We start from the raw sequence: 113,409 nt of genomic DNA on the forward strand, positions 1-113,409 counted from the left end.
GTACGCCTTGGCCTCACCGCCGAACTTCTGCGAGAGAACCGTCGTGATCGCCGCGGTCAGCGTGGTCTTGCCGTGGTCGACGTGACCGATGGTGCCCACGTTGACGTGCGGCTTGGTCCGCTCGAACTTGCCTTTTGCCATTGAAAAATCTCCAGAAAAAAGAGCTATGCCCGTGTGATGGTTTTACGTCTGCACCCTGCTGCTGGTTCTCTCGCCACGGGCAACGGGAGGCGCTGGGTCGCAGACAAATACGGGAACCGGACGCAGAGGACGCGAAGGGTACGCAGAGAACGCAAAAGAGACAGAAATCCCTGAAAGGATTTTTCTGCGTCCTCTGCGTACCCTTTGCGTCCTCTGCGTCCGGCAGTCCGGTTTTGAATTACTTCGTGCGCGCCGCGATGATGCCTTCGGCGACGTTCTTCGGAGCTTCGGCGTAGTGCTTGAACTCCATCGTGTACGTCGCGCGGCCCTGCGACATGGAGCGCAGCGTCGTGGAGTAGCCGAACATTTCCGACAGCGGCACTTCGGCCTTGATGGTCTTGCCGCCGCCGGGCATGTCGTCCATGCCCTGCACCATGCCGCGACGGGACGACAGGTCGCCCATCACGTTGCCGGCGTATTCCTCGGGCGTCTCGACTTCCACGGCCATCATCGGCTCGAGGATCACCGGGGAAGCCTTCTTCGCGCCTTCCTTGAAGCCGAAGATGGCGGCCATCTTGAACGCGTTTTCGTTCGAGTCCACCTCGTGGTACGAACCGAAGGTCAGCGAGACCTTCACGTCCACCACGGGGTAGCCGGCCAGCACGCCGGAGTTCAGGGCTTCTTCCACGCCCTTCTGCACCGCCGGGATGTACTCGCGCGGCACCACGCCGCCCTTGATCATGTCGACGAACTCGAAACCCTTGCCGGTCTCGTTCGGCTCCACCGTGAAGACGACGTGGCCGTACTGGCCCTTGCCGCCCGACTGGCGCACGAACTTGCCTTCCTGGTCGGTCACCTTGCGGCGGATCGTCTCGCGGTAGGCCACCTGCGGCTTGCCGACGTTGGCTTCCACGCCGAATTCCCGCTTCATGCGGTCGACGATGATTTCCAGGTGCAGCTCGCCCATGCCGCCGATGATGGTCTGGCCCGATTCCTCGTCGGTGTTCACGCGGAACGACGGGTCTTCGGCGGCCAGGCGCTGCAGCGCGACGCCCATCTTCTCCTGGTCGGCCTTGGTCTTGGGCTCCACGGCCTGGCGGATCACCGGCTCGGGGAAGACCATGCGCTCCAGGGTCAGGATCGAGCTCGGGTCGCACAGGGTTTCGCCCGTGGTCACGTCCTTCAGGCCGACGCAGGCGGCGATGTCGCCGGCGCGGATCTCGTCGACTTCCAGGCGGTTGTTGGCGTGCATCTGCACGATCCGGCCGATGCGTTCCTTCTTGCCGCGCACCGGGTTGTAGACGGTGTCGCCCTTGGACAGCACGCCGGAGTACACGCGCACGAAGGTCAGCTGGCCCACGAACGGGTCGGTCATCAGCTTGAACGCCAGCGCGGAGAACTTCTCGCTGTCGTCGGCGCGGCGCGAGGTTTCCTTCTCGTGCTCGTCCATGCCCTTGACCGGCGGGATGTCCACCGGGGAGGGCAGGTAGTCGATGACGGCGTCGAGCATGCGCTGCACGCCCTTGTTCTTGAACGCGGTGCCGCACAGCATCGGCTGGATCTCGGTGGCGATGGTGCGCGTGCGCAGGCCCAGCTTGATCTCGGCTTCGTTCAGGTCGCCTTCCTCGAGGTACTTGTTCATCAGTTCCTCGGAGGCTTCGGCGGCGGCCTCGACCATCTTCTCGCGCCATTCCTTGGCGCTTTCCACCAGTTCCGCCGGGATCTCCTGGTAGTTGAACTTCATGCCCTGGGAGGCTTCGTCCCAGATGATGGCCTTCATCTTCAGCAGGTCGACCACGCCGGTGAAGTTCTCCTCCGCGCCGATCGGGATCACGATCGGAACGGGGTTGGCCTTCAGGCGCACGCGCATCTGGTCGTAGACCTTGAAGAAGTTCGCGCCGGTGCGGTCCATCTTGTTGACGAACGCGAGGCGGGGCACCTTGTACTTGTTGGCCTGGCGCCAGACGGTTTCCGACTGGGGCTGCACGCCACCCACGGCGCAGTACACCATGCAGGCGCCGTCCAGCACGCGCATGGAACGCTCCACCTCGATGGTGAAGTCCACGTGGCCGGGGGTGTCGATGATGTTGAAGCGGTGCTCGGGGTAGGACAGGTCCATGCCCTTCCAGAAGCAGGTCGTGGCCGCGGAGGTGATCGTGATGCCACGCTCCTGCTCCTGCTCCATCCAGTCCATGGTGGCGGCGCCGTCGTGCACTTCACCGATCTTGTGGTTCACGCCGGTGTAGAACAGGATGCGCTCGGTGGTCGTCGTCTTGCCGGCGTCGATGTGAGCGGAGATACCGATGTTGCGGTAGCGCTCGATAGGCGTTTTGCGGGCCATGATGAGTCTTTCGGTCAATGGGCGAGGGCCCGCTCGTGGCGGGCCCGCACCTTCCTAGATGGGGACGATTCTTAGAAGCGGAAGTGGCTGAAGGCCTTGTTGGCCTCCGCCATGCGGTGCACTTCGTCACGCTTCTTCATGGCGCCGCCGCGGCCTTCCGTGGCTTCCATGAGCTCGTTGGCCAGGCGCAGGGCCATCGATTTCTCGCCGCGCTTCTTGGCGGCTTCCTTGATCCAGCGCATCGAGAGCGCCAGGCGGCGCACCGGGCGGACTTCGACCGGCACCTGGTAGTTCGCGCCGCCGACGCGGCGGGACTTCACTTCGACCATCGGCTTGACGTTGGCGATGGCCATGGTGAAGGCTTCCACGGGATCGCGCCCGGGATTCTTCTTCTCGATCTGCTCGAGGGCACCGTAGACGATGCGCTCGGCGACCGCCTTCTTGCCGCCTTGCATGATCACGTTCATGAACTTGGCGAGTTCGACATTGCCGTACTTGGGATCCGGCAGGATTTCACGCTTGGGGACTTCGCGACGACGTGGCATTTCAAACCTCTCACTTTGCTTCAGTTGGCCAGGTCTTCCGACCGGCCGCGGGAGCCATCAGGACATCCCACTTACTCGACCCAACACCGGGTCACTACGCTGATTCAGCCTGCCAGGGCCGAACGAGCACCGACAAACTACGACTGGCTGCTTAAGCCTTCTTCGGGCGCTTGGCGCCGTACTTGGAACGGGACTGCTTGCGATCCTTGACGCCTTGCAGGTCCAGCGAACCGCGGACGATGTGGTAGCGCACACCGGGCAGGTCCTTCACGCGGCCGCCGCGCACGAGCACCACCGAGTGCTCCTGCAGGTTGTGGCCTTCGCCGCCGATGTACGAGATGACCTCGAAGCCGTTGGTCAGGCGCACCTTGGCGACCTTCCGCAGGGCCGAGTTCGGCTTCTTGGGCGTCGTGGTGTACACACGGGTGCACACGCCACGGCGCTGGGGGCTGTTCTGCATCGCGGGGGACTTGGACTTGGTCTTTTCGACCTCGCGCCCCTGACGCACGAGCTGGTTGATGGTTGGCATTAAAAACGTCCCTAAGCGTCTGTGAAACGGAAAAAGCTTCCCCGCCCCAAATTGCGGGAAAGCCCGCGAGTATATCCCGGGAGGTGAAAACCCGCAATGACGGCCGGGCTGGGGGCCCGGGGCCCGGGGCCCGGGGCCCGGGGCGCCGGGGCGCCGGGGCGCCGGGGCGCCGGGGCGCCGGGGCGCCGGGGCGCCGGGGCGGTGGGGCGGTGGGGCGGTGGGGCGGTGGGGTAGGCTGGCGGTGGAGCGAAGCGAAACCCCAGCGCTTTCGCGCATCGCTGGGGTTGCGGCTGGCGCCTCCACCCCCAGCCTACGGGAAACGCCCGCGTCCCGACCAGCGGGTACTTACTTGATCCACAACCGCACCGCGTCCCACGCCCGGCCGAAGATGCCGGCCTGCTCCACGCCCTCCAGCGCCACCAGCGGCACCTCGCGCAGGACCTGGTCGCCGGCCAGGATCTTCAGCGTGGCAACCTGCTGGCCCTTCTGGATCGGGGCGACCAGCGGGTCCGGGCGCGCCACCTGGGTCTTGATGTTCGAGCTGCCGCCGGTAGGCACCGCCAGCACGATCGGCTGCGGCTGGCCCAGCTTCACCACCTTCTCCGAACCCTTCCACACCTGCGGCTGCAGCACGGGCTGGTTGGCGTCGAACAGCTTCAGGCCCTCGTACGCCGTGAAGCCCCAGTTCAGCAGCTTCTGCGCCTCGTTGGCGCGCGCCACCTCGCTCGAGGCGCCGAGCACGATCGCCAGCAGCCGCCGGCCCTGCAGGTTGGGGAAGTCGCGCCTGGCCGTGGCGACGAGGCAGTAGCCGGCCGCCTCGGTGTGGCCGGTCTTCAGGCCGTCCACCGTGGGGTCGCGGAACAGCAGCAGGTTCCGGTTGGTGTCGTTGGCCGTCGGCGTGCCCTGGTAGCGGTACTTCCTGATCGCGTAGTACGGCAGGTCCTCGGGGAAGTCCTGCATCAGCCGCGTGGCGAGGATGCTCAGGTCGCGCGCGGTCGTGGTGTGGCCGGGCGCCGTCAGGCCCTCGGGGTTCTTGAACGTGGTGTTCTTCATGCCCAGCGCCCTGGCCTGCTGGTTCATGAGTTCGACGAAGTGCTCCACGGTGCCGCCCACCGCTTCCGCCAGCGCCACCGTCGCGTCGTTGCCCGACTGCACGACCATGCCCTTGATCAGGTCGTCCACCGGCACCTGCATCTTCGGGTCGATGTACATGCGCGAGCCGGGCATCTTCCAGGCGCGCTCGCTGATCCGGATCGGCTGCCGGATGTCGATCTTCCCGGACTTCAGGGCCTCGAAGACGAGGTAGCCCGTCATCAGCTTGGTGAGCGACGCCGGCTCGACGGGCGCGTCGATCTCGCGCTGCGCCAGGATCTGGTTGGCGCTCACGTCCATCAGCAGGTAGCTGCGCGCGGCGACTTCCGGGGGCTGCGGCACGTGCGCCGCCGCGACGAGGGACACCAAGACCAGCCAGGGCGCGAGGAGCGCCCGCATCCAACGGGCTTTCATTCGAGGGTGCGCAGGTGGCGGACCACCAGGTTCTTCAAGAGGGGCAATTGTCCGTGAAAGAAGTGCTCCACCCCGGGAACGACCGTCACGGGGAGTGACTGCGGCCGGGCCCAGTCGAGCACGGAAGACAACACCACGGTGTCGTCGACCTCGCCATGGATGACCAGCGTGCGCTCATGCGACTCGGCCGGCAGCGCCGGAACGGGGAAGCGCGACGCGGCCGTTCCCACCAGCACGACGGCCCGGACGTCGCGCGTGCCCCAGAGCGCCTGCACGGCCTGCGCGGTGACATAGGCGCCGAAGGAAAAGCCCGCCAGCGCGATCGGCCCCTCGCCGGCCAGCTCGCGCACGACGGCCAGCAGGTCCTGCGCTTCGCCACGGCCTTCGTCGTACGTCCCCTGGCTCGCCCCGACGCCGCGGAAGTTGAAGCGCAGCGCCGTCCAGCCGGATTGCACGAAGGCGCGCGCGAGCGTCTGCACCACCTTGTTGTCCATCGTGCCGCCGAACAGCGGATGCGGATGGGCGATCACGGCGATGCCGCGCGAGCCGCTCTCGGGCGCGTTGCGCAGCAGCTGGATGCGACCGGCCGGGCCTTCAAGCTCCAGCCTTTCGGTCTGCGCGATCATCAGCGGCCCAGGTGCGGCGGCGTCAGCAGGCGCTCCACCACCTTGCCGTCGCGAAGGTGGGACTCGACGATCTCGTCGATGTCCTTCTCGTCGACATACGTGTACCAGACCCCTTCCGGGTAGACCACGGCGATGGGCCCACCCTGGCAGCGGTCCATGCAGCCCGCCTTGTTCACGCGCACCTTGCCGGGACCGTTGAGGCCGAGGGATTTCACCTGCGACTTGCAGCGGTCGAACGCCGCCTGGGCGTCGTGGTCCGCGCAGCAGGCCTCGCCGTTGTCGCGCTTGTTCAGGCAGAAGAAGATGTGGTGCTCGTAGTACTGGGGCGGGGTGGGCGCGGTCATGCGGGGATTCTAGGAGTCCGCTCGGGGCGGGAGACCCGCAGCAGCACATACACCAGCACGGCATACGGCCACAGCCACCCGAGCCACTGGGCCAGGCCGTTGAAGCGGATGAAGCGGCCCTGCTCCCAGGCCTGCAGCGTGTCCGTGAAGTACGCGCTGGCGGGAGCCTGGTTCAACACGCTCAGGTGGATCATCAGCGCCAGCAGCAGCACGGCGGCGCAACCGCGCCGCGGCACGGCGAGCATCAGCGCCGACAGCACCAGCCCGAACAGCAGGCCCAGCCGCACCGGAAGGCTCAGCCACGCCCACGCATGCGTCGGCCCCCAGCTGAGCGCCGCCGACAGGGCGGTGACGAGCGTGCCCAGCGCGATGGTCACCAGGGCGAACACGGCCCGGCGTCCGGCGGAGCGCAGGATGGTGTACCCCAGCAGGCAGGGCACGAAGGCGCCCAGCGCCACGCACAGCAGTTCGGCGGCGGGCACCAGCGGCTGCAGTTCGACGTCGCGCACCGGCAGCCACTCGAGGAAGGGCGTGTCCTGCAGCCAGTCGGCGACGAAGGTCTCCAGCCGCTCCAGCACCTGCCCGAGGCCCAGGGGCACGGCCGCGGGGAACAGCAGCGCGAACGGCCACAGCGCCAGCAGCACCAGCGCGCCGCGTGCCTGCGGGATGAACCAGCGCTCGCGAAAGCGGCTCCAGTGCGCGAGCACGCCGGCCAGTTCGAGCCCCGCGGCCAGGCCGGCGCCGATCAGGGTGCCGGCCACGTTGAGGCCGAAATCCACGTTGGAGGCGACGCGCGACGGCAGGAAGTTCTGCAGCGACTCCATGCACAGCGACAGCAGCGTGCCGGAGCCGACGGCCACGCCGATCGCGGCGAGGTTGGGATGCCCGGCGAAGAAGCGCACGTTGCCGCGGCGCAGGAAACTCAGCGCCAGCAGGAAGCCCAGCGGCACGTAGCCGACCACGTTGGCGGCGACGTCGAAGCCCGTCCAGTAGCGCGGCCAGCCGGCGAACAGGAAGTCCCACGGCGCGATCTCCTGGTTGCGCCAGCCCGCGAAGGGGTACAGGCTGGCGTACACCACCAGCAGCGCGTACGCCCCCGCCAGCGGCCAGGCCGAGGTCTTGTGCATCTCGGATCAGAAGGGCTTCAGGACCACGAGCAGCGTCGCCCCGAGCAGGAACAGCACGGGCATCTCGTTGAACCAGCGGAACCAGACGTGGCCGCGCGTGTTGGCGCCGGCCTCGAACTTGCGCAGCAGCACCGAGCAGGCGTGGTGGTAGCCCACGATGAGGATCACGATCACGACCTTCGCGTGCATCCAGCCCTGGCCGCGCCCGACCCCGACGCCCAGCCACAGGTACAGGCCCAGCGCCAGCGCCGGCACCGCGATCAGGGTCATGAACTTCAGCAGCTTGCGCGCCATGAGCAGCAGCCGCTCGCGCTCGGCGTCCGAGCCCGCCGGCACCATGGCCAGGTTCACGAAGATCCGCGGCAGGTAGAACAGGCCGGCGAACCAACTGGCCACGAAGAAGATGTGGAAGGCCTTGATCCAGAGCATGGGGCGCAGTGTACGAAGGGCCCATGCTGCGGGGTTGCGCCCGGCGGGGCAAGGCCCCGCGCGGCCGGGCTCGCCCAGGCAAAAAAAAGCCCCGGCTTTCGGCCGGGGTGGGAAGCCTTTTTGCTGTCACACATCAAGGCGCCCGCTCAGGGAGGAAAAGCGGGGGGCGGCAAGCCGCCCGAGGCGTAATTTAGCAGCGCACAGTTCGGCTTTCAAGCAGAAAGGCTTAAGTTCTCTGACGCTCGGCAGGCCCTTGCCGCCGGGAGGCGGCAGCCCCCTCCGGAGCCCGCCAACACTGATCCCGCCCCGGCTTGGGGCACAATTTTCCTCATGACCTCCTTCTTCGCCCCCTATCCCCACGGCCGGCCCCGGCGGCTGCGGCGTGACGAGTTCACGCGCAATCTGGTACGCGAGCACGCCGTCACGGCGAACGATTTCATCTACCCGGTGTTCGTCCTGGACGGCCAGAAGCAGCGCCAGCCGGTCGCCTCCATGCCCGGCGTGGAGCGCGTCAGCATCGACCTGCTGCTGCCGGTGGCGGAGCAGTGCATGAAGCTGGGGGTGCCGTGCCTGGCGCTGTTCCCGGTGATCGACCAGTCGCTCAAGACGCCGGACGGCCGCGAGGCCTTCAACCCCGAGGGACTGGTGCCGCGCACGGTGCAGCGCCTGAAGAAGGAATTCCCGGAGCTGGGGGTGATGACCGACGTGGCGCTGGACCCCTTCACCAGCCACGGCCAGGACGGCCTGCTGGATGAAACCGGCTACATCCTGAACGACGAGACGGTGGAGGTGCTGGTCAAGCAGGCGCTGACGCAGGCCCGGGCCGGCGTCGACATCGTCGCGCCCTCGGACATGATGGACGGCCGCATCGGCGCGATCCGCCAGGGGCTCGAAGGCGAGCGCCACATCCACACCCGGATCATGGCGTACAGCGCCAAGTACGCGAGCGCCTTCTACGGCCCCTTCCGCGATGCCGTCGGCTCCTCCTCCAACCTGGGCAAGAGCAACAAGAAGGTCTACCAGATGGACCCGGGCAACACCGACGAGGCCCTGCGCGAGGTGGCGATGGACCTGGCCGAAGGCGCCGACATGGTGATGGTCAAGCCCGGCATGCCGTACCTGGACATCGTGCGGCGCGTGAAGGACGAATTCAAGGTCCCCACCTTCGCCTACCAGGTGTCCGGCGAGTACGCGATGCTCAAGGCCGCCGCCGCCAACGGCTGGCTGGACCACGACCTGGTCATGCTGGAAAGCCTGCTCGCATTCAAGCGCGCGGGGGCTGACGGCATCCTGACCTACTTCGCCCTCGACGCCGCGCGCAAGCTGCGCTCCTGAAGCACATGAACCCCCGAGCTCCGCACTGCGCGTCGTCGCTGCCCCCCGAGGGGGCCGCAGGCTCCTTGAGGCGGCCCGGCGGAGCCTGAGACAATCCGCGCCGTGCACATCGTCGAATTCGGTGCCGGCACGCTGCGATTCCTGGACCACCTCCCCGCGCGTGCGCCGCAGGACGGCTTCGTCTGGATCTACCTCGAGCGGGAACACCTCGAGGAAGACCTGGCCGTGCTGCAGCGCGCCGCGCAGGCCCTCGGCGGCTCGCCGCTGCTGGACCTGCACGTCAAGGATCTCGGCAACCGCGGCCACCCTTCCAGCTACGACTACACCTCGGTCTACGACCTGGTGATCTTCCGGCGCCTGGCGACCGAGGCGGAGGTGCACGCGGAGCTGGGCGAAGCCGCCGTGGCCAGGAAGGCGCCGCTGTCGGCCTTCAGCCGCATCCGCACGCGCGCGCTCGGCTTCGTCGTGTTCGACCGGCTCCTGATCACCGTGCACCCGGCCGGCTGCTTCGCCGCCCGCTCCTTCATCGAGCGCTACCTGCAGGACGCCCTGCACAACGAAGGCCTGAGCGCCGCAGCGCGCAGCCGCCTGCCCGCCAGCGCCGCCGACCTGATGCTGCGCATGCTGAACCTGGTGGTGGACAGCTACCTGGACCTGCGCAAGGTGCTCAGCACCGAGCTCGATCACTGGCAGCAGGCGCTGCTGGCGCCGAACAACGCGGCGGAGGCGGACTGGGGCGCGCTCATGACGGCGCGCAACGCGCTGCACACGCTGCAGGATCTGTGCGAGGAACAGAACGACGCGATGCAGGAATGGCTGGACAGCCAGCGCGAGCAGCCGCCGCCGTGGATGTCCCAGTCCGAGCGCGACGGCCTGCTGGCGCGCGCCCGCGACGTGGTGGAGCACGTGGCGCGCGTGGTGCACCACGTCAACCGCATGGAGCAGAGCGCGGAAACCGCGGTGCAGATCCACTTTTCCGCGGTGGGCAACCGCACCAACGACATCATGCGCACGCTGACCGCGCTCACCGCGATCTTCCTGCCGCTGAACCTGATCGCCGGGATCTTCGGGATGAACTTCGAGCTGCTGCCGCTGATCCACCAGGCCACGGGCTTCTGGTGGACGCTCGGCGCGATGGCCTTCATCGCCGTGGCGCTCGGCGTCGTGTTCTGGCGCAAACGCTACCTCGCGCGGACGGGCCACCGATGACGAACACCAACCATTCCAACTACCGGCGGCCGCGCACCGTGGCGGACCTCACGCGCGAGAACGTGCAGGCGATGCGCAAGCTGGAACAGGTGGCGATCACCAAGCGCAACGCCGCCGACCGCATCGCCGAATTCGTGGCGCGGTTCTGCGGCAGCATCACCTTCGTGTGGATCCACGCGGCGGTGTTCGCGTTCTGGATCGCCTGGAACGCGATGCCGCGGGTGCCGCACTTCGACCCGTATCCCTTCACCTTCCTCACGCTGGTGGTGTCGCTGGAGGCGATCTTCCTGTCGTCCTTCATCCTGATCAGCCAGAACTACGAGATGCGCGTGACCGAGCGGCGCAGCCAGCTGGACCTGCAGATCAACCTGCTGGCGGAGCAGGAGAACACCAAGATCCTGCAGATCCTCGATCGCATGTCGCGCAAGATGGGGCTCACCGAGGAGGTCGACCCCGAGGTCGAAGTGCTGGAACAGGCCACCCGTCCCGAGACGCTGGCGCGCCAGATCGAGGACGCCTTCCGCGAGCAGTCGGGGCAGCCGCCGCTGCACCGCGACAAGGGCAAGGCCACCCGGTGATCCGGGTCGGGTCCACCCGATGATCCTGGTCGGCTGCGCGGGCTGGAGCCTGCCGCGCGACGTGCAGGAGCAGTTCGGCCCGGGCGAAAGCCACCTGGCGCGCTATGCGACGCGCTTTCCGGTGGCGGAGATCAACTCCTCGTTCCACCGGCCGCACAAGCCCTTCGTGTGGGAGCGCTGGGCGGCGGCGGTGCCGGCGGGCTTCCGTTTCAGCGCCAAGCTGCCGAAGACGATCACGCACGAGCGACGGCTGGTGGATTGCGGGGGGTTGCTGGACGCCTTCCTCGCCGAGGCCGGGCACCTGGGCGACAAGCTCGGGTGCCTGCTGGTGCAGCTGCCGCCCAGCTTCGCCTTCGACGCGTCCGTCGCGGCGCCCTTCCTCGCGCTGCTGCGCGAACGCTTCGCGGGAGCGCTCGCGATGGAGCCGCGGCACGCGAGCTGGTTCGAGGCGGACGCCGACGCGCTGCTGCGCGAGCTGCGCATCGCCCGCGTGCTGGCGGACCCGGTGCGGCACGCCCCGGGCGCCTGGCCGGGCGGATGGCCGCAACAGGTTTACGTGCGGCTGCACGGCTCGCCACGCATGTACTACTCGGCGTATGCGCCCCGCGTGCTGGCGGCGCTGGCCGCGCGCATGCGGCTGGCGCAGGCCGAAGGCGCGCAGGTGTGGTGCATCTTCGACAACACCGCCTCGGGCGCCGCCGCCGGCGACGCGCTCACGCTGCTGCGGCTGCTGGCGCAGTCCCCGGGGGCCTCAGAACCAGGGGGCTGACAGGCCTTCGGCGGCGAACACCCGCTGCACCGCCGCCCGCTCGCTCACGCGCTGCAGGTAGGACCCGAGGTGGCTGCGTTCGCGCGCCTTGCCGGCGCTGAAGTTGCGCGTCCAGCGGCACAGCGTGAACGCGTACGGATCCAGCGCGCAGTACTGCGCGCCCAGCAGCCACGGGCCGCCATGGCGCGCCACCAGCGCATCGAGCTGGTCCAGCAGCGGGCCCACGCGTTCCTGCGCCTTGGCCTTCACTTCGGCCGCGCCTTCCACGTTGCCTTCCTTCACCCAGCGCTCGGGGTAGAAGTACACCATCAGCGTCGCCTGCAGCGTGTTCGTGAGCCACATCAGCCACTGGTGGAAGTGCGAGCGCTCCAGGGTGCCGGGCGCGGGTGCGAGCCGCGCCTCGCGATGCCGGTCGCACAGGTGCAGCACGATCGCGGCGGTTTCGTACAGCACGAAGTCGCCGTCGGTGAGCACCGGCAGCGTGCCGTTGGGATTGAGCTTCAGGTACTCCGGGCGCTTGTGTTCGTCGTTGGCGCGGTCGACGAACACGCGCTCGTAGGGCACGCCCAGTTCCTCCAGCAGGATGTGCGGGATCATCGCCGCCGTGGCGGGGTAGTAGTGCAGTTTCAGGGTCATGGTGTCTTCAGCCCGAACAGGGCGGCGCCATTGTCCCAGGCGATGCGGCGCTGCACGTCCGCCGGCAGGTCGCCCAGCCAGGTGCGGTAGCCCTTCATGGTGTCGTCGTAGTACAGCCAGCGCTGGTTGATCCAGGTGTCCGACCCGAGCAGGAAGCGCGTCGGGTACTTCATCAGCAGCGCGCGCCACTCGGGGCAGAGCCTGCCGCCTTCGCAGGTGAGGCCGGGGCGGTAGGACAGCTCGCCCATCAGGCGCGGGTACCTCGCCAGCAGCTGGTCGACGCGCGCGACGGGCGCGCCGCCGATGCCGGTGTGCGCCCAGATCAGGCGCGCCTTCGCGCCCTTCGACGGCGTGTGCGCCATCAGCAGGTCGATGGCCGCGTCGTCCACGTGGGCCAGCACCGCGAGGTCCTGCTCCTCCGCCAGCGCCATCAGCTTGCGCGCGACCGGCCCGTTCGCATTCGCCGATTCGTACAGGTGGAATTCGCCCAGCCCCCGGTAGGGGCCGGCGGCGGTGCCGCGCGCCAGCTCCGCCTGCACCATCTCGTAGATCGACTCGTCGCGGAACCAGCTGGTGTAGTCGGCGCGCGTGCGGTACAGGCGCACGAAGGGCACGACCGTCACGCCGGCCTGGCGCGTCTGCGGCGCCTGCGCCAGCGAGCGCGTGCCCTCGTTCGGCCGCGAGTTGGCGACGATGGCGCGCACGCCGTTGCGCTGCATGCGCGCCAGCACGTCGGGCAGCGGGTGCGGGCCCTCGCTGCCGTTGAAGGCTTCCTCGTTGTAGTGCAGGTGGGCGTCGAAGATGGGGCCGGTGTAGTCGGCGGCGGACGCGGCGCCCGCCCCGAAGGCGAGGGCCAGGGCGAGGAAGACCTGGATCCCCGCCTGCGCGGGGATGACGGGGAGCCCCGCCTGCGCGGGGATTGCGAAGCGCCCCGCCTGCGCGGGGATGACGGTCTTGCGGCTCACCCCAGGTGCTTCGCGAAGAACGCCAGCGTGCGTTCGCGCGCCAGCTTCGCGGCTTCCGCGTTGTAGGAAGCGCGGTGGTCGCAGTTGAAGCCGTGGTTGGCGTGGTAGACGTGCACCTCGACTTCGGGATGCGCCTTGCGGAACGCCTCGACGCTCTCCAGCGGGATCCAGTGGTCCTGGTCGCCGAAGTGGGCCAGCACCGGGCATTTCGGCTTGCGCGCCACTTCGTCCGGCGTGGTGACGCCGCCGCCGTAGTAGGGCACCGCCGCGCTCAGGCCGGACAGCATGCACGCCGAGCGCCACGTGAGCAGGCCCCCGTAGCAATAGCCCACGATGCCGACCTTGCCGGCCTGCGACGCATGCCGGATCGCCGCTTCGATGTCCTGCATCACGCCGGGGGACGGCAGGCTTTCCGTGGCGGTCTTGAGCGCCATGCCCTGCTGCATGTCGTCCTGCTCGTAGCCGAGGTCCACGTTCGGCTTGACGCGATGGAAGGTTGCCGGCGCGACCGCCAGGTAGCCCTGCTCCGCGTAGCCGTCCGCGACGTTGCGGATGTGCGCGTTGACACCGAAGATCTCCTGGATCACCACGACGCCGCCCTTGGCCTGGCCCTTCGGCTGCGCCACGTAGGCGGGGATGGATTGCCCGTCGGCTGCCTTGATCTCGGTGAACTGGCCCATGGCGTGTCTCCTGTGGAAGGTGCTGGATTTCGGAAGGCGCGAGCTTCCCTCAGCCGCACGGGCGCGTCAACAACGGGCTTTTGATGTAATGGCGGCTTCCCGCGCCCTTGCGCGGCAGTGGAGAAGAACAATGGATGAAGTCCTGCTGGTCACCGGCGGCAGCCGTGGCATCGGCGCCGCGACGGCCGTGCTGGCCGCGCGCAAGGGCTGGAAGGTGGCGGTGAACTACACCCGCAACGGGGCGGCCGCCCAGGAAGTCGTGCGCACGATCACGGCGGCGGGCGGCACCGCGCTGGCCGTGCAAGGCGACGTGGCCGACGAGCAGCAGGTGCTCGCGCTGTTCGCGCAGGTGGACGCTCAGCTCGGTCGGCTCACCGCCCTCGTGAACAACGCCGGCGTGGTGGACCAGCCGGCCCGCGTCGACGAGATGAGCCTCGCGCGCCTGAAACGCATGTTCGACATCAACGTGATCGGCAGCTTCCTGTGCGCGCGCGAGGCGATCAAGCGCATGAGCACGCGCCATGGCGGCCGTGGCGGCGCGATCGTGAACGTCTCCAGCGCCGCGGCACGCCTGGGCGCACCCGGCCAGTACGTCGACTACGCGGCGGCCAAGGGCGCGATCGACAGCTTCACCATCGGCCTGGCCAAGGAAGTGGCGGCCGAAGGCATCCGCGTCAACGCGGTGCGGCCGGGCCTGATCGAGACCGAGATCCACGCCTCGGGCGGACTGCCCAACCGCGTGCGGGAACTGCAGCACCTCGTGCCCATGCAGCGCGGCGGCAGCGCCGAGGAAGTGGCGCAGGCCATCGTGTGGCTGCTTTCGCCGGAAGCGAGCTACACGACGATGTCGCTGGTCGAAGTCTCGGGAGGGCGCTGATGGCCGTCACGATCTGGTGGGAAGACATGCAGCCCGGCACGGTGCGCGAGCTGGGCACCACTTCGGTGACGAAGGAGGAGATCCGGGAGTTCGCCGCGAAATACGACCCGCAGCCCTTCCACCTCGATGAGGAAGCGGGGCGCGCGTCCCTGTTCGGCGCGCTCGTGGCGAGCGGCTGGCAGACCTGCGGCCTGGCGATGCGCCTGACCGTGGACAACCTGCTGCGCCACACCGACAGCAAGGGCTCGCCCGGACTGGAGAGCCTCAAGTGGCTCAAGCCCGTCTACCCGGGCGACGTGCTGTCGCTGCGGCACACGATCGTGGAATCGCGAGCGCTGCGCAAGCGCCCCGACACGGGCATGGTGCGCGCGCGCTGGGAGATGTTCAACCAGCAGGGCGACAAGGTGATGGAGATGGAAGGCTACGGCTTCTTCGGGCGGCGCAAGCCTGCCACCGAAGAAGAACTGGCGCGCATCGATGCCCAGCGGGCCGGCGCCTGAATGGAATTCAAGCCCCTCATCACCCTGCTGGCGATCGTGAATCCGCCGGCGATCATCCCGTTCTTCATCTACTACACGCAGGGGCTGTCGCCGCTGCAGCGGCGGCACACGGTGGTGGTTTCCGCGATCACCGCCTTCCTGGTGATCGCGGCCTGTGCGCTGCTGGGCATCCGCATCCTGGAGTTCTTCGGCATCTCGCTGGCGAGCTTCCAGGTGGGCGGCGGCATGCTGCTGCTCACCAGCGCGCTGAACATGCTCAACGCCAAGCCGGCCGAAGCCCGGCCGGCCAGCGACGACATGGAAGCCGGCGCCGAGAAGGCGGCCATGGGCAACAGCATCGCCGTGGTGCCGCTGACGATCCCGCTGCTCACGGGCCCGGCGACGATGTCCACGGTGGTGATCTACGCCGAGCGCGCCCGCAATGCCTTCGACCTGGCGGTGCTGGTGGGCTACGGCGTGGTGATCGCGCTGGTCACCGCGGTGTGCTTCGCGCTGGCGGAGCCGATCGCCCGCATCCTGGGCAAGACCGGCATCAACGTGCTGACGCGGCTGATGGGGCTGATCCTGGCGGCGCTGGCCGTGGAGGTCATGGCCGAAGGGCTGGGGAAACTGTTCCCCAGCCTGCGCGGATAGCCGGCACCGGCTCGTCCTGCGCCGGCGTCGCCGCGGCCACGGCCTCCTCGAGCCGGAAGCGGGCCACCCGCTGCAGCAGCAAGGCGGCCTGCTCCTTCATGGACTCCGCCGCCGCGGCGGCCTCTTCCACCAGGGCGGCGTTCTGCTGCACCACGTGGTCCATCTCGGTCACCGCGGCGTTGACCTGCGCGATGCCGCTGCTCTGCTCCCGCGTCGCCAGGGCGATGTCCGCCACCAGCCGGTGCACCTGGTCCGCCGAATCGACGATGGCGGCGATCCTGCGGCCGGCGGCATCCACCTCGCGCGTGCCGGTATCGACCTGGCCCGAGGCGTTGGCGATCAGCGCCTTGATCTCCCGCGCCGCCTCGGCGCTGCGCTGCGCCAGCGTGCGCACCTCGCCGGCGACGACCGCGAAGCCGCGCCCCTGCTCGCCGGCCCGCGCGGCCTCCACGGCCGCATTGAGGGCCAGCAGGTTGGTCTGGAAGGCGATGCCGTCGATCACCCCCGTGATGTCGTTGATCTGGCGCGAGGCCGCGGCGATGCCGTCCATGGTGCGCACCACCTGCCGCATGGCGTCGCCGCCTTCGCGTGCGACGCCCGCGGCCTGCGAGGCGAGGTCCTTGGCGCGCAAGGCATGCTCCGCGTTCTGCTCCACGGTCGAAGTGATCTCCTCCATGGAACTGGCCGTTTCCTCCAGCGTGCCGGCCTGCTCCTCGGTGCGGTGCGACAGGTCCGCATTGCCCTGCGCGATCTGCGCGCTGCTGTCGGCCACCATGCGGGCGCCTTCGGCGACGCCGCTCACCAGCGTGCGCAGGTTGCGGGCCATGGTGTCGAGCGCGCGCAGCAGCTGCCCCATTTCATGGCGCGTGTCGGTGTCGATGTGGGCCGTGAGATCGCCCTCGGCCACGCGCTGCGCCGTCGCGACGGCCTCGCGCAGCGGGCGGGTGATGGACCGGGTGATGAACGCCGCCGCCAGGATCGCCAGCAGCATGCCGCCGGCGCAGAAGGCCACCAGCAGTTCCCGGCCGGATTCCGCGCTGCGCGCCGCGGCCGCCGCATCGCGGCTCACCTGCTGCGAATAATGGCCGGCCAGCGACTGGATCGCGCCGACGTACGCATCGAGGGCCGGGAACATCTTCTGGTCCATCGTGTAGAGCGCGCCCTCCTCGTCCTTCGCTTCCATCTGCTTGCCGACTTCCGCGCGCATGGCCAGGTAGGCGGCGCGGCGCGCGCCGACCTGCCCGAACAGCGCGCGGGCCTCGGCGGAGTCCAGCAGCGGCTCGATCTCGCGCTGCAGCTCGGCGATGCGCTTGTCGGTGGCGGCCTCGGGCTCCGCCAGCAGGCGCTTCAGGTTCGCGTCGCTGGAGTAGGTGAGGACGGTCGCGCGCACGGCGTTGGTGCGCGACTGCGAGAGCCACTCGCCCACGAGGCGCTCCATGCGCAGGTTCACCGTGGCCATGGTGTGGGTGACGCCCTGGAGGTCCGCCAGCCGCCACGCCCCGACGCCGGCCATGGCCGCCAGCAGGACGATGAAGGCTGCAAAGGTGGTGGCCAGGCGGGCCCGGATGCTGCCGGCGCGGGCGATCCGCGCCATGAGGGGTACAACCATTTTCTTCTCTCTTCCGGTGCGCCGAGCAAAGATCAGCTTGCGGCCGGGGTGTTCGTAAATATTTGTTTCACAGGATCCCCCGAAAGGATGAGGCCGGGCGGCCATTTCGCGCTTGAGCCGCGTCAAACGGAAAGTAGGTCACTCCCTACGTCCGGCCCCGCTTGAAACCGACAAGAACTCCCTTATCATTAGCACTCGTTGGAGATGAGTGCTAACAGCGGAGCTGGAACCACCCTCCACGTCAGTTAATGAGCGCTGACTTTCAGTTGGCGCTTTTTGATGTCCACCCCTCATTGAAGGAGATGCAATGAAACTTCGTCCTCTGCACGACCGTGTGATCGTCAAGCGCCTGGAACAAGAAACCAAGACGGCCTCTGGCATCGTGATCCCGGACAACGCCGCCGAGAAGCCTGACCAGGGTGAAGTCCTGGCCGTCGGCCCCGGCCGCAAGAACGACAAGGGCGAAACCATCGAACTGAACGTCAAGGTCGGCGACCGCGTCCTGTTCGGCAAGTACAGCGGCCAGACCGTCAAGGTCGAAGGCGACGAACTGCTGGTCATGAAGGAAGACGACCTGTTCGCCGTCGTCGAAGGCCAGCCCGCCGGCCTGAAGAAGGTCGCCTGAGGCGCCCCCCCCTTCATCACCCCGTATTGAATTCACTGAGGTAACAGAACATGGCAGCTAAAGACGTTGTTTTCGGCGCTGACGCGCGTCACCGCATGGTCGAAGGCGTGAACATCCTGGCCAACGCGGTCAAGGTGACCCTGGGCCCGAAGGGCCGCAACGTGGTGCTCGAGCGCTCGTTCGGCGCCCCCACGGTGACCAAGGACGGCGTGTCCGTCGCCAAGGAAGTCGAGCTGAAGGACAAGCTCCAGAACATGGGCGCGCAGATGGTCAAGGAAGTCGCTTCCAAGACCAGCGACAACGCCGGTGACGGCACCACCACCGCCACCGTGCTGGCCCAGGCCATCGTGCGCGAAGGCATGAAGTACGTGGCCGCCGGCATGAACCCGATGGACCTCAAGCGCGGCATCGACAAGGCCGTGCTGGCCCTGACGGAGCAGCTGAAGAAGGCCTCCAAGCCGACGACCACCTCCAAGGAAATCGCGCAGGTCGGCTCCATCTCCGCCAACAGCGACGAATCCATCGGCCAGATCATCGCGGACGCGATGGACAAGGTCGGCAAGGAAGGCGTGATCACCGTCGAAGACGGCAAGTCCCTGCAGAACGAGCTGGATGTCGTGGAAGGCATGCAGTTCGACCGCGGCTACCTGTCGCCCTACTTCATCAACAACCCCGAGAAGCAGTCCGCGCTCCTGGACAACCCGTTCGTGCTGCTGTACGACAAGAAGGTTTCCAGCATCCGTGACCTGCTGCCCGTCCTCGAGCAGGTGGCCAAGGCTTCGCGCCCGCTGCTGATCATCGCCGAGGAAGTCGAAGGCGAAGCGCTGGCCACCCTGGTGGTCAACACCATCCGCGGCATCCTGAAGGTCGTGGCCGTCAAGGCCCCGGGCTTCGGCGACCGTCGCAAGGCCATGCTGGAAGACATCGCCATCCTGACCGGCGGCAAGGTGATTTCGGAAGAAGTCGGCCTGACGCTCGAGAAGGTGACGCTGGCCGACCTGGGCCAGGCCAAGCGCATCGAAGTGGGCAAGGAAAACACCACGATCATCGACGGCGCCGGTGCCGCTGCCGACATCGAAGCGCGCGTCAAGCAGGTGCGCGTGCAGATCGAGGAAGCCACCAGCGACTACGACCGCGAGAAGCTGCAGGAGCGCGTGGCCAAGCTGGCCGGCGGCGTTGCAGTGATCAAGGTCGGTGCCGCGACCGAAGTGGAAATGAAGGAAAAGAAGGCCCGCGTGGAAGACGCGCTGCATGCCACCCGCGCTGCCGTGGAAGAAGGCATCGTGGCCGGCGGCGGCGTGGCGCTGCTGCGTGCCCGCCAGGCCATCGGCGAGCTGCGCGGTGACAACCCCGACCAGGACGCCGGCATCAAGCTGGTGCTCAAGGCCGTGGAATTCCCGCTGCGCGAGATCGTCGCCAACGCCGGCGGCGAGCCGAGCGTGGTGATCAACGCCGTGCTGGGTGGCAAGGGCAACTACGGCTTCAACGCTGCCAACGACAGCTACGGCGACATGATCGAGATGGGCATCCTGGACCCGACCAAGGTGACCCGCACCGCGCTGCAGAACGCCGCGTCCGTCGCGTCGCTGATGCTGACCACCGAAGCGATGGTCGCCGAAGCGCCGAAGGACGAAGCCCCCGCCATGGGCGGCGGCGGCATGGGCGGCATGGGTGGCATGGGCGGCATGGACATGTAAGGTCCGCCCGAGCCTCGCTCGAAGCTCGAAAAGGAAAAGCCGCGGCGCAAGCCGCGGCTTTTTTTTGGTTCTTCGCCGGATTGCGGGGAGACCGAGTCGAGGTTGTCGGGATGGGTTGATCTGCGACCGGCAACCGCCTGGGAGCCGTGTTGGGTGGACGTCGCGCCGCTCGGGCCGGACCAGCCCGTGGCTGTCCGTCTCAGCGACTGTCCCCCGGCGCGGATGAGAACCGTTGCCCGCGCTGGCGCCGCGCCCGCGCCTCCTCCTTGATGTCGCTGAGCCGGACAGCCACGGACTGGCCCTGCAGCGTGTCGACCGCGGGAGTGCGGCTTCGGTTGACGCAGTCGCCGACCTCTGGGTACGCTCACGGAGAGGCAGTGCGCTCGCACCCGCGCCGGGGAGGACCAGGGCGTGACCGTCCGACTCGGCGACATCAAGGAGGAGGCGCGGGCGCGGCGCCAGTCCAGGGCGCTGGTCTCATCCGCGCCGGGGGACAGTCGTCGAGGCGGACGGTCACGTCCTGGTCCGGGTCGGAGGCAACCGGCGAACCGAAGGTAACCATCGGTCGCCCTTCGGTTTGTCTCCTCGGAATCAACGACGCACCCTTCTTTCGTTCAGGCCGTGCCGAACTTGGTATCGAACCGGATGCCGATCTTCTGCAGCAAGGGCGTCGGCAGCAGCCCGCCGGCACAGACGATCACGGCGTCGTTGGGCACGCGCAGCACCTGCTCGTCGCGCACCAGTTCGACTTCGTTGGCGAGGATGCGCTCCACCCGCGAGCCGAGCACCACCTGCACCCGCCCGGAGCGCTGCTGCTGCTCCAGCCGCATGCGGTTCTTCAGCTTCACGCGCGAGAAGGCCTCGCCGCGGTAGGACAGCGTCACCCGCGTGCCGCTCGTTTCCGACAGCGCGATGGCGGCTTCCAGCGCACTGTCGCCGCCCCCCACCACCAGCACGCGCTGGCCGGCGTACTGCTGCGCGTCGAGCAGCCGGTAGGCCACCTTGGGCGACTCCTCGCCCGGGACTTCCAGCTTGCGCGGCGTGCCCCGGCGGCCGATGGCCAGCAGCACCGCGCGCGCCGTGTGGCTGCCGCAGCTGGTGCGCACGACGAAGTGGTCGCCCGCGCGCTCCACCGCATCCATGCGTTCGCGAAACGAAATCTGCAGGCCGGATTGCTCCACCACGCCGTTCCAGAACTCCAGCAGGCTTTCCTTGCGCACCTCGGTGAATTTCATCTTGCCGACGATGTCCAGTTCGACCGGCGAAGTCATCACGAGCTTCTGCCGCGGGTAGTGGTACACCGTGCCGCCCAGCGAGTCCTCCTGCTCGATGATCCGGTAGCGCAGGCGATGGCGCAGGGCCGACAGGCCCGCCGACAGGCCCGCCGGCCCGCAGCCCACGATGACCACGTCGTAGTCGACCCGCGTGTCCGCGCGCTGGCGGCCGATGGCCGCGATCGCCTGGCGGCCTTGCTCGCACGCCTTGCGGATCAGGCCCATGCCCCCGAGCTCGCCGGCGATGTAGATGCCGGCCACGTTGGTCTCGAAGTCCGGGCTGATGTGCGGGATCTCGACGCCCCGCTTCTCGCTGCCGAACACGAGCCGGATCGCCTCCGTCGGACAGGCGACCACGCAGGCGCCGTGGCCCACGCAGGCGGCGGCGTTCTTCAGCGCCATCTTGCCGTCGACGACCCCCAGCACGCCCTCGGGGCAGGCCTTGTTGCAGGAGCCCCCGCCCATGCAGCGGTCCGGATCCACCACCGGATGCAGGGTGGCGGGCTCGGCCAGGCCGCCCTGCACCGCCTGCGCCAGTTCGGCCGCGTCGGCGGCGTGTCGGCGCCGCTGGCGCCGCAGGTAGAGCGTCATCGCCAGCGCGATCACGGCGAGGTAGAGGAACAGGTTCTCCATGTGCATGCGGGACCCCCGGGCGACTCAGAACTGGTAGCGGCCGCCGAGATAGAAGAACAGGCGGTTCGCGTCTTCGCTGCGCAGCGGCCCGGTGGTGTGCGTCAGCTCGTAGGTGAGCTCGCCTTCGATCGTGAAGAGCGAGGCGAGCCGGTAGATGGTGCGCATCACCGGTGTCCAGCGCCGGATCTTCGTGCCGGTCGTGTCCGACTGCGTGTAGTAGCGCAGGGCGGGCTCGAGCTGCCAGGTCCCGTTCAGGCTGGTGAGGTTGTTGTACGAGAACAGCTTGCCGACGAAGGCGGGGCTGGTCAGGTAGGTGACGTTGAAGACGTGCGTGTCGCGCAGCGAGAACAGGTTGCTGCCGATCGCCTGCACGCCGGCGCCCCACAGGTTGCCGGTGCCCGGCTGCCCGTTGGGAAGGATCACGGGCACGGCGGGAATGGGGTCGACCTTGGTGTAGCGCAGGTCGGCCCCGGCCTGCCAGTCCGGCACGACCGGCCGCGTGAAGCCGAGCGTGGCCTGCGTCTGCATCGGCGTCACGCCATCCGCCCGCCGGCGCAACTCCTCCAGCGGAGTCGCCGCGAGCAGGTCGGCGACCGAGCGGGCCGGCGCCAGCAGGCTCGGGTCCTGGAAGAACAGCATGTTGCCCAGCGTGCGGATCGGCACCGCGCGCCGGTCGAACAGCGCGTTGTACGTGGTGGTGTCCGGCAGCTGCCACGTGCCCTGGGCCGTGGCGATGTTGAGGCCGCGCAGCGCCACGTCGTAATCGAGCTGCCCGGAGACCGAGATGCCGTTGCGGAACCAGCGCAGCTCGGTGCCGACCGCGCGGCGGTCCACCTCGCGGTCGATCGTCTGCTGGATCGCGTAGACGTTGCCGGACAGCTCCGGCGTGAGCGCTTCCGCTTCCAGCGAGGCGCCGTAGAACACCCGGCGCGTGTCCAGCAGCTTGTCGGTAGGCTTGCCCCAGACGCCGTTGACCTTCCACTTGGGCGCGAAGCCGAAGCTGCCCTGCACGCCGTCGAAGCGGTTCAGCACGCCGTAGCCGTTGGGGGACTGCCGCCCCACCCGCAGCCCGGTGCCGCTGCCCGGGAGCCGGTGCTCGTAGTACAGGGCGGAAAGGCGGTTGCGATCGGGGCGGGCGCCCAGCAGGTCGGCGGTGAAGCTGTCGCGGAACACGAAACGCTGGTCGACGTCGGAGGAGCGGTGGCGCCAGGTCAGGTCCGCGCTGGTCTGCACCTGCTTCAGGTCGGTGGAGGCGAGGGTGGCGTCGGACAGCAGCGCCGCTGCGCCGCCGATCGGCGAATCCTCGAACTCCTGCGTGCGCACCTTGGAGCGGCCGCCGAAGTAGAAGGTGGACAGCGAACCGCTCGTGACGGTCACCGGCTCGATCTTGCGCGGCTCGCGGGCCGCGGTGCGCGCGGGCGCGGGCGCGGGCAGCGTGGACAGCAGCTCGCGCACGCGCGGCGCTTCCATCGCCTCGGGGTGCAGCTTGAGGAACAGCTCGAATTCGCGCCGCGCCCCGGCCGCGTCGCCGGCCTTCAGGCGCGCCTCGCCGATCAGCACCATCGCGCGCGCGGTCGAAGCGTTGGGCGGCAGGTTCAGCAGGGTGTTGAGCGCGGTGACGGCCGCGGCCGCGTCGCCCGTGTCGTAGGCTGCCTGCGCCTGCGCGAGCAGCGTCGCCGCCTGCGCGTCCACGTCGGCGGGCGAGGCCTGCGCCTCGGCTGGCGGGGCCGCGGCTGCGGGTGCGGGCTCGGCGGCCGGCTTCGCCACGGATGCGGGCGCGGATTCGGCCGCCGTCCGGGCGACGGCCGTGGGCGGCTGCAGCGCCTGGATCTGCGCCCCGGGGAAGCGCTGGCGCAGCACCTGCAGGGCGGCCCGGGCCTCCTCCTGCGTGTCGAAGTAGCCGACGTTGATCGCATACACCGGCTGGCCGTCGATCACCTGCCGGGTCGAGAACACCACCTTGTCCTGGAAGGCCGACGGGATCGATGCCTGCGGCGAGTCGTCCGGGCGCATCGAGCGGAACACCTCCACCACGTAGCGGCCCGGCAGCGGCGCCGGGGTGCCCGCCTTGGGCGACGCCAGCGGCACCGTGGCCCCCAGGCCGGGGAGCACGATGTCGATGGTGTTGCGGGCGCGGCCCGGCCGCACCGTGAAGCGCATGGGGGAACTGAAGCGCACCACCACCTTGCGGCGGGAAGCGCCGCTGGCCTCGTCGGGCTCCTCCGTCACCACCAGCTGCGGCAGCGTGCCGCCGCCGGCCAGCCGCCTTTCGCCGGGCAGCGGGCGCAAGGTGTCCGCCGTGGGCAGCAGCTGGTAGTAGACCTGCACCAGGTCGCCGGAGCGCGATGCCACGGTGCGCTGCAGCTGCACCGACGTGACGAAGCGGATCGAAGCGACGGCGTCGCGGCCTTCGCGGCGGATGTCGACGTCCTCCAGCAGCTGGGCCTGGGCAAGCGATGCGGCGCAGGCCAGCACCAGGGCAGGCACGGCGCGCGGGGTGAGCAGGGGTGACATGATGGTTCTTGGTGGCGTCGGTCAGTTCCAGCGGCTGTAGGCGGATCCCGTGCTGCCCAGGGGCCGGTGGCAACCCGATTGCGAGCAGTCCGTCTTCACCGAGCTGCCGCCCCGGTGGGTGAGCGACTTGCGGTCCATGTTCCCGAGGTAGCTGGTGCCGCTCTGGTGGCAGGACTTGCACCAGCCGGCGCCGTTGCCCATCGAGTTGTTGTGGTTCATGCGCACGGCGGTCCAGCTGGCGGTGCCGGTGTGGCAGGCCTTGCAGTCCATCGTGGCGCCATTGAGCAGCTGCGCCTCGGGGATGTGGTTGGTCGGCTTGGCGAGCGCACCCTGGTTGCCCGCGCTGGTGTACGCGCCGTTGTGGCAGCTGCTGCAGGTGGCCGTCGCCACGGCTGAATGGTTCATCGTCACGCTGGTCGCGAAGCTCGCCTGCGAGAGGTGGCAGGCATCGCACTTGGCGGTGCCGGCGAGCACGGGGATGTGGTTGGCGGGCTTCTTCACCGCATTGACCTGCCCCATGTGGCAGTTGTCGCAGGTGCCGGTGCCGACCGCGTTCTGCGGCGCGTGCGCATAGGTCACGGTCAGCCAGCTCGCCGTGGACCGGTGGCAGCTTTCGCAACTGCCCGTCACGCCCGCGTGGGTGGCCGTCGCGGGTTTGGCGGTCTGGCCATAGCTGCCGGTGAGGTGGCAGGTCGCGCACTGGTTGCTCACCGTCGCGTAGCGGTGGAAGTAGCCCGGTGCCCAGTTCGCGTAGCCGGCCTTGTGGCAGCTGTCGCAGTTGGGGAGGCTCACGCCCGTGATCGACTGGTTGGGGATGTGGTTCGCCGTGCGTCCGCTGGCGATCGCGCCGTTGTGGCAGGTCGAGCACTGGCCGGTCACCACCTGCTGCGTGTGGTTCCAGGTGGAAGGGATCCACGTGGTGGTGGTGTGGCACGCGATGCAGTTCGCAGTGGTCGGCAGGTGGTTCGCCTTCTTGCCGGAGGCCGTGCTGCCGTTGTGGCAGCTGGCGCAGTTGGTGGCGGGCGTGAAGAGGCTGTGGTTCGGCTTGGTGGTCGACAGCCAGCTCGCGGTGGAGTTGTGGCAGCCCTCGCACGCGCCGGTCACGCTGGCGTGCACCGCCGTGTTCGGCTTGGCGGTCTGGCCGTAGCTGCCCGTGAGGTGGCACGTGGCGCACTGGTTGCTCACCGTCGCCGAGCGGTGGAAGTACGCCGGCGTCCAGCTCGCGTAGCCGGCCTTGTGGCAGCTGTCGCAGTTGGGCAGGCTCACGCCCGTGATCGACTGGTTCGGAATGTGGTTGCTCGGGCGGCCGCTGGCGATCGAGCCGTTGTGGCAGGTCGAGCATTGGCCGGTGACCACCTGCTGCGTGTGGTTCCAGGTGGAAGGAATCCACGTGGTGGTGGTGTGGCACGCGATGCAGTTCGCGGCGGTCGGGAGGTGGTTCGCCTTCTTGCCCGACGCCGTGCTGCCGTTGTGGCAGCTGGCGCAGTTGGTGGCGGGCGTGAACAGGCTGTGGTTCGGCTTGGTCGTCGACAGCCAGCTCGCGGTGGAATTGTGGCAGCCCTCGCACGCGCCGGTCACGCTCGCATGCACCGCCGTATTCGGCTTGGCGGTCTGGCCGTAGCTGCCCGTGAGGTGGCAGGTGGCGCACTGGTTGCTCACCGTCGCGGAGCGGTGGAAGTACGCCGGCGTCCAGCTCGCGTAGCCGGCCTTGTGGCAGCTGTCGCAGTTGGGCAGGCTCACGCCCGTGAGCGACTGGTTGGGGATGTGGTTGGCCGGGCGGCCGCTGGCGATGGTGCCGTTGTGGCAGGTCGAGCACCGGCTCGTCACCACCTGCTGGGTATGGTTCCAGGTCGAGGGCCTCCACGTCGCGACCGTGTGGCAGGAGATGCAGTTGGCCGTCGTCGGAAGGTGCGTGGCCGTCTTGCCGGTGGCCGTGCTGCCGTTATGGCAGGTCGCGCAGTTGGTCGCCGAGGTGAACAGGCTGTGGTTCGGCTTGGTGGTCGACTGCCAGCTCGCGGTGGAGTTGTGGCAACCCTCGCAGGAGCCGGTCACGCTGGCATGCACCGCCGTATTCGGCTTGGCGGTCTGGCCGTAGCTGCCCGTGAGGTGGCAGGTCGCGCACTGGTTGCTCACCGTCGCGGAGCGGTGGAAGGACGCCGGCGTCCAGCTCGCATAGCCGGCCTTGTGGCAGCTGTCGCAGTTGCCGATGTTGACGCCGGTGAGCGACTGGTTGGGAATGTGGTTGGCCGAACGGCCGCTGGCGATCGTGCCGTTGTGGCAGGTCGAGCATTGGTTGGTCACCGCCTGCTGCCCGTGGTTCCAGGTCGAGGGCTTCCAGGTCGCGACCGTGTGGCAGGAGATGCAGTTGGCCGTGGTGGGAAGGTGCGTGGCCGTCTTGCCGGTGGCCGTGCTGCCGTTATGGCAGGTCGCGCAGTTGGTCGCAGCGGTGAACAGGCTGTGGTTTGGTTTGGTGGTCGACTGCCAGCTCGCGGTGGAGTTGTGGCAACCCTCGCAGGAGCCGGTCACGCTGGCGTGGATCGCCGTATTCGGCTTGGACGTGAGCCCATAGCTGCCCGTCAGGTGGCAGGTGGCGCACTGGTTGCCGACCGTCACGTTGCGGTGGAAGTAGCCGGGCGACCAGTTGCTGTACCCTGCCTTGTGGCAGCTGTCGCAGTTGCCGCTGTTGACGCCGGTGAGCGACTGGTTCGGGATGTGGTTGCCCGGCCGGCCCGATGCGATCGTTGCGTTGTGGCAGGTCGAACACTGGTTCGCGACCGCCTGCTGCGTGTGGTTCCAGGTCGAGGGCTTCCACGCCGCGACCGTGTGGCAGGAAATGCAGTTGGCCGTGGTCGGAAGGTGCGTGGCCGTCTTGCCCCCTGCCGTGCTGCCGTTGTGGCAACTCGCGCAGTTGGTCGCCGCCGTGAAGGCGCCGTGATCGGGCTTGCTGGTCGACTGCCAGCTCGCGGTGGAGTTGTGGCAGCTCTCGCACTTGCCCGTCACGCTGGCGTGGATCGCCGTATTCGGCTTGGAGGTCTGGCCATAGGTGCCGGCCAGGTGGCAGCTGGCGCACTGGTTGCCGACCGTCACGTTGCGGTGGAAGTAGCCGGGCGACCAGTTGCTGTATCCGGCCTTGTGGCAGCTGTCGCAGTTGCCGATGCTGACGCCGGTGAGCGACTGGTTCGGGATGTGGTTGGCGGAGCGGCCCGATGCGATCGTGGCGTTGTGGCAGGTCGAACACTGGTTCGTCACCGCCTGTTGCGTGTGGGTCCAGGTCGAGGGCTTCCACGCCGCGACCGTGTGGCAGGAGATGCAGTTGGCCGTGGTGGGAAGGTGCGTAGCGGTCTTTCCACCGGCGGTGCTGCCGTTATGGCAACTCGCGCAATTCGTCGCCGCCGTGAAGGCGCCGTGATCGGGCTTGCTGGTCGACTGCCAGCTCGCGGTGGAGGTGTGGCAGCTCTCGCACTTGCCCGTCACGCTGGCGTGGATCGCCGTGTTCGGCTTGGAGGTCTGGCCATAGGTGCCGGCCAGGTGGCAGGTGGCGCACTGGTTGCCCACCGTCACGTTGCGGTGGAAGTAACCCGGCGCCCAGCTGCCGTAGCCCCCCTTGTGGCAGCTGTCGCAGTTGGCGATGGTGACGCCGGTCAGCGACTGGTTGGGGATGTGGTTGGCCGAGCGGCCGCTGGCGATGGTGCCGTTGTGGCAGGTCGCGCACTGGTTCGCCACCGCCTGCTGCGTGTGGTTCCAGGTCGTCGGCTTCCACGCCGTCCCCGTGTGGCAGGTGCTGCAGTTGGCCGTGGTGCTCAGGTGATTCGCGGGCTTGCCGCCGGCCGCCGTGCCGTTGTGGCACGACGCGCAGATCGAGCCGGCGGGCAGCTGGCCGTGGTCGGGCTTGACGGTGGACTGCCAGCTGTCGGTCGCGTTGTGGCAGCTCTCGCAGTTGCCGTTGACCCCGGTGTGCACCGGCGTGCCGGGCTTGGCGCTCAGGCCGTAGCTGGCCGAGAGGTGGCAGGTCGCGCACTGGTTGGACACGGTCACGTTGCGATGGAAATAGCCCGGCGACCAGTTGCTGAAGCCGGCCTTGTGGCAGCTGTCGCAGTTGCCGATGCTCACGCCGGCCAGCGACTGGGTGGGGATGTGGTTGCCCGCCCGCCCCGAGGCGACGGTGCCGTTGTGGCAGCTCGCGCACTGGTTGGCCACCGCCTGCTGGGTGTGGTTCCAGGTCGCCGGCTTCCAGGCCGCGACGGTGTGGCAGGCCAGGCAGTTGCCCGTGGTCGGCATGTGCGTGGCCGGCTTGCCGCCCGCCGTGCCGCCGTTGTGGCACGAGGCGCATGCGGTGGCGGCGCTGAACGTGCCGTGATCGGGCGCGACGGGGGTCCAGCTCACCGCGGACTTGTGGCAGTCGCCGCAGTTGCCCGCAACGGCCGCATGCACCGTGGTGGCCGGCTTGCCGCCCGCCAGCACGCCGTTGTGGCAGCTGCCGCACTGGTCCGCGGAGGTCCCCATGTGATTGAACTTCGCGCCGGCGAACCGCACGGTGTTGTGGCACGTTTCGCAGGTCGCCCGGGTCGGGATGTGCACCGCCGGCAGCACGGCGTTGCTGCCCGCCAGCCGCGCGCCGCGCACGTGGCAGCTCGCGCAGTCGCGCGGCGTGCCGCGGAACACCCCCTGCTGGTGGCAGTCCTCGCAGCGCGCGCTGGTGTGCGAGCCCGTGAGCGCGTAGCCGGTCTTGGCATGCTCCGCGACGCGCGACGCCACCGACTGCGCGAGCAGCACCCCGCCGGCCACTGCCAGCAGCAACGCCAGCAGCCAGCGAACCAGCATCGATCCCTTCCCTGCAATCCCGTTCATGGTTTTCCCCTCCCGCCCTGCGGGGCGCGGTTATCCGGGAAGCCGGCCTGGCCCCTGAGGGTCTTCCAGCTCTCGCTCACGTGGCACTGCTCGCACCGGACTCCGAACTGGCCGCCGTGCACGTCCTCGGCGCCGTGGCACGCGGCGCAGGTCACGCCTAGCGGTGCCGTGTCCCTGCCGGCCGGTGCCGGCTTGCGATGGCAGCCTTCGCAGCGCACCTTGCGGTGGGCCCCGTCGAGGGCGAAGGCCGTCTTGCCGTGCTCGTAGGACCAGAGCGGCCAGTCACGGGCGTTGTGGCAGTTCTCGCAGCGCGCGCCGAGGCGCCCGTCGTGGCGGTCGTCCTTGCGGTGGCAGGCCAGGCACTCGCGCGGCGTGTCCTTGTAGCGGGCGCTGCGGTGGCACTCCTTGCATTCGACGCGCAGGTGCCGGCCGACCAGCGGGTAGCGGGCCCGCGAGTGGTCGAACCTGTCGACCTTCCAGGACTTGTCGCCGTGGCAGCTCTCGCACTTCAGGCCCAGCTGGCCCTCGTGCTTGTCGTCCTTGCGGTGGCAGCCGATGCAGTCCACCGGCACGCCGCGGTAGTCCTTGGCATCGCGGTGGCACGCGCTGCACATGGCCGCCGCATGCGCATTGCGCAGGCGCAGGCGGGTGCGGTCGTGGTCGAAGCGGGCGCGGGTCTCCTTCCAGGTGGTCTCCGCGTGGCAGTCCGCGCAGGCGGTGCCCAGGGAGCCCGCGTGCTTGTCGTCCTTGCGGTGGCAGCCGATGCACTCGCGGGCCGCCTCCTTGAACAGCGGGCCGCGGTGGCAGCCCTTGCATTCCACCCTGGCGTGCGCGCCGAGCAGCGGGAAGCTGGTGGCGCCGTGGTCGAAGCGCGGCGGCTCCTTCCAGCTGCGCTCGCCGTGGCAGGCGGCGCAGTCGGACCCGAGCGTGCCCTGGTGCTTGTCGTCCGCCTTGTGGCAGGCCATGCAGTCCTGGCTGAGCCTGGCGCGGTACAGCGGCGTCTTGTGGCAGGCCACGCAGGTGGCGCCCGCATGCTTGCCGCGCAGCGCGTAGCGGGTGTCGCGGTCATGGCTGAAGTCGCTGGGCTTCCACGCCTTCGCGTTGTGGCAGGTCTCGCACTTGGGACCGAACTGCCCCTTGTGGCCCTTGCGCTCGTCGTCGGCGCGGTGGCAGGCCTGGCAGTCCCTCGGCGTCTCCTGGTAGCGGTTGTCCTTGTGGCAGTCCGCGCACCTGGCGTCCACATGCTTGCCCGCCAGCGGAAAGCGCGAGGTGGAGTGATCGAAGCGCGCCTTCTTCCAGTCCGACTCGGTGTGGCAGTCGGCGCAGCGCGGGCCCAGCGAGGCCTTGTGCACGTCGTCCTTGCCGTGGCAGGACGCGCAGTCCTGCGGCGCCTCGCGGTACTTGCGCTGCGGCAGGTGGCAGCGGGCGCACTCGACCTGCTCGTGCGCCCCGCGCAGCAGGTAGTCGGTCTGGCGGTGGTCGAACTTGCGGGGCTCGAAGCTGGAGATCCGCGCCGTGCGGCCCTTGTGGTCGGTGTGGCAGCTGCGGCAGGCGTCGCGGTTGCGGATGCGGCCGTGGTAGCCCGCCTTGCTGCGCACGTCGGCCGCCACTTCCTTGTGGCAGTCCAGGCAGAGCCCTTCCTGCGCCTTGCGGTCGAAGCGCACATGGCACTTGCCGCAGTCGGCGTCGTATTTGGCGTGGCCCTCGATCAGCGGCCCCGGCGACAGGGCGCTTTCGACCCCGCCCTGCGCGCGCGCCGCCGTGGGCAGCAGCATGGCGAGCAGCGCCAGCACCACCGCGAGCACGCCAGCGCGCCAGCCGCGACAGGGGACGGTGCAGTCGGGGGGCATCTTCGTTCCCCTCAATAGGCATGCACTGCCACCACGTGCACCGCCGCACTGAGCACCAGCATGTAGACGAAGGGGATGTGCGCCACGTGCCACAGGGAGAACAGGCGCTCGCACGCGGTGAAGCCGGCCACGCTGACGACCGCGGCCAGGTAACGGCGCACCAGCTTGCGCGCGAGGCGGTCGCGCCGGCGGCGATCCGCTTCCGACCAGCCGGCGTGCCGCGCCAGCCGGTCCAGCGGCGCCTGCAGTTCGCGCACGCAACGCCGGTACACGAGCCACTGCCTGGCCGGCAGCAGCAGCGCCTGCCGCAGCCAGGTCCGCAACCCGGGGCGCGCCTGCAGCTCCGCCTTCGCGAAGGCGATCAGCCGCTGCTCGACTTCCGGTGCGAAGGCCAGGCGCGAGCGCGCCTCGTGCTGGTCCAGCCCCGCCCGCGTGCGCAACGCCTCGAAGCTCACTTGCCGGCCGTTGCGCTCGCGGTGCACCCGGGTGTAGAGGAAGCGCCCGACCACGCCGCTCAGCGCCACCGCGATCATGCTGAAGAGGGCGACGCCGGCGTTCAGCGAGCCGACGCTGAAGGTGGTATGCAACAGGATCAGCAAGGGTCCGCCGATGCCCAGCACCACGTGCACCAGGAACCAGCCCTTGACCCGCCCCCAGCCGCGCGCGAACCGCAGGTGCTTGCGCAGGGGATAGGCGAACAGCAGCAGCATCATGGTGCCGCCCGCCACTCCCAGCCAGTAGCCCACGTCGTCGCCGGGCCGGAACAGTCCGCGCCGGCTGACGTCCCAGGCCGCCAGCGGCAGCACCGCCAGCAGCACGTAGACCAGCGCCTCTCCCATCGGCGAACGCCCGGGCTTCCTCTGAGCCCCGTCGCTCGCTCTCCCATTCAGAGCAAGACTTTTCATTCTGTCGTGGCCGCCGCTTTGAAGCGTGCAGTTCTTCTTCCGTTCGACAGTTCGATTGTTCGGCGGCGTCGCGGGGGGCCCTCGCGCGCTTACCAGCGGCTACATGCCGGTGCGCGTTTCGTCACTTCGCGTTTCGCTCAGCTGCGATTCGACCGACGGGCGGTTGCCGCGCGGCGGCTTCTGCACGGAGCTTGGCCAACGGGCTTGCGGCGCAGGGGGGAGTTTCTCTAGAGTTCCTTCATGTCCCCGGCAAGGTCCCCTGCATGAATGCTTCGAACGCACGCACCCGCTCGGTGTGCGCGCTTTGCACCGCGCGGCTGGCCTGCCTCACTTCCGGGCTGGGGCCCAGCGAGCTGGAGGCCGTCGAGCCGTCCATCCGCCGCAGCCGCACGCCTCGAGGCGACGAACTGGCCGCCGAGGGCGAGGTCGCCATGCGCGTGCGCGTGATCCGCTCCGGCAGCGCCTTCGGCTTGCGGCTGGGCGTCGACGGGCAGTCACGGCCGGTCGCGATGACGGGGCGCGGCGCGGCCCTGGGCCTGTTCGGCCTGTTCGGCCAGCCCAGCCCCGTGGCATGGGTGGCGGCCACGGATTGCCGCATCTGCGAGATCCCCATGCGGGTGCTCGCCGACGTGGCGGAAACGCACCCGGCCTTCTCGCGCCATCTCGCGAGCACCGCGATGGCCCTGTGCGGATCGCTCGCCGCCTGGTCGCAAGCGGTGCGCCTGCGGGGCACCACCAACCAGCTCGCCTGCGTGCTCCTGCTGCTCGCGCAGGCCCAGGATTCCACCTGCCTGGAGCTGCCGACCCACGTGGCGCTGGCGGACCTGCTCGGCGCGCGGCGCGAAACGGTCGCCCGCAGCCTGGGCGTGCTGGAGGCGGAAGGGGGCATCCACCGGGACAGCGGCAAGCACTACGCAATCGAGACCGAGCGGCTGCTGGAACGGCTCAGGAGCACGGCCCCGGCCTGAACGTGGCCGGGCCGCGGCCCATCCCCACCCGGGGCTAAACGGCACCTCCTTCCGGCGGATGTACTCTCCAAGGACGACCCCATGGACCAACCTGCCGACCTCGAACGCCTCCTCGCCGAAGGCATGGCCGCCAGCCGCGAAGGCCAGCGCGACTCCGCCGTCGCGCTGTTCCGCCGCGCCCGCGAAGCCGATCCGGCTTCGGCCCTGCCGCATTTCCTGCTCGCCTCCGAGCAGGCCAGCGCCGGCGAGTTCGCCGAGGCGGAGCTCTCGTTCGCCAACGCCCTGCTGCTGGCACCCGATTTCGCGCTGGCCCGCTACCAGCTCGGGCTGCTGCAATTCAGCTCCAGCCGGGCGCCGGTGGCGCTGCTGACGTGGCAACCCCTGTTCGAGCTGCCCGAGGGCGAAGCCCTGCTGCACTTCGTGCGCGGTTTCGCCGCGCTGGCCCAGAACGCCTTCGAGGAGTCGCTGGCGCACTTCCGCACCGGCCTGCAGTGCACGCCCGCCAACCCCGCGCTGTGCTCCGACATCCTGCAGGTCGTCGAAGCGGTGGAACGGCTGCAGAGCGGCGCCCGGGCCGCGGAGGAAGAACCCGCGCCGGAGGCCGCCGCGGCGCACGTGCTGCTCTCCGCGTATTCGCGCGGGCTGCACTGAGCATGACCACGATCGATCCGAGCCGGCGCCTCGCCGCGGCCGTGCGCACGCAATCCGCGGCCGCGCGCGAACGCACGGTGGCCCCGGCCGCGGCCGGATCGCCCCCGCGCGCAGCGGGCCGCAGCCCCTGCACCGTGTCGGCCGCCATGGCGCAGCGCATCGCCGCCCTCGCCCCGCAGGATCCCGACCGCCCCCGCAAGGCGGTGCGCATCTACCTGGAGGCCGAACTGGCCCGCGAATTCGGCGCCGGCCTCCTGAACGATCCCGAATTCCCCGCCCTGCTCGATGCCGTGCAGCAACGCCTGCAGGAAGACGCGCAGACCGGCGGCGCCGTCGAAGCGCTCGGGCACCTGCTGCTCGCGGGCAAGGTCACGCCGGCCTGAGCCAGCGCATCACCGCGGCAGCGATTCCACCTCGCGCACCCAGCGGTCCACCAGCCGCCGGCGTTCCGCCGCGCGGCCGTACTTCTCGAAGTCGTACTTGATCAGGCGCACGTTCTCCAGCGCGGGGATGCGCGGATCGGGCTTGAAGGTCTTGTTGGCCGGCACCTGCAGGCTGTTGGCGCGCGCGCCGATCTGCTGGCCGGCGGGGCTCATGAGCCAGTCGTAATAGCGCTTCGCCTCGGCGCGGTTGCGCGCGCCCTTGACCAGGGCGATGCCGCCGATCTCGTAGGGCGTGCCCTCGCAGGGCGCGGCGGAGAACACCGGGAACTTGTTGGTGAGGCGCTCGTTGTCGAATCCGAACAGAAAGCTCACGCCGATCGCCACCTCGCCCTTGGCCACGCTGCGCGCCTGCGCGGTGCCGCTGCGGGTGTACTGGGTCACGTTGCGGTGCAGCTTCTTCAGGTAGTCGAAGGCGGCGTCCTCGCCCATCAGCTGCACGAGGCCGGCGACGATCGTGTAGCCCGTGCCGCTGGAGCCCGGATGCGAGGTCTCGATCTCGCCCTTGTAGCGCGGATCGAGCAGGTCCTTCCAGCACTTGGGCGGCGGCAGCTTGCGCTTCCTGAGCACCTCCTCGTTCCAGCCGAAGCCGATCGCGCTGGTATAGAAGCCGCCCACCATGTTCTGGCTCATGGCGTACTGGCGCACGGCCCACCCGTGCAGGTCGCCCAGGTAATCGGGGCGATAGGACTCCAGCAGGCCGACTTCCGCCGCCTGGTAGAACGGGTCGCCGGTGCCGCCCCACCACAGGTCGGTCTTGGGGTTGGCGGCCTCGGCGCGGATCTGCGCCAGCGCCTCGCCCGTGGGCTTGCGCGTCTGCAGCACGCGGATGCCGGTGGCCTTGCCGAATTCCTGGGCGGCGAGTTCGCACCACGACTGGTCGGTGCTGCAGATCGCGTTGACGGTGCCCTGCGCGTGCGCCGCGCCGCACGCGAGCGCCCAAGCGGCCATCCACAGCTTCATCCCGCCTCCTTCAGAACCGCTCCTGCGGCCCGAGATAGCGCCATTGCCCGAGCGGCAGCTGCCCCAGCGTGACGCGCCCGATGCGCACCCGCTTGAGGCCCACCACCCGCAGGCCGACGGCCTCGCACATGCGCCGGATCTGGCGCTTCCTGCCCTCGGTGAGCACGAAGCGCAGCTGCTCCGGGTTCTGCCAGTCCACCCGTGCGGGCTTCAGGGGCTGCCCGTCCAGCGACAGCCCGTGGCGCAGGCGCGCCAGCTGCGCCGGCGGGAACGCCGCCTGCACGTTCTCCACCGCCGCGCCGAAGGCCACCCGCACCAGGTACTCCTTCTCGATGTCGGAGTCCTCCGCGACCAGCTGGCGCGCCACGCGGCCGTCCTGGGTCAGCACCAGCAGCCCGGTGGAATCGATGTCCAGGCGCCCCGCCGGCACCAGGCTCTGGAGCTGCGAAGGCGCGAAGCGCCGCGGCGACAGGTCGCCCTTCCAGCGGGTGCGCGGCTGCACCAGCACCTTGGCCGGCTCGTAGCCGTCCTCGGCCTGCCCGCTCACGTAGCCCACCGGCTTGTGCACCAGGATGGTCACCTGCTCGCGCTGCTGGCCGCGCGCCTTCGCATCGACCTCGATGCGGGCCTCGGGCCCCACCTGCAGCCCCATGGGCGCCACCTGCCCGTTCACCTTCACCCAGCCGCGGGCGATCCACTCGTCGGCCTCGCGGCGCGAGCACAGGCCCAGGTCGGCCATGCGTTTGTTCAGGCGGGTGGTCGGGGATTCGGCGGTCATGGGAAGGCACCGATTGTGCACACGCGGGCGGGACAGCGGGCCGGCTCCGGTACGATGCCGGCCATGCCCTGGCTGGTCGCACTCCTGGTCCTTGTCGCGGTCGCCGGCGCTGCGGCATGGATGCGCGGACTGCACACGGTGGCCGCGGTCATGGTGGTGCCCCTGTTCGTGCTGCTGTTCCTGGTCGGGCGCCGCATCGAGGGGCAGCGCGACGAAGGCTGGAGCGCCGCCGCCAGCGCGGTGCAAGGGACCTTTCGCACCGGCACGGCCGCCGACTGCGCCAGCTTCGGCCGCCCCGCGCCATGGGACGACTGGGCGCGCCACGGCGAGCTGCAGTGCCCCCGCCTGATCGACGGCCGCTCCACCCAGCCGCCGTTCGCCCTCTTGCAGGTCCGCTATTCCGTGCGCGAGTCACGCGGCGAGGAGCACCCCGACACCTGGTACGAAGTCACCGTGGCCGTCCTGCCGCTCGCGCCGGGCGCGGCGGGCGCACCGGGCGGCACGCTGCAACCCGTCGCCGCCACCCCGGGCCATGCCGGCGTGCACAACGGCCAGGCGGTGTTCGTGTGGAAACAAGGCACCCGCGGCGCGGGCGAGCCGCTGCCGGCGGGCGAATTGCCCGCGCTGCTGGAGGAAGGGCGCCGCGCCGCGGCGACCCTGCGCCGCTAAGCCGGTGTTGGCGACCCGGTCGCGCTCTGCGGCGCGGTCGCCTTGATGCGCGGGGCCGGCATCGCGGTGCGCAGCGCCTGCAGGTCGAGCACCCGCAGGCCGCCGTATTCCACCTGGATGATCCCCTGCTCCTGCAGGGCGGCGAGCGCCTCGTTCACGCGCTGGCGCGACAGGCCGACCAGGTAGGCCAGCTCCTGCTGGGTGATGCGCAGCACTTCGCCCACGCCGGGGAACAGCACCGCATTGAACAGCGCCGCCAGGCTGCGGGCCACCCGCAGGTCCGGGTTGCTCATGCGGTCGATCTCGCGCGCGGCGATGAACTGCCCCAGCCGCTCGTTCAGCTGGTTCATCACGAAGCGGTTGAAGCCGATGGAGTGATCGAGCAGCCAGTGGAAGGTATCGGTCGGCAGGCCCGCCACCACGCTCTTGCGCAGCGCCTGCACGTTGTAGCGGTAGCTCTCGCGCTTGAGGACCGTGCCCTCGCCGAACCAGCCGCCGGGCGGCAGGCCGCTGAAGGTGATGCTCTGGCCCTGCTCGTTGTCGTTGCTCATCTTGAGCAGGCCTTCGATCACGCCGAACCAGTAGGTCACGGGGCGGCCCACCCGGCAGACGTAGTCGCCGGGCAGCGCGTCGCCGACCTTGATCTGCGGCACCGCGCGTTCGCGTTCGGCGGGCAGCAGCACGGGCAGCCAGGGGATGCTCGCGAGTTCCGCCGGCGTCGGGTCGCGCCGGCGCTGATGGAGGGTGAGGTCAGCGGGCATCATGGCTTCGGTTCCGCAAGCTTTGTCCCATTCTGGCTAGCGGCAGCTGGCAAGAACCTGTTTCAGATCAAGATGCCCTTGCATCGTCTTCTCCAGGGCATCCTGTTCGAGCGTTGTCATGCCATCCGCAACAGCCAGGCGCAGGATTTCGTCGGACGGCGCCTTCTGCTGGATCGCCTTCTTCACTGCCGGCGTGTTCGCCAGCACCTCGTAGACCCCCAGCCGGCCCTTGTATCCGCTCTGGTCGCACTCCGGGCAGCCCCCTGGGGCGTACAGGGTGATCTGGCCCTGCGGGTTGCCGTAGCGCGAGCGCCACCGGGCCGCGATCTCGTCGGGCGCCTGGTGGGTCTCGCGGCAGTACTCGTGGGCCAGCGCCTCGACCTCCTCGGCGCTCGCCAGATGGGGCCGCTTGCAGTGGCACAGCTTGCGCACCAGGCGCTGGCCGACCACGCCCAGCAGGGCATCGGAGAAGTTGAACGGGTCCACCTCCAGGTCCAGCAGGCGCAGCACACTTTCGACTGCACTGTTGGTGTGCATCGTGGAGAACACGAGGTGGCCGGTCAGCGAGGCTGCCGTCACGGTGCGGGCGGTCTCGGCATCGCGCGTCTCGCCCACCATGATCACGTCGGGGTCCGCGCGCAGGAAGCTTTTCAGCACTTCGGGGAAGGTCAGGCCCAGCTTGGGGTTCACCTGCACCTGGCACAGGCCGTCCTGGGTGATTTCCACCGGGTCTTCGACCGTCCAGATCTTGCGGTCCGGCGTATTGATGTGCGCCAGCAGCGAGTGCAGCGTGGTGGTCTTGCCCGAGCCGGTGGGGCCGCACACGAACAGCAGCCCATAGGAGCGCGCCGCCATCTGCTTGAGGTAGTCGAGGTCGCGCGGCGGCATGCCCACCTGCTCGAGCGACAGCGCCCGCGGCGCCGCCAGGATCCGCATCACCACGTCTTCCAGCCCGCCGGCGGTGGGGATCGTCACCACCCGCAGCTCGATGTGGCGCGGGCCCCAGTTCTCGAACAGGATGCGGCCGTCCTGCGGGCGGCGGCGCTCCGAGATGTCGAGTTCCGCCATGATCTTCAGGCGCGAGACGAAGGCGGCGCGGAAGTTCGGCGGCACCTCGATGTAGGGCGTGAGCACGCCGTCGATGCGGAAGCGCACCCGGCTGGGCTTGTCGTCCGCGCGCGACTCGATGTGGATGTCGGAGGCGCCCTGCTCGAAGGCGTCCATGATCATCTTGTTGACCAGGCGCACCAGCGTGTTGTCGGACTCGGTGACCGGGTCCTCCCGGGTCGTCTCGGGCAGCAGCGCGCCCTCCTCGCCCAGGCGCTGCAGCAGCTGGCCGACCATCTCGTTGCTGCGGGGCTCGCCATAGAACTGCTCGATGGCCGCCTGCAGCTCCTGCCGGGTCGCCAGGCACGGGTCCACCTTCAGCCCGGTGAAGAACTCCAGCTCGTGCAGGGCTTCCCACGACAGCGGGTTCTCCAGCGCCACGGTCATGCGCTTTTCCGAGCGGAACAGAGGCATGGCGAGGTGCTTGCGCGCCAGTTCCGGCTTGATCGCCTTCAACGCATTCGCATCGAAGGGAAAGCGCGTGAGGTTCACCGCCGGCACGCCCAGCTGGCTGACCATCACCTGCCGGATCACCTCGCGGCTCACCGCGCCCATTTCCACCAGCAGCTCGTGCAGCTGGCGGCTCTCGTCCTTCTTCTGGCGCTCCAGCGCGTCGTCGCGCTGCTGCGGCGTGATCACGCCTTCCTGCACCAGCACGTCGCCCAGGTGCTTGCGCGTGAGCTTGCGGCGCGCGAGCGCCTCCTCGACTTCCTCGCGGGTCTCGCTGCGGTCGCGGCCGTTGAATTCGCCGACGTTGGCGGCCTGCGCCGGCTGCAACTGCACCAGTTCCTGCGGCAGCGCGCTGACGTGCTCGCCCACGCGGTAGTGCGCCACCGCCTGCGCCGGCACGAACCAGCGCAGCACGGCGTCGGCGTAGTTCACGACATAGAGGAACAGGCCGGCCTGGCGCGGCAGCACGGCGGCCACGTCGGCCTGCAGCACCGCGCCGTCCTTCAGGCGCACGGTGCAGGCGCGCTTGACACGCTTGGACCGGGTGGCCACCGCGCCCGGCGGCACCGCCAGCGGCACGGATTCCAGCTCGATCGAACGCGAGAGGAACAGGCTGCGGAAATCGCGGAAGGCGAGCACGCGCTTGCCGCCGCGCTCGGGCTGGAAGTCCAGCCTGCCCTGCTCGAAGTCGATGGCAAGCACGATCCCGAGCAGCTTCTCGCCGCCCTGGAGGGTGACGAGGGCGCGCTCGGCCTCGTCCGCGGTGCGGTTGTCGATCACCCGCATGTGGTGCGGGGCGGGCCAGGCGAGGGCGACGGACTGCGGCGATTCGGCCGCGGCGGGCACGACGTTGGATTGCGTGGACATGGTCTTGACCTTCTTCGATTGGCCTGCGGTTCGCCGTCTCCTGCGGCGAGTACGCAGCTCCCAGCAACAGAACAACTCAGGCGGGCAGCTGGAACCCCCGTTCGCGGAACAGGCGCAGGCAGGCGTCGACGGCCTGCGCATCCAGCCAGCGGCCGCGCATGCGCTCGATCTCCTGCAGCGCCGTCTCCAGGCCCAGCGCGGGCCGGTAGGGGCGGTGCGTGCTCAGGCCGTCCACCACGTCGGCGACGGCCAGGATGCGCGACTCCAGCAGGATCTCCTCGCCCTTGAGGCCGTGCGGATAGCCGGTGCCGTCCATGCGTTCGTGGTGCTGCAGCACCATCTGCGCCACCGGCCACGGGAAGTCGACGTCCTTGACGATCTCGTAGCCGGTCAGCGGGTGCTGGCGGATCAATTCGATCTCCAGCGCCATCAGCTTGCCGGGCTTGGTGAGCAGTTCGGCGGGCGTGTGCAGCTTGCCGATGTCGTGGATGGTGGCGCCCAGGCGCAGGCCTTCGATGCGCTGCGGCGCCAGCCCCATCTCGCGCCCGATCGCGACGGCGATTGCGGCCACGCGCAGCTGGTGCCCGGAGGTGGACGGGTCGCGCTTTTCCACCGCGCGCGACACCATGGCGATGGTCTGCTCCAGGCTGCGCAGCAGCTTCTCGCCGGCCTCGCGCGCGGCGTTCTCGGCGCGGCGGCGGCGGGTGATGTCGGCGGCGTAGACGTTGACGTAGCCGTCCTCGGGCACGGGCGCGAGGGTCACGTCGTACAGGGCGTCGCCGACCTCCATCTCCTCGCTGCGCACCATGCCGAACTCGCAGGTCTCGCGCGCCAGTTCGGCCCACGGCGCGGGCACGCCGTGGCCCTCCACGGCGCCGCAGGCGGCCAGGAACCGCGCGCCGGCGGGGTTGGAATAGAGCACGGTGCCGGCCGCGTCGAGCCGCAGCACGACGTTCGGGCTTTCCTGCGCGAGCCGCGAGAGCATCCGCATGTTCTGCTGCGGGTCGTCCTGGCGCGGACGCGGGGCAGCCTTGCGTGCGGACAGGTCGTCCATGGTCGCCAGCAACGCCGAGACGACCTTGTGCGACGGCTGGCGCTCGGGAGACGCGGGACCTGTGGATGCTTCCATAGGCCGATTGCACCAGCGGTCGCGCGATTCCAGTTGACCTGCCTCAAGAGCGTCCGGCTTAGGGGCAGCCCCTACTAGGACATTCCCTAGGAACGTCGTTACGAAGACAGATCGACGTCAAACCCGTCCCTACATTGCCGCTCTACCTCTCCGGTAAGGACAAGGCGATGGAGACAACATTCCCGCGGCTGCTGATGCACCACGCAGCCCAGCGGCCGAACGCCGCCGCGATGCGCGAAAAGGAATACGGCATCTGGCAACCGCTGTCGTGGGCGGACCTGGCGCGCATGGTGGAGCACCTGGCGTGCGGCCTGCGCGAGGCCGGCCTGCGCCGCGGCGAGCACATGGTGGTGATCGGGGCGAACCGCCCCCGCCTGTACGCCACCATGCTGGCCGCGCAGGCGATCGGCGCCGTCCCGGTGCCGCTGTACCAGGACGCGGCGGCCGAGGAATGCGTGTTCCCGATCCACAACGCCGAGGTGCGCTTCGCGCTGGCGGAGGACCAGGAGCAGGTCGACAAGCTGCTGGAGATCCGCCCGCGCTGCCCGCAGCTGGCCACGATCTTCTTCGACGACCCGCGCGGGCTGCGCAACTACAACGAGGCGGGGCTGGAGGGCCTGGACGCGCTGCTCGAGACGGGACGGCGCATCGCCGAGGCCAACCCCGGCCTGTTCCGCGCCGAGGTGGAAGCGGGCCAGCCGGACGACGTGGCCGCCATGTTCTTCACCTCCGGCACCACCGGCAAGCCCAAGGGCGTGGTGCACACGCACCGCACGCTGCTCGATCGGGCCCGCGCCGGGCAGGAATTCGACCGCCTCACCGAACGCGAGGAAGTGCTGGCCTACCTGCCGCCCGCGTGGATCGGCCAGAACATCTTCAGCTACGCGCAGTGGCTGGCCTGCGGCTACGTCGTGAACTGCCCCGAGTCGGGCGCCACGGTGATGATCGACCTGAAGGAGATCGGGCCGACCTACTACTTCGCGCCGCCGCGGATCTTCGAGGCGCTGCTCACCAGCGTGATGATCCGCATGGAGGACGCCGGCGCGATCAAGCGCAGGATGTTCCACGCCTTCATGGACCTGGCGCGCCGCGTCGGTCCCGCGCTGCGCGACGGCAAGCCGGTGGGCGCGCTGGACCGCCTGAAGTACGCGATCGGCAACCTGGCGGTGTACGGGCCGCTGCGCAACAACCTGGGGATGTCGCGCGTGCGCGTGGCCTACACCGCCGGCGAAGCGATCGGACCGGACCTGTTCGCGTTCTACCGCGCCATCGGCATCAACCTCAAGCAGCTCTATGGCAGCACGGAGACGGCGGTGTTCGTCTGCATGCAGCCGGACAACCAGGTGCATTCCGACACGGTGGGCGTGCCCTGCCGCGGCGTGGAGATCAAGCTGGCCGACAGCGGCGAGATCCTGGTGCGCTCGCCGGGGCTGCTCAAGGAGTACTACAAGAACCCCGAGGCCACGGCCGAAGTGAAGGACGGCGAAGGCTGGTACCACACGGGCGACGCCGGCTTCCTCGACGCGCACGGGCACCTGAAGATCATCGACCGCGCCAAGGACGTCGGGCGGCTCGGCGACGGCTCCATGTTCGCGCCCAAGTACATCGAGAACAAGCTGAAGTTCTTCCCGCACATCAAGGAAGCCGTCGCCATGGGTGACGGCCGCGACCGCGCCTGCGTGATGATCAACATCGACTTCGACGCCGTGGGCAACTGGGCCGAGAAGCGCAACCTGCCCTACGCGGGCTACACCGACCTGGCGCAGAAGCCCGAGGTGTACGCCCTCATCAAGGATTGCATCGAGAAGGTCAACGCGGACCTGGCCTTGGACGAACGCCTGGCCGGCAGCCAGATCCACCGCTTCCTCGTGCTGCACAAGGAGCTCGATGCCGACGACGGCGAGCTCACGCGTACGAACAAGGTCCGCCGGGGCTTCATCGCGGAAAAGTACGGCGTGCTGGTCGATGCCCTGTACGGCGGCAGGACCGAGCAGTACATTGAGACGCAGGTGAAGTTCGAGGACGGGCGCACCGGCAGCGTGAGCGCGACGCTGAAGATCATGGATGCCCGCACCTTCGCGCCGGTGAGGGCGGCGGCATGAAGATCATGGCAGAACTCGCACCTTCCCTGGACACCGCGTTCACCTCCGTGCCCGCCGAGGGCGAAGTGATCGCACCCGGGCGGCCCGCCGCCGCCCCCGCGGCGCAGGACACGCCCGTCACCGGCCGCCGCATCGGCGAGGTGATCCTCGACGTGCAGAACATCTCGCTGGCCTTCGGCGGCGTGAAGGCGCTCACCGACATCTCGTTCGACGTGCGCGAGCACGAGGTGCGCGCGATCATCGGCCCCAACGGCGCCGGCAAGAGCTCGATGCTCAATTGCATCAACGGCGTGTACCAGCCGCAGCAGGGCACGATCACCTTCCGGGGCCAGCACTTCAACCACATGAAGAGCCGCCAGGTGGCGGAGATGGGCATCGCCCGCACCTTCCAGAACCTGGCGCTGTTCAAGGGCATGAGCGTCCTGGACAACATCATGACCGGGCGCAACCTGCGCATCCGCAGCAACATCTTCCTGCAGGCGCTGCGCATCGGGCCGGCCGAGCGCGAGGAGATCCGGCACCGCGAATACGTGGAGCGGATCATCGACTTCCTGGAGATCCAGGCCTTCCGCAAGGTGCCCGTGGGGCAGCTGCCCTACGGCCTGCAGAAGCGCGTGGACCTCGGGCGCGCGCTGGCGATGGAGCCGCAGGTGCTGCTGCTCGACGAGCCGATGGCAGGCATGAACCTGGAGGAGAAGCAGGACATGTGCCGCTTCATCCTCGACGTGAACGACGAATTCGGCACCACGGTGGTCCTGATCGAGCACGACATGGGCGTGGTGATGGACATCTCCGACCGCGTCGTGGTGCTCGATTACGGCAAGAAGATCGGCGACGGCACGCCGGACGAGGTGCGTTCGAACCCGGACGTGATCAAGGCCTACCTCGGCACCTCGCACTAGGAATCGACATGGGCCCCTTCCTCGAAACCCTCCTCGGCGGCCTGATGACGGGCATGCTGTATTCGCTGGTGGCGCTCGGCTTCGTGCTGATCTTCAAGGCCTCCGGCGTGTTCAACTTCGCGCAGGGCGCGATGGTGCTGTTCGCGGCGCTCGCGATGGCGCGCTTTTCGGAATGGCTGCCGAAGTGGTTCGGCTTCGAGAGCGCGATCCTCGCCAACGTGCTGGCCTTCGTGGTCGCGGGCGTCATCATGTTCATGGTGGCCTGGCTGGTGGAGCGGCTGGTGCTGCGCCACCTCGTGAACCAGGAAGGCGCGACGCTGCTGATGGCCACGCTGGGCATCGCCTACTTCCTGGATGGCGTGGGCCAGACGCTGTTCGGCAGCGACATCTACAAGATCGACGTCGGCATGCCCAAGGACCCGTTGATCGCGTTCGAGGGCGTGTTCCAGGGCGGCATCCTGGTGAGCAAGGAAGACGTGATCGCCGCGGCGATCTCCGGCGCGCTGGTGCTCGCCCTCACGATGTTCTTCCAGAAGACCAGCACCGGCCGGGCCCTGCGCGCGGTGGCCGACGACCACCAGGCGGCGCAGTCGATCGGCATCCCGCTCAATCGCATCTGGGTCGTGGTGTGGTGCGTGGCCGGCGTCGTGGCGCTGGTGGCCGGGATGATCTGGGGCAGCAAGCTGGGCGTGCAGTTCTCGCTGTCCACCGTGGCGCTGCGCGCGCTGCCGGTGGTGATCCTGGGCGGCCTGACCTCGGTGCCGGGCGCCATCATCGGCGGGCTGATCATCGGCGTGGGCGAGAAGCTGTCCGAGGTGTTCCTCGGCCCGTTCGTGGGCGGCGGCATCGAGATCTGGTTCGCCTACGTCCTGGCACTCCTGTTCCTGCTCGTGCGGCCGCAAGGGCTGTTCGGCGAAAAGATCATCGACCGCGTGTAAAGGGGACCGCACATGCTTTACCGCGAAAACGGCCAGTTCAAGACCACCTACCGCGCCGACCTGCAGATCTTCCCGATCCTGCAGGACCGCTTCTTCATCGCCGCCGTGCTGCTGTTCGCGTTCCTCGCGGTGCCGAACCTCGCCAGCGGCTACACGTTCCGCGCGCTCCTGATCCCCTTCCTGATCATGTCGCTGGCCGCCCTGGGGGTGAACATCCTCGTGGGCTACTGCGGGCAGATCTCGCTCGGCTCCGGCGCCTTCATGGCCGTCGGCGCCTACGGTGCGTACAACTTCTTCGCCCGGCTGCAGGGCATGCCGCTGATCGTCACGCTGATCGTCGGCGGCGTCTGCGCGATGGCCTTCGGCATCCTGTTCGGCCTGCCGAGCCTGCGCGTCAAGGGCCTGTACCTCGCGGTCGCGACGCTCGCCGCCCAGTTCTTCTCCGACTGGATGTTCCTGCGCATCAAGTGGTTCACCAACGATTCGCCTTCGGGCTCGGTGTCGGTCTCCGGCCTCACCGCCCTGGGCCTGCCGATCGAGACGCCCGCCAGCAAGTACCTGCTGTGCCTGAGCATCCTCGTGGTCGTCGCGCTGCTCGCCAAGAACCTGGTGCGCGGCGCCATCGGCCGCGAGTGGATGGCGATCCGCGACATGGACGTCGCCGCCGCGGTGATCGGCATCCGCCCGATGTACGCGAAGCTGAGCGCCTTCGCCGTCAGCTCCTTCATCATCGGCATGGCCGGCGCGCTGTGGGGTTTCGTCTACCTCGGCTCGTGGGAGCCGGCGGCGTTCTCGCTGGAGATGTCGTTCCGCCTGCTGTTCATGGTGATCATCGGCGGGCTGGGCTCGATCATGGGCAGCTTCTTCGGCGCCGCCTTCATCGTGCTGCTGCCGATCGCGCTCAACCAGGTGCTGCCGGTGCTGGCCGGCTGGGTCGGCCTCTCCATTTCGACGGCGGGCATCTCGCACGCCGAACTGATCATCTTCGGCGCGCTGATCGTGTGGTTCCTGATCGTGGAACCGCACGGGCTGGCGCGCCTGTGGTCCACGGGAAAGCAGAAGCTGCGGCTGTGGCCGTTCCCGCACTGAATTCCAGTGGCAGCACATCAACATTGACGAAGGAGACAGGTATGAAGTTGCGCAACGTAGTCCTTGCAGCGGCCGTGGTGGCCGCCGCCGCCTCGTCGGGCGTGGCGACGAACGCGTTCGCCCAGGCGAAGGAGCAGTTCTTCCCGGTGCTGCCCTACCGCACCGGCCCCTACGCCCCGAACGGGGTCCCCTGGGCCAACGGCTACGTCGACTACCTCAAGCTCACCAACGCGCGCGGCGGCATCAACGGCGTGAAGATCATCTTCGAGGAGTGCGAGACCGGCTACGACACCGCCCGCGGCGTCGAGTGCTACGAGCGCCTGAAGGGCAAGAACGGCGGTGCCACGGTGTTCCAGCCGCTGTCCACCGGCATCACCTTCGCGCTGACGGAGAAGGCGCCCGGTGACAAGATCCCGCTGATCACCGCCGGCTACGGCCGCAGCGAAAGCCAGGACGGCGGCGTGTTCAAGTGGAACTTCCCGATCGCGGGCACCTACTGGCTCGCGGCCGACGCGCTGGTGCAGACCATCGCCAAGCGCGAGGGCGGCCTCGACAAGCTCAAGGGCAAGAAGATCGCGCTGGTCTACCACGACAGCCCCTACGGCAAGGAGCCGATCCCGCTGCTGCAGGAGCGCAGCCACATGCACGGCTTCGAACTGCAGCTGCTGCCGGTGACGGCGCCCGGCGTGGAGCAGAAGTCCACCTGGCTGCAGATCCGCCAGGCCAAGCCCGACTACGTGATGCTGTGGGGCTGGGGCGTGATGAACTCCACCGCGCTGAAGGAGGCCGTGGCCACGGGCTATCCGCGCGACAAGATGTACGGCGTGTGGTGGTCCGGCGCCGAGCCGGACGTCAAGGACGTGGGCGAGGGCGCGAAGGGCTACAACGCCGTGACCATGCAGCACGGCGCGGAGCCGCAGTCGGCGGTGGTCAAGGAGATCCTGGAGAAGGTGCACGCCAAGGGCCAGGGCACGGGGCCCAAGGAGGAAGTGGGCTCGGTGCTGTACATGCGCGGCGCCATGAGCGCCATGCTGGGCGTCGAAGGCGTGCGGTCGGCGCAGGAGCGCTTCGGCAAGGGCAAGGTCATGACGGGCGAGCAGGTCCGCTGGGGCCTGGAGAACCTGAACCTCACGCAGGCCAAGCTCGACGGCCTCGGCTTCAAGGGCGTGATGCGGCCGATCAGCACTTCGTGCGTCGACCACATGGGCTCCAACTGGGCCCGCGTGCACACCTGGGACGGCAAGCAGTGGAGGTTCAGCTCCGACTGGCTGCAGGCCGACGAACAGGTGCTCAAGCCCCTGGTGAAGACGACGGCGGACAAGTACGCGGCAGAGAAGAAGCTCACCCGCCGCACACCGGCCGACTGCCAATCCTGATCTGACCTGCTCCCTCCCCCCTCCGGGGGGAGGGCTGGGGTGGGGGCACTCCGGGAAGCAAACGCCCCGCGCGCTCGAACGAGCGCCCCCATCCCAGCCTTCCCCCGGAGGGGGAAGGAGCAAAACCGGAAAGCCCATGGAAGACCGCAAAATCGTCCTCAACGTCAACGGCATCGAGGTCATCTACAACCACGTGATCCTCGTGCTCAAGGGCGTGTCGCTGCAGGTGCCCGAGCGCGGCATCGTGGCGCTGCTCGGGGGCAACGGCGCCGGCAAGACGACCACGCTGCGCGCCGTGTCCAACCTGCTGCAGGGCGAACGCGGCCAGGTGACCAAGGGCTCGATCGAGCTGCACGGCGAGCGCATCGAGAACCTCACGCCGGCCGACCTGGTGCAGCGCGGCGTGGTGCAGGTGATGGAAGGCCGGCACTGCTTCGCCCACCTCACGATCGAGGAGAACCTGCTCACCGGTTCGTACACGCGCTCCAGCCGCACCGAGGTCGCCGCCAACCTGGAGAAGGTCTACACCTACTTCCCGCGCCTGAAGCAGCGCCGCACCTCGCAGGCCGCCTACACCTCCGGCGGCGAGCAGCAGATGTGCGCCATCGGCCGCGCGCTGATGGCCAACCCCAGCCTGGTGCTGCTCGACGAACCCTCGATGGGGCTCGCGCCGCAGATCGTCGAGGAAGTGTTCGAGATCGTGAAGGACCTCAACGTCCGCGAGCAGGTCACCTTCCTGCTGGCGGAGCAGAACACCAACATGGCGCTGAAGTACGCGGACTACGGCTACATCCTGGAAAGCGGCCGCATCGTGATGGACGGCCCGGCCAGCGAGCTGGCCAACAACGAGGACGTCAAGGAGTTCTACCTCGGCGTGGGCGGCACCGAGCGCAGGAGCTTCCGGGAAGTCAAGAGCTACAAGCGGCGCAAGCGCTGGCTCGCCTGAACGCCTGAAGGCCTGGAGCACCGGGGAAGGAACACATGCAGGACTACTACGACAGCCTCGAGACGAGGCCGGCCGCGCAGCGCGAGGCCGATCTGATGGCGGCGCTGCCGGCGCAGGTGGCGCATGCGAAGGGCGCGACCGCCGCCTACCGCGAGATCCTGGAAGGCGTCGATGCCGCGCAGGTGAGCTCGCGCGAGGCGCTGGCCAAGCTGCCCGTCACGCGCAAGAGCGAATTGCTCCAGCGGCAGAAGGCGCAGCGCGCAGCCGACCCGTTCGGCGGTTTCTCCGCCATCCTGCGCGGGCCCGCCATGCCGCGCATCTTCGCCTCGCCCGGCCCGATCTACGAGCCGGACGGCAGCACGCGCGACTACTGGCGCATCGGGCGCGCGCTGTTCGCCGCGGGCTTTCGCAGCGGCGACCTGGTGCACAACAGCTTCAGCTACCACATGACGCCCGGCGCCTTCCTGATGGAGTCCGGCGCGCACGCGGTGGGCTGCACCGTCTTTCCCGCCGGTGTCGGCCAGACCGAGCAGCAGCTGCAGGCGATCGCGGAACTGCGGCCCGGTTGCTACACCGGCACGCCCAGCTTCCTGCGCATCCTGGTGGAAAAGGCGCAGGAGTCGGGCAGCGACATCTCCAGCCTGCGCAAGGGCCTGGTCGGCGGCGAAGCCTTTCCGCCCAGCCTGCGCGACTGGTTCCTCGAGCGCGGCCTGCACGTCTACCAGAGCTACGCGACCGCGGACCTGGGCCTGATTGCCTACGAGACGGCTGCCCGCGAAGGCATGGTGGTCGACGAAGGCGTGGTGGTGGAGATCGTGCGCCCCGGCACGGGCGATCCGGTCGCGCCCGGCGAGGTGGGGGAAGTGGTGGTCACCACCCTGAACCCGGCCTACCCGCTGGTGCGCTTCGGCACCGGCGACCTGTCCGCGCTGCTGCCCGGACAGGATCCCACCGGGCGCACCAACATGCGCATCAAGGGCTGGCTCGGCCGCGCCGACCAGACCACCAAGATCCGCGGGATGTTCGTGCACCCCGGCCAGGTGGCGGACATCGCGCGCCGCTTCCCGGAGATCGTCAAGGCCCGCCTGGTCGTCAGCGGCGAGATGGCCAACGACGTGATGACGCTCCAGGTGGAGACGGCCGCGGCGGCGCAGGGACTCGACGCCCGCATCGGCGAAGTGGTCCGCGACGTGACCAAGCTGCGCGCGGACATCCAGCTCGTGCAGCCGGGCACGCTGCCCAACGACGGCAAGGTCATCGAGGACGCCCGCAGCTACAAGTAAGAAGGAAGCACCACACTGCCCCGCCCCGCGCCCGCCGGCGCGCGGGCATACTTTCGGGCGTACGTAGTTCCCACCCGGGCCGGCGGTCGGCGCCTGCCCCGCGTGGCGCGTTCTTCCATTGTTCGAATACCAACCTTTCCGGAGACGCAATGAAAAAGCTGTTCCAGTCGCTTCTGCCGCTGGCCCTCGCCGCTGCCGCCTTCAGCGCCGGCGCGCAGGACTTCCCCGGCAGCAAGCCGATCACGATCATCGTGCCCTTCGCGGCCGGCGGCCCGACCGACAAGGTCGCCCGCGACCTCGCCGAAGCCCTGCGCAAGCCGCTGGGCGGCGCGACGGTCATCGTGGACAACGCCGCGGGCGCGGGCGGCTCCATCGGCGCCAACAAGGTCGCCAAGGCCCCGGCCGACGGCCACACGCTGCTGGTCCACCACATCGGCATGGCCACCATGCCCACGCTGGTGCGCAACATCCCCTTCAACGTGGAAAACGACTTCGAATACATCGGCCTGATCAACGACGTGCCGATGACGATCATCACCAAGCCCTCGATCCCCGCGAACAACTGGAAGGAATTCACGGCCTGGATCCAGGCCAACAAGGGCAAGATCAACCTGGGCAACGCCGGCGTCGGCTCCGCCTCGCACCTGTGCGGCATGCTGTTCCAGCACGCGATGGGCGTCGACATGACGGCCGTGCCGTACAAGGGCACCGGCCCCGCCATGACGGACCTGATGGGCGGCCAGATCGACATCATGTGCGACCAGACCACCAACACCACCGGCGCCATCGAGGGCAAGAAGGTGAAGGTGTTCGCCGTGACCACGCCCAGGCGCCTGGGCATCCCCGCGCTGAAGGACACGCCCACGCTGCAGGAACTGGGCGTGAAGGACTTCCACGTCACGATCTTCCACGGCCTCTATGCGCCCAAGGGCACGCCCGCGCCGGTGCTCAAGAAGCTCAACGACGCGCTGAAGGCCGCCCTGAAGGACCCGGACTTCGTCAAGCGCGAGGAAGCCCTGGGCGCCGTCGTCGTGAACGACAAGCGCACGGAGCCGGCCGAACACAAGAAGTTCGTGAAGGCCGAGATCAACAAGTGGAGCCCGCTGATCAAGCAGGCCGGCGTGTACGTGGACTGAACCGCGAAACGCACTGCCGACGAGCCGCCCCGAGGGGCGGCTTTCTTTTGTCGTGCTGCCTCCCCCGGGGGGAGGGCCGGGGGCACTCCCCCGTGCCCGCAATGGCATGATGCCCGCTGCGGCGCGCATGACGCGCATGACGCGCCAACGCCTACGACGAAGACCCAAGGAGATCCCCGTGAACGACAACTTTCGCTCGCCCCCCCGCCGCCGACTGCTCCGCGCCGCCAGCCTCCTGGCCCTCGGCAGCCTCGCACCCGCGCTCTCGTTCGCGCAGGGCGCCTGGCCCGCCAAGCCCGTGCGCATCGTCGTGCCCTTCAACGCCGGCGGCACCACCGACATCCTGGCGCGCGCGGTGGCGCAGGAACTGACGAAGTCCCTCGGCCAGTCCTTCGTGGTCGACAACAAGGCCGGCGCCGGCGGCAACATCGGCGCGGACATCGTGGCGCACTCGGCGCCCGACGGCTACACGCTCCTCATGGGAACGGTGGGCACGCACGCGATCAACAAGTCGCTGTATTCGAAGATGCCCTACGACCACGTCAAGGACTTCCAGCCGATCACGCTGGTGGCCGGCGTGCCCAACGTGATGGTGGTCAACACCGAGAAGGCGGCGGCGCGCGGCTGGCGCAACGTGCAGGACGTCATCAAGTACGCCAAGGCCAATCCGGGCAAGCTGAACATGGCCTCCAGCGGCAACGGTACGTCCATCCACCTGGCCGGCGAGCTGTTCAAGACCATGACCGGCACGTTCATGACGCACTTCCCGTTCACGGGCTCGAACCCCGCGCTGCTGAGCCTGCTCTCGGGCGACATGGACGTGATGTTCGACAACCTGCCCTCGGCGATGACGCACATCAAGGCGGGCAAGCTCAAGGCACTGGCCGTGACGAGCGCCACGCGCTCCACCGCGCTGCCGGACGTGCCGACGGTGGAGGAGGCCGGCGGCCCGTCCCTGAAGGGCTACGAGGCGAGCTCGTGGTTCGGCCTGCTGGCGCCCGCCGGCACCCCGATGGACATCGTCAACCGCATCCAGCAGGAAACCGCCAAGGCCCTGGCCACGCCCGCCATGAAGGAACGCCTGCAGGCCCAGGGCGCGATCCCCAGCGGCAACACCCCGGCGCAATTCGCGCAGATGATCGACCGGGAAACGAAGAAGTGGGCGGCGGTGGTGAAGGCGTCGGGCGCGAAGGTGGACTGATCGTTCTTGCTTCTTCCCCCTTTGGGGGAAGGCTGGGATGGGGGCGCTCCGGGGGCGCGGACCAGCGCCGCAGCGCCCCCTCCCCGACTCTCCCCCGGAAGGGGAGGGAGGAAGTCAGGTCAGACCCCCCAGACGATTTCCTTGCCCTCCTTGCTGCAGCGCTTCAGCATGTCGATGAAGGGCACCGCCCTCTGCCGCAGCGACACCGCCTCGAACTTCGGCGGCACCTCGCCCCTGGCCTTGGCGTCCTCGATCTGGGCCTGGTGCTCCGCCTCTTCCTGCGCGATCGCCTGGTCCAGCTTCGTCATCGCCCCGGGCATTTCCTCGGGCAGGATGATGCCCTTGGGACCGGGGTCCTTGCCGATGATCTGCAGCACGCGGCGCCCGTTGGGCTCCAGCATGATCAGGTCGCCGGCCGCCTTGGATTTGAACTTGTAGAGCATCAGCGGTAGATGTACTCGCGGTTGAAGGGATAGGCCGACTGCGCACCGCGCAGCGTGCCGGTGTTCATCTTGCCATCCGGGCGCGTCGCCAGGAACTGGTGCAGCGAAATCCAGCCATGCTCGAAGCACATGGCGCAGCCCGACAGGTACAGCCGGTAGGCGCGCAGCACGCGGCCGCCGTCCTCCGGGCCGTGCGTGGTCTCGAGGATCGCCCGCGCCTCCTCCAGCCGTTGCTCCAGCCCGTCGGACCAGGCCCAGAGGGTACGCGCATAGTGCGGCCGCAGGCTCTCGGCATCCACCATCTCCAGGCCGCCCATCGCCATCTCGCGCAGCACCAGGCTCGCATGCAGCAGCTCGCCGCCGGGAAAGATGTACTTGCCGATGAACTCGCCCATGCCGGCGCCGAGCTGGCCGGGCTGCAGCGCGCCGGCCGTGATGCCGTGGTTCATGACCAGCCCGCCAGGGGCGAGCAGGCGGCAGATCTTGCTGAAGTAGGCCGTCATGTTCACCTGCCCCACGTGCTCGAACATGCCCACCGAGGCGATCTTGTCGAAGGACTGGCCCTCGTCCATCTCGCGGTAGTCCTGCAGCAGGATCTGCACGCGGTCCTGCAGGCCCCTCTCGCGGATCAGCCCGTTCACGTACGCGTGCTGGTTCTTCGACAGCGTGATCCCCGTCGCCTGCACCCCGTAGTGTTCCGCGGCCCACAGCAGCAGCCCGCCCCAGCCCGCGCCGATGTCCAGGAAGCGCTCCCCCGGCTGGAGCATCAGCTTGCGGCAGATGTGGTCCAGCTTCGCTTCCTGCGCCTGCGCCAGCGACAGGTCCGGCTCGCGGAAGTACGCGCAGGAGTAGACCCGGCGCGGATCCAGCCACAGGGCGTAGAAGTCGTCCGAGACGTCGTAGTGGAAGCGGATCTGCTCGGCGTCCTTCAGCGGGGTGTGCAGGGCGAGCGAACGGGCGCGGCGCAGGATCTGCGTCCACCAGCTGGTGTCGCTGGGCACCGGGCTGCCAGGCAGGAGGCCGGCCGCTGCGGCCATCACGTCGCGCATGCGGCCGTCGATGCGCACGCGCTTTTCCACGTAGTCCTCGGCGACCTGGCCGATCTGCCCGGCGGCCAGCGTGGCCAGCCCCGACCAGTCCTCGAACTGCATCCGGACGGCGGCATCCGCAGGGCCGATCCGCTTGCCCCCGGGAAGGCCGATGGACAGGGGGACCGGCAAGGCTGCGAGTTGTGTTTCGAGTTTCAGCAGCAGGGGTTCCATGGGCAAATTCTTGCCACGTCGGCCGTACGGCGTCAACAACGGCCGTGTAGGACGGCGGCGCATCCTGCCCGGCCCCCGGGGATGCTTTGCTTGCGGACCAATTTGTTCAAGCCTAAACTATTTATCCTCTCGCCTACAGGAGTTCCGATGGACATCGAAGCGCGCGCCCACAGCGAGCACCCCGAGGCGCTGCGCCTGTGGCTGCGGCTGCTGACCTGCACGCAGCTGGTGGAAAAGCAGGTGCGCACTCTCCTGCGGGAGCGCTTCGACACCACGCTGCCCCGCTTCGACCTGATGGCGCAGCTCGAACGCACGCCGGCCGGCCTGAAGATGAACGAGCTGTCGCGCCGGATGATGGTCACCGGCGGCAACGTCACGGGCATCACCGACCAGCTCGTGGCCGAGGGCCAGGTGGAACGCATCGACGTCGAAGGCGACCGCCGGGCCTGCCGCGTGCGGCTCACCGCGCGGGGCCGCAAGCAGTTCCAGGAGATGGCGCGCCAGCACGAGGGCTGGATCGTGGATGCCTTCTCGGGCCTGAACGACAAGGAAATCGCCACCCTGCACAAGCTGCTGGGCAAGGTGAAGGAACACGCCGGCGCGGGGCGCCAGGAGACCGCGGCATGAGCGCCGCACGGCCGCCCGAAGGCGCTCGCCCCCTCCGCTTGCGGAGGGGGGAGGCGCAGGCCGCGCAGCGGACCAGCCTGGGGGAGGATCTCCAATGAATTCGGCGCAGACGGACCGCTATGTGCACGACCGGCTGCCGGCCAGGGACCAGTGGCCCCGGCTGCTGTACGACCGAGCGGAACTCGCGCTGCCGGCGCAGTGCAACCTGGTCGAGGCCTTGCTGGATCGCGCGCCCGACCGGGGCTGGGGGGACAGGCCGCTGCTGCGCTCCGCGCGCGGCGTTCTCACCTACCGCGAAGCGCGCGAGCGGGTCGACCGCATCTGCCGCGTGCTGGTGGAAGACCTCGGCATGGTCCCGGGCCACCGCGTGCTGCTGCGCGGCGGCAATTCCGAGGGCATGGCGCTCGCATGGCTGGCGGTCGTCAAGGCCGGCGGCATCGCCGTGGCCACCATGCCGCTGCTGCGCGCGCGCGAGCTGGGCGACATCATCGACAAGGCGCAGCCGACCCTGGCCTTGTGCGACATCCGGCTGCTGGAGGAACTGGAACTGGCGCGCAAGGACCGCCCGGTGCTGCAGGCCGTGGTGCCCTTCAACGCCCCGGACGAGCCCGGATCGCTGGCCGCGCGCGCCGCGCGCAAGGACGGCAACTTCGCGGCCTGCCCCACCGCGGCCGACGACATCGCCATGCTGGCCTTCACCTCGGGCACGACGGGCAAGCCCAAGGCGGCGGTGCACACGCACCGCGACGTGCTGGCCGCGTGCGAAACCTGGCCGCGGCACGTGCTGCGCGCCACGCCCGAGGACATCGTGGTCGGCACGCCGCCGCTCGCCTTCACCTTCGGCCTGGGCGGCCTGCTCGTGTTCCCGATGTGGGCCGGCGCGTCGGTGTACTTCCCCGATGCGCCCTACACGCCGGAGTCGTTCGTGCGCACCGTCGCCGAAGTCGGCGCCACCATCTGCTACACCGCGCCCACGTTCTACCGCCACGCCGCGCCCTTCGCGCGCCAGCTCGGTGTCGGCAAACTGCGCACCAGCGTGAGCGCCGGCGAAGGCCTGCCCGATGCCACGCGCCAGCTCTGGAAGGAGGCGACGGGCCTCGAGATGCTGGACGGGATCGGCGCCACCGAGATGTTCCACATCTTCATCTCCTCCGCGGGCGAGGAGGTGCGCCGCGGCGCGATCGGCAAGGTCGTGCCCGGCTACGAGGCACGCGTGGTGGACGAAGAGGGCCGGGAAGTGCCGCGCGGCACCATCGGCAAGCTGGCGGTGATCGGCCCCACCGGCTGCAGGTACCTGGACGACGCGCGCCAGGCGAACTACGTGAAAGACGGCTGGAACTACCCCGGCGACGCTTTCCTGCAGGACGCCGACGGCTACTTCTTCTACCAGGCGCGCGCCGACGACATGATCATCACGGCCGGCTACAACGTGGGCGGGCCGGAGGTGGAGGACGCGCTGCTCAAGCACCCCGCGGTGGCCGAATGCGGCGTGATCGGCAAGCCGGACGAGGATCGCGGGATGATCGTCAAGGCCTTCTGCGTGCTCAAGCCGGGCCACACGGGCGACGCCGCGATGGTGAAGGCCTTGCAGGAGCACGTGAAGGCGACCATCGCGCCGTACAAGTATCCGCGCGAGATCGAGTTCCTGGCCGGGCTGCCGCGCACCGAGACGGGCAAGCTGCAGCGCTTCAGGTTGCGGCAGCTCTGACGAGGCGCGGGCGCTAGAACATGCCGTTGCCGTGCTTCGCTTCCTTCGGCACGACCTGCAGCACGTCCCAGTGCTCCACCACCTTGCCGTCGGCGTCGAGGCGGAAGATGTCGATGCCGGCCCAATCGGGATTGGCGTCGCCCGGCCAGTGCTGGCGGCAATGCAGCACCACGTGGTCGCCCTCGGCGATCGCGCGCACGAACTCCACCCGCTTGCCCGGATACTCGCGCGCCATCTTCTCGAAATACTCGATGAAGGCCTGCTTGCCGTCGGCGACGTGGGGGTTGTGCTGGATGTAGGTGGCGCCGGCGTAGCGCGCGATCGCCTCCGCCGGCTGGCACCGGTTGAACATCAGGTCGTAGAAGGCCTGCGCGTTGCGCTTGTTGCGCTCGAGGATGTCCTGCATGGCGGCTCCCGGCGGCGGCACCGCGCCGCCCGTGCGTTCAGCGTACCCGCAGGTGGAGCTCGCGCGCCAGTGCCCGGTACGCCGCGACCTGCTCGCGCAGGTAGGCGTCGAGTTCGCGCCCCGTGAGCGGCAGCGGCTCCAGGCCCTCCGCGCGCAGCCGGGCCGCGAAGCCCGGCGCGGCCAGCACGCGCCGCAGCAGCGCCGTCCATTCCTGCACGTCGCGCTCGGGCACGGCCGGCCCCATGTAGAGGCCGCGCACGGTGGGCCAGACCAGGTCCACGCCCTGCTCGCGCGCGGTCGGCACGGTCGCGTAGCGCCCGGGCAGCCGGTGCGGCGCCAGCAGCGCGAGCACGCGGATCTCGCCGGCCGCGAGCGCCTCGCGGGCCTCCGCGCTGTCGCCGCAGAACACATCCACATGCCCGCCCTTGAGCGCCGCCAGCGCCTGCCCGCCGCCTTCGAAGGACACGAAGCGCATCGCCCGGTGATCGCGGCCGGCGGAGCGCACCAGCAGCGCGGCCTTCATCCAGTCCTGGCTGCCCACGCTGCCGGAGGCACCGAACACGGCGCCGCCGGGGTCCTGCCGCAGCCGCTCGCGCAGCGCCGCGAGCGAGGCGAAGGGCGCGTCCTTGCGCACGGCCACGATGCCGTAATCCGTCCCCAGCGTGGCGAGCCAGCGCACCGCCGTCGCGTCGTGCGGCCCGAAGCGGCCCTGCACGATGTTGACCAGCGAGCCGCTGGAAAACGCGATCACCGTCCCCGGGTCCGCAAGGCGGGTGCTCACGGCCCGGTCGAAGGCCACCGCCCCGATGCCGCCCGGCAGGTACTTCACTTCGACCACCGCTGCCCGTTCGGCGGCGAGGAGTTCCCGCACGAGGCGGCACGTCAGGTCGAAGCCGCCGCCGGGCTTGGCCGGGGCGATGCACTCCACGCGCGCGGGCACGGCGCGCACGCCCGCGACGGCGAGCAGCAGCGCGAACGCCAGCAGCCATCTCATGGGGCCTGCTCCTCGCGCTGCGCGCGCGGCCACCACAGCGTCGCGCGCAATCCGCGGCCGCCCTCCCCCGGCTCCAGCCGCAGCACGCCCCCGTGGCGCGCCGCGACGGAGCGGGCGATCGCCAGTCCCAGGCCGGAGCCGCCGCCGCGCGCCAGCGCCGGCCGCAGGAAGCGCGCGCCGGCGGAGTGCTGCAGCTCAGGCGGCAGGCCGGGGCCACTGTCCTCCACCGCCATGCTCCAGCCGAGGCCGTCCTGCGCCGCCGAGAGCGTGACCGGTCCGTGCCCGCCATGGGCGATCGCGTTGGCGACCAGGTTGGCCAGCGCCTCGCGCAGCAGCCCCGCATCGGCCGTCGCCTGCTGCGGCGCGCAGTCGACGCCCAGGTCCACCCCGGCCTGGCGCGCGGCGGGCAGGAACTGGCGCGCCACCTCCTGCAGCAGGGCCTGGACGTCGAACGCCGCCGGCTGCAGCTGCACGGTGTCGCTGCGCGCCAGCGCGAGGAGCTGGTTGGTGCTGCGCGTGGCGCGCTGCAGCTCCGCCTCCAGCGCGGCCAGCGCCTCGGCGACCTGTGCCGGGTCCCGTTCGCGGCGCGCGAATTCGACCTGCATGCGCAGGGTGGTGAGGTGCGTGCGCAGCTGGTGCGAGGCCGCATCGAGGAAGTCGCGCTGCTGCCGCAGCAGTTCGGCGATGCGCTGCATGTGCCGGTTCATCGCGGCGATCGGCGGCCGCAGGTCCGGCGGCAGCTTCGCGACGTCCAGCGGGCCGAGGTCGGAGGGCGAGCGGGCCGCGATCGCCTCCGACACGCGCGCGAGCGGCCGCAGCACCAGCATCACCGCCAGCGCGGCGGAGCAGGCCGTCAGCAGCAGGAACACGCCGTTGGCGATCGCGGCCCGGCGCACGAACAGGCGGCGGAACTCCGCGCGCGACTGCATGCTCTCGGCCACCTGGATCACCAGTTGCTTGGCGGGCGACTCGATGGTGGGCCGCTCGAGCTCGCGCGTGTAGGCGACCAGCCGCACCGGCTCGCCGAAATAGCGCCCGTCGTAGAACACGGGCACGCCGGGCCGCAAGGGGGCGGGCGGCGGCGGCAGGTCGGCGCTGCCCAGTTCCACCAGGCCGTCGGCGGTGGCGACGCGGTAATGCACGGGGCCGCTCGCGGTCAGCTCGAAGAATTCGAACATGCGGTAAGGCAGTTCCACCGACAGTCCGCCCGACTCGGTGGACACGTTGGCATCGATGGATTTCAGGGCGCCCAGCAGCGAGCGGTCGTAGGCGGTGTCGGCGGCGCGCTGCACGTCCTGCGCCGTCACGCGCAGTTCGGCCAGCGACAGCAGCAGCAGCGCCGGCAGCAGCAGCAACAGCAGCCGCTGCGCGAGGCGCAGCCGGTCAAGCGGCTTCCAGCGCATAGCCCAGGCCGCGGATCGTGGCGATGCGCACGCCGGCGCCTTCCAGGCGCTTGCGCAGGCGGTGGACGATCACCTCCACCGCCTCCGGCTGGATGTCCTTCTCGTCGGACACCACGCGCTCGAGCACCTGCTGCTTGGACATCGGCTCGCCCGCATGCTGCAGCAGCACCCGCAGCACCGCGAACTCGCGCGGCGACAGCGCCAGCGGCGCGTCCGCGAGCGTGAAGCGCTGCGTGGCGAGGTCGTAGGCGAGCGGGCCGCACGCCAGGCGCGCCGCCGCGCCCCCGCGGGCGCGCCGCAGCAGGGCGTGCAGGCGCGCTTCGAGCTCCTCCAGCGCGAAGGGCTTGGCGAGGAAATCGTCGGCGCCGCCATGGAAGGCACGCACCTTCTCGTCGACCGTGTCGCGGGCCGTGAGCACCAGGGCCGGAATGCGGCTGTCGCGCGCGCGGATGTCGGCCAGCAGGTCCTGCCCGTCGCGATCGGGCAGGCCGAGGTCGAGGACGACCACGTCGTGGCTGCCCTCGCGCAGCGATGCGAGCGCCAGCGCCGCGCTGTCCACCCAGTCGACCAGGATGCCGGAGCGCTCCAGCACCCGGGCCAGCCAGGTGCCCAGCGTGGGTTCGTCTTCGACCAGCAGGATGCGCATGGGGGTTCCGGGCGGTGTGCGGACGGCCCCCGGCGCGCTCACTCGGGCTTGATTTTCGCCCGTTCCACCACCTGCTTCCAGCGCTTCTGCTCCTGCGCGATGAACTGCGCGAACTGCGCCGGCGTGCTGCCCACCGCCTGCGCCGCATCCTGGTTCAGGCGATCCAGCGAGGCCTGCGAGCGCACCGCCTTCTGCGTTTCGGCCGCCAGCTTGTCGATGCTGGCCTGGGCCATGGAGGCGGGCGCCAGCATGCCGTACCACTGCGTCATCTCGAAGCCCGGATAGCCCTGCTCGGCGACCGTCGGCACGTCGGGCAACTGCGGCAGGCGCTGGGGAGAGCCGGTGGCGATGCAGCGCAGCTTGCCCGCCTTGATGTGCTGCAGGATCGCGGAGGCCCCCACCGAGGCGGCATCGAGGCGGCCGGCCAGCAGGTCGGTCAGCTGCGGGCCCGTGCCCTTGTACGGGATGTGCAGCAGGAAGGTATGGGTTGCCATCTTCAGGTATTCCATCGCGAGGTGCCCCGCGCTGCCGTTGCCGGCCGACCCGTAGTTCAGCTGGCCCGGCTTGCTCTGGGCCAGCGCCACGAACTCCCTGAGGTTCTTCACCGGCAGGTTCGGGTTCACCACGTACAGGCTGGGCACCTTGGCCAGCAGGCTCACGGGCTTGAAATCCTTGTTCGGGTCGTAGGGCAGCTTGTCGAACATGTAGGGGTTCACGGCCAGCGTGCCGATGTGGCCGAGGATGATCGTGTGCTGGTCCTCCGCGCGCGCCACTTCGGCCATCGCGATGTTGCCCGAGGCGCCGGGCTTGTTGTCCACGAAGACGCTCTGGCCCAGCGTCTTGCTCAGTTCGCCGGCGGTGGAGCGCGCGACGATCTCGGAACTCCCGCCGGGCGCGAAGGGCACCACGAAGCGCACCGGCTTGGCCGGCCAGGCTTGCGCGAAGGCAGCGGCGGGCAGCAGGCCGGCGAAAGCGGCGCCGGCGGCGCTGCCGAGGAAGTCTCGTCTCGTGTGGATCATGGAGGTCTCCGGTTGCAGGTGCCGCGGGACCGCAGCGTGGGCGCGACCTTACCCGGACTGGCCTTTCAGGCCGCTTTCAGTCCGCGCCCGCCTGCGAACGCCCGAACACGCGCGCGTACAGCACGGTGTCTATCAGGCAGCCGTCCTTGCTGGCGGCGCAGCGCAGCACCGCCTCGCGTTCGAAGCCGGCCTTCTCCAGCACGCGCATGGAGGCCGGATTCCATTCGAACACCTGGGCCTCCAGGCGCGCGAACAGCCGCTCGGTCCCGATGCGCTGCGCCAGTGCACTCGCCGCGGCGCTGGCGATGCCGCGGCCCCAGTGCGATTCGCCCAGCCAGTAGCCGAACTGCGCCGTCTGCGCGAAGATGCCCTCGCCGGCGATCACGCCGATGCCGCCGACGGCGCTGCCGTCGACATCGATCGCGAGCTGGATGCTGGCGCCCGGGTCGGCGGCGATGGCCAGCCACAGGTCGGCGTCGCGGTCGGTGTACGGGTGCGGGAAGGTGTGTGTCATGTTGCGCCACACCCTGCGGTTGTTGGCCTCGCGGATCAGGTCCTCCTTGTCCGCGGCGCGCCATGGGCGCAGCACGCAGCCGGGCAGGTCGGTCGGCAGGTGCACGGTCATGGCCGCATGCTATTTCAGCTTGCGGTCTTCCCGCTTGGCTTCCTCCATCGCCTCGGGCTCCAGTTCCTCGGTGGAGCGGTTGGTCCACAGGAACACGCCCCAGGCGGCGAGCAGCAGGGAGATCGCCCCCAGCAGCGCGGCGGGGTAGACCAGCATGCTCAGGTCGTCGTGCAGCGCCTTGAAGGTGCCCACCAGCGCCTCGATCACCAGCGCGACCACCAGCACCACGAGGAAGCGCGAGAGGAAGCGCCGCACGCGCGTGGGCGCGCTCACGTGGGCTTCGCGGATCACCTCCTCCTCCGCGATGGTCTGCGCCATCTGCAGCGCCACCACGGCCGCGGCCAGCAGGCCGACCGCCTCGATGATCTCCTGCGCTGCGTCCTTGTCGAAGCCGGCCATCGCCGCGTCCCAGCCCACGCGCGCGGCCACCACCGTCAGCGCCAGCGACGCGGCCGCGAACAGCACCGCCATGAGGCCCTGCACCACGCCGAAACCGGTCATCACGAACTTGAGCCGCATGTCTTCGCCTCCCCCAGAGACAAGCCGCAAAGCTAACGCAAGCTCGTCGGCGGCCATGTAGGCGCGCGCCGCGCACCTGCCCGGCCGTATCATTCGCGCATGCCGGCATATGCATTCGAGGCGCTGGACGCGGAGGGCGCCACCCAGAAAGGCGTGATCGAGGCCGACACGGCCAGGGCCGCGCGCGGCCTGCTGCGCGGCCGCGCCCTGGTGCCGCTGGAGGTGCGGCCGGTCTCCTCCGGCGGCGAAGGCGAATCCAGCGGCACGTCGCGGGTGCTGCTGCGCCGGCGCGTCTTCTCGTCCACGGCGCTGGCCATCTGGACGCGCCAGCTCGCGGGCCTGGTCGGCTCGGGCCTGACGCTGGAGCGCGCCCTCACGGCGCTGGCGGACGAAGCCGACACGGAGCACCAGCACCACCTGGTCGCGGCGCTGCGGGCGGAGGTCAACGCCGGCTCCTCCTTTGCCAAGGCGCTGGCCCGGTTCCCGCGCGAATTCGAGGACATCTACATCGCGGTCGTGGGCGCCGGCGAGCAGACCGGCCACCTGGGGATGGTGCTGGAGCGCCTGGCCGACGACCTCGAGGAGCGCCAGGCCCTCAACGCCAAGCTGCTCGCCGCGACGCTCTATCCCGCCATCGTGACGGTGGCGGCGATCGTGATCGTGCTGCTGCTCATGACGTACGTGGTGCCGCAGGTGGCCAACGTGTTCGCCGGCACCAAGCGCGCGCTGCCGCTGCTGACGGTGATCATGCTGGGCCTCAGCGCCTTCGTGCGCAGCTGGGGGCTGGCCGTGCTGGGGGCGCTGGCCGTCGCCTTCGCGATCCTGCGCATGTCGCTGCGCAATCCCGCCTTCCGCGAACGCTTCGATGCCGGCTGGCTGAAGCTGCCGCTGGTGGGACGGCTCTCGCGGGGCTACAACGCGGCGCGCTTCGCCGGCACGCTCGCCATGCTCGCCGGCGCCGGCGTGCCGATCCTCAAGGCCCTGCAGGCGGCGGCCGAGACGCTGGGCAACCGCGCGATGCGGGTCGATGCGCTCGACGCGCTGGTGCTGGTGCGCGAAGGCGCGCCGCTCGCCTCCGCCATCGGGCAGAAGAAGCGCTTCCCCGGCCTCCTGAGCATGTTCGCGCGGCTGGGCGAGCAGACGGGGCAGCTGCCCCAGATGCTGCAGCGCGCGGCCAACCAGCTCAGTGCCGAAGTCCAGCGCCGGGCGATGCAGCTCGCCACCCTGCTGGAGCCGCTGCTGATCATCGGCATGGGCCTGATCGTGATGCTGATCGTGCTGGCGGTGCTGCTGCCGATCATCCAGCTGAACCAGTGGGTGCGCTAGGGATGTGGACCCCCACGCTCCTCACTTCGTGTAGTCGCTGCCCCCCGAGGGGGCGCAAGCCTCCTAGAGGCGGCTCGTCGGAGGCTTGGACCCCCACGCTCCTCACTTCGTATAGTCGCTGCCCCCCGAGGGGGCGCAAGCCTCCTAGAGGCGGCTCGTCGGAGGCTTGATGGCTATCCCCTCCCTCGAAAACAAGCTGGTCGTCGCGATCGCCTCGCGCGCGCTGTTCGACTTCGAGGAGGAGAACCGCGTCTTCGAATCCGGCGACGCGGCCGGTTACATGCGGCTGCAGCTCGAACGGCTGGAGCTGCCGGCCAAGCCCGGCATCGCCTTTTCCCTGATCCGCAAGCTGCTCGCGTTCAACGACACGTCGGCGCAGCACGTGGAAGTCGTCGTGCTCTCGCGCAACGACCCGGTCTCCGGCATGCGCGTGTTCCGCTCCGCCAAGGAAGCCGGCATCCCCCTGCAGCGCGGCGTGTTCACGCAGGGCCGCTCGCCCTTCGGCTACCTGCGGCCGCTCAAGGCCACGCTGTTCCTCTCGGCCAACGCCGACGACGTGCGCGGCGCGCTGTCCGCCGGCTTTCCGGCCGCCCACGTGCTGACCGAGTCGGTGCGCGCCAGCGCCAACTACCCGAACGAGGTCCGCATCGCCTTCGACGGCGACGCGGTGCTGTTCTCCGACGAGGCCGAGCGCGTGTTCCAGGCCGAGGGGCTGGAAGCCTTCCAGCAGCACGAACTGGCCCACGCCGCGCAGCCGCTGCCCGGCGGTCCCTTCAAGCCGTTGCTGGCGGCGCTGCACCGGCTGCAGCAAGCCGGCGACGCCCAGATGCGCATCCGCACCGCGCTGGTCACGGCGCGCAGCGCGCCGGCGCACGAACGCGCGATCCGCACGCTGATGGACTGGAAGATCCAGGTGGACGAGGCGATGTTCCTGGGCGGCCTGGACAAGAGCGAATTCCTGCGCGAATTCGAGCCGGACTTCTTCTTCGACGACCAGACCGGGCACGTCAAACGCGCGTCGCTGCATGTGCCTTCGGGGCACGTGGCCGCGGGCATCGCGAATGTGGTGTCCTGAGGCACTCGGAAGACCAGACAGCCGGACGCAGAGGGCGCAAAGGGTACGCAGAGGACGCAAAGAAGACAAAGAAAACTTTAGAGGTTTTCTTTTGCGTCCTCTGCGTACCCTTTGCGCCCTCTGCGTCCGGTTTCCTGCTTTCGCATGTCACCGCGGCCCACGCGCCTCCCGCCGCGCGATCCACAGCGTCGATGCGCTGATCACCAGGCCGCCGATCAGCGTCGAGCGGCTCGGCTGGTCGGCGAACCACAGCCAGCCGATCAGCGTCGCCCACACCAGTTCGAGGAACTTCACCGACTGCGTCGCGGAGATGTCCGCCGCCGCGTACGATCGCGTGAGGCAATAGTGCGCCGTGCTTCCGAGCAGGCCGCACAGCAGGAACAGCACCCACTGGCCCGGCCCGGGCATCTGCCAGTGCCACAGCGCCAGCGGCAGGCTCAGCGCCGTGACGCTGATGCTTTGCCAGGCCACGATCACCTCGGGACGCTCGTAGCGCGTGAGCGCCTTGGTGATCAGGAAGGAGGCGGCAAACACCGGCGAGGACGCCAGCATCACGAGGTTGTAGATGCCGCCCCCGCCCGTGAGCTTGGGCGCCACCACGATCAGCACGCCGGCGATGCCGATGCCGGCGGCCAGCCAGCGCTCCCAGCGCATCGGTTCCTTGAACACCAGCACCGCGCCCAGCATGATGAAGATCGGCCCGGTGAAGCCGATGGCCGTGACGTCGGCGATCGTGATGTGCGGCAGGGCGATGAACCACAGCACCAGCCCGATCGTGTGCACGCCGCCGCGCACGAACTGGCCGGAGATGTTCTTCGGCCGGTACGCGGCGAGGCCGGAGCGCAGCATCAGCGGCAGCATCACCGCGAAGCCCATGAGGTAGCGCAGGAACTGCGTCTCGAACGGGTCGAGCGCCAGCGACAGCCCGCGCATCAGCGAGTTCAGCACCACGAACAGCAGGCCGGCCGTGGTCGACCAGAGCAGCGCGTGCACGTTGGACGGCAGGCGCTCCATGCGGCGCTGCGCGACGAGCGCGTGGCGGGCGAACAGGTGGCGCCGCGCGGCGCGGCGGCTGTCGGCGGGGGGCCTGGACTGCATGGAAGCAGCCACTATAGGCGCAAGGGGCCGGGAGCCGGGGCGGTGGGGGAAGCGACCTAACGCTGCACCTGGCAGGTGGCGCCCGGCGGCTGCCCGTGCTGCGTTCCCGGCACGAAGGCGCGCGTCATCATCTGCGCCGTGATCGCCACGCGCAGGAGGAAGCCATGCCGCACCTGGCAACGCACCGCCGCGTGGGCCGCCTGAGCGCTCTCCATCGTGGCGCCGGGAAACAGGTCCACCCGGCTGATCGTCGCGCCCCTCTGGGCGCCGGCGATGCTGTAGCCGACCACGGCTGCCAGCAGGGCCCACGGGACGATCCAGGCCCGCGCCCTGAGCAGGGTGAGGACCGTGCCGGGAGGAGACTGTGCCGTGGCGGTGGCCATGGACCCAAGATAGGTCGACGCAGCGCGGACTGCGTTGACCGGTGTCAACGGTCGCGGGCCCACGGCGGCACCGCGGCCACCGGACCTTGCGCTGGCTCAGGTCTTGACGACGATCCGGCCGCGGACCTGTCCGGCCAGGAGGCGCTGCGCCGCCTCCACCGCCTGCGCGAGCGGGATCTCGGTCGTCATCGCCTCCAGCAGCGCGGGATCGAGGTCGCGCGCGAGCCGCAGCCAGGCCTGCTCGCGCAGGTGCATGGGCGCCATGACGCTGTCCACCCCCAGCAGCGCGACGCCGCGCAGGATGAAGGGCATGACCGTGGCCGGCAGGTCGATCCCCTGCGCGAGGCCGCAGGCCGCCACCGCGCCGCCGTAGCGCACCTGCGCGCAGGCATTGGCCAGCGTGTGGCTGCCCACGGCGTCGACGACGCCGGCCCAGCGCTCCTTCTGCAGCGGCTTGCCCGGGGCGGCAAGTTCGGCGCGGTCGATCACGGCCGCCGCGCCCAGCTTGCGCAGGTAGTCGCCCTCGCCCGCCTTCCCGGTGGCGGCCACGACCTGATGCCCCAGTTGCGCCAGCACCGCGACGGCGACGGAGCCCACCCCGCCGGTGGCGCCGGTGACCAGCACTTCGCCGTCGCCCGGGCGCAGGCCGTGGCGCTCCAGCGCCAGCACGCACAGCATCGCCGTGTAGCCGGCGGTGCCGATCGCCATCGCCTGCCGCGCGTTGAACGCGGACGGCCGGCGCACCAGCCACTCGCCCTTCAGGCGTGCCTTGCCGGCCAGGCAGCCGCGGTGCGTCTCGCCGACGCCGAAGCCATCGAGCACCACCGCGTCGCCGGGCTTCCAGTGCGGGCTGCTGCTCTCGACGACGCTGCCCGAGCCGTCGATGCCGGCCACCATGGGCCAGCTGCGCACCACCGGCGAGCGGTTGGTGATCGCCAGGGCGTCCTTGTAGTTGAGCGTGGAGTACTCGATGGCGACCGTGACGTCGCCCTCGGGCAGGAAGCTGTCGTCCACCTCGCGCACGGAGGCGCCGAATTCGGGGTTCTTCTCGAGGACCAGGGCGTGGAACATGATCTTCTCCTCTCTGCATCGGTTTGCGCAGGCGCTGGGGTTCGCGCTGGCGCGGCTCACCGCCAGCCTACCCTACGTGCTGGCGCAGGACCTTCACCAGCTGGCTGCTCGTGTTGCGCAGGCGCTGCGCGAGCAGCTGCGTGAGCTTCACCAGCAGCTTGGCGCCGATGTCGGGGCGCGCGCGGATCAGCCGCTCGACGCCGGCGCGATCGAGCACCGCCGCCTCCACCTCCGACAGCGCCCAGCAGCTCGCGTAGCGCGGCTCGCCGTCGAACATCGACATCTCGCCCAGCACCGTGCCGGGCCGCAGCACCGCCAGCCGCGTGTTGTCGCCGCGGATCTCGCGATCCGCCTCCGGGCCGATGCGCTTGCCCACGTCCACGGTGCCGCGCAGCAGCAGCATCATCCAGTCGTTGGCGTCGCCCTCCACGATCAGCATCTGCGCCGGCTGGGCGCGCACGTGGACCATGAGCGAACCCAGCACGTCGACTTCGGCCGGCGAGAAGTCCTGCAGCAGCACGCTGTGTTCCATGAGCTCGGGCCAGCCCGAGAGGCGCTCGCAGGGGCCCAGCACCTCGAGGCCGGCGCTGCGCATCTGCTCCTCCAGCGTGGGAGTGGCCATGCCGCTCAGCGCTGCTGCAGCCAGGCGGCGATGTCCTGCGCCGCCGCGTCGGTGGCCGCCGCCAGCGCGCGCACGCCGCCGGGCGCGTCGGCGCTCGGTGCCGGGCGCTGCACGTTGAAATTGCGCTGCGCCAGCAGCCGCTCGCCGCCCGAGGTGTTGTCCAGCAGGGTGCAGCGCAGGCGCAGCACCCCCTGGCTCGCCGTCGGCGATTCGAACAGCTGGCTGAATTCCTCCAGTTCCACGCGCAGCACCGGGGGTGGCGTGCCGCCGCGGCGGGCCAGTGCCGCGCCGGCGGCCGAATCGAGCACCGGGCGGTCGCGGCCCAGCACGTCGCGCAGGCGCTGCCGCAGCAACTGGCCGGGCGGGGCGCTCCAGCGCGCGAAGGCATAGGGGCGCAGCTGGTTCGGGTCCTCGTAGCCGAGGCGGTACAGGAGGGCCGGCGTTTCCAGGATGCCGCTGACTTCCACGTCGGGCAGGATCAGCGCGGCGCGCGCCGGCGCGGTCGCGCTCGCGGGCGCCGCGGCGTCCGGGCCGAAGTCGTACATGGTCTGGCGCTGCGGCTTGCTGGGTAGCGCGCTGCAGCCGGCCAGCGCCAGCGCGGAGAGGGACAGCAGGGTGCGCCGCCTCATCGCCGCGCCCCCGGCACCTGGAAGCCCGACTCGCCGGGGCCGGGTTGCGGCGTCCCTTCTCCGTAGATCAGCATCTGTGGATTTTCCGTCAGCTCGTTGATCGCGCGGCGCAGGCTGCGCACCGTGCTGGTGGTTTCCTCGGTCGCGCGATTCAGGCGCGGCAGGGTGGTGGCGCTGAAGGTCTCGACCACGTGCGAGAGCGCGTCGGTCCCATCGCTGATGCGGTCCAGCGGGCCGCCCGGCGCGTTGATCTTCTGCGCCGTCTGGCCGAACTGCGCGGCCGCGGAACTGACCTGGTCCGCCGTCACGCGGAAGCGGTCGACGGTGGCCTGCACGCCGCGCAGGGTGACGGTGGCCTGCGCGATGGCGGGGTCGAGCCGCTGCGTCACGGTGTTGTCGATGCGGTGGGCGAGCTGGTTGGTGGTGCCCGCCGCCTGGCTGATGTTCTCCAGCGCGTCGGCGATGCGCTTCTGGTTCGGGTCGCCCAGCAGCGTGTTCACGCGCTGCGTCACTTCCCCCACGCGCTCGAGGATCACTTCGCCCTTTTCCTCCAGCCGGGACAGCAGCCCCGGCTCCAGCGGGATGCGCGGCGGGTTGTCGTCGTCGGGCACCAGCTTGGGCGCCTGCTTGCCGTGGTCCGACAGCTGGATGAACGCGAGCCCGGTCACGCCCTGGTAGCTCAGCGTGGCGAAGGTGTCGCGCGTGAGCGGCGTGTCGCGGTCGACCTCCAGCCGCACCAGCACGTTGCCGGTCGCCTTCGGATCGAAGCCGATGCGCCGGACCTTGCCGACGTCGACGCCGCGGAAGCGCACCGGCGCCTGCTCCTGCAGGCCGGTCACGGTCTCGCGGGTGGAGATCTCGTAGGTGTCGCGCACCCCGGTCTCGCGCGTCAGCCAGGACGCGAGCCCCAGCACCAGCGCGGTGAGCAGCGCCACGAAGATGCCGGCGGCCATGGCGTGGGCCTTGTTTTCCATGTGTGCTTTTTACCTTGATCAGATCGCGAACGGGTACTCGCGCAGCAGTTCCATCGCGCGCTGGCCGCGTTCGCCCAGGAAGAAGTCCTCCACGAAGGGATGGCGGAAGGCGATCACCTCCCGCGGCCTGTCGTTGACGATCACGCGCTGGTCGGCCAGCACCGCGATGCGGGTGGACAGTTCGAACAGCGTGTCGAGGTCGTGCGTGACCATGATGACCGTCAGCGCCAGGTCGCGGTGCAGCGAGCGCAGCAGGTTGACGAAGCCGTCGGAGCTGTCGGGGTCCAGGCCCGCCGTGGGCTCGTCGAGCAGCAGCAGCGGCGGATCCATGATCAGGGCGCGGGCGAGCGCGGCCCGCTTGATCATGCCGCCGGACAGTTCGGACGGCTTCTTGTCCGCATCGGCGGGTTTCAGGCCCACCATCTGCAGCTTCACGAGGGCCGCCTCGACGATCAGCTTGTGCGGCAGCGTCTTGAGCTCGCGCAGGGGGAAGGCGATGTTCTCCAGCACCGTGAAGGCCGAAAACAGCGCGCCGTGCTGGAACAGCATGCCGATGCGGCTGGAGGCGCCGTGGCCGGACAGCGCGCCGACCTCCTTGCCCATGATGCGCACGTGGCCCTTGTGCGGCTGCTCGAGCCCGAGGATCTGGCGCAGCAGCACGGTCTTGCCCGAACCCGAGCCGCCGACGATGGACAGCACCTCGCCGCGATGCACCGTCAGGTCCAGGTCCTTGTGGATCACCAGCCGGCGGTCCGGCATCTCGAAGACGGACCACAGCTTGCGGATGTCCACCACGGGCTCCGTGCTGTGGGGGCGTTGCGGCGCGACGGGCTCCATCAGATCCCCACGTTGCTGAACAGGATCGCGAACAGCGCGTCCACCAGGATCACCACCGTGATCGCAGTCACCACCGACGCCGTGGTGCCCTGCCCCAGGCTCTGTGTATTGGGCTGCACGCGCAGCCCGAAGTGGCAGCCGATGAGGGCGATGAGGATGCCGAACACCACCGACTTCGACATGCCCAGCACCAGGTTGGACACCCGCACGGCGTCCGGCAGCGCCCGCAGGAAGAACAGCGGGCTGATGCCCAGCGACAGGTCGGCCGCGATCATGCCGCCGATCAGGCCGGCGATCGTGGTCCAGCCGCTGATCAGCGGCATCGCGATGGACAGCGCCATCGCGCGCGGCATCACCAGCCGGTAGGTGTGCGAGATGCCCATCACGCGCATCGCATCGAGTTCGTCCGTGACGCGCATGACGCCGATCTGCGCCGTGATCGCGGAGCCGGAACGCCCGGCGATCAGGATCGCGCCCAGCATGGGCCCGAGCTCGCGCACCAGCGCGATGCCCAGGATGTCGACGATGTACGCATCGGCGCCGAACTGCCGCAGTTGCTGCGCCGTGAGGTAGGCCAGCACCACGCCGATCAGGCCGCCGACCAGCGCGGTGATCGGCAGCGCCGTCGCGCCGATGCGGTAAAGGTGGCCGGAGAAATCGCGCCAGGGCGCCTGGTGCGGCGCCCGCACCAGTTCGCGCAGGTCGATCGTCAGTTGCCCGATGAGCTGCACGAAGCCCTTCAGGTGGTCGAACGCGCGCAGCAGCAGCGCGCCGAAACCGAGATAGAGGTCCTTCAGGCCCGTGCGCTTGCGCCGGGGCCGCGCGCGCGTGAACTCGGCCACCCGGTCGAGCACGGCACGCTGCGGCGGCAGCACTTCGAGCTGCTCGGGCCACTTGTGGCCCCAGTGGTCCCACAGCACCTGGGCCCCCACGTGGTCCAGCAGGTCGACCTCGCGCAGGTCCCACCCATGCTTGCCGTGCCCGCGCGGCAGGCCGCGCAGCACGTCGCGGTAGACGTTCGGGCGGCCGAACTGCGCGGCGGTCCATTCGCCGAGCAGGCGCACGCCATGGCCCTGCGCCGCGGGCGCTTGGTCGAAGCGGGGCGTGAGGTCGGTCGTCGCCATGGGAACTGTCCATCCTAACGGCAGAGCCGCGCGCCGTGGGGCGCGGCGGCGGTATAAGAGCGACAGTCGCTCAAGGAGAAGGCCATGGCCAGGGATGTCGTGCGCATCGGGGGCGCCTCCGGCTTCTGGGGGGACAGCAGCGTTGGCGCGCCGCAACTGGTCGAGCGCGGCGAGGTGGATTTCCTGGTGTTCGACTACCTCGCCGAGCTGACCATGTCGATCCTGGCCGCGGCGCGGGGCAGGAATCCCGAACTGGGCTACGCCACCGATTTCGTGCAGGTCACGATGAAGGAGATCCTGCCCGAGGTGGCACGGCGCGGCATCCGCGTCATCAGCAATGCGGGCGGCGTGAACCCGCAAGCCTGCGCCGAGGCCCTGCGCGCCGTCGCCGCCGAACAGGGGGTGAGCATTCGCATCGCCGTGGTCACCGGCGACGACGTGCTGCCGCTCGCGCCGCAGCCGCCCGCGGGCAAGCTGCTCACGGCCAACGCGTATCTCGGGGCGCTGCCGATCCGCGCGGCGCTCGATGCCGGCGCGCAGGTCGTGATCACCGGCCGCTGCGTCGACAGCGCCGTGACCCTGGGGGCGCTGATGCATGCCTTCGGCTGGGCGCAGGACGACTACGCCCGCCTCGCGCAGGGCAGCCTTGCCGGCCACATCATCGAATGCGGCTGCCAGGCGACGGGCGGGCTGCACACGGACTGGGAAGCGGTGCCGGACTGGGCGCACATCGGCTATCCGGTGCTGGAATGCCACGCCGACGGCAGCTTCGTCGTGACCAAGCCGCCGGGCACGGGCGGGCTGGTCGCGCCTGCGGTCGTCGCCGAGCAGGTCCTGTACGAGATCGGCGATCCGCGGCGCTACCTGCTGCCGGATGTGACTTGCGATTTCACGCAGGTCCGGCTGGAAGCGATCGGCGAGCACCGCGTGCGGGTGAGCGGCGCACGCGGCAGCGCGCCCGGGCCGCACTACAAGGTGTCGGCCACCGCGATGGACGGCTGGCGCTGCACCGGCCAGCTCACGATCGTCGGCATCGCTGCCGCGCGCAAGGCGCAGCGCACCGGCGAGGCGATCCTGCAACGCACCCGCGAGCTGTTCGCCGCGCGCGGCTGGCCCGACTACACGCGTACGCGCATCGAGGTGCTGGGTTCGGAGATCCCCAACTTCGGTCCGCGCGCGCGCACCGGTGCGGTTCGAGAGGCGGTGCTGCAGGTTGCAGTGATGCACAGCCGCAAGGAGGCCCTGGAACTGTTCGCGCGCGAGATCGCGCCGGCGGGCACCAGCTGGTCGCCGGGGACGACGGGCGCGGGCGGCCGGCCGAGCCCCTCGCCCTGCATCCGGCAGGTCGCCTTCTTCGTCGAGAAGTCGCAGGTCGCGCCGCGCGTGCAGGTCGATGGCGAGACGCTGCCAGTGGCGATTCCCTCGGGGCAGGCGCCGGTGCCGGCACCGGACGAAGTCGAGGCCGTCGGTGCAGCCCTTCCCGCATCGCCCTGCATCGAAGTGCCGCTGGTGCAGCTCGCCTGGGCCCGCAGCGGCGACAAGGGCGACGTCTCGAACATCGGCGTGATCGCGCGGCGGCCCGAGTGGCTGCCGTGGCTGCGCGCGCAGCTCACCGAGGAGCGGGTGAAGGAGTGGCTGGCGCACCTCGTGGCCGGCGAGGTCCGCCGCTTCGACCTGCCGGGGCTGCACGCGATGAACTTCGTGTGCACGCAGGCGCTCGATGGCGGCGGGATGGCGTCGCTGCGAAATGACCCGTTGGGCAAGGGGATGGCGCAGATCCTGTTGGCGCTGCCGGTGCAGGTTCCGCAGGGGTGGGATTCGTAGGCTGGTGCTGACGCGCGAAGCGCCGGAAGCCCAGCGCTTTCGCGCATCGCTGGGCTTCGCGCGCTTCGCGGCTCAGCACCAGCCTACGAAACCGCAAACCCGCCCTTGAGCGACTGCCGCAGGTGCTCCACCAGGCACTGCACCGCCCGCGGCACCTGCGGCGACCAAGGGCGGATCGCATAGATCGCGTCGCCGAAGAAACCGAGCGGTCGCCACTCCGCCAGCAGCGGCACGAGCTGCCGCGGCCCCAGGTGCGCCGCCGCGCTGAAGTCCGGCAGCAGCGCGATGCCCGATGCGGCCAGCACGGCGTCGCGCAGCACCTCGCTGTTGTTGGCACGGAACGGCCCTTCCACGTTGACGACCACGCGCTCCGCCTTGCGGCCCGTGCCGCGCTCGAAGGACCACGCCTGGTGGCCGCCCTGGCGCAGGTAGGCCAGGCAGGCATGCTGCGCCAGCTCCGACGGATGGCGGGGCGTGCCGTGCCGCCGCAGGTACTCGGGGCTGGCGACCAGCAGCGAGCGCGAGGGGCACAGCTGCCACGCCACGTGCGTCTCGGGCGGTGCCTGCGTGTGCCGGATCGCGACGTCGAAGCCCTCCTGCGCCAGGTTGACGAAGCGGTCGCTGAGATCGAGGTCCAGCCGGATCTCGGGATACTGGCGCAGGAAGGCCGGCAGGATGGGCGCCACGTGCTGGCGGCCCAGCGCCACCGGCGCGCTCACGCGCAGCAGGCCGCGCGGCGAGCCCGCCAGGTCGCGGATGCCGTCGAAGCTCTGCGCGATGCGCTCGAAGGCGCCGCGCGTCTCGTCCACCAGTTGCTGGCCGGCCTGCGTGAGCCCCACCGAGCGCGTGGTCCGGCGCACCAGCGGCACGCCCGCCACGCGCTCGAGTTCCGCGATGCGGCCGCTGACCGAGGCTTTCGAGATACCGAGCCGGCGCGCCGCCTGGGTGTAGCTGCGGGTTTCGGCCAGCACCGTCAGCAGGTGCAGGTCGGCGAAGGCGGGAGCGGTGGCGGCGGTCACATTGTTCATTTTGGCAAACAATCTGATCGGCAGGCGCGCCTTTCCAAACCGCCCCCGCGGCCCTAGACTGGCCTGTCACCCCAGCGAGAACCCCAGCCCATGAACGCACCCGACAAGAACCGTCCCGCCGCCACGCTCGCCTCGATCGAACACTGGATCGGCGGCAAGCTGGCCCCCGGCCAGAGCGGCCGCCGCGCCGACGTGTTCAATCCGGCCCTCGGCCAGGTCAGCGGCCGGGTGGCACTGGCCAACAGCGCCGAAGTGGCGCAGGCCGTCGCCGCGGCGCAGGCCGCCTTCCCCGCCTGGGCGGACACGCCGCCGCTGCGCCGCGCGCGCGTGCTGTTCCGCTTCCTGGAGCTCCTGAACAAGAACCGCGACGAACTGGCGCGCATGATCACCGCCGAACACGGCAAGGTGTTCACCGATGCGCAAGGAGAGGTCACGCGCGGCATCGAGATCGTCGAATTCGCCTGCGGCATCCCGCAGCTCCTGAAGGGCGATTACACCGACCAGGTCTCCACCGGCATCGACAACTGGACGATGCGCCAGCCCCTGGGCGTGGTGGCGGGCATCACGCCCTTCAACTTCCCTGTGATGGTGCCGATGTGGATGTTCCCGGTGGCGATCGCCGCCGGCAACAGCTTCATCCTCAAGCCCAGCCCGCTCGATCCCACGCCCTCGATCCGCATGGCCGAACTGCTGAAGGAAGCGGGCCTGCCGGACGGCGTGTTCAACGTGGTCCAGGGCGACAAGGACGCGGTCGACGCGCTGCTGGAGCACCCCGACGTGAAGGCGATCTCCTTTGTCGGCTCGACGACCATCGCGCAGAAGATCTACGAAACCGGCGCCAGGCACGGCAAGCGCGTGCAGGCGCTGGGCGGGGCCAAGAACCACATGGTGGTCATGCCCGACGCCGACATGGACCAGGCCGTCGATGCCCTGATCGGCTCCGCCTTCGGTTCCGCCGGCGAGCGCTGCATGGCGATCTCGGTGGGCATCCTGGTCGGCGAGGCCGCCGACCGGATCACGGACAAGCTCGCCGAGCGCACCCAGGCGCTGAAGATCAAGAACGGCACGGAGCTGGATGCGGAGATGGGCCCGATCGTCAGCTCGGTGGCGCACCAGCGCATCGCGGGCTACATCGCGCAGGGCGAGACCGAAGGCGCGAAGCTGGTCGTGGACGGCCGCAAGTTCCAGGGCAAGGCGGCCGGCGCGGGCTGCGACAACGGCTTCTGGCTGGGCGGCACGCTGTTCGACGACGTCAAGCCGGACATGAAGATCTACCGCGAGGAAATCTTCGGGCCCGTGCTCGGATGCATGCGCGTGAAGGACCTGAAGGAAGCCGTGGACGTGATCAACGCGCACGACTACGGCAACGGCGTGGCGTGCTTCACCCGCGACGGCAACGTGGCGCGCGAGTTCAGCCGCCGGGTGCAGGTGGGCATGGTGGGCATCAACGTGCCGATCCCGGTGCCGATGGCGTGGCACGGCTTCGGCGGCTGGAAGAAGAGCCTGTTCGGCGACATGCACGCCTACGGCGAGGAAGGCGTGCGCTTCTACACCAAGCAGAAGTCGATCATGCAGCGCTGGCCGGAAAGCATCTCGAAAGGCGCGGAGTTCGTGATGCCTACGTCGAAGTAACGGGCCGAGGGAAAACCAGATACCGGACGCAGAGGACGCGAAGGGTACGCAGAGGACGCAAAGAAGACAAAGAAAATCTTGAAGGTTTTCTTTTGCGTCCTCTGCGTACCCTTTGCGTCCTCTGCGTACCCTTTGCGTCCTCTGCGTCCGGCTGTCCGGTTTTGACGACCGCACAGCAACGCGCGAGTGAGGAGAGGAGGACACCGTGAGCGACAACAGCTTCGATTACGTCATCATCGGTGCGGGCACGGCCGGGTGCCTGCTCGCCAATCGGCTCAGTGCCGATCCGAAGAAGCGCGTGCTGCTGATCGAGGCCGGGCGGCGGGACGACTACCACTGGATCCACATTCCGGTCGGCTACCTCTATTGCATCGGCAACGAACGCACCGACTGGCTGTACTACACCGAGCCCGACGCGGGCCTGAACGGCCGCAAGCTGCGCTATCCGCGCGGCAAGACGCTCGGCGGCTGCTCCTCCATCAACGGCATGATCTACATGCGCGGGCAGGCGCGCGACTACGACGGCTGGGCGCAGCGCCTGGGCGACGCGGACTGGGGCTGGGAGCACTGCCTGCCCTACTTCAAGAAGCACGAGGACTACTACAAGGGCGCCGACGCCGCGCACGGCAGCGGCGGCGAATGGCGGGTGGAAAAGCAGCGCCTGCGCTGGGACGTGCTCGACGCCTTCGCCAAGGCGGCGCAGGAGGCCGGCATCCCGCACAGCGAGGACTTCAACCGGGGCAGCAACGAAGGCGTGGGCTACTTCCAGGTGAACCAGAAGAACGGCTGGCGCTGGAACACCGCCAAGGCCTTCCTGCGCCCCGCGTGCTACGGCCGCCCGAACTTCGAGCTGTGGACCCACGCGCAGGTGTCGCGGCTGCTGTTCGAGACGCTGCCCGACGGCGCCACGCGCTGCACCGGCGCCGAGGCCTGGACCGGCCAGGGCCTGGAGACCGCACTGGCGGCGCGCGAGGTGCTGCTGTGCGCGGGCAGCATCGGCTCGCCGCAGATCCTGCAGCTCTCCGGCATCGGGCCGGCCGGCCTGCTGCGCGAACACGGCATCCCCGTGGTGCGGGACCTGCCGGGCGTCGGCGAGAACCTGCAGGACCACCTGCAGATCCGCGCCGTCTTCAAGGTCGATGGCGTGAGCACGCTCAACACGCTGGCCAACAGCTGGTGGGGCAAGCTGAAGATCGGCATGGAATACGCGCTCAAGCGCAGCGGGCCCATGAGCATGGCGCCCTCGCAGCTCGGCGCCTTCACGCGCAGCTCGCCGGAGCACCCCTACCCGAACATCGAATACCACGTGCAGCCGCTGAGCCTGGACGCCTTCGGCGAGCCGCTGCACGGCTTCAACGCCTTCACGGCCAGCGTCTGCAACCTCAACCCCACCAGCCGCGGCTGGGTGCGCATCCGCAGCAACCGCTTCCAGGACGCGCCCGCCATCGCGCCCAACTACCTCAGCACGGACGCCGACCGCAAGGTGGCGGCCGATTCGCTGCGCGTCACGCGGCGCATCGCCGCGCAGCCCGCGCTGGCGGAATTCAAGCCCCAGGAGTGGCGCCCCGGCGTGCAGTACCAGAGCGACGAGGAGCTGGCGCGGCTGGCCGGCGACATCGCCACCACCATCTTCCACCCGGTGGGCACGACCGCCATGGGCGCGGACGGCGACCCGATGGCGGTGCTGGATGCGCGCATGCGCGTGCGCGGCATCGTCGGCCTGCGCGTGGTGGACGGCGGCGCGATGCCCACCATCACCAGCGGCAACACCAACTCGCCGATCCTGATGATGGCGGAGAAGGCCGCCGAGTGGGTGCAGCAGGACGCGCTGCACCACTGAACGCGAGGGCCGTGCGGGGCCCACAGCTTGCGTTGGGTCAAACTCCTCCTATACCACAACGCCGAGCCGGGAAATCCCGGATGCACTGCGGTTGGGCAGCAAGGTACAGTCCGTGCACTCGCGTTGCGCCCCAGGCGGGTGCAACAGGACGAGGGACCGAGGAGACAAACCCCCAACAAGATCGAATATCGCCGGGCCCCCACCGAACGGGGGCGGCCCGACTCAAAGGCGCCGCGCACCGCGGCGCCTTTCTTTTTTGGGGCTCAGCCATTCGCAAGGCCCGGGTGCAGCCGCCTGCCACAATCCCGCGCGATGGAATTGCTGCTGGTGTCGCTGGCCTCGGTGCTGGCCGGGTTCGTCGACGCGATCGTGGGAGGCGGCGGCCTCATCCTGGTGCCGTCGCTGTTTGCCGTGTTCCCCGGCGTGCATCCCGCCACCCTGTTCGGCACCAACAAGAGCGCCTCGATCTGGGGCACGGCCATCGCCGCCGTGCAGTACAGCCGCCGCGTGCAGGCCGATGTGCGCTCGCTGCTGCCGGCCGCGGCGGCAGGCTTTGGCGGCGGCTTCGTGGGCGCCTGGGCCGTCACCGTCGTGCCGGCGGACTTCCTGCGCAAGCTGCTGCCGGTGATCCTGCTGGCCGTGCTGCTCTACACCCTGGTGCGCAAGGACCTCGGGCGCGAGCACCTGCCCCGGCTCGCCGGCCGGGCGCAGACGCTCGCCGCCTGCGCCATCGGGCTGGCGCTGGGCTTCTACGACGGTTTCTTCGGCCCCGGCACCGGCAGCTTCTTCGTGTTCCTGTTCGTGCGCGTGCTGGGCTACGACTTCCTGAACGCCTCGGCCGCCGCCAAGGTCCTGAACGCGGCCACCAACCTCGCCGCCCTGGTGCTGTTCGCGCTCAAGGGGCACGTCTGGTGGCACTACGCGCTCTCGCTGGCCATCGCCAACATCTGCGGCAGCCTGCTGGGCACGCACCTGGCACTCAAGCATGGCGCCTCTTTCGTGCGCGCCGTGTTCATCCTGGTGGTGGGCGCGCTGATCCTGAAGACGGGCTACGACGCGTTCCTGCGCTGAACCCGCGCGGGGCGGGCACGCCGGATAATGGGCCATGGACGACATCGTTCGCCAGGCCATGGCCAAGTGGCCCAACGTGCCGCACTGCTACGGCTGGCTGGGGCTGGACGACCGCGGCAACTGGTACATGCGCGACGACCGCGTGCAGGCCGCCGGGGCCTTCCCGCAGGCCAAGGGCTCGCTGCTGCGGCACGAGAAGCTGATCGACTTCATCCACCGCAACTACGACCACGACGCGCAGGGCCAGTGGTTCTTCCAGAACGGCCCCCAGCGCGTGTACGTGGAACTGCAGGCCACGCCGTGGATCTGGCGCGTGTACAGCGCGGACGCGGTGACCAGCCACACCGGCGTGCCGGCGCAGGTGCAGGGCTGCCTCCTCGACGAGGAAGGACGGCTCTACCTCGAAACGGACCGCGGCTTCGGCCTGGTGCACACCCAGGACATGGAGCGCGCTTCGGAAGCCGTGGAAGCCGGACGCTGGGTGCCCGAGGACGTTCGCGCCGGCGACCTGGCGGCGCGCTTCGGCTACGTGGCCAGTCCGGCGGCGCTGCAACGCGGCTGAAACGGCGAAGCCGGCGCGAGGCCGGCTTCCCTGATGCGTCGCGCGCGTCGCGCGCCTCTTGGGGAGCGCTGCGCGCGTCGCGCGCCTCTTACTTCGATGCGTTGACCATGTATTCGACGGCGGCCTTCACGTCCGCGTCGGGGGCCGCGCTGCCGCCCTTGGGAGGCATCGCATTCTTGCCCTTGATGGCGTTGGCCTCCAGCGCCGGCAGGCCCTGCGCGATGCGCGGCGCCCAGGCGGCCTTGTCGCCGAACTTCGGCGCACCGGCGATCCCGGCCCCATGGCAGACGGCGCACGTCGTGTCGTAGAGCGCCTTGCCGTTGCCGCCGGCAGCAGCCGCGGGTGCCGCGGCAGGAGCCGGCGCGGCGGCAGTGGCCGCGGCGACAGCGGCAGGCGCGGCTGCCGGTGCAGCAGCGGCGGCGGGCGCAGCGGGAGCGGCCGGCGCCGGAGCAGCGGCAGCCGCCGGTGCGGCGGCGGTCGCGCCCGCGGCGGGCGCGGCCGGGGCGGCCGGCTCGGCGAACTTGGCGCCCGCGGCGTTGGCCATGTAGGCGACGGCGCGCGCGACTTCCACATCCGTGAAATCGCCGCCGGCCTGGGGCGGCATCGCGCCCTTGCCCTTGGTGGCGGAGGTCACCAGCGCGTCGAAGCCGGTCTTGATGCGCGCCGCCCAGGCGGCCGCATCGCCGAACTTGGGCGCGCCGGCGGCGCCGGTGCTGTGGCAGGCCGTGCACTGGGCCTTGAACACGTCCTCGCCCGCGCGCAGCGGCCGGTTGGCATCGCGGATCTCCACGGTGCCCACCTTGCGCAGGCGCTCCGCGACGCCGCGCTCGATGTCCTGCGCCGTCACGCCGCCGAGGGCGTGCCTCTCGGCATCCCTGCTGCCGGCGGGCTTGTTGTCGGACACCACGAACGCGACCAGCGCGATGATGATGAACACCGGGACGATGAAGGCAAACAGCACCGTGACCAGCAGTTGCTTGGGCGTCTTGATCGGGCCTGTGTGGGCGTCTTCCAGCGTGCTGTCGCTCATGATCTTTCTCGTTGACGGCGTTCTTTGATGAACCGGCGATTATATCGGCCGGCCCGGAGTCCGCCGGCCATCGGGTATGCTGCCGGGCGTGAAGCCGCGCGGGGCGCGCGCTTGACCTGCGTCAGCCCCTCCTGGGGCCATCTGCCCGACGCTTCGTGCCGGAGGTCCCCACCATGCCCGGCGCATCCGCTCTCAGCATCATCCGCGAGGAACACGCCGCCGTCTCGGCCCTGCTGCGCTCGCTGCGCCTGCTCGCCGAGAAGGGGCCGGGCGAACAGCGCACGCGCTTCTTCGAGACGGCGCGCGCCATGCTGTTCTACCTGGACGAGTTTCCCGAGCGGCGCCACCACCCGAACGAATCGAGCCTGCTGTTCCCCATGCTGCTGCGCGCAGCGCCCGACCTGCAGCCGGTGATCGAGAAGCTGGAGGCGGACCACGCCGCGGGCGAGCACCGCGTGCGCGAGCTGCAGCACATGCTGGTGGGCTGGGAATTCCTCGGCGAGGCGCGCCGCGCCGGCTTCGTCGCCGCCTTGCAGGAGTACGTGCGGCTGTACCTGCAGCACATGCAGGTCGAGGAGACCCACCTGCTGCCGCAGGCCGCGCGGGTGTTGACCCCCGCGCAGCACGCCGAACTCGATGCCGCCTTCGCCGCGGCGCGCGACCCGCTGGCGGCCGGCGGCCGCGAGCCGATCTACGAGGAACTGTTCGACCGCATCGTGCAGCAGGCCCCCTCGCCGATCGGGCTCGGGCAGGGCTGAACCGCCCCGCCCCGCCCGGGGCCGCCGCTCACTTGATGAAGCGCACCTGCTGGTTGATGCGCTCGAGGATCGGCTTCTTCTTCGCGTTGAAGACGGCCTTGTTCTCCTCGATGAGGTTGCGCCCCTTGGTGTCGATCGAGATGATCAGCGGCCCGAAGTCCTTCACGCGGTTGACCCACAGGGTCTCGGGCATGCCCAGGTCCTTCCACTCCGCCGCCTCGATCTTCTCCACCTTCGTCGCCGCGAGCACGGCGCAGCCGCCCGGGAAGATGGCGTGCACCGCCTTGTTCTCCACGCAGCCTTCCTGCGTCTCGGCGCCCATGCCGCCCTTGCCGACGATCAGCTTCACGCCGGTGCGCCGGATGAACTCCTTCTCGAACTTCTCCATGCGCATGCTGGTGGTCGGGCCGATGGAGACCATCTCGTACTCGCCGTCCTCCTTCTGCCGCACGATCGGGCCGGCGTGGAAGATGGCGCCGCCGCGCAGGTCCACCGGCAGCTCGCGCCCCAGCTCGATCAGGCGGCGGTGGGCCACGTCGCGGCAGGTCACCAGCGTGCCGGTGAGGTAGACGACGTCGCCGGCGTTGAGCGACTCGAGGTCCTCGTCCTTGATGGGGGTGGTCAGGGTCTTCTTCACAGCTTGAATCCGGTGTGGGACAGGACTGCCCAGCTCAGGTCCGCGTTGATCTGGATGCGGCCGCGGCGATGCGCCCAGCAGCCCGTGGACACCGCCACGCCGATGGTGGAGGGATGGCGGGCGGAGGACTCGATGTTCACGCCCATCACGCTCGCGTTGCCGGTCAGGCCCTGCGGGCCCAGGCCCAGTTCGTTCAGGCCTTCGGCCAGCAGGTCCTCCATCAGGGCCGCCTTGTCGTTGGCGTTGCGCGAGGTCACGGGCCGCAGGATCGCCTTCTTCGACAGCCGCGCGGCCGTCTCCGCGGAGGTGGACACGCCCACGCCCACCAGCAGCGGCGGGCAGGCATTCACGCCGCGCGAGGTGATCACGTCGAACACGAACTCGGCCACGCCCTCGTAGCCCTGGCCCGGCATCAGCACCTTGGCCGCGCCCGGCAGCGTGCAGCCGCCGCCGGCCATGTAGACCTCGATCGTCACGCTGTCGCTGTGCGGCACGATCTCCCAGTCCAGCCACGGGATCTTCGAGCCGGTGTTGGTGCCGGTGTTCTTCTCCTCGAAGGTCTCGACCGCGTTGTGGCGCAGCGGGCCTTCCTTGGTGGCCCCGACCGTCGCACCCTGCAGGATCTCCTCCAGCTCGCCCAGCAGGGGGAAGTTGGCGCCGGCGGTCAGGAAGTACTGGATCACGCCGGTGTCCTGGCAGCTCGGGCGATCGAGCTGGTCGGCGGCTTCCTGGTTCTGCCGCATCGACTCGTAGACTTCCTTGGCGAGGAAGTTCACTTCCTTCTCGCGCAGCTCGCCGAGCTTTTGCGTCACGTCGGTGGGCAGGCGCTTGCCGATGTACGAAGTGAACTTCGACAGCAGTCGCGTGAGCGCGGCGACCGCGGCTTCGCGATCGAGGACGGCTTCGTGTTCCTGCACCTGCATCACTCCACGCTGACCTTGCCGGCCTTCACGAGCCCGGCGAAGTTGGCGGTTTCCTCGCGGATCTGCCGGCCCATCTCCTCGGGCTGGTTGCCCACCGGCTCGGCGCCGATGTCGGCCATCTGTTTCTGGAATTCCGGCGAGCGGATGATCTTCACCACCTCCGCGTTGAGGCGGGCGACGACGGCCTTGGGCGCGGAGTTCGGCGCCAGCAGCCCGAACCAGGTGCCGATCGCCAAGTGCGGCACGCCGGCCTCCTGCAGCGTCGGCACGTTCGGCAGCGCGCGCGAGCGCGTGGCGGTGGTCACGGCCAGGGCTTTCAGCTTGCCTTCCTTGATGAAGGGCAGCACCGGCGTGACGGTGTCGAAGGACAGGTTCACCTGGCCGCCCAGCAGGTCGGTCGTGAGCGGCGCGCTGCCCTTGTAGGGCACGTGCAGCAGCCGGCTCGCGGTTTCGATCTGGAACTGCGTGCCGATCATGTGCTGCGCGGTGCCGTTGCCGTTGGAACCATAGCTCAGGGCCTCCGGCCTGGCCTTCGCGGCCGCGACCAGTTCCTTCACGCTGTGGTAGGGCGCGCCGGCGCTGACCACCAGCACGTTGGGCACGGTGGCGACGGTCGTGATCGGCTGGAAGTCTTTTTCGAAGCTGTAGCTCAGGTTCTTGTAGACGCTGGTCGCCACTGTGTGGTGCACCGCGCCCATCAGGATCGTGTGGCCGCCGTCGTTGGCCTTGGCCACCAGCGCCGCGCCCAGCGTCGCGCCGGCGCCGGGCTTGTTGTCGACCAGCACCGGCTGGCCGATGGCGGCCGAGAGCCTGGTGGAAATGGCGCGGGCCAGCACGTCGGTGGTGCCGCCGGCCGGGAAGGGCACGACGATGGTGACGGCTTTCGAAGGCCAGGCCTGGGCCGAGGCGCTGCCGGCGGCGGCCAGCAGGGCGGCCGCGGCGACGAAGCGCAGGGAGCGATGGGTCATGGGTGGTCTCCTCGGGAAGGGGGTACGAGGCAGACTGTAGGGAGGTCCGGCGGCAAGGAACGGCGCGCAAAGCAAGCCGGCCTTTCCCTGGATTCAACAATCGGGCCGCACAATCCGCTGCATGGGCAAGGCCATCCAACCCGCCGACCTCGGCTTCTTCTCCACCCTGGTCCAGTGCGGCAGCCTCACCGCGGCGGCGCGCGAACTCGGCCTGACCACGCCGGCGGTGAGCAAGCGGCTGTCGCAGATCGAGGCGCGCCTGGGCGCCACGCTGGTCCTGCGCACGACCCGCCGCATGGGCCTGACCACCGAGGGCGAGATCTACCTCGAGAACGCACGCAAGATCCTGGGCGACATCGAGGAGATGGAGCACCAGCTCTCGGGGCTGGCGCAGGCCCCGAAGGGGTCGCTGCGGGTGAATGCGACGCTGGGCTTCGGGCGCAGCCACATCGCGCCGCTGGTCTCGCAGTTCGTGCGCAGGCATCCGCAGGTGGACGTGCAGCTGCAGCTGTCGGTCAACCCGCCGCCGCTCACCGACGACGTGTACGACGTGTGCTTCCGCTTCGGGCATCCGCCGGATTCGCGCGGCATCGCGCGCTTCATCGCGCCCAACCGGCGCGTGGTGGTGGCCGCGCCCGCCTACCTCAAGCGCCACGGCACGCCGGCGGCGCCGCGCGAGCTGGTCAAGCACAACTGCATCGGCATCCGGCAGGGCGACGAGGCGTACGGGCAGTGGCGCTTCACGCCGCGGCGCGGCCCGCGCGGCCGTGAGCAGACCGAAACGGTGAAGATCCGGGGCAACCTCACGACCAACGACGGCGGCATCGCCATGAACTGGGCGCTCGAGGGCCACGGCATCCTGCTGCGCGCGCAATGGGACGTCGAGCGCTACCTCGCCTCGGGGCGCCTCGTGCAACTGCTGCAGGACTGGGACAGCCCCGACGCCGACATCTACGCCGTGTACGGCCAGCAGCACCGGTCCTCGGTGCGGGTGAAGGCATTGGTGGACTTCGTTGCCGCCGCCTTCGAGGCGCAGCGCAAGAGCCGGGAAGCGCAAGGTGCGGGCACGTGAGACGGCGCCGGCCCCCGGACGGGGACACCGGCCCGGTACAATGGCACCGACGCGGCTGTAGCTCAGTGGATAGAGTATTGGCCTCCGAAGCCAAGGGTCGTGGGTTCGATCCCCGCCAGCCGCGCCAAATCCCTCAGGAATCCAACAGCCACGCGGATTCCGCGCCGATCAAGGCTTCCAACGGATTGCACTGTTCCACAAACCTGCTCCACAGCAGGAGAAAATCGGAAGGTGCAAGAAGTGAAGAGACCCCCCCACACGGAACGCCGTGGCGGCATGTGGTGGTACAGGCGCCGCGTGCCGCGCGAGCTGCAACCCATCATTGGACGCGCCGAGTACCGCGAATCCCTGAACACCCCCGACATCGAGGTTGCCCGCACGCGCGCTGCGCTCCGGGGCGCCGAGGTGGCAGTCGAGTTCGAGGCCGCCCGAGCACAGATCAAGCAGCAGCAACAGGCCGTGCCGGCACTGCCGGCGCAGCTCACCCCGGAGGCCAAGCGGTACATCGCCGAGGCTGTGCGCGTTCACGTTCTCGACGAAGACGAGGAGGTCCGCAAGAGCCGCCCGAATGACTATGCGATGGAAGCCTACGAGTCGATCCGCGCGGACCAGTTCGAGGAATCGGCGCACGCGCTCGCCACGGGCCGAGTCGCGGATGGCAAGGAGGGCCGGCGGCGCATCCGCGACCTGATGCAGGCCATCGGTCTCGCTGTCGCGCCCGAGTCCCCTGCATGGGAGGAGGCAGCCTTCAAGGCCACCGAGGGCTGGAACTTGGCGCTACGTGACATCCGTGACCGCATCAGCGGCGAGTACGTTCCCACCCCTCTACCGCCGGAACGGCCGCAGGGCCTACGAGCCGCGCCAGCGGTTCCACCCCATGAAGCGGCAGGGCCAGCTCTGAGCTTGGGGAAGGTAATCGACGAGTACCTGCCCACGTTACGGGAGACGGAGTTCACCCGGAAGGTCCGGCGCTGCCTTCAGCTGTTCGGGGAGATGGTCGGACGAGACCTCCCGGTCACCGAGTTGCGCCAGATCACCGTGACGAACTTCTTGCGGGACATCTGCAAGCTCCCCAACGAGTGGGCCCGGCGGTTTGACAAGGGAGAGACCATCGAGGCGCTCCTCTCCGAAGGCGCAGAACGAGTCATGAGCCCCACGACCTACAACGACAACTACCGGGCGCCTCTCGGCACCTTCTTGGCCGCTGCGGCGCGCGACCACGGCGACGAGGGGTTCCCGACCCGGACAGTTGATGGGATCGAGTACAGCGGGAATCGGGCGGCGGACGAGGATCAGCAGCGGTCGCTCAGCGACGAAGAGTTGCGCACCCTTTTCGAGGGTGAGGCGTTCGCCGCCGTGGCAGCGCACCCCACCCAAGAGCCCCTCTACTGGTTCACCCTCGTCATGCTGCTGACGGGAGCGCGCCCGCGTGAGGTGTGCCAAGCGAATCCGCAGGTGGACTTCGGTCAAGTAGATGGCCACTGGTACATGGACCTTGACGAGAAGAGCGCCGCCGGAAAGGGCGTGCGCAAGACCATCAAGACTGGCGAGGCCCGACGCATCCCTGTCCCCCCTGAGCTGATCCGACTTGGCTTCCCGGAGTACGTTCAACGGATGAAGGATGCGGGCGCCGACCGACTGTTCCCGACCTGGCGCATCAAGCAAGGGAACCCCTACACGGCAAACGGAAGCTTGTTCAGCGACCTGCTTCGTGTGGCGGGCCTGTACACCACGAAGGTCGGCGAGCAGGTGACTGGCGCGTACACGCTACGCAAGACCTTCATCACGCAGTGCCGCAATCAAGGGGTGGTGTCGAAGGAAATCACGGGGCACAGCGATGGGACCACGACGGCAATTCAGGACCGCCATTACATCTTCGGGCCAGAGCCGTTCGGGAGAAAACTCGCCGAGCTTCAGAAGTTGGTGATGCCCGTCGCGATCCCGACTCGCTCCCGGCACGGGACGGCAAGCACCTGAGGCGGGCCTGAGCGGCGACTGGGCACGACCAGCTGCCGCACCGAGCTGGCTACGCCGGTTCCAGCAGTTCGCCGGCCTCGTACAGGTAGCCTCGCCCCGTGCCCGGGTGCGGCACGTGGTCGCCCGCAAGACTCAGGTACTCAGCGGGGACGGGTGCCACGGGCTCGGGGGCCGGGCGCTTGGCTCTGCGCTTCACGGACAACGCCGGAGCCCCGAGTAGTGGCGCCTCGAAGAACTGCTCCCTCAAGGCCCTCGCCAGCACCTCGGCGAGTAGGCTCGGCACCGCGTTCCCGACCTGCTTCTGCACCTCGATCCTGCTGCCCGTGATGTGAAGGTCAGTCGGGAACGTCTGCAACCTCGCAAGCTCGTCCCCGCTGAGACGCCGGTTCTTCCAGTGGAAGGGGCCTGTTGCTGGACCAGGCTGTGCTTGGATCGTCCACGCGGGCCGGTCCTTGGCGAGCTTGAGGAGGAAGTTCCAGTACCGACGGCGCCACCCAAACAGCGGCTCCCCTCCCATGCGGTCGGTGTGCCACAGGTAGTTCATGCCCTCCGGGATCGAGGGTAGCAACGCCGCCCACTTCCCTGTCAACCGCAATGTGTCGTCCTTCGGCTCCTTCATGCCCCCTATGGCGTCCCACGCGGTCATCCACGGCTCGCCCGCAGCTTTGATGCCGGCCGTAAGGGCCGGGGTCACGATGCTATCTGCCGGGTCCCGATGCGTGGGCCGAGGCGGAACGAAAACGCGCCCATCCCGAGAGCCGATGACGAACACGCGCGTTCGGGTCTGCGGCACCCCGTAGTCCGCCGCGTTCAGCGTGACCACGACAGGCTGGTAATTCGTGTCCGCCGTCTTGTTGATTCGCTTCACGGCGGCGAGAAGCAGTCTCAGGCCCTCGTCCTTGCCGCCGAACGCGAGACCCTCCACGTTCTCCAGCAGGAACGCGCGGGGACGAACATCCTCAAGGACCCGCAAGTACCCCGCGAGAGTGCTGGCGCGGGGATCATCGAGTCGCAGACTGTCGCCGGACTTCCACCAGCCGCTCTTGGAGAAGGGCTGGCACGGCGGCCCGCCGATCAGCATGTCGACAGAGCCAACCCTGAGGCCGCCAGCCTTCAGGATGTGCTTGGTGGGAGTCGCGAGCAGGTCATCCTCGATGACGGGCCATTCGCGGCTGGCGCGCAGGCTCTCGCAGCACTGGTGGTCCCACTCCAAAGCGACGCGGGTCTGGAATCCCGCCGCCTCGAAGCCGTAGTCGAGGCCACCAACGCCGGTGAAGAGGCTCAGGACCGAAAACTGCTTGGTCATTGTCGTTCTACGTCACCGCAGTGAAGGCGTCGACTGGGTCCGCAGACCAGCCGGAGTCAACGCGCAGATTGTTTTGGATGCGCCCGACACACTTCAGATGCGGTGGCAGGATCATCGTGGGAATGAAGCGGTACTCCCACTGCTCCGTGACCGAATGCAGGCACGCGGCAAGGATGTGGAAGTCCGAGGGTTGGTAGTAGCGCGAGCACGGGTCGGACTTCGATGCTCGTGTTCGCTGAAAGTCAACGCGCGGCACGCCGCCCTTTGCCGTCACGCGCAGCACGTTCTTGCACTCGACGAGCAGCGGCCGGCTGCCCTTGAAGCGCAACTCGATGTCGGGGCGGCCTTCTTCATCGAGCCGGCGGCAGTCCTTGACTCCCGGCACGCGTTGGAGGAGTTCCTCCAAGTGGCGTTCAGCCACCCACCCCCGCACCGCCATTTTGAGCCGGCTGGCGCTCTGGATCAGGTCCAGCACCGCATTGGCGGGCATGTTCAGCTCAGAGGTCAGCGCATGCGGCGCGTTCGTTGCCGCACTCAACATCGGGTTGCCGAGGAGCTGTTCCGCGAGAAGCTGTCGGTGCCCCGCGTCGAGACCAAGCGCGAGCCGCTCGAACTTGATGAACTCGAGCACGTTCTCCTGCTTCACACCGACCAGCACTTCGACGGGCTCGCCATCGGGCCTGCTACTCTCCCGCTCCCACGCATGCCAGCCATCCTTCAGCACCTGCGCCACATGGGAGCGTTTGAACTCGAGGCTGATGAACATGGGGGTGCCATCGTGCAGGACTGGGTCCGCGCCGACCATGATCTTCCGCTCGGTGTCGATGCCGACGAAGATCGTGGTCAGAAGCTGGGAAGGGTCGCGCTCCACCGGCAACACGGCACTCGTGTCGCTGCCGTACTTGATCTGGAATCGGTGCTCGTCGTCCGGCCGGTTCTTCGTCACTTTGGAGTTCGCGAAGAAGGCATACGCGAGCACGCCCTGTCGCTCCCCAATCGGGGTCTCGTAGGTGATCAGGAAAGGCGCGTGCGACGGGTCGCTTGTCGTCAGGATGGTGCAGCCGGACGCCTTCAAGCCGTCGACGAGAAAGTCCAGCAAGGGCTTCTTCGCCCTCCGAAGCACGGACCATCTTCTGTACTCGAACCCTGCCATGTGTCTCGCTGTTGTGCGTCCCTGTGACGCATCGCCCGGCGCTCGCCAAGGGCTCCTCAGCGCGGGATCGTAGCAGGCATCTGCGTATCGCGCCCCGGCAACTGCCGGCCGGGCCGCATGCCTGCAACATCCTGGAGACCCCCGGAATGTTCGGGGCAAAAATCTGAGAAGGGTCCGATGATCGACTGTGCGCGGTTCCCCCCCCTCCCCGGGGGCGATTCGCTGCAAGATCCAGCTCCCGCAACCATCGCTCGCGCGATCAACATGGCCGCCGCCGTGGTCACCCCGAGGGCGGGAGTTGTCGGCTACCCCCGCCGCCTGTGGGCCAAAGCCAGGTGCCGGAGGCATGGGGAGTACTACCGGCAGTCCCGCCGGCTCGCTCGCGACTGAGTTCGGCGGACGGTCGCTGAGTGTCCGCTGGAACACGCCAGCACGGGCCGCTTGAGGCGCTCCACGGGTGGCACTTCGCGCATCGAGCGCGGCACCACGCCCCAAGGCCGACAACAAGCTCGAGAGCGCCAGCTCCTCGCGCACGGTGACTGCTTCGGCGGCATCCTGGAAAGGAAGCAGGTATTGCTTCATGAATCCAGTGTCCCGCCGGCCCCTCTTGAATTGAAGCAACCGCGCCGGGGACGCTCGGGGGCATCTGTCGCTGGACTCGTGCGCCGCCCTGATGTAGGGGTGGCTGTCCAGAAACGACCGGATGCGGACACCCCGTGGCAGAGTGTCCACAACCTAGCTTGACAGATTTGTGAACAGGGCGCAGGATTCGGACCTCCCTTTCGGACGCGTGAGGAACACCTTGAACGATTACTACAACGACATCGAAGAAGCCCTGCAGATGGCCTGCGAAAAGTCGCGCAAGCTCCCCGGAGTCTGGGCGGTGCTGGAGTGGGCGACCGACGACAGCCGGAGTGGCGACTCCCCCAACGAGTACGAGGTCGCGAGCTACGTGAACCGGGAGGCAGCCGAGCGCGCCGGCAGTGTCGCGGGCTTGTACGTGGCGGGGGAGGCTCAGGAATGAGCCGAGTCTTCGCCTACTGCCGCGTGTCCACCACGGACCAGACCACCGAAAACCAGCTCCAAGAGATTGCCGCCGCCGGCTTCACCGTGGACTCCAAGCGGGCCATCGAGGAGACCATCTCGGGCTCTGTAGCCGCCAGCGAGCGGCCCGGCTTCTGCCGGCTGTTGGACAAGCTGGAGGAGGGTGACGTGCTGGTCGTGACGAAGCTGGATCGCCTGGGGCGCAATGCAATGGACGTGCGCGCCACCGTGGAGGCGCTGGCGGGCATGGGCGTCCGGGTCACCTGTCTGCAGCTAGGAGGGGTGGACCTCACCAGTTCCTCTGGCAAGTTGACGATGGGCGTGCTGTCGGCGGTGGCGGAGTTCGAGCGGGACCTCCTGATCGAGCGCACGCAGGCCGGTTTGGCACGCGCCAAGGCAGAAGGGAAGCCCATTGGCCGGCCCTCCAGGCTGACGGGGCAGCAGGTGGAGCAAGTCAGGGCCAAGCTGGTCGCCGGAGCCTCAGTGGCGGCGCTCGCCCGTGAGTTCAACACCAGCCGCCAGACCATCATGCGGACGAGGAACGCCGCCGAGGCTGCGGCAGCAGCTTGACCCCGGGGCGGCGGCGGCCGCTGCCTCGCAGTCAAAATCTCTTCCGTGCCTGCCTGTGCGTAGGTACGGATACAAAAAAACGAGTAGTACCCAATGAAGTTCTGTCACGCACTCGGCTGCCACGACGAGGCCGCCGGGTTCTCCAACCTCTGCGTCCACCACAAGCAGGCCTTACGCCGCCACGGGGACGCCCTCCAGACCACCATCACCGTCCACGAGCTTCGCCCCTATGTGGCGCGCGTGAAGGCCCGCCAAGCGAAGAACAAGGGCTCGGAGCTGTGGGACATCCTCTCGGCCCGCTGGGAGGCCCTTGTGGGCCACAGCAGGGGCATCGTGGAGCGGTACGCCTCCGGGGCTCCAGGCGTCCGGCATGAACGCATGGCCGCCCAGCAGGTGACCACGCTGGCCGGCGCGGTCCCAGCGGACAAGGTGGTCCGCACCGCGCTCGCCATGTACCTGCTGGCGCAGGATCGGCCCACCCGGTTCCTGTCGGAGCGCGGGTTCCGGTTCGAGCTGGTGCGCCGCGTGAGGGGACTGTCGGACGTGAACGCGGGGACCTACTGGGACCACAAGGAGGGCCGCAGCAGGCGCGTGTACCGGGACCTGCCGCCGCGCGTGGTCGAAGTCATGGGCGCTTGGCTGGCGGAGACGTTCGGCGGGGCGGGGCTGGTGCTGGCGAGCAAGGAGCGCGAGGAGGCGCAGAAGGCCCGCGACGAACACCAGCGCCTCGCCGCGGCTCTGGGCGGCCTCCAATGACCGCCATCAACGAGAACCTGTTGCGCACGACGGCGCGGGACATCCTGCTCGCGGATCTGCAGGCCCACGGGAACATCGTCTCAGACCTGCACAGGGCCGCGTTGGAGACGCTGCTGGACACCATGTGCGACTACGTGACCCGCCAGCGCTTCGGGCGCTGCGTCTACGCGCTGCCGACCGGGATGGGCAAGACTTCCACGATCCGAGCGTTCTTCCTGGCCCTGTATCGGCTCAGGTACGCGGTCCCAGTCTCGGCAGCCGTGTCGAAGGTGGATGCGCTGTGCGTCCTGAAGCAGTCCCTCATCGACGGCGGCATCCCGGAGGAGCTGCTTGGGTTGAAGCACTCGGTTGAAGGCGCACGACTTCCAAGCACCGGGAACGATGACCGCCGGTTCATGCTGGTCACGCATACGCGGGTGAGGAGCGGGTCCGACTTCGACCTTTTCGGGCAGCACCGCGCGCCAAGCGGGGTGATGTTGGACCGCTCCCTCATGATCGTGGACGAGACGCTGCTCCGCGGCGAATCAGGCGCCATCGACGTGCAGGAACTGCGGCGGGCGCTTGGTGCCGCGAGGCAGGAGCAAGACGAACTGCCGTCGGTTGGCTACCTCGGTGCGTGCCTCCAGGCGATTGAGAGCGCTCTGGACACGCTGCGGACATCGCCTGACCCGTCGGGAATCTGCGTGGCGCTGCCTCACCGCGACCAAGCCCTACTGCAGCAGGACAGGGAGGCCATCCTGCGCCTGCGGCTACGTGGCTTCGAGAACACGCTGGCCGCGCTCTTGGAAGTGTCGCAACACAGCCTGCGCGTAATCTCCGAAGGCTCCGTCCAGGCCGTGCTGTGGATCGACGAGGCCGTCCCGCACCTGCTCCGAAACGTGCTGGTGCTCGACGCCAGCCACCCGGTGAAGCTGCTGTCCACGCATGACTCAGAGCTGCAGGAGCTGACCACCTTCGACACCGCGGCCCTGAAGGAACACAGCAACGTGCAGGTCACGCAGATCATGTCAGCGGGCGGGTACGCGAGCGTGATGGAGAAGCTGCGCCGCTCTGGGACGAACCCGGTGGCCGCCGAGGTGACCGACATCGTCGCCGCGGAGTGGGCCTCCTCGCGGGGCATGCTCTTGTTCACCTACAAGCCCCGAATGAAGGGCGACCCGGACCACCTCGATGCGGTACGTAAGGCGCTGAGGGCGAGGGGAGTGAACCCAGACGAGTGGATCGACACCGGAGAGCAGCACGCCGACGGCAGCCCAGTGCGGCAGCCGAAGCTGCGCGCCTTGACCTTCGGGCAGGAGACATCGCTGAACGGATTCGAGCATTGCGATGTGGTCGTTCTTGCCGGCGTCCTGCACCGGTCGCACGCAGACCTCGCCGCCGCGTTGCGAGCCCAGGCTGGCCGGATCGACCTCCCCACGCCTATGAACCTGCTCGAAGACGCCGTCCAGAGCGAAGTCGCCGCAGTGGTGTACCAGGCACTCAGCCGGGGCTCGTGCAGGCGGATGGAAGCTGACCGCGCAGTCGCGATGCGAGGCTACGTCATCCACCGGCATCCCGGACTACGGGAACGCCTGGAGCGGGTGATGCCCGGCATCCGATGGGAACTGCGGGACCCGGTCCGCATGCCGAAGGCGAATGCTGTCGGTGTGACCTCGGATGTGGCGACCGCGCTCGCGGAGTTCCTTGCGTGCCAGCCTGCCGAGACCATCTCCATCAGCAGCACCAAGGCGAAGCAGGCGCTCGGGATCGACAGCAAGGACGAGGCGAGGTCGAAGGCATTCACCCGAGCCGGCGACGAGCTGGGCGAGTACACGGCGGGCTGGGTGAAGAAGGGTCGCGGCTTTGTGAGGACGGGAAACAACGGACAACCGTAAAAGAAGCAGACGGATGTCCGTAGATTGAGGTTCGCCGGTGAACTGCGTGGCGCCGTGCGCCGGCTGATGCCGCCAAACCCGAACGTCTCCCGCGTGACTGCAGGTCAGGAGCCAGCTTCCGCCTCGCGGAGCAGCTGCAGTCGGATGAACGCCTTCAGTGCGGGGTCCTTGAAGGTCGTGTAGTTGGTCAATCGGCCTGTGCCATCGGGCCGTTCCACGTCATTGAGCACAGGGCCGTAACGATCCTCCTTCAGGGCACGGAGCGGGCCAGAGAGTGCCGTACTGGGCACCTCCGTCTCCAGATACTCGGACACCTTCGTGCGGATCATCTCCATGGTCACGTACTCGTCTTCGCACTCCGCCATCGCCTTGAGGATCTGCTTGCGGTAGCGGATGTCCCCCACGCTCTCAACGGCTGCCACGTAGGCCTTGTAGAGGCGCGCCTCCTTGCTTTCCACGAAGTGCTTGAGCGCCATCTGCACGTCGAGCAGGTTTGCCTCCCGGGGCTTCCGCGGGAACGCCGCCTCGGCGACTTCAAGGCTCAGGTACTGGAGAATGCTTGGAGAGCCCACGCAAGTCTTCACGACTCGATCAACCGTGTCCTCGTCGATCTTGATGCCCAGGTCTGCCATGCCCTTCGTCACGACGTACTCAGCCTCGCTGTCGGTCATCGACTTCAGGTGCACTTCTTGAATGAGTCGGTCGATACCCGGGTCTGACGAGACCAACCGGCTCGCATCTGAAGAGGTGCCCAAGAGGACGATCTTGAACTTTTGGCAGTTCGCGTTGCCGTAGCTCTTGATGAACTTGGAGAGGTCCGCCGTGAACTCGGGCGTCGCGCGGTGAAGTTCGTCGAGCAGCAACGCAACGCCGGCTTGTTCGCAAATCTCGATGACCCTCGAATCCGTCGGGGAGGTCACAACAAACTGCTCCTCCAGCGAATCGGTCGACCCCGTCGTCTTCGACTTCTTCGAGGCGATCACCGCCTTCAGCCACCCGCCCGCGCCCCCCTCAGCCTGCATCGACTGCTCCTGAGTACGAGAGGCGGAGGAGCCCTCGATTCGCTTTGTCTTGACCGTATAGCCCAGCTTCTCCAGGCAGCGGGAGAAAACATCCTCGAAGGACTTGTCGGCGACGCTTTCGATGTTCACCAACTGGTTCGTCTGCTCCTTCTGTCGCAGCTCGTACCGCGCCATGGAAGTCTTGCCGACACCGTATTCGCCGAAAACCACCGGGACCAATCCGCGGCTCAGCGTCTTCTTGAAAAGTTCCTCAGCTTCCCCGCGTGCCGCGTAGACGTTTGTGGAGCGGATCGGCAGCCTGCCAGGGGTGAAAACGTCGTTCGGGGTCAGCATGTCGGATGTCTTTCGTGTGCCTGCTTCTGCTGGCCTTCAACTCTACACCCGCAGCGTGCCCCACCCCGACTGTTCCACACGCTGTTCCGCAACCCTGTGCCACAATCCGATCCGCAATCCTCCGAAGTCGTTGATTGACGCGGACTTAGGAGCGCCCGCACTTCCGAGTGTGGCCCCCCGCCAGCCGCGCCAGCCTTCCCTCCCGCTCCCCATCCCATCACGATGAGCGAAGCCAAGCCGGACCAGCCGCATCCCCTCGCCGGCCAGCGCATCCTCTTCATCCACCAGAATTTCCCCGGCCAGTTCGTGCACCTGGCGCAGGAACTCGTGCGCCTGGGCTGCGAGGTCAAGGCGCTGGCGATCGAGAAGCGGCCCGTGCCGCCAGGCATCGACGTGCGCCGCTACGAAGTGCGGCCCGAGACCGTGCTGCCGCGCGAGGACATCCTCTCCGACATCGAGGTCAAGACGCGCCGCGCGCTGGCCTGCGCCACCGCGATGCGCCAACTGGCCGCCGAAGGCTTCCAGCCTTCGCTGATCGTCGCGCATCCCGGCTGGGGCGAGAGCCTGTTCTGCAAGGACGTGTGGCCACAGGCGGTGCTGGTCGCCTACGGCGAGTTCTATTACCAGGCCGACGGCGCGGACCACGCCTTCGACCCCGAGTTCAGCCGCGCCACGGCCGACAGCCGCATGCGCCTGCGCCTGCGCAACACCGCGCTGCTGCATGCCTACCAGGCGGCCGACGCGATCCTCTGCCCCACGCAGTGGCAGCGCTCCTGCCTGCCGGCGGAGTTCCAGGCCAAGACGGCCGTGATCTTCGACGGCGTGGACACGCGCGTGGTGCGCCCGGAGCCCGGCGCCTTCATCCGCCTGGGCCGCTCCGGGCTGGAACTGCGGCGGCAGGACAGCGTGCTCACCTTCGTGAACCGCAACCTCGAGCCCTATCGCGGCTTCCACGTCTTCATGCGGGCGCTGCCGGAGATCCTGGCGCGCAATCCGCGGACGCACTGCGTGCTGGTGGGCGAGGATTCGGTGTCGTACGGCTCGCCGCCGCGCACGCACAAGAACTGGCGCCAGGCGATGCTGCAGGAAGTGGGGGCGCGGCTGCCGCGCGACCGCATCCACTTCGTCGGCCGCGTGCCGTATGCGGACTACCTGCGGATGCTGCAGGTCTCCACCTGCCATGCGTACCTCACGTACCCCTTCGTGCTGTCGTGGAGCTGCATCGAGGCGCTGGCCGCCGGCTGCCGCGTGGTGGCGTCGGACACGGAACCGGTCCGCGAGGTGATCACGCACGGCCGCAACGGCCTGCTGTTCGACTTCTTCGACGTCGAGGGGCTGGCCCGCACCGTCACGCAGGTGCTGCAGGACCCGTCCGCGTACGACCCGCTGGCCGCCAACGCGGTGCGCGAAGCGCGCGCGAAATACGACCTCGAGACGGTCTGCAAGCCGGAACAGGTGCGCTGGCTCGCCTCGCTGCTGCGTCCGCACACTCCCGCATGACGAAGCGGCGCCTCATGCGCCGCTTCATCGACTCGCGCGGAATTACTGCTTGGTCAGCGCGAACAGGCCGCCCGTGGCGTTCGCATCGGCGGTGAAGACCACCCGCAGCGAGTTCTTGCTCGTGCTCGCGCTCGTGCTGGACAAGGTGGCGATGCCGGTCATGTTGCGCACGGTCCCGGCGCAGTCTTCCGCCACGACCAGGTCGTACACGGCCGTGCCGGCGCTGGGCTTGAGCGTGCCGCTGTAGGTGCAGCCCGTGCTGCTGTTGCCGGTGAGGGCACCGGTGGAGAGGATCCCCCAGCTGACCTGCACCGCGCTGCCGCCGGCCGATCCGTTCCAGGTGCCCACCACGTCGGCCGCGAGCGATTGCGTCGTGAAGCCCGCGACGGATGCCCAGTTGAAACCGGTGGCCGCATTGCCCGTGACGGTGATGCTCCCCGCGAAGGTGCCCTTGGTGCTGGCGGTGGCGCTCGCGCTGGCCGCGCTGCGGGTGCTGGCCTGCGTGGCAGTGGGCAGCCGGTAGTAGTTGCCGCTGCCCGCGGCGGTGGCGTCGGTCTCGTTCACCGCGGTGCCGGTGAGCGCGATCTTCGCCACGGCCGTCGTGGCCGTGGCGGTTTCGAACACGACCCAGGCCGTACCGTCCGGCATGACCACGGCGGACGAGCGGGTGGCGCCGTCTGGCGCGGTGGTGACGGCGCCGCTCCAGAACCCCTGCATCGCGAGCGCCGGGTTCACCAGCACCGGGGCCGGCGGCTGGACACCCGGACCGCCGTCGCTGCCGCTATCGCCACCGCCACCGCAGGCGGCGAGCGCCAGCGTGACGGCCGCCAGGGCGCAGGGGAGGCGCATTTTCTTCAAGGTGAAGCTTTGTTGCTGCATGACTACCGATCAGAAGAAGAAGTGGGTGGTGGGCGTCAGGGTCACGTCCGGCGCGTAGCCGACGATGCTCAGCGGCATGGCGCCGATGATCGCAGGGTCGGTGATGATGCCGTCCGCCTGGTGGTCGTTGTCGAAGGTACCACCATCCGTGATCTGGAAGTCCAGCCGGATCTTGTTGCCCACCAGCGTCGTGCTGCCGCCGAAGGGCCTGGACGCCAGGTTGACCCAGGTGCCGCCGTCGTCCTGCTTCCAGTAGCCGTTGACGCCGAGGTTGCTGTCCACGAACAGCGTGAAGGTCTCGGTCTTGCCGACCGTCGTGGCGGCGGTGAAGTCGATCAGGCCCAGGGGCGCGTCGAGCGTGGTCGGGCGCGCCTCGGGCGCGGCTTCCTGGTTCAGGGTCTGGATCACCGCCGTCGAGCCCTGGTTCACCGCGCCGGAGCTGGACGAGTCCGCGACCAGCGTGACGAACACCGGTGCGGCCGTGGTGCTGCCCTGCACGACCAGCGGCGCGGAGACCACCGCCTCCTGCACCGAGTCCTTGATGCCGTCGCCGTTGCCGTCGCCGGCCACGGAGGCGACACCGTTGACCACGAGCACGGTCACGAGGTCCTCGTTCACCACCGGCACGGCGCCGGAGGTGAGCGCTTCGGCATGGCCGAAGAGGTCGGTGTAGCTGACCCGCACCGAGACGTCCTGGCCGGAATCGTCGGCCACCGGCGTATAGGTGTCGGCGGTGGCGCCACTGATCGCGACGCCGGCACGCAGCCACTGGAAGCTGAAGGTGCCCAGGCCATCCGGGTCCGCCACCGTGCTGGCATCGGCATGCAGGGGCATGCCCACCACGCGCGCGCCGTTCACGTTCACCGCGCCGGTGGGCGCGTCGTCGACGTTGGCCACCTTGGCGGTGGCGGCCGAGGTCAGGCTCTCGGCGCTGCCGAAGCCGTCGGTGAAGGAGACGCGCACGCTGATCGCCTGGTCCACCTGCGCCTGCGTGAGCGTGAGCGAACTGCTGGTCGCACCCGCGATCACCGCCCCGCCGGCCAGCCACTGGAAGCTGAAGGCGCCGATGCCATCGGCGTCGGCGATCGAGCTCGTGTTGACGGTGAGGACCTGGCCTTGCGCCGGTGCCGTGTTGCCGATCACCGGGGTGCCGGTGGCCGCATCGTTCACGTTCGCGACGCGCGCCGTGCCGCTGCTGGTGCGGCTCTCGTGCGTGCCGTGGCGGTCGTCATAGCTGCCCTGGACCGTGATCACCTTGTCGACCTGGGCCTGGCCCGGCGTGAAGGTGGTGCCGGTCGCGTTGGCGATCGCCGTGCCGTCGGCGAACCACTGGTAGCTCACGGTGCCGAGACCGTCCACGTCGGCGAAGCTGTTGAACGCGGTGAGCGTGTCGCCCTGCCTGGGCGCCGTGTTGCTGATGGCGATGTTGCCCGTCAGGGGATCGTTGACGTTGGCAACGAGCTGCCCGGTGCTGCTCACGGATTCCGGCGTGCCGAGGCCGTCGGTATAGCTCGCCTGCACGGTGACGGTCTTGCCGACCTGCGCCTCGGTAAGGACGAAGGTGCTGCCGATGGCGCCCGTGATCGCCGAGCCCTCGGCGAGCCACTGGAACGTGATGGCGCCGAGGCCGTCGGCGTCGCTCAGGGCCTGCGAGGCGGTGAGCGTCGCGTTCTGCGCGAAGGTGCCGGCGATCGTCACGGTGCCCTGCGGCGGCGAGTTGGGCTGAACGGGACCGGTCGCGAGACTCGTCACCGTCTCCTGGGTGTTGAAGCCGTCGGTGTAGCTGCCCTGCACCGTGATGTGCCCGCCGACGTCGGTGTCCTTGAGCGTGTAGGTGGCGCCGGTCCCGACCTCGAGGGTGCCGTTGAACCACGTATAGCTGAACGTCCCCAGGCCGTCAGCGTCGCCCACCGTGTTGACCACGCTGAGCGTCTGTCCCTTGCTGGGGTTGGCCGCCGTGAAGCCGCCGATGGCGAGGCCGCCGGTGGGCGCGTCGTTCACGTTCGCCACCGTGCCGGTGGCCGCGCTGGTCGAGCTCTCCGCCGTACCCTGCCCGTCCACGTAGCTGGCCCGCACGGTGATCGCCTTGCCGACTTGCGCCTGCGCCAGCACGAGGCTGTCGGTCGTCGCGCCGGAGATCGCCGCGCCGTCGGCGAACCACTGGTAGCCGATGGGCCCCAGGCCGTCTTCGTCCGCCAGCGTGTTGGCCGCGGTGAGCGTCGCGCCCTGCGTAGCCGTGCCGCTGATCGTGACGCCGCCCTGCACGGGGTCGTTGACGTTCTGCACCGCCGCGGTCGCCGCGCTCGTCACGGCTTCGTTGTGGCCCTGCTGGTCCTGGTAGCTGGCGGTGACGGTGATCACCTGGCCGACTTGCGCCTGCGTGAGGGTGAGCGACGTGGTGGTTGCGCCGGCGATGGCGTTGCCGCCCGCGAACCATTGGTAGGCGATGGTGCCCAGGCCATCGGCGTCGGCGAGGGTGTTCGAAGCGGTGAGGATGCCGTCCTCCACAGCCGTGCCGCCGATCGTCACGGTGCCCGTCGGCACGTCGTTCACGTTCGCGACCGCAACGGTCGGGGCGCTCACGGCGGCCTCGTCATTCCCCTTGCCGTCCACGTAGCTCACGCGCACGGTCATCTGGCCGCCGACATCGGCGTCGCCCAGTTGGTACGTCGCCGCGACGCTGCCCACGATCGCCTGGCCGTCGCGGAACCACTGGTAGGAGAAGGCACCCAGGCCGTCAGCGTCGGACAGCCCCGAAGTGGAGGCCGTCAGCACCTGGTCCTCGACCACCGAGCCCTGGATCACCGGCAGGCCCTGCACTGGCCCGTTGATGCTGATGTCCGTGCCGCCGGCGCCCTGCACCACGTCGAAGTCCGCGGCGGCGAAGGTGCCCTGCAGCGTGATCTGCAGATCCGCGCCGGCCACGCCGTCGGTGTCGATCGACAGCGTGGTCACGCCGCCGACCGTCTCGGCCTGGATACCGAAGCCCGCGAGCCCGGCGCCATCGCCGACGGTGACGCCGGTCGTGGCCAGGGCCGCGCCGACGCGGATCACGTCGCCAGCGGTGAAGTCGGTGATCGTGTCCGTGCCTTCGCCGGCGGCGCCGAACTGGAACACGTCGTTGCCGGTGCCGCCGGTGAGCTGGTCATTGCCGAGGCCGCCGTGGATCGAGTCGTTGCCGGCGCCGCCGTCGATGACGTCGTTGCCGCCGCGGCCCTGCAGGCGGTTGTCGCCGTCGCTGCCGGTCAGCGTGTCGGAGGATTCGGAGCCGCGCACGTCCTCGATGTTCGCCAGCGTGTCGTTGCCGTCCGCGCCGATCGCGGAGTTCGTCGCGAGGTTCACGTTCACCGAACCGGTGGCGTTCTGGTAACTGGCGATGTCGCGCAGGCCGGCGCCGCCGTCGACGAAGTCGTCGCCCTGGCCGGCGTCCAGGAAGTTGTCCTGCGCGTCGCCGACGAGCGTGTCGTTGAAGGCGCCGGAGAACACGCCCATGAAGCCGAACAGCTGGTCGTTGCCGTCCGCCCCCGTCGCCGAATTGGTGGAGAGGTTGACGTTCACCGCGCCGGCACCGAAGCGGTAGTCGGCGAAGTTGTTGCCCAGGTCGGTGCCGGTCTCGGCACCGCCGAACAGCGTGTCGTTGCCGCCGCCGCCGCGAATGAGCTCGTTGAGCGCGCGGTTGCTGCCATGGATCTCGTCGCCGAAGTTCGATCCGATTACCAGCTCGATGTCGCGCAGCACGTCGTTGCCGCCGCCGCCGGTGGCCGTTCCGGCCGTGCCGTCGGTCCCCAGCCGGATGGTGACGCCGGAGCCCGCGTCCTGGTAGCTGGCGATGTCGACTTCGCCGCTGGTGTTCGCCGTCGCGTCCCAACCCGACAGGATCACCTGGCTGCCGCCGTCCAGCGTGTCGTCGCCGGCGCCGCCTCGCAGCGTGTCCTGGCCCGCGCCGCCTTGCAGCAGGTCGTTGCCGGCGCGCGCTTCGATGTCGTTGGCCCCGGCGTTGCCGGCCAGCACGTCGCCGGATTCGGAGCCACGGATGTTCTCGATGTTGCTCAGGGTGTCGGTACCGCCGAACCCGTCGCTGGCGGTGCCCGCGGCCAGGTCCACGTTCACGCCACTGCCGGAGGTCTGGTAGCTGACGCGGTCCACGCCACCCTTGCCGTCGATGAAGTCGTTGCCCCCGCGACCCTCGAAGGACTCGAACACGCCGCTGTCGCTGCCGGTCAACGTGTCGCCGAAGCTTGAGCCGCGTACCTCCTCGATGCTGATGAGGGTGTCGATGCCGCCGAAGCCGTCCTGCGCGGTCCCGCTGGAGGTGCCGCCCAGCGTGACGTTCACCGCATTGGGCGAGGTGTCGTACTGGGCGCGGTCGAAGCCCGTGCCGCCGTCGATGGTGTCGTTGCCGCCCTGGCCCGTGAAGCCTTCGAAGCCGTCCGTGGCGCCGCTGCCGTTGGCGGGATTGCCCCCGGTCAGGTGGTCCGCGAAATCGGAGCCGCGCACCAGCTCGATGCCGCTGAGGCTGTCGGTGTGTCCCCAGTTGTCCGTCGCGATGCCGGTGGCGAGGTTGACCGTCACGCCCACGCCGGTGAGCGGCACGCCGGCATTGTCGAACGCCGGGTTGTAGTCGGCAGTGTCGAAGCCCGCGCCGCCGACGATGCTGTCGTTGCCGCTGCCGCCCGTGATGAAGTCGTCGCCGCCGCCGCCGAGGATCGTGTCGTTGCCGCCGCGGCCGTTCGCGTTGCTGCCCGGCGCATTCCCGAGCTGCACGGTGTCATCGAAGTTCGTGCCGTTGACGCTCTCGATGCTCACCAGCGTGTCGTTGCCCACGCCGCCGCCGGTGGCCGTGCCTGCGAGCAGGTTCACGTTCACGCCGCCGGTGGTGTTGTTGAAACCGATGGAGTCGAAGCCCGCACCGCCGTCGATGCTGTCGTTGCCCGCGCCGCCGTCGAAGAAGTTGTTGCCCGCATGGCCGACCAGCGTGTCGTTGAATCCGGAACCCGTGACCGCGGAGATCCCGGACAGGGAATCGGTGTTGCCCCAGTTGTCGACCGCGATGCCGGTGCCCAGGTTCACGTTGACGCCGCTGCCGGTCGCGGGCGGGCCGCCGTCGCCGCCGTCGTCGAAGTAGGCGACCCCGTCGGAGCCGCCGTTGCCGATGATGGTGTCGTTGCCGCTGCCGCCGACGAAGTTGTCGTTGCCGGCGCCGCCCTGCAGCAGGTCATTGCCGGCGCGCCCGTTGGTGAAGCCACCGGAATTGCCCAGGACAATCGAGTCGTTGAAGTGGCTGCCGATCGCGCTCTCGACGCTCACCAGCGTGTCGACGCCGATGCTGGCCCCCGTCGCCTGGCCGCTCTGGAGGTTGATGTTCACGGACGCGGACGCATTGTCGTAGCCCACGCCATCGAAGCCCGCACCGCCGTTGACCGAATCGTCGCCGCTATCGGGGTTGAAGAAATCGTTGCCGTCCCCCCCGACCAGGGTGTCGTCGCCGGGGCCGCCGGACAGGTTGTCGTCGCCGCCCAGGCCGACGATGCTGTCGTCGCCCGGCGTGCCGAACATCTGGTCGTTGCCCGCGGTACCAAGGGTTTCGGGAACCACGTAGCGGATGGAACTGGTGCCGTCGCCATTGCTGGTCACCGCGAACTGCGCGGGCGCGAAAGCGCCGGCCAGGTCGATCTGGATTTCGGCGCCGGCCACGCCGTCGGTGTCGATCGACAGCGTCGTGACCGCGGTCGGGCCGCTGCCCGTGACCTGCACCGTCGTGTTCGCGACGGGGCTCGCGACGCGGATCACGTCGTTGCTGCTGAAGTCGACGATGCGGTCCACGCCGTTGCCCGAGGCGAGGAACACGAAGGTGTCCGCGCCGCCCGCGGGCGGGAATGGCCCGTTGAAGTCGCTGGTGCCGCCGCGCAGTTCGTCGTTGCCGGTGCCACCCTGGATCGTGTCGTCGCCAGCGCCGCCTTCCAGCACGTCGCCGCCGGTGGCGCCGCCTTGGTAGGCGCCGCCTGCCACGTTGCCCGCGGTGGCCTGGCCGAGGACCAGGTCGTTGCCGCCCGCGCCGGCGAGGAAGTTGGACTCCAGCGCGCCGACGATCGTGTCGTTGAAGTTGCTGCCGGACAGCGCCTCGATCGAAGTGAGCACGTCGGTTTCCGCACCGCTCGTGACGCTTTGGGCAGTCAGGTCGGCGCGGATGGGCGCCGTCATTGCGCCGGGCAGTTCGTAGTGCAGGCGATCGAAGCCCAGGCCACCGTCGATGGTGTCGTTGCCGGCGTCGCCCAGGATCTCGTCGTCACCGGCACCCGCAGAAATCGCGTCGTTGCCGGCGTAGCCGAGCAGCGTGTCGTTGCCGTCCTGGCCGGCCAGCGTGTCGTTGAAGTTGCTGCCGTAGACCCATTCGGACCCGGCGGAACCGGGCAGGTTCGTCGCGGCCGGACGGTACAGCAGTGCCGCCCCGTCCGTGTCGTTGGGGGCCCAGACAAAATCGTTCGCGTTGAACGTGCCCGTGAGCTGGAAGCTCATGTCGGCACCGGCGATGTCGTCGATGCCGATGAAGACCTGGGTCGTTCCGGCCACGAGGTTGGAGAACATCACCTGTCCACCGAGCAGGCCGGTCGGGTCCGTGCCCGTAAGGAAGCCGTTCACCAGGTCGCGGTCGACGCCCAGAATGATCTTCTCGCCCGCCTCGATGTCGGCGATGCGGTCGATGCCGCCCGGCCCGGCGGCGAGCCTGAATTCGTCGACGCCGGCGCCGCCGGCCAGGGTGTCGTCGCCGCCGCGCCCTTCGAGCACGTCGTTGCCGGCATTGCCTTGCAGCACGTTGCTTGCGGCGCTGCCGAGGATCACGTCGTCGAACGTGGAACCGCGGACGTTCTCCACGTTGATCAGCGTGTCGCGGCCGCCGAAGCCGTCCTGCGCCGAGCCTGCCTGCAGGTCCACGCGGACGCCGGCCCAGTCGTTCTGGTACTCGACGCGGTCGGAACCGGCTCGGCCGTCGATGAAGTCGTCGCCGGCCCGCCCCTCGAACGATTCGGTGGTGTCGGTGCGGTCGCTGCCGATCAGGACGTCGTTCAACTCGCTGCCCCGCACGCCCTCGATGTTGACCAGCGAATCGAAGCCGCCCTGGCCATCCTGCGCGGTACCGTGGGTAAGGTCGACGTTCACGCCGAAGGTGGCGGTGGTGTAGTCGGCCCGGTCGAACCCGGAACCCCCGTCGATGATGTCGTTGCCGCCATTGCCCTGGAAGATTTCCAGGGTGTCGTTTGCCGTGTTGCCGCCGGTAAGGATGTCGTTGAAGTTGCTGCCGCGCACGCCTTCGATGCCCGCCAGCGTGTCGGTGCCGCCGAATCCGTCCTGGGCCGTGCCCGTGGCGAGATTGACGTTTACCGGTGCGTTCGCGCCGTCGTAGCGCGCGATATCGATGCCACCACGTCCGTCGATGAAGTCGTTGCCGCCGCGGCCGTCGAACAGTTCCGTCTGGTCCGTGCGATCGCTGCCCAGGAGCGTGTCGGCCGCGGAGCCGCCACGGACGAAGTTGATGTTGATCAGCGTATCCTGGGTGCCGAAGCCGTCGTTCAGCGCCTGGCCGAGGGCCAGATCGACGCTCACGGAAGCCGTCGAAGAGGCATAGCTGGCGCGGTTGCCGCTGGTGCCCAGGGGATCGATCGCGCCGCCGTCGATGGTGTCGTTGCCAGCCAGGCCTTCGAACTGCTCGAACAGGTTGAAGACGCTGCTGCCGGTGATCGTGTCGTTCTGGGCTGAACCCTGGACGAAGTTGATGTTGGCAAGCCTGTCCTGCTCGGCGCCGATGGTGACGATGCCGGTAGCGAGGTTCAGGTCGACGCCCACGACGGTCACGCCGTTGTAGCCGGCGAAGTTCAGGTCGGTGTAGTTGACGCGGTCGGTGATCTCGCCGCCGTCCAGCGTGTCGTTGCCCGCATTGCCGAACAAGGTGTCGCTGCCCGCGCCCCCCAGCAGGACGTCGTTGCCGTTACCGCCGTTGAGGGTGTCGTTGCCGTCGCCGCCTTGCAGCGAGTCGTTGCCGTCGGCGCCGTTGATCACGTCATCGGCGCGGCCACCCGTGAGCGTGTCGGCACTCGTGCTCCCGGCGATGGTGTCGCCCGCGTTCCCCAGCGAGGGGAAGCCGCTCACGCGCGTCGGCGTGATCGCGCCGGTAGCCGAGTACGTGACGAAGCTCGGGCCGGTGCCGGCATTGGCGATCGTGAAGCCGGTGGCGTCGTACACGCCGGCCAGCTGGATGCGAAGCTCGGCTCCGGCAACCCCGTCGAGATCGAAGGCCAGTGTGGTGACGCCCGCCTGAGCACTGACCTGCAGGCCGTTGCCGCCGACGGTGCTGCCGTCGCCGGCGGTGGAAGCACCGGCGGTCAGAGACGTGCGCAGTTCGATCACATCGCCGGCGTTGAAATCGGTGATCAGGTCCTGGCCTTGCGGACCACCGCTGGCGAGGTACAGGAAGGTGTCGTTGCCGCCGCTGCCGCTCAGGGTATCGCTGCCGCCGCCACCTTCCAGCGTGTCGTCCCCGCCGCCGCCGATGATCGTGTCGGCGAAGCCGGAGCCGCGCACGCGCTCCATGTTGACGAGGGTGTCCGTGCCGCCGAAGCCGTCGTTCGCCATCCCGAAACGCAGGTCCACACTGACCGCGCTGAAATCGGCCTGGTAGTCGATGCGGTCGACGCCGCCCCGGCCGTCGATGAGATCGTTGCCACGGCGGCCTTCGAAGGATTCGAAGGGCGTGGTGTCGCTGCCGAACAGGACATCGTTGAAGTCGCCGCCGCGGACGGCCTCGATGTTGGCCAGCGTGTCGGTGCCGCCCTGGCCATCCTGGGCGGTGCCAGCCGCGAGGTCCACGAAGACGCCGAACAGCGCGGTGTTGTAGTCCGCGCGGTCGAAGCCGCCACCGCCGTCGATGACGTCGTTGCCGCCCTGGCCCGTGAAGAACTCGAAGTCGCCCGGCGACCCCGTCATCCCCGTGGTGTCGCTGCCGGTCAACTGGTCGTCGAAGTTGCCGCCGCGCGCGCCCTCGATGTTCAGCAGCGTGTCGGTGCCGACCACGCCGTTGACGAAGATGCCGTCGGTCGCCGTGTGCGTGGCCAGGTTGACCGTCACGCCGGTCGTCGCGGAGTCGTAGCGCACCTGGTCGACGCCGCCCTTGCCGTCGATGGTGTCGTTGCCGCCGCGGCCTTCGAAGCTCTCGGTGAACGCCGTCGTGTCGCTGCCGGTCAACTGGTCGGCGAAGCCGCTGCCGCGCACCTGGTTGATGTTCAACAGCGTGTCGGTGCTGCCGTAACCGTCCTGCGCGGTGCCGTTGCCCGCGCCGCCCAGCGTGACGATGACGCCGGCCGGCGCCGAGTTGTAGTTCGCCCGGTTCGATCCGGTGCCCAGCGAATCGATCGCGCCGCCGTCGATCGTGTCGTTGCCCTCACGCCCCTCGAACTGCTCGAACAGGTCGAATTCCGCCGTGCCCTTGAGGTTGTCGCCGAAGGCGCTTCCCACGACGAAGTTGACGTTGACCAGGCGATCGACGTCCGCGCCGATGGTCGCGGTGCCGACCTGGGCTCCTGAAGGATCCCGCGGCCCATTGAGGTCCAGCACGACGGCCGCCGCTGCGTCGGTGAAGTTGACCGTGTTTCCGTCTGTGTAGTTTGTACGGTCCAGGATCGCGCCGCCATCGACCGTGTCGCTTCCGGCGCCCGGCTGCAGCGCGTCTCCGCCCGCTCCGCCGAGGAGCAGATCGTCGCCGGCACCACCGCTCAGGAAGTCATTGCCGTCTCCTCCCTCCAGCGTATCCGCGCCTCCGAGCCCCGAAATGTTGTCGTTCCCTCCTTGGCCGACGATGGAATCGTTGCTGAAATCCGCACCGACGAGACTGTCGTTGCCGGGCGAGCCGAACTGGGTGGAATCAGGATTGGCCATGTTGGGGGCGGAAAATGTAAGGCAGGGAAACGGTTTCTAACAGTTCCCATTCGACCCAGCCATACCCCAATTAGGGAACGCGCCTAATACCCGACGCGCGGGGCCCGCGGTGCGCCGCCTTCTCAGGGAGAACCCGAAGGGCGCGCGTAAACCCTCTTGCGCGTCAGCGCCGGAGGGCTTCGCTGCCCCGCAGGCGCAGGCCTGATTCCGCCGCCGGCCGCGCATCGGCGAGCGGGGGGTCGAGCCCGGGTGCGCCGCCCACCAGCCAGCGATTCACTTCGCCGATGCTCCCCTCCGTGAGCTCGCCCGCCAGCGCGCGCAAGCGCACGATGGACAGCAGGTAGGTGAAGCGCGCCTGCGCCAGGTCGCGCCGCGCGGTGCCGAGTTGCTGCTCCGCGTTCAGCACGTCCACCAGCGTGCGGCTGCCGCCCTGCTGCGAGCGGCGGCTGGAGAGCGCCAGCTGCTCGCTGGAGCGCACGGCCTGTTCGAGCGCCCGCACCCGCGCGATGCCTTCGGTGACGCCGCGGAACTCGCGGTGCACGCGCGAGGAGAGGTCCTGCTTGAGGCCCTCGAGCACGCTTTCGTAGCGCTCGACATCGGCGAGCGCCTGCCGGATCTGCGACTGCACCAGGCCGCCCTGGTACAGGGGCACGTTCAGCTGCACGCCGATGGTCTTCTGCGTGTAGCGGGTGTCGACCCGGGTGGGGTTGTCGCTGTCGCTGCGCGAGAGCTGCGCCACCGCGTCGAGGGTGGGCAGGTGGCCCGCGCGCACGCGCTCGACTTCGTGGCGCGCCGCCTGAAGGTTGGCCGCCGCCGCGCGCACCTCGGGGCTGGCCGTTTCCGCGCGCGCGACCCAGTCCTCCAGGCGCGCCGGTTCGGGCACGGCGAGGGGCAGCCGCGCGGGATCCAGGGCCACCAGCTCGGTCACGGGCTGCCCCACCATCACCGCGAGCTGCCGGCGCGCGAAGTCCACCGACTGGCGCGCCTCCAGTTCCTGCGCCGTGTTCAGGTCCAGGCGCGCCTGCGCCTCGTCGATGTCGGTGCGCGTGCCGCTGCCGCCGGCGAAGCCCTTGCGCGCCGCATCGAGCTGCGCGAGGTAGGCCACGCGCTGCACGCCCACCAGCCGCAGTTGCTCCTCGGCCTGCAGCGCCTCCAGGTAGGACTGCGTCAGCCGCATCACCAGCTTCTGCTGTTCCTCCTCGAACAGCGCGTCGCCATTGGCCGCGAGCGCGCGCGCCTGCCGCAGCTGCGCGGTGAGCTGGGGCCGGTAGAGCGGCTGCCGCAGCGTGAGCGAATCCGTGCCCGCGCCGTAGAACAGGTGCTGCTGCACCGGCTCGCCCAGCAGGCCGGCGGACTCGGAGCGCAGCTCGTTGCGGCTGCGCTGCATGTTCAGGTTCACCTGCGGCTTGAGCTGCGCCTCGGCCTGCGGCACGCGTTCGCGATTGGCTTGCGCCGTGGCGCGCGCCGCGCGCAATTGCGCATCGTTGGCCAGTGCCGCCTGCCACGCCTGCGCGAGGTCCAGCGGCGCGGCCAGGGCGGTGCTGGCCAGGCCAGCGCACACGCAAGCCACCCAGCTCCGCCGCCCCCACGCGGCGGATGTGCGGTCGCGGGCCAAGTTCACTCCTCCTTCATCGAAGCGGCGACGCGCTTCGTGAGCGGATGCAGCAGGTAGGTCAGGAGCGTGCGCTCGCCGGTCCTGAACACCACCTCCGCCGGCATGCCGGGCTGCATCTGCCGCGTGCCCAGCTTGCGCAGGCCCTCGGGGGTGACGCTCACCCGCGCCAGGTAATACGGCGGCGTGTTCTGGTTCTCCACGATCAGGTCGCCGGAGATCGAGCTCACCTTGCCTTGCACCACCAGCTGCGGCGAATGCGCGAAGGCGGAGAAGCGGATGTCCACCGGCAGCCCGGGGCGCACGCGGTCGATGAACTGCGGCTGCACGCGCGCTTCCAGCAGCAGCGGCTCGTGGCCCGGCACGATGTCCATCAGCTTCTGGCCCGGCTGCACCACCCCGCCCACCGTCTGCATCGCCAGGCCCACCACCTGCCCGGTCGCGGGCGAGCGGATCTCGGTGCGCGCCAGGTCGCTCTCCATCGAGCGGAACTTCTCCCCTTCGGCGATCACCTCGCGCGAGGCATCGGCGAGCTGCTGCTCGATCTCCTTGCGGTATTCCTGCTGGCGCTGCAGCACGCGCTGGCGCAGCTCCGAGATGGTCTGGCGCGCCCGCACCAGGTTGCCCTGGAGTTCCGCCTGCGCGGTCGTCGAGTCGGCCGCCATGCGTTCGAGTTCGAGCTGGCGGTTGCGCGGCGTGTAGCCTTCCTGCACCAGTTCGCGCGTGTTCTTCAGCTCGTCCTGCAGCAGCCCCATCTGGCCCTTGCGGCTCTCCATCATCTGCTGGTACGAGGCGATCAGGCCTTCCTGGCCGCGGATGCTCTCCTGCATGCCCTGCACTTCGGCGGCGAGCGAGGCGCGCCGCGACGCCAGCAGCTGCTGCTGGTTGTCCATCTGCTGGCGGATCAGCGGGTCCTGCGCGGCAGCCTGCTGCAATTCGGGCAGCCACTGGATGGAGGCCTTGCCGGCCGCCTCCGCCAGCAGGCGCGTCTGCACCGCGCGCAGGCCCAGGTAGCGCTGGCGCGAAGCTTCGTAGTTCGCCTTGGCCACGCCCTGGTCGAGGCGGATCAGCGGCTGCCCTTCGCGCACTTCCTGGCCTTCGCGCACCAGCACCTCGCGCACGATGCCCCCGGTGAGGTGCTGCACCGGCTTGCGCCGAGTGTCGATCGAGACGCTGCCGGGCGCGACCACGCCTTCGTCGAGCGGCGCCGTCGCGGCCCACAGCAGGAAGCCGCCGAAGCCGATGGCGATCACCCACAGGCCGATGCGGACGGGCTTGCGCGCGTCGTCCGGGACCGCCACCGCATCGGGCGCGTCCTCGCGCTGCGGCGGCGGGGGCGGGACCCGGGTCTTGGGAAAGGGCAGGAGGGCCATCGTGAGCTTTCCAGGAAGTTCAGGCGGGTTGCGGCGTCGCGCCACCGGCGCCGCCGGGCGGAGTGCCCGCGCGCAGCGGCGGCAGCACGGAAGCCGGCGGCCCCCACGCGGCGACGGTGCCGTCGCGCAGCACCAGCACGCGGTCGGCCAGCTGCAGCGCGTTGAGGCGGTGCGTGATCAGCACCAGCGTGCGGCCTTGCCGCCGCAGCTCGCGGATCGCCTCGGCCAGCGCGGCCTCGCCGGCGTCGTCGAGGTTGGAATTCGGTTCGTCCAGCACCAGCAGCGCCGGCTCGCCGTACAGGGCCCGCGCGAGCGCGAGCCGCTGGCGCTGGCCGCCGGAGAGCACGCCGCCCGCATCGCCGATGGGCGTGTCGTAGCCCTTGGGCAGGCGCAGGATGGCGTCGTGCAGGCCGGTGGCGCGCGCCGCCGCGATCACCTTGGCCGCGTCCGGCTTGGCCATGCGCGCGATGTTGTCGGCGATGCTGCCGTCGAACAGCTCCACGTCCTGCGGCAGGTAGCCGATGTGCGGGCCCAGCGCCTCGCGCGACCATGCGGTGAGCGGCTCGCCATCGAGCAGCACCTCGCCCTGCGTGTCGGGCCAGATGCCGACCAGGCAGCGGGCGAGCGTGGACTTGCCCGAACCGGAAGGCCCGAGCACCACCACCGTCTGGCCGGCGGCGATCTCGAGGTCCATGCCCTGGAGGATGGGGGCCGCGCGCCCCGGCGCGGTGGCGACGAGCCCGCGCACCTGCAGCGCGCCGGCGGGACGCGGCCGCGGCGCCTGCGAACGCCCTGGCGGGAAGGCCGCCAGCAGCCCCCGCAGCCGGATCCATGCCGCCTGCGCGGAGACGAAGCTGCGCCAGTTGCTCACCACCATGTCGATCGGCGCCAGCGCGCGCGCCATCAGCACGTTGGCCGCGATCATCGCGCCCGGCGTGAGCTGGCCGTCGATCACCAGCAGCGCGCCGGCGGCCAGCGTCAGCGACTGCTGCGTGTAGCGCACGAACTTGCTGAGCGACGCCACGCGCTGCGCCACGTCCTGCGATGCCGTGTGGCGCGCGACCGCCCGCCGCTGGCGCTGCTGCCAGCGCGCGCGCAGCGCGGCCAGCATGCCCATGGCCTCCAGCGTCTCCGCGTTGCGCAGCTTGCCCTGCAGGTACAGGTTCAGCTCCGAAGCCGCGCGCGAGGACTCCAGCGCCGGCTGCACGGTGCGGTGGTGGCCGATCCACGCCAGCAGCACCTGCAGCGCCGCGAAGGCCAGCGCCAGCCATCCGAGCATCGGATGCAGGAAGAAGGTCACCGCGAGGTAGATCGGCACCCAGGGTGCATCGAAGAAGGCGAAGATGCCGGCGCCGGTGAGGAACTGCCGCACCTGCGCGAGGTCGTTGAAGGCCTTCGCGGGGCTGTGCCCCGCCTCGCGCAGCGACGCCTCGAAGCTGGCGTTGAACACGCGCGTGCCGAGCTGCCGGTCCAGCCGCATGCTGGTGCGCACGAGGACGCGCGAGCGCACCCATTCCGCGAAGGCCAGGGCCGCGAACAGGAACAGCGTGATCAGCGAGACGGCCAGCAGGGTGAGCTCGCTCTGGCTCAGCATGACGCGGTCGTAGACCTGCAGCATGTAGAGCGTGGGCGAGAGCAGCAGCAGGTTGGCCACGCCGCTGAAGAGGCCCACGGCGGCGAACTCGCGCCGGAACGACCACAGCACGGCGCCCAGCCGGTGTCCGGAGGTGGCAGGCGAGGCCATCAGCTTTCCTTCACGGCGGGTTGCGGCTGCAGGGCCCGCGCCGCGGCCTGCGCCTGCTGCGTCGCCTTCTGCAGCTTGGCCAGCACCTGGTCGCGCGGGCCGAAGGCCTGCACCTGGCCGTCGGCGAGCACCAGCAGCTTGTCGCTCACGCCCAGGATGCTGGTGCGGTGGGTCATGACGACGAAGGTGGTGCCGCGCGCCTTGCCGGCGGCGATGGCTTCGGCCAGCGCACGATCGCCGGCCTCGTCCAGGCTGGCGTTCGGTTCGTCGAGCACGACGAAGACCGGCTCGCCGTACAGGGCCCGCGCGAGGGCGAGGCGCTGCCGCTGGCCGCCGGAGAGGCGCGCCCCCTCGTTGCCGATTTCGGTGTCGTAGCCTTGCGGCAGCGAGAGGATGAACTCGTGCAGGCCGACCTTGCGCGCGGCGGCTTCGGCGCGCGCGGCATCGGGTGCGTCGAAACGCGCGATGTTCTCGGCGACCGTGCCGTCGAACAGTTCGACGCCTTGCGGCAGGTAACCCACGTGCGGGCCGAGTTCGGTCTTGTCCCAGCCGAACACGTCGACGCCGTCGAGCCGCACCTTGCCGCCCGCGGAGGGCCACAGGCCCACCAGCGTCCGCGCCAGCGTGGTCTTGCCCGAAGCGGTCGGGCCGATCACCGCCAGCACCTCGCCGGGTTGGAGCGAGAAGCTCACGCCCCGGAGCACCGGCGCGTTGCTGCCCGGCACCGGCACGACCAGGTTCTCGGCGGCCAGCCGGCCGCTCGGTGCCGGCAGGGCCATCGCGGCCGGCCGCGCGGGGATCGTGGCCAGCAGCTTGGCGAGGCGCTCCCAGGCATCGCGCGCGCCCACCACCGTGCGCCACTGCGCGATCAGCGCCACCAGCGGCGCCAGCACCCGGCCGCCGAGGATCGAAGCCACGATCAGCAGGCCGCCGCCGTTCTGCAGTTCGCCGCGCAGCACCAGCCACGCGGCCAGCCCGAGCAGCGCCGAAGCCATCGTCGTCTGCACGAAGCGCGAGACGGCCTGCCAGCTGCCGCCGCGGTCCGACGCCGTGGCCTGCTGCGCGAGGTAGTCGTGCTGCCGCTGCATCCAGCGCCGGTGGATGTCCGGCAGCATGCCCATGGCCTCGATGACCTGCGCGTTGCGCAGCGACGCGTCGGCATAGAGCTGCGCCTCGCGCGCGGCGCGGTTGGCGTCCACCATGGGTTGGTGCGTGCCGCGTTCGTTGCTCCACGCCACCCCCGCCTGCACGACGGCACCCAGCAGCGTGATCCATCCGAGCAGCGGGTGGATCGCGAACTCGATCGCCAGGAAGACGGCCGCCACCGGCACTTCCATCGCCGCGCGCACCGCCGGGCCCTGGAACATGTCGCGCAGCACCTGCAGGTCCTGCAGGGGCTGCAGCCCGCCGGCGGCCAGCTTGCGCAGGTTGGCGGCGAAGCAGGCGTCGAACACGCGCGGCGCCAGGCGGCGCTCGAAGCGCAGCCCCGCCTCGTGCAGCACGCTGGCGGCGGCCCAGTCCAGCACCTCCATCACGATGTACGCGCCGATCACCAGCACGGTGAGCATCGCCAGCGTGAAGTGGCTGCGGCTGCCCACGACGCGGTCGTAGACCTCCAGCATGTACCAGCTGGGCATCAGGACCAGCAGCGCGCCGACGACGGCGAACAACGTGGCGCGTCGCAGCAGGGGCGCCGCCTCGGCCAGCGCGGCGCGCAGTTCGTCCTTGTTCATGGCCGGCCAAGTGTAAGGGCGCGTTTCCGAGCCCATGCATGGCATTCGCCCGCCTTTTGGGCGAAGCGTGCTTAATTGCGACGCCCGGGCCTCAGGCGTCCTTCTGCGGGATTTCCAGGCCGCGCACCACCGCCGGCCGGGCGACGAAGGCATCGAGCACCCGCTGCACCTCGGGAAAACGCGAGAACTCCACCAGTTCGCCGGCCCCGTAGAAGCCCACGAGGTTGCGCACCCAGGGGAAGATCGCGATGTCGGCGATGGTGTATTCCTCGCCCGCCATCCACTGGCGGCCCTTCAGGTGCTGCTCCAGCACGCCGAGCAGCCGCTTCGATTCGCTGGCGTAGCGGTCGCGCGGGCGCTTGTCCTCGTAGTCCTTGCCGGCGAACTTGTGGAAGAACCCGAGCTGGCCGAACATGGGCCCGACGCCGCCCATCTGGAACATCAGCCACTGGATCGTTTCCCAGCGGCGCGCCGGATCGCGCGGCATCAGCTTGCCGCTCTTCTCGGCGAGATAGAGGAGGATCGCGCCCGATTCGAACAGCGGCAGCGGCCTTCCGGCCGGCCCCTGCGGATCGATGAGGGCGGGGATCTTGTTGTTCGGGTTGAGCGACAGGAACTCGGGCGAGAGCTGGTCGTTGTTCTCGAAGGCGACGCGGTGCGGCTCGTAGGGCAGCCCCGTCTCCTCCAGCGCGATCGAGACCTTCACGCCGTTGGGCGTGGGCAGCGAGTACAGCTGGATGCGGTCGGCGTGCCGGGCCGGCCACTTCTTCGTGATGGGAAAGGCGCTGAGATCGGCCATGCGGGCTCCTTGGTGCGGGGAGCGCGAAGGGTACGCGGCAAAGAAAAAGCCCTCACGCCATCGGTTTTGCGATCGGCGTCCCACCTCGGACTCGAGCGCGTGCGCCGCGGCGTCGTGGCGACGCAAGGCTGCGCGGGAGGGCCTTGACCCAGGTCAAGGTGGCGCCCGCACTCCGGGGGCTTACTCGTCA

At 69.4% G+C, this 113,409-nt stretch carries 94 protein-coding genes and 1 tRNA gene; 40 read left to right on the top strand and 55 right to left on the bottom strand.

Annotation, left to right across the window (positions count from 1 at the left end):
* The 9 genes from WG923_RS19435 to WG923_RS19475 form a co-directional block, all read right to left on the bottom strand.
* The coding region (locus WG923_RS19435) for a GTP-binding protein (protein ID WP_340352762.1) at positions 1-141 on the bottom strand (141 nt) is incomplete at its 3' end.
* A 238-nt stretch (positions 142-379) separates the two neighbouring features.
* Complete coding sequence (gene fusA / locus WG923_RS19440) at positions 380-2,482, bottom strand: elongation factor G (RefSeq protein WP_340352645.1); 2,103 nt, start codon at positions 2,480-2,482, stop codon at positions 380-382.
* Between the two features lie 71 nt (positions 2,483-2,553).
* Positions 2,554-3,027 (bottom strand): 30S ribosomal protein S7, encoded by a 474-nt coding sequence (gene rpsG / locus WG923_RS19445; protein WP_340352646.1) that lies wholly within the window; start codon positions 3,025-3,027, stop codon positions 2,554-2,556.
* Positions 3,028-3,178: 151 nt separating this feature from the next.
* The gene (gene rpsL, locus WG923_RS19450; protein ID WP_017759704.1) at positions 3,179-3,556 is read right to left on the bottom strand and encodes a 30S ribosomal protein S12; all 378 of its coding nucleotides are present in this window, start codon (positions 3,554-3,556) and stop codon (positions 3,179-3,181) included.
* Between the two features lie 345 nt (positions 3,557-3,901).
* On the bottom strand, positions 3,902-5,062 hold the full coding sequence (locus WG923_RS19455; protein ID WP_340352647.1) for a D-alanyl-D-alanine carboxypeptidase family protein: 1,161 nt from the start codon (positions 5,060-5,062) through the stop codon (positions 3,902-3,904).
* Positions 5,059-5,688: an alpha/beta hydrolase gene (locus WG923_RS19460; protein WP_340352648.1), complete on the bottom strand. Its 630-nt coding sequence runs from the start codon at positions 5,686-5,688 to the stop codon at positions 5,059-5,061. The genes WG923_RS19455 and WG923_RS19460 overlap by 4 nt, the downstream gene beginning before the upstream one ends.
* Positions 5,688-6,032 carry a (2Fe-2S) ferredoxin domain-containing protein gene (locus WG923_RS19465; protein WP_340352649.1) on the bottom strand — a complete coding sequence of 115 codons (345 nt, stop codon included), beginning with the start codon at positions 6,030-6,032 and terminating at the stop codon, positions 5,688-5,690. Before WG923_RS19465 ends, WG923_RS19460 begins: the two co-directional genes overlap by 1 nt.
* Positions 6,029-7,159, bottom strand: coding sequence for a VanZ family protein (locus WG923_RS19470; RefSeq protein ID WP_340352650.1), 1,131 nt, complete (start codon positions 7,157-7,159; stop codon positions 6,029-6,031). The genes WG923_RS19465 and WG923_RS19470 overlap by 4 nt, the downstream gene beginning before the upstream one ends.
* 6 nt (positions 7,160-7,165) lie before the next feature.
* Complete coding sequence (locus tag WG923_RS19475) at positions 7,166-7,588, bottom strand: CopD family protein (protein ID WP_340352651.1); 423 nt, start codon at positions 7,586-7,588, stop codon at positions 7,166-7,168.
* 330 nt (positions 7,589-7,918) lie between these two features.
* On the opposite strand from WG923_RS19475, the gene hemB reads away from it, so the two are divergent.
* The 4 genes from hemB (at position 7,919) to WG923_RS19495 (ending at position 11,479) form a co-directional block, all read left to right on the top strand.
* Positions 7,919-8,923 carry a porphobilinogen synthase gene (gene hemB / locus WG923_RS19480; protein ID WP_340352652.1) on the top strand — a complete coding sequence of 335 codons (1,005 nt, stop codon included), beginning with the start codon at positions 7,919-7,921 and terminating at the stop codon, positions 8,921-8,923.
* A 102-nt stretch (positions 8,924-9,025) separates the two neighbouring features.
* Positions 9,026-10,132 (top strand): magnesium transporter CorA family protein, encoded by a 1,107-nt coding sequence (locus WG923_RS19485; RefSeq protein ID WP_340352653.1) that lies wholly within the window; start codon positions 9,026-9,028, stop codon positions 10,130-10,132.
* A complete protein-coding gene (locus WG923_RS19490) occupies positions 10,129-10,710 on the top strand; it encodes a DUF1003 domain-containing protein (protein WP_340352654.1) in 582 nt (193 codons plus the stop codon). Before WG923_RS19485 ends, WG923_RS19490 begins: the two co-directional genes overlap by 4 nt.
* A gap of 19 nt (positions 10,711-10,729) precedes the next feature.
* Positions 10,730-11,479 carry a DUF72 domain-containing protein gene (locus WG923_RS19495; protein ID WP_340352655.1) on the top strand — a complete coding sequence of 250 codons (750 nt, stop codon included), beginning with the start codon at positions 10,730-10,732 and terminating at the stop codon, positions 11,477-11,479.
* Here the strand turns inward: WG923_RS19495 and WG923_RS19500 are convergent.
* From WG923_RS19500 to WG923_RS19510, 3 genes are all read right to left on the bottom strand, one after another.
* Positions 11,462-12,115: a glutathione S-transferase family protein gene (locus WG923_RS19500; protein ID WP_340352656.1), complete on the bottom strand. Its 654-nt coding sequence runs from the start codon at positions 12,113-12,115 to the stop codon at positions 11,462-11,464. The two genes, WG923_RS19495 and WG923_RS19500, sit on opposite strands and share 18 nt — an antisense overlap.
* Positions 12,112-12,990 (bottom strand): amidohydrolase family protein, encoded by an 879-nt coding sequence (locus WG923_RS19505; protein WP_340352763.1) that lies wholly within the window; start codon positions 12,988-12,990, stop codon positions 12,112-12,114. Before WG923_RS19505 ends, WG923_RS19500 begins: the two co-directional genes overlap by 4 nt.
* Before the next feature lie 86 nt (positions 12,991-13,076).
* Positions 13,077-13,760, bottom strand: a complete 684-nt coding sequence (locus WG923_RS19510) for a dienelactone hydrolase family protein (protein WP_340352657.1) — start codon at positions 13,758-13,760, stop codon at positions 13,077-13,079.
* 130 nt (positions 13,761-13,890) lie between these two features.
* Here WG923_RS19510 and WG923_RS19515 point away from each other — a divergent pair, with 130 nt between their 5' ends.
* From WG923_RS19515 to WG923_RS19525, 3 genes are read left to right on the top strand one after another with little or no spacing between them, the layout of a single operon-like run.
* Entirely contained in the window at positions 13,891-14,637 is a 747-nt protein-coding gene (locus tag WG923_RS19515; RefSeq protein WP_340352658.1) for an SDR family oxidoreductase, read from the top strand.
* Complete coding sequence (locus tag WG923_RS19520; RefSeq protein WP_340352659.1) at positions 14,637-15,137, top strand: MaoC family dehydratase; 501 nt, start codon at positions 14,637-14,639, stop codon at positions 15,135-15,137. The genes WG923_RS19515 and WG923_RS19520 overlap by 1 nt, the downstream gene beginning before the upstream one ends.
* A complete protein-coding gene (locus WG923_RS19525; protein WP_340352660.1) occupies positions 15,138-15,770 on the top strand; it encodes a MarC family protein in 633 nt (210 codons plus the stop codon).
* On the opposite strand, the gene WG923_RS19530 is transcribed toward WG923_RS19525, so the two are convergent.
* The gene (locus WG923_RS19530; RefSeq protein ID WP_340352661.1) at positions 15,724-17,379 is read right to left on the bottom strand and encodes a methyl-accepting chemotaxis protein; all 1,656 of its coding nucleotides are present in this window, start codon (positions 17,377-17,379) and stop codon (positions 15,724-15,726) included. The genes WG923_RS19525 and WG923_RS19530 overlap by 47 nt on opposite strands.
* 307 nt (positions 17,380-17,686) lie before the next feature.
* Between WG923_RS19530 and groES the strand changes: the two genes are divergently transcribed.
* Positions 17,687-18,004, top strand: coding sequence for a co-chaperone GroES (groES, locus tag WG923_RS19535; RefSeq protein WP_340352662.1), 318 nt, complete (start codon positions 17,687-17,689; stop codon positions 18,002-18,004).
* A 50-nt stretch (positions 18,005-18,054) separates the two neighbouring features.
* A complete protein-coding gene (gene groL / locus WG923_RS19540) occupies positions 18,055-19,701 on the top strand; it encodes a chaperonin GroEL (RefSeq protein WP_340352663.1) in 1,647 nt (548 codons plus the stop codon).
* A 614-nt stretch (positions 19,702-20,315) separates the two neighbouring features.
* On the opposite strand, the gene WG923_RS19545 is transcribed toward groL, so the two are convergent.
* The 5 genes from WG923_RS19545 to WG923_RS19565 are packed head-to-tail and all read right to left on the bottom strand — an operon-like array spanning position 20,316 to position 31,659.
* Positions 20,316-21,614 (bottom strand): NAD(P)-binding domain-containing protein, encoded by a 1,299-nt coding sequence (locus tag WG923_RS19545; protein ID WP_340352664.1) that lies wholly within the window; start codon positions 21,612-21,614, stop codon positions 20,316-20,318.
* 18 nt (positions 21,615-21,632) lie between these two features.
* Positions 21,633-24,122, bottom strand: a complete 2,490-nt coding sequence (locus tag WG923_RS19550) for a tetratricopeptide repeat protein (RefSeq protein ID WP_340352665.1) — start codon at positions 24,120-24,122, stop codon at positions 21,633-21,635.
* Between the two features lie 21 nt (positions 24,123-24,143).
* Positions 24,144-28,943 carry a cytochrome c3 family protein gene (locus WG923_RS19555; RefSeq protein WP_340352666.1) on the bottom strand — a complete coding sequence of 1,600 codons (4,800 nt, stop codon included), beginning with the start codon at positions 28,941-28,943 and terminating at the stop codon, positions 24,144-24,146.
* A gap of 23 nt (positions 28,944-28,966) precedes the next feature.
* Entirely contained in the window at positions 28,967-30,820 is a 1,854-nt protein-coding gene (locus WG923_RS19560) for a cytochrome c3 family protein (RefSeq protein WP_340352667.1), read from the bottom strand.
* An 11-nt stretch (positions 30,821-30,831) separates the two neighbouring features.
* Positions 30,832-31,659 (bottom strand): hypothetical protein, encoded by an 828-nt coding sequence (locus tag WG923_RS19565; RefSeq protein WP_340352668.1) that lies wholly within the window; start codon positions 31,657-31,659, stop codon positions 30,832-30,834.
* 329 nt (positions 31,660-31,988) lie between these two features.
* Between WG923_RS19565 and WG923_RS19570 the strand changes: the two genes are divergently transcribed.
* The 3 genes from WG923_RS19570 to WG923_RS19580 all read left to right on the top strand — a co-directional run bounded on the left by WG923_RS19570 (position 31,989) and on the right by WG923_RS19580 (position 33,727).
* Positions 31,989-32,693 (top strand): Crp/Fnr family transcriptional regulator, encoded by a 705-nt coding sequence (locus WG923_RS19570; protein ID WP_340352669.1) that lies wholly within the window; start codon positions 31,989-31,991, stop codon positions 32,691-32,693.
* An 81-nt stretch (positions 32,694-32,774) separates the two neighbouring features.
* The gene (locus WG923_RS19575) at positions 32,775-33,344 is read left to right on the top strand and encodes a hypothetical protein (protein ID WP_340352670.1); all 570 of its coding nucleotides are present in this window, start codon (positions 32,775-32,777) and stop codon (positions 33,342-33,344) included.
* A gap of 2 nt (positions 33,345-33,346) precedes the next feature.
* Positions 33,347-33,727: a hypothetical protein gene (locus tag WG923_RS19580; protein WP_340352671.1), complete on the top strand. Its 381-nt coding sequence runs from the start codon at positions 33,347-33,349 to the stop codon at positions 33,725-33,727.
* 9 nt (positions 33,728-33,736) lie between these two features.
* Here the strand turns inward: WG923_RS19580 and WG923_RS19585 are convergent, their stop codons facing one another.
* Both WG923_RS19585 and WG923_RS19590 read right to left on the bottom strand, forming a co-directional pair.
* Positions 33,737-34,747, bottom strand: coding sequence for an ABC transporter substrate-binding protein (locus WG923_RS19585; protein ID WP_340352672.1), 1,011 nt, complete (start codon positions 34,745-34,747; stop codon positions 33,737-33,739).
* A gap of 10 nt (positions 34,748-34,757) precedes the next feature.
* A complete protein-coding gene (locus WG923_RS19590; RefSeq protein ID WP_340352673.1) occupies positions 34,758-35,525 on the bottom strand; it encodes a pseudouridine synthase in 768 nt (255 codons plus the stop codon).
* 63 nt (positions 35,526-35,588) lie between these two features.
* On the opposite strand from WG923_RS19590, the gene WG923_RS19595 reads away from it, so the two are divergent.
* Positions 35,589-36,194: a hypothetical protein gene (locus WG923_RS19595; RefSeq protein ID WP_340352674.1), complete on the top strand. Its 606-nt coding sequence runs from the start codon at positions 35,589-35,591 to the stop codon at positions 36,192-36,194.
* On the opposite strand, the gene WG923_RS19600 is transcribed toward WG923_RS19595, so the two are convergent.
* The 3 genes from WG923_RS19600 to WG923_RS19610 form a co-directional block, all read right to left on the bottom strand.
* Positions 36,191-36,955, bottom strand: coding sequence for a Crp/Fnr family transcriptional regulator (locus WG923_RS19600; RefSeq protein ID WP_340352764.1), 765 nt, complete (start codon positions 36,953-36,955; stop codon positions 36,191-36,193). The two genes, WG923_RS19595 and WG923_RS19600, sit on opposite strands and share 4 nt — an antisense overlap.
* Positions 36,956-36,991: 36 nt before the next feature.
* The gene (locus WG923_RS19605) at positions 36,992-39,379 is read right to left on the bottom strand and encodes a GspE/PulE family protein (RefSeq protein ID WP_340352675.1); all 2,388 of its coding nucleotides are present in this window, start codon (positions 39,377-39,379) and stop codon (positions 36,992-36,994) included.
* Positions 39,380-39,455: 76 nt separating this feature from the next.
* On the bottom strand, positions 39,456-40,508 hold the full coding sequence (locus tag WG923_RS19610; protein ID WP_340352676.1) for an HD-GYP domain-containing protein: 1,053 nt from the start codon (positions 40,506-40,508) through the stop codon (positions 39,456-39,458).
* Between the two features lie 167 nt (positions 40,509-40,675).
* Between WG923_RS19610 and WG923_RS19615 the strand changes: the two genes are divergently transcribed.
* The 9 genes from WG923_RS19615 (at position 40,676) to WG923_RS19655 (ending at position 51,481) form a co-directional block, all read left to right on the top strand.
* Complete coding sequence (locus WG923_RS19615) at positions 40,676-42,610, top strand: AMP-dependent synthetase/ligase (RefSeq protein WP_340352677.1); 1,935 nt, start codon at positions 40,676-40,678, stop codon at positions 42,608-42,610.
* Positions 42,607-43,512: an ABC transporter ATP-binding protein gene (locus WG923_RS19620; protein ID WP_340352678.1), complete on the top strand. Its 906-nt coding sequence runs from the start codon at positions 42,607-42,609 to the stop codon at positions 43,510-43,512. Before WG923_RS19615 ends, WG923_RS19620 begins: the two co-directional genes overlap by 4 nt.
* An 8-nt stretch (positions 43,513-43,520) precedes the next feature.
* Positions 43,521-44,450 (top strand): branched-chain amino acid ABC transporter permease, encoded by a 930-nt coding sequence (locus tag WG923_RS19625; RefSeq protein ID WP_340352679.1) that lies wholly within the window; start codon positions 43,521-43,523, stop codon positions 44,448-44,450.
* A 12-nt stretch (positions 44,451-44,462) separates the two neighbouring features.
* Positions 44,463-45,539 (top strand): branched-chain amino acid ABC transporter permease, encoded by a 1,077-nt coding sequence (locus tag WG923_RS19630; RefSeq protein ID WP_340352680.1) that lies wholly within the window; start codon positions 44,463-44,465, stop codon positions 45,537-45,539.
* A 41-nt stretch (positions 45,540-45,580) separates the two neighbouring features.
* Positions 45,581-46,915 (top strand): ABC transporter substrate-binding protein, encoded by a 1,335-nt coding sequence (locus WG923_RS19635; protein WP_340352681.1) that lies wholly within the window; start codon positions 45,581-45,583, stop codon positions 46,913-46,915.
* Positions 46,916-47,051: 136 nt separating this feature from the next.
* Entirely contained in the window at positions 47,052-47,861 is an 810-nt protein-coding gene (locus tag WG923_RS19640) for an ABC transporter ATP-binding protein (protein ID WP_340352682.1), read from the top strand.
* A gap of 35 nt (positions 47,862-47,896) precedes the next feature.
* On the top strand, positions 47,897-49,144 hold the full coding sequence (locus WG923_RS19645; RefSeq protein WP_340352683.1) for a phenylacetate--CoA ligase family protein: 1,248 nt from the start codon (positions 47,897-47,899) through the stop codon (positions 49,142-49,144).
* A 149-nt stretch (positions 49,145-49,293) separates the two neighbouring features.
* Positions 49,294-50,280, top strand: a complete 987-nt coding sequence (locus tag WG923_RS19650) for a tripartite tricarboxylate transporter substrate-binding protein (protein WP_340352684.1) — start codon at positions 49,294-49,296, stop codon at positions 50,278-50,280.
* A gap of 136 nt (positions 50,281-50,416) precedes the next feature.
* Entirely contained in the window at positions 50,417-51,481 is a 1,065-nt protein-coding gene (locus WG923_RS19655; RefSeq protein ID WP_445322950.1) for a Bug family tripartite tricarboxylate transporter substrate binding protein, read from the top strand.
* 119 nt (positions 51,482-51,600) lie between these two features.
* Here the strand turns inward: WG923_RS19655 and WG923_RS19660 are convergent, their stop codons facing one another.
* Both WG923_RS19660 and WG923_RS19665 read right to left on the bottom strand, forming a co-directional pair.
* Positions 51,601-51,924 carry a DUF1840 domain-containing protein gene (locus WG923_RS19660; RefSeq protein ID WP_340352686.1) on the bottom strand — a complete coding sequence of 108 codons (324 nt, stop codon included), beginning with the start codon at positions 51,922-51,924 and terminating at the stop codon, positions 51,601-51,603.
* A complete protein-coding gene (locus tag WG923_RS19665) occupies positions 51,924-53,186 on the bottom strand; it encodes a cyclopropane-fatty-acyl-phospholipid synthase family protein (protein WP_340352687.1) in 1,263 nt (420 codons plus the stop codon). Before WG923_RS19665 ends, WG923_RS19660 begins: the two co-directional genes overlap by 1 nt.
* A gap of 147 nt (positions 53,187-53,333) precedes the next feature.
* Between WG923_RS19665 and WG923_RS19670 the strand changes: the two genes are divergently transcribed.
* Positions 53,334-53,813: a MarR family winged helix-turn-helix transcriptional regulator gene (locus tag WG923_RS19670; RefSeq protein WP_340352688.1), complete on the top strand. Its 480-nt coding sequence runs from the start codon at positions 53,334-53,336 to the stop codon at positions 53,811-53,813.
* 94 nt (positions 53,814-53,907) lie between these two features.
* Entirely contained in the window at positions 53,908-55,521 is a 1,614-nt protein-coding gene (locus WG923_RS19675; protein WP_340352689.1) for an AMP-binding protein, read from the top strand.
* A gap of 13 nt (positions 55,522-55,534) precedes the next feature.
* Here the strand turns inward: WG923_RS19675 and WG923_RS19680 are convergent, their stop codons facing one another.
* The 7 genes from WG923_RS19680 to WG923_RS19710 form a co-directional block, all read right to left on the bottom strand.
* Positions 55,535-55,927, bottom strand: coding sequence for a nuclear transport factor 2 family protein (locus WG923_RS19680; protein WP_340352690.1), 393 nt, complete (start codon positions 55,925-55,927; stop codon positions 55,535-55,537).
* A 37-nt stretch (positions 55,928-55,964) separates the two neighbouring features.
* On the bottom strand, positions 55,965-56,921 hold the full coding sequence (locus WG923_RS19685; RefSeq protein WP_340352691.1) for a tripartite tricarboxylate transporter substrate binding protein: 957 nt from the start codon (positions 56,919-56,921) through the stop codon (positions 55,965-55,967).
* Complete coding sequence (locus tag WG923_RS19690) at positions 56,918-58,324, bottom strand: sensor histidine kinase (RefSeq protein WP_340352692.1); 1,407 nt, start codon at positions 58,322-58,324, stop codon at positions 56,918-56,920. The genes WG923_RS19685 and WG923_RS19690 overlap by 4 nt, the downstream gene beginning before the upstream one ends.
* Complete coding sequence (locus WG923_RS19695) at positions 58,305-58,970, bottom strand: response regulator transcription factor (RefSeq protein WP_340352693.1); 666 nt, start codon at positions 58,968-58,970, stop codon at positions 58,305-58,307. The genes WG923_RS19690 and WG923_RS19695 overlap by 20 nt, the downstream gene beginning before the upstream one ends.
* A gap of 38 nt (positions 58,971-59,008) precedes the next feature.
* Entirely contained in the window at positions 59,009-59,989 is a 981-nt protein-coding gene (locus WG923_RS19700) for a Bug family tripartite tricarboxylate transporter substrate binding protein (RefSeq protein ID WP_340352694.1), read from the bottom strand.
* A 76-nt stretch (positions 59,990-60,065) separates the two neighbouring features.
* Entirely contained in the window at positions 60,066-60,614 is a 549-nt protein-coding gene (locus WG923_RS19705) for a GNAT family N-acetyltransferase (protein ID WP_340352695.1), read from the bottom strand.
* Between the two features lie 9 nt (positions 60,615-60,623).
* The gene (locus WG923_RS19710) at positions 60,624-61,133 is read right to left on the bottom strand and encodes a hypothetical protein (protein WP_340352696.1); all 510 of its coding nucleotides are present in this window, start codon (positions 61,131-61,133) and stop codon (positions 60,624-60,626) included.
* Between the two features lie 99 nt (positions 61,134-61,232).
* On the opposite strand from WG923_RS19710, the gene gspF reads away from it, so the two are divergent.
* Both gspF and WG923_RS19720 read left to right on the top strand, forming a co-directional pair.
* Positions 61,233-62,459, top strand: a complete 1,227-nt coding sequence (gene gspF, locus WG923_RS19715; protein ID WP_340352697.1) for a type II secretion system inner membrane protein GspF — start codon at positions 61,233-61,235, stop codon at positions 62,457-62,459.
* A 169-nt stretch (positions 62,460-62,628) separates the two neighbouring features.
* Positions 62,629-63,534, top strand: coding sequence for a 5'-nucleotidase (locus tag WG923_RS19720; protein ID WP_340352698.1), 906 nt, complete (start codon positions 62,629-62,631; stop codon positions 63,532-63,534).
* A gap of 147 nt (positions 63,535-63,681) precedes the next feature.
* On the opposite strand, the gene WG923_RS19725 is transcribed toward WG923_RS19720, so the two are convergent.
* From WG923_RS19725 to WG923_RS19760, 8 genes are all read right to left on the bottom strand, one after another.
* The gene (locus WG923_RS19725; protein ID WP_340352699.1) at positions 63,682-64,632 is read right to left on the bottom strand and encodes a DMT family transporter; all 951 of its coding nucleotides are present in this window, start codon (positions 64,630-64,632) and stop codon (positions 63,682-63,684) included.
* A gap of 56 nt (positions 64,633-64,688) precedes the next feature.
* Positions 64,689-65,015 (bottom strand): hypothetical protein, encoded by a 327-nt coding sequence (locus WG923_RS19730; RefSeq protein WP_340352700.1) that lies wholly within the window; start codon positions 65,013-65,015, stop codon positions 64,689-64,691.
* Between the two features lie 96 nt (positions 65,016-65,111).
* Positions 65,112-66,086, bottom strand: a complete 975-nt coding sequence (acuI, locus tag WG923_RS19735) for an acrylyl-CoA reductase (NADPH) (protein WP_340352701.1) — start codon at positions 66,084-66,086, stop codon at positions 65,112-65,114.
* Between the two features lie 67 nt (positions 66,087-66,153).
* On the bottom strand, positions 66,154-66,708 hold the full coding sequence (locus tag WG923_RS19740) for a cyclic nucleotide-binding domain-containing protein (RefSeq protein WP_340352702.1): 555 nt from the start codon (positions 66,706-66,708) through the stop codon (positions 66,154-66,156).
* A gap of 5 nt (positions 66,709-66,713) precedes the next feature.
* A complete protein-coding gene (locus WG923_RS19745) occupies positions 66,714-67,337 on the bottom strand; it encodes an ABC-type transport auxiliary lipoprotein family protein (RefSeq protein WP_340352703.1) in 624 nt (207 codons plus the stop codon).
* The gene (locus WG923_RS19750; RefSeq protein WP_340352704.1) at positions 67,334-68,311 is read right to left on the bottom strand and encodes an MlaD family protein; all 978 of its coding nucleotides are present in this window, start codon (positions 68,309-68,311) and stop codon (positions 67,334-67,336) included. The genes WG923_RS19745 and WG923_RS19750 overlap by 4 nt, the downstream gene beginning before the upstream one ends.
* An 18-nt stretch (positions 68,312-68,329) precedes the next feature.
* On the bottom strand, positions 68,330-69,148 hold the full coding sequence (locus tag WG923_RS19755; protein WP_340352705.1) for an ABC transporter ATP-binding protein: 819 nt from the start codon (positions 69,146-69,148) through the stop codon (positions 68,330-68,332).
* Positions 69,148-70,272: an MlaE family ABC transporter permease gene (locus WG923_RS19760; protein WP_340352706.1), complete on the bottom strand. Its 1,125-nt coding sequence runs from the start codon at positions 70,270-70,272 to the stop codon at positions 69,148-69,150. The genes WG923_RS19755 and WG923_RS19760 overlap by 1 nt, the downstream gene beginning before the upstream one ends.
* An 84-nt stretch (positions 70,273-70,356) precedes the next feature.
* On the opposite strand from WG923_RS19760, the gene WG923_RS19765 reads away from it, so the two are divergent.
* On the top strand, positions 70,357-72,096 hold the full coding sequence (locus WG923_RS19765; RefSeq protein WP_340352707.1) for an acyclic terpene utilization AtuA family protein: 1,740 nt from the start codon (positions 70,357-70,359) through the stop codon (positions 72,094-72,096).
* Positions 72,097-72,179: 83 nt separating this feature from the next.
* On the opposite strand, the gene WG923_RS19770 is transcribed toward WG923_RS19765, so the two are convergent.
* A complete protein-coding gene (locus WG923_RS19770) occupies positions 72,180-73,124 on the bottom strand; it encodes a LysR family transcriptional regulator (protein ID WP_340352708.1) in 945 nt (314 codons plus the stop codon).
* 90 nt (positions 73,125-73,214) lie between these two features.
* Between WG923_RS19770 and WG923_RS19775 the strand changes: the two genes are divergently transcribed.
* The 4 genes from WG923_RS19775 to WG923_RS19790 all read left to right on the top strand — a co-directional run bounded on the left by WG923_RS19775 (position 73,215) and on the right by WG923_RS19790 (position 78,229).
* Positions 73,215-74,756 (top strand): CoA-acylating methylmalonate-semialdehyde dehydrogenase, encoded by a 1,542-nt coding sequence (locus WG923_RS19775; RefSeq protein WP_340352709.1) that lies wholly within the window; start codon positions 73,215-73,217, stop codon positions 74,754-74,756.
* Between the two features lie 205 nt (positions 74,757-74,961).
* Complete coding sequence (locus WG923_RS19780) at positions 74,962-76,596, top strand: GMC family oxidoreductase (RefSeq protein ID WP_340352710.1); 1,635 nt, start codon at positions 74,962-74,964, stop codon at positions 76,594-76,596.
* 312 nt (positions 76,597-76,908) lie between these two features.
* Positions 76,909-77,667 carry a TSUP family transporter gene (locus tag WG923_RS19785; RefSeq protein ID WP_340352711.1) on the top strand — a complete coding sequence of 253 codons (759 nt, stop codon included), beginning with the start codon at positions 76,909-76,911 and terminating at the stop codon, positions 77,665-77,667.
* Between the two features lie 34 nt (positions 77,668-77,701).
* Positions 77,702-78,229, top strand: coding sequence for a DUF2946 family protein (locus WG923_RS19790; protein WP_340352712.1), 528 nt, complete (start codon positions 77,702-77,704; stop codon positions 78,227-78,229).
* Between the two features lie 88 nt (positions 78,230-78,317).
* Here the strand turns inward: WG923_RS19790 and WG923_RS19795 are convergent, their stop codons facing one another.
* On the bottom strand, positions 78,318-79,259 hold the full coding sequence (locus WG923_RS19795) for a c-type cytochrome (RefSeq protein ID WP_340352714.1): 942 nt from the start codon (positions 79,257-79,259) through the stop codon (positions 78,318-78,320).
* A 173-nt stretch (positions 79,260-79,432) separates the two neighbouring features.
* On the opposite strand from WG923_RS19795, the gene WG923_RS19800 reads away from it, so the two are divergent.
* Positions 79,433-80,017, top strand: a complete 585-nt coding sequence (locus WG923_RS19800) for a hemerythrin domain-containing protein (RefSeq protein ID WP_340352715.1) — start codon at positions 79,433-79,435, stop codon at positions 80,015-80,017.
* Between the two features lie 28 nt (positions 80,018-80,045).
* On the opposite strand, the gene ttdB is transcribed toward WG923_RS19800, so the two are convergent.
* The 3 genes from ttdB to WG923_RS19815 are packed head-to-tail and all read right to left on the bottom strand — an operon-like array spanning position 80,046 to position 82,545.
* Positions 80,046-80,654 (bottom strand): L(+)-tartrate dehydratase subunit beta, encoded by a 609-nt coding sequence (ttdB, locus tag WG923_RS19805; RefSeq protein ID WP_340352716.1) that lies wholly within the window; start codon positions 80,652-80,654, stop codon positions 80,046-80,048.
* Positions 80,651-81,577, bottom strand: coding sequence for a L(+)-tartrate dehydratase subunit alpha (ttdA, locus tag WG923_RS19810; protein WP_340352717.1), 927 nt, complete (start codon positions 81,575-81,577; stop codon positions 80,651-80,653). Before ttdA ends, ttdB begins: the two co-directional genes overlap by 4 nt.
* Entirely contained in the window at positions 81,577-82,545 is a 969-nt protein-coding gene (locus tag WG923_RS19815) for a tripartite tricarboxylate transporter substrate binding protein (protein ID WP_340352718.1), read from the bottom strand. The genes ttdA and WG923_RS19815 overlap by 1 nt, the downstream gene beginning before the upstream one ends.
* Positions 82,546-82,666: 121 nt before the next feature.
* Between WG923_RS19815 and WG923_RS19820 the strand changes: the two genes are divergently transcribed.
* From WG923_RS19820 to WG923_RS19830, 3 genes are all read left to right on the top strand, one after another.
* Positions 82,667-83,617, top strand: a complete 951-nt coding sequence (locus WG923_RS19820; protein WP_340352719.1) for a LysR family transcriptional regulator — start codon at positions 82,667-82,669, stop codon at positions 83,615-83,617.
* A 51-nt stretch (positions 83,618-83,668) separates the two neighbouring features.
* A tRNA-Arg gene (locus tag WG923_RS19825) sits at positions 83,669-83,744 on the top strand.
* A gap of 104 nt (positions 83,745-83,848) precedes the next feature.
* Positions 83,849-85,594 carry a DUF6538 domain-containing protein gene (locus tag WG923_RS19830; RefSeq protein ID WP_340352720.1) on the top strand — a complete coding sequence of 582 codons (1,746 nt, stop codon included), beginning with the start codon at positions 83,849-83,851 and terminating at the stop codon, positions 85,592-85,594.
* 49 nt (positions 85,595-85,643) lie between these two features.
* On the opposite strand, the gene WG923_RS19835 is transcribed toward WG923_RS19830, so the two are convergent.
* Complete coding sequence (locus WG923_RS19835) at positions 85,644-86,900, bottom strand: DNA cytosine methyltransferase (RefSeq protein ID WP_340352721.1); 1,257 nt, start codon at positions 86,898-86,900, stop codon at positions 85,644-85,646.
* Between the two features lie 7 nt (positions 86,901-86,907).
* Positions 86,908-87,999: a hypothetical protein gene (locus WG923_RS19840; RefSeq protein ID WP_340352722.1), complete on the bottom strand. Its 1,092-nt coding sequence runs from the start codon at positions 87,997-87,999 to the stop codon at positions 86,908-86,910.
* Positions 88,000-88,855: 856 nt separating this feature from the next.
* On the opposite strand from WG923_RS19840, the gene WG923_RS19845 reads away from it, so the two are divergent.
* The 4 genes from WG923_RS19845 to WG923_RS19860 all read left to right on the top strand — a co-directional run bounded on the left by WG923_RS19845 (position 88,856) and on the right by WG923_RS19860 (position 92,297).
* On the top strand, positions 88,856-89,077 hold the full coding sequence (locus WG923_RS19845) for a hypothetical protein (RefSeq protein WP_340352723.1): 222 nt from the start codon (positions 88,856-88,858) through the stop codon (positions 89,075-89,077).
* A complete protein-coding gene (locus WG923_RS19850) occupies positions 89,074-89,667 on the top strand; it encodes a recombinase family protein (RefSeq protein WP_340352724.1) in 594 nt (197 codons plus the stop codon). The genes WG923_RS19845 and WG923_RS19850 overlap by 4 nt, the downstream gene beginning before the upstream one ends.
* Positions 89,668-89,760: 93 nt before the next feature.
* On the top strand, positions 89,761-90,423 hold the full coding sequence (locus WG923_RS19855) for a hypothetical protein (RefSeq protein ID WP_340352725.1): 663 nt from the start codon (positions 89,761-89,763) through the stop codon (positions 90,421-90,423).
* Positions 90,420-92,297 carry a hypothetical protein gene (locus WG923_RS19860; RefSeq protein WP_340352726.1) on the top strand — a complete coding sequence of 626 codons (1,878 nt, stop codon included), beginning with the start codon at positions 90,420-90,422 and terminating at the stop codon, positions 92,295-92,297. Before WG923_RS19855 ends, WG923_RS19860 begins: the two co-directional genes overlap by 4 nt.
* A 104-nt stretch (positions 92,298-92,401) precedes the next feature.
* Here WG923_RS19860 and WG923_RS19865 read toward each other — a convergent pair whose 3' ends face one another.
* A complete protein-coding gene (locus WG923_RS19865; protein WP_340352727.1) occupies positions 92,402-93,652 on the bottom strand; it encodes an nSTAND1 domain-containing NTPase in 1,251 nt (416 codons plus the stop codon).
* 222 nt (positions 93,653-93,874) lie between these two features.
* Here WG923_RS19865 and WG923_RS19870 point away from each other — a divergent pair, with 222 nt between their 5' ends.
* Positions 93,875-95,152 carry a glycosyltransferase gene (locus tag WG923_RS19870; protein WP_340352728.1) on the top strand — a complete coding sequence of 426 codons (1,278 nt, stop codon included), beginning with the start codon at positions 93,875-93,877 and terminating at the stop codon, positions 95,150-95,152.
* A gap of 42 nt (positions 95,153-95,194) precedes the next feature.
* Here the strand turns inward: WG923_RS19870 and WG923_RS19875 are convergent, their stop codons facing one another.
* The 7 genes from WG923_RS19875 to WG923_RS19905 all read right to left on the bottom strand — a co-directional run bounded on the left by WG923_RS19875 (position 95,195) and on the right by WG923_RS19905 (position 113,219).
* Positions 95,195-96,001, bottom strand: coding sequence for a hypothetical protein (locus WG923_RS19875; RefSeq protein ID WP_340352729.1), 807 nt, complete (start codon positions 95,999-96,001; stop codon positions 95,195-95,197).
* Between the two features lie 39 nt (positions 96,002-96,040).
* Positions 96,041-105,958: a choice-of-anchor U domain-containing protein gene (locus WG923_RS19880; RefSeq protein WP_340352730.1), complete on the bottom strand. Its 9,918-nt coding sequence runs from the start codon at positions 105,956-105,958 to the stop codon at positions 96,041-96,043.
* Between the two features lie 163 nt (positions 105,959-106,121).
* The gene (locus WG923_RS19885; RefSeq protein WP_340352731.1) at positions 106,122-107,519 is read right to left on the bottom strand and encodes a TolC family outer membrane protein; all 1,398 of its coding nucleotides are present in this window, start codon (positions 107,517-107,519) and stop codon (positions 106,122-106,124) included.
* A gap of 56 nt (positions 107,520-107,575) precedes the next feature.
* A complete protein-coding gene (locus WG923_RS19890; protein ID WP_340352732.1) occupies positions 107,576-108,943 on the bottom strand; it encodes an HlyD family type I secretion periplasmic adaptor subunit in 1,368 nt (455 codons plus the stop codon).
* Positions 108,944-108,962: 19 nt separating this feature from the next.
* Positions 108,963-110,687 carry a type I secretion system permease/ATPase gene (locus WG923_RS19895; RefSeq protein ID WP_340352733.1) on the bottom strand — a complete coding sequence of 575 codons (1,725 nt, stop codon included), beginning with the start codon at positions 110,685-110,687 and terminating at the stop codon, positions 108,963-108,965.
* Complete coding sequence (locus WG923_RS19900) at positions 110,687-112,420, bottom strand: type I secretion system permease/ATPase (RefSeq protein ID WP_340352734.1); 1,734 nt, start codon at positions 112,418-112,420, stop codon at positions 110,687-110,689. The genes WG923_RS19895 and WG923_RS19900 overlap by 1 nt, the downstream gene beginning before the upstream one ends.
* Before the next feature lie 91 nt (positions 112,421-112,511).
* Positions 112,512-113,219: a glutathione S-transferase N-terminal domain-containing protein gene (locus tag WG923_RS19905; protein ID WP_340352735.1), complete on the bottom strand. Its 708-nt coding sequence runs from the start codon at positions 113,217-113,219 to the stop codon at positions 112,512-112,514.
* Positions 113,220-113,409: the final 190 nt, after the last annotated feature.

The organism is Ramlibacter sp. AN1133, assembly GCF_037890035.1.
Lineage (GTDB): Bacteria > Pseudomonadota > Gammaproteobacteria > Burkholderiales > Burkholderiaceae_C > Ramlibacter.

What these genes read in the sequence shown, in the direction of transcription:
- fusA (WP_340352645.1), bottom strand. Translation starts at nt 2,482, where the DNA reads ATGGCCCGCAAAACGCCTATCGAGCGCTACCGCAACATCGGTATCTCC.
- rpsG (WP_340352646.1), bottom strand. Translation starts at nt 3,027, where the DNA reads ATGCCACGTCGTCGCGAAGTCCCCAAGCGTGAAATCCTGCCGGATCCC.
- rpsL (WP_017759704.1), bottom strand. Translation starts at nt 3,556, where the DNA reads ATGCCAACCATCAACCAGCTCGTGCGTCAGGGGCGCGAGGTCGAAAAG.
- WG923_RS19455 (WP_340352647.1), bottom strand. Translation starts at nt 5,062, where the DNA reads ATGAAAGCCCGTTGGATGCGGGCGCTCCTCGCGCCCTGGCTGGTCTTG.
- WG923_RS19460 (WP_340352648.1), bottom strand. Translation starts at nt 5,688, where the DNA reads ATGATCGCGCAGACCGAAAGGCTGGAGCTTGAAGGCCCGGCCGGTCGC.
- WG923_RS19465 (WP_340352649.1), bottom strand. Translation starts at nt 6,032, where the DNA reads ATGACCGCGCCCACCCCGCCCCAGTACTACGAGCACCACATCTTCTTC.
- WG923_RS19470 (WP_340352650.1), bottom strand. Translation starts at nt 7,159, where the DNA reads ATGCACAAGACCTCGGCCTGGCCGCTGGCGGGGGCGTACGCGCTGCTG.
- WG923_RS19475 (WP_340352651.1), bottom strand. Translation starts at nt 7,588, where the DNA reads ATGCTCTGGATCAAGGCCTTCCACATCTTCTTCGTGGCCAGTTGGTTC.
- hemB (WP_340352652.1), top strand. Translation starts at nt 7,919, where the DNA reads ATGACCTCCTTCTTCGCCCCCTATCCCCACGGCCGGCCCCGGCGGCTG.
- WG923_RS19490 (WP_340352654.1), top strand. Translation starts at nt 10,129, where the DNA reads ATGACGAACACCAACCATTCCAACTACCGGCGGCCGCGCACCGTGGCG.
- WG923_RS19495 (WP_340352655.1), top strand. Translation starts at nt 10,730, where the DNA reads ATGATCCTGGTCGGCTGCGCGGGCTGGAGCCTGCCGCGCGACGTGCAG.
- WG923_RS19500 (WP_340352656.1), bottom strand. Translation starts at nt 12,115, where the DNA reads ATGACCCTGAAACTGCACTACTACCCCGCCACGGCGGCGATGATCCCG.
- WG923_RS19510 (WP_340352657.1), bottom strand. Translation starts at nt 13,760, where the DNA reads ATGGGCCAGTTCACCGAGATCAAGGCAGCCGACGGGCAATCCATCCCC.
- WG923_RS19515 (WP_340352658.1), top strand. Translation starts at nt 13,891, where the DNA reads ATGGATGAAGTCCTGCTGGTCACCGGCGGCAGCCGTGGCATCGGCGCC.
- WG923_RS19520 (WP_340352659.1), top strand. Translation starts at nt 14,637, where the DNA reads ATGGCCGTCACGATCTGGTGGGAAGACATGCAGCCCGGCACGGTGCGC.
- WG923_RS19525 (WP_340352660.1), top strand. Translation starts at nt 15,138, where the DNA reads ATGGAATTCAAGCCCCTCATCACCCTGCTGGCGATCGTGAATCCGCCG.
- WG923_RS19530 (WP_340352661.1), bottom strand. Translation starts at nt 17,379, where the DNA reads ATGGTTGTACCCCTCATGGCGCGGATCGCCCGCGCCGGCAGCATCCGG.
- groES (WP_340352662.1), top strand. Translation starts at nt 17,687, where the DNA reads ATGAAACTTCGTCCTCTGCACGACCGTGTGATCGTCAAGCGCCTGGAA.
- groL (WP_340352663.1), top strand. Translation starts at nt 18,055, where the DNA reads ATGGCAGCTAAAGACGTTGTTTTCGGCGCTGACGCGCGTCACCGCATG.
- WG923_RS19545 (WP_340352664.1), bottom strand. Translation starts at nt 21,614, where the DNA reads ATGCACATGGAGAACCTGTTCCTCTACCTCGCCGTGATCGCGCTGGCG.
- WG923_RS19550 (WP_340352665.1), bottom strand. Translation starts at nt 24,122, where the DNA reads ATGTCACCCCTGCTCACCCCGCGCGCCGTGCCTGCCCTGGTGCTGGCC.
- WG923_RS19555 (WP_340352666.1), bottom strand. Translation starts at nt 28,943, where the DNA reads ATGCTGGTTCGCTGGCTGCTGGCGTTGCTGCTGGCAGTGGCCGGCGGG.
- WG923_RS19560 (WP_340352667.1), bottom strand. Translation starts at nt 30,820, where the DNA reads ATGCCCCCCGACTGCACCGTCCCCTGTCGCGGCTGGCGCGCTGGCGTG.
- WG923_RS19565 (WP_340352668.1), bottom strand. Translation starts at nt 31,659, where the DNA reads ATGGGAGAGGCGCTGGTCTACGTGCTGCTGGCGGTGCTGCCGCTGGCG.
- WG923_RS19570 (WP_340352669.1), top strand. Translation starts at nt 31,989, where the DNA reads ATGAATGCTTCGAACGCACGCACCCGCTCGGTGTGCGCGCTTTGCACC.
- WG923_RS19575 (WP_340352670.1), top strand. Translation starts at nt 32,775, where the DNA reads ATGGACCAACCTGCCGACCTCGAACGCCTCCTCGCCGAAGGCATGGCC.
- WG923_RS19580 (WP_340352671.1), top strand. Translation starts at nt 33,347, where the DNA reads ATGACCACGATCGATCCGAGCCGGCGCCTCGCCGCGGCCGTGCGCACG.
- WG923_RS19585 (WP_340352672.1), bottom strand. Translation starts at nt 34,747, where the DNA reads ATGAAGCTGTGGATGGCCGCTTGGGCGCTCGCGTGCGGCGCGGCGCAC.
- WG923_RS19590 (WP_340352673.1), bottom strand. Translation starts at nt 35,525, where the DNA reads ATGACCGCCGAATCCCCGACCACCCGCCTGAACAAACGCATGGCCGAC.
- WG923_RS19595 (WP_340352674.1), top strand. Translation starts at nt 35,589, where the DNA reads ATGCCCTGGCTGGTCGCACTCCTGGTCCTTGTCGCGGTCGCCGGCGCT.
- WG923_RS19600 (WP_340352764.1), bottom strand. Translation starts at nt 36,955, where the DNA reads ATGCCCGCTGACCTCACCCTCCATCAGCGCCGGCGCGACCCGACGCCG.
- WG923_RS19605 (WP_340352675.1), bottom strand. Translation starts at nt 39,379, where the DNA reads ATGTCCACGCAATCCAACGTCGTGCCCGCCGCGGCCGAATCGCCGCAG.
- WG923_RS19610 (WP_340352676.1), bottom strand. Translation starts at nt 40,508, where the DNA reads ATGGAAGCATCCACAGGTCCCGCGTCTCCCGAGCGCCAGCCGTCGCAC.
- WG923_RS19615 (WP_340352677.1), top strand. Translation starts at nt 40,676, where the DNA reads ATGGAGACAACATTCCCGCGGCTGCTGATGCACCACGCAGCCCAGCGG.
- WG923_RS19620 (WP_340352678.1), top strand. Translation starts at nt 42,607, where the DNA reads ATGAAGATCATGGCAGAACTCGCACCTTCCCTGGACACCGCGTTCACC.
- WG923_RS19625 (WP_340352679.1), top strand. Translation starts at nt 43,521, where the DNA reads ATGGGCCCCTTCCTCGAAACCCTCCTCGGCGGCCTGATGACGGGCATG.
- WG923_RS19630 (WP_340352680.1), top strand. Translation starts at nt 44,463, where the DNA reads ATGCTTTACCGCGAAAACGGCCAGTTCAAGACCACCTACCGCGCCGAC.
- WG923_RS19635 (WP_340352681.1), top strand. Translation starts at nt 45,581, where the DNA reads ATGAAGTTGCGCAACGTAGTCCTTGCAGCGGCCGTGGTGGCCGCCGCC.
- WG923_RS19640 (WP_340352682.1), top strand. Translation starts at nt 47,052, where the DNA reads ATGGAAGACCGCAAAATCGTCCTCAACGTCAACGGCATCGAGGTCATC.
- WG923_RS19645 (WP_340352683.1), top strand. Translation starts at nt 47,897, where the DNA reads ATGCAGGACTACTACGACAGCCTCGAGACGAGGCCGGCCGCGCAGCGC.
- WG923_RS19650 (WP_340352684.1), top strand. Translation starts at nt 49,294, where the DNA reads ATGAAAAAGCTGTTCCAGTCGCTTCTGCCGCTGGCCCTCGCCGCTGCC.
- WG923_RS19655 (WP_445322950.1), top strand. Translation starts at nt 50,417, where the DNA reads ATGACGCGCCAACGCCTACGACGAAGACCCAAGGAGATCCCCGTGAAC.
- WG923_RS19660 (WP_340352686.1), bottom strand. Translation starts at nt 51,924, where the DNA reads ATGCTCTACAAGTTCAAATCCAAGGCGGCCGGCGACCTGATCATGCTG.
- WG923_RS19665 (WP_340352687.1), bottom strand. Translation starts at nt 53,186, where the DNA reads ATGGAACCCCTGCTGCTGAAACTCGAAACACAACTCGCAGCCTTGCCG.
- WG923_RS19670 (WP_340352688.1), top strand. Translation starts at nt 53,334, where the DNA reads ATGGACATCGAAGCGCGCGCCCACAGCGAGCACCCCGAGGCGCTGCGC.
- WG923_RS19675 (WP_340352689.1), top strand. Translation starts at nt 53,908, where the DNA reads ATGAATTCGGCGCAGACGGACCGCTATGTGCACGACCGGCTGCCGGCC.
- WG923_RS19680 (WP_340352690.1), bottom strand. Translation starts at nt 55,927, where the DNA reads ATGCAGGACATCCTCGAGCGCAACAAGCGCAACGCGCAGGCCTTCTAC.
- WG923_RS19685 (WP_340352691.1), bottom strand. Translation starts at nt 56,921, where the DNA reads ATGAGATGGCTGCTGGCGTTCGCGCTGCTGCTCGCCGTCGCGGGCGTG.
- WG923_RS19690 (WP_340352692.1), bottom strand. Translation starts at nt 58,324, where the DNA reads ATGCGCTGGAAGCCGCTTGACCGGCTGCGCCTCGCGCAGCGGCTGCTG.
- WG923_RS19695 (WP_340352693.1), bottom strand. Translation starts at nt 58,970, where the DNA reads ATGCGCATCCTGCTGGTCGAAGACGAACCCACGCTGGGCACCTGGCTG.
- WG923_RS19700 (WP_340352694.1), bottom strand. Translation starts at nt 59,989, where the DNA reads ATGATCCACACGAGACGAGACTTCCTCGGCAGCGCCGCCGGCGCCGCT.
- WG923_RS19705 (WP_340352695.1), bottom strand. Translation starts at nt 60,614, where the DNA reads ATGACCGTGCACCTGCCGACCGACCTGCCCGGCTGCGTGCTGCGCCCA.
- WG923_RS19710 (WP_340352696.1), bottom strand. Translation starts at nt 61,133, where the DNA reads ATGCGGCTCAAGTTCGTGATGACCGGTTTCGGCGTGGTGCAGGGCCTC.
- gspF (WP_340352697.1), top strand. Translation starts at nt 61,233, where the DNA reads ATGCCGGCATATGCATTCGAGGCGCTGGACGCGGAGGGCGCCACCCAG.
- WG923_RS19720 (WP_340352698.1), top strand. Translation starts at nt 62,629, where the DNA reads ATGGCTATCCCCTCCCTCGAAAACAAGCTGGTCGTCGCGATCGCCTCG.
- WG923_RS19725 (WP_340352699.1), bottom strand. Translation starts at nt 64,632, where the DNA reads ATGCAGTCCAGGCCCCCCGCCGACAGCCGCCGCGCCGCGCGGCGCCAC.
- WG923_RS19730 (WP_340352700.1), bottom strand. Translation starts at nt 65,015, where the DNA reads ATGGCCACCGCCACGGCACAGTCTCCTCCCGGCACGGTCCTCACCCTG.
- acuI (WP_340352701.1), bottom strand. Translation starts at nt 66,086, where the DNA reads ATGTTCCACGCCCTGGTCCTCGAGAAGAACCCCGAATTCGGCGCCTCC.
- WG923_RS19740 (WP_340352702.1), bottom strand. Translation starts at nt 66,708, where the DNA reads ATGGCCACTCCCACGCTGGAGGAGCAGATGCGCAGCGCCGGCCTCGAG.
- WG923_RS19745 (WP_340352703.1), bottom strand. Translation starts at nt 67,337, where the DNA reads ATGAGGCGGCGCACCCTGCTGTCCCTCTCCGCGCTGGCGCTGGCCGGC.
- WG923_RS19750 (WP_340352704.1), bottom strand. Translation starts at nt 68,311, where the DNA reads ATGGAAAACAAGGCCCACGCCATGGCCGCCGGCATCTTCGTGGCGCTG.
- WG923_RS19755 (WP_340352705.1), bottom strand. Translation starts at nt 69,148, where the DNA reads ATGGAGCCCGTCGCGCCGCAACGCCCCCACAGCACGGAGCCCGTGGTG.
- WG923_RS19760 (WP_340352706.1), bottom strand. Translation starts at nt 70,272, where the DNA reads ATGGCGACGACCGACCTCACGCCCCGCTTCGACCAAGCGCCCGCGGCG.
- WG923_RS19765 (WP_340352707.1), top strand. Translation starts at nt 70,357, where the DNA reads ATGGCCAGGGATGTCGTGCGCATCGGGGGCGCCTCCGGCTTCTGGGGG.
- WG923_RS19770 (WP_340352708.1), bottom strand. Translation starts at nt 73,124, where the DNA reads ATGAACAATGTGACCGCCGCCACCGCTCCCGCCTTCGCCGACCTGCAC.
- WG923_RS19775 (WP_340352709.1), top strand. Translation starts at nt 73,215, where the DNA reads ATGAACGCACCCGACAAGAACCGTCCCGCCGCCACGCTCGCCTCGATC.
- WG923_RS19785 (WP_340352711.1), top strand. Translation starts at nt 76,909, where the DNA reads ATGGAATTGCTGCTGGTGTCGCTGGCCTCGGTGCTGGCCGGGTTCGTC.
- WG923_RS19790 (WP_340352712.1), top strand. Translation starts at nt 77,702, where the DNA reads ATGGACGACATCGTTCGCCAGGCCATGGCCAAGTGGCCCAACGTGCCG.
- WG923_RS19795 (WP_340352714.1), bottom strand. Translation starts at nt 79,259, where the DNA reads ATGAGCGACAGCACGCTGGAAGACGCCCACACAGGCCCGATCAAGACG.
- WG923_RS19800 (WP_340352715.1), top strand. Translation starts at nt 79,433, where the DNA reads ATGCCCGGCGCATCCGCTCTCAGCATCATCCGCGAGGAACACGCCGCC.
- ttdA (WP_340352717.1), bottom strand. Translation starts at nt 81,577, where the DNA reads ATGCAGGTGCAGGAACACGAAGCCGTCCTCGATCGCGAAGCCGCGGTC.
- WG923_RS19815 (WP_340352718.1), bottom strand. Translation starts at nt 82,545, where the DNA reads ATGACCCATCGCTCCCTGCGCTTCGTCGCCGCGGCCGCCCTGCTGGCC.
- WG923_RS19820 (WP_340352719.1), top strand. Translation starts at nt 82,667, where the DNA reads ATGGGCAAGGCCATCCAACCCGCCGACCTCGGCTTCTTCTCCACCCTG.
- WG923_RS19835 (WP_340352721.1), bottom strand. Translation starts at nt 86,900, where the DNA reads ATGACCAAGCAGTTTTCGGTCCTGAGCCTCTTCACCGGCGTTGGTGGC.
- WG923_RS19850 (WP_340352724.1), top strand. Translation starts at nt 89,074, where the DNA reads ATGAGCCGAGTCTTCGCCTACTGCCGCGTGTCCACCACGGACCAGACC.
- WG923_RS19855 (WP_340352725.1), top strand. Translation starts at nt 89,761, where the DNA reads ATGAAGTTCTGTCACGCACTCGGCTGCCACGACGAGGCCGCCGGGTTC.
- WG923_RS19860 (WP_340352726.1), top strand. Translation starts at nt 90,420, where the DNA reads ATGACCGCCATCAACGAGAACCTGTTGCGCACGACGGCGCGGGACATC.
- WG923_RS19865 (WP_340352727.1), bottom strand. Translation starts at nt 93,652, where the DNA reads ATGCTGACCCCGAACGACGTTTTCACCCCTGGCAGGCTGCCGATCCGC.
- WG923_RS19870 (WP_340352728.1), top strand. Translation starts at nt 93,875, where the DNA reads ATGAGCGAAGCCAAGCCGGACCAGCCGCATCCCCTCGCCGGCCAGCGC.
- WG923_RS19875 (WP_340352729.1), bottom strand. Translation starts at nt 96,001, where the DNA reads ATGCGCCTCCCCTGCGCCCTGGCGGCCGTCACGCTGGCGCTCGCCGCC.
- WG923_RS19880 (WP_340352730.1), bottom strand. Translation starts at nt 105,958, where the DNA reads ATGGCCAATCCTGATTCCACCCAGTTCGGCTCGCCCGGCAACGACAGT.
- WG923_RS19890 (WP_340352732.1), bottom strand. Translation starts at nt 108,943, where the DNA reads ATGGCCCTCCTGCCCTTTCCCAAGACCCGGGTCCCGCCCCCGCCGCCG.
- WG923_RS19895 (WP_340352733.1), bottom strand. Translation starts at nt 110,687, where the DNA reads ATGGCCTCGCCTGCCACCTCCGGACACCGGCTGGGCGCCGTGCTGTGG.
- WG923_RS19900 (WP_340352734.1), bottom strand. Translation starts at nt 112,420, where the DNA reads ATGAACAAGGACGAACTGCGCGCCGCGCTGGCCGAGGCGGCGCCCCTG.
- WG923_RS19905 (WP_340352735.1), bottom strand. Translation starts at nt 113,219, where the DNA reads ATGGCCGATCTCAGCGCCTTTCCCATCACGAAGAAGTGGCCGGCCCGG.